General features: G+C 46.8%; 90 protein-coding genes (1 of these 90 running past the window's edge). 36 read left to right on the forward strand and 54 right to left on the reverse strand.

Annotation, left to right across the window (positions count from 1 at the left end; translation table 11 throughout):
- On the reverse strand, positions 1-790 hold the 5' end (the start) of the coding sequence (pflB, locus tag AC3WTP_RS15635) for a formate C-acetyltransferase (RefSeq protein WP_492395554.1). Its footprint begins 1,478 nt before the window's first position; the window shows 790 of its 2,268 coding nt (coding positions 1-790); the start codon lies at positions 788-790; its stop codon lies beyond the left edge, outside the window.
- Positions 791-1,136: 346 nt separating this feature from the next.
- Complete coding sequence (gene adhE / locus AC3WTP_RS15640; protein WP_492395555.1) at positions 1,137-3,758, reverse strand: bifunctional acetaldehyde-CoA/alcohol dehydrogenase; 2,622 nt, start codon at positions 3,756-3,758, stop codon at positions 1,137-1,139.
- A gap of 597 nt (positions 3,759-4,355) precedes the next feature.
- Between adhE and AC3WTP_RS15645 the strand changes: the two genes are divergently transcribed.
- The gene (locus AC3WTP_RS15645; protein ID WP_492395644.1) at positions 4,356-5,066 is read left to right on the forward strand and encodes a Crp/Fnr family transcriptional regulator; all 711 of its coding nucleotides are present in this window, start codon (positions 4,356-4,358) and stop codon (positions 5,064-5,066) included.
- 251 nt (positions 5,067-5,317) lie between these two features.
- Here AC3WTP_RS15645 and AC3WTP_RS15650 read toward each other — a convergent pair whose 3' ends face one another.
- The 8 genes from AC3WTP_RS15650 to AC3WTP_RS15685 form a co-directional block, all read right to left on the reverse strand.
- Positions 5,318-6,052: a hypothetical protein gene (locus tag AC3WTP_RS15650; RefSeq protein WP_492395556.1), complete on the reverse strand. Its 735-nt coding sequence runs from the start codon at positions 6,050-6,052 to the stop codon at positions 5,318-5,320.
- 172 nt (positions 6,053-6,224) lie between these two features.
- Positions 6,225-8,168, reverse strand: coding sequence for an ABC transporter permease (locus tag AC3WTP_RS15655; protein WP_492395557.1), 1,944 nt, complete (start codon positions 8,166-8,168; stop codon positions 6,225-6,227).
- Entirely contained in the window at positions 8,140-8,922 is a 783-nt protein-coding gene (locus AC3WTP_RS15660; RefSeq protein ID WP_492395558.1) for an ABC transporter ATP-binding protein, read from the reverse strand. The genes AC3WTP_RS15655 and AC3WTP_RS15660 overlap by 29 nt, the downstream gene beginning before the upstream one ends.
- 44 nt (positions 8,923-8,966) lie before the next feature.
- Entirely contained in the window at positions 8,967-10,055 is a 1,089-nt protein-coding gene (locus tag AC3WTP_RS15665) for a sensor histidine kinase (RefSeq protein ID WP_492395559.1), read from the reverse strand.
- The gene (locus tag AC3WTP_RS15670) at positions 10,052-10,768 is read right to left on the reverse strand and encodes a response regulator transcription factor (protein ID WP_492395645.1); all 717 of its coding nucleotides are present in this window, start codon (positions 10,766-10,768) and stop codon (positions 10,052-10,054) included. The genes AC3WTP_RS15665 and AC3WTP_RS15670 overlap by 4 nt, the downstream gene beginning before the upstream one ends.
- Before the next feature lie 235 nt (positions 10,769-11,003).
- Positions 11,004-11,864: a DegV family protein gene (locus AC3WTP_RS15675; protein WP_492395560.1), complete on the reverse strand. Its 861-nt coding sequence runs from the start codon at positions 11,862-11,864 to the stop codon at positions 11,004-11,006.
- A 202-nt stretch (positions 11,865-12,066) separates the two neighbouring features.
- Positions 12,067-12,639: an FAD-dependent oxidoreductase gene (locus AC3WTP_RS15680; RefSeq protein ID WP_492395646.1), complete on the reverse strand. Its 573-nt coding sequence runs from the start codon at positions 12,637-12,639 to the stop codon at positions 12,067-12,069.
- A 100-nt stretch (positions 12,640-12,739) separates the two neighbouring features.
- Entirely contained in the window at positions 12,740-13,129 is a 390-nt protein-coding gene (locus AC3WTP_RS15685) for a winged helix-turn-helix transcriptional regulator (RefSeq protein WP_492395561.1), read from the reverse strand.
- Positions 13,130-13,298: 169 nt separating this feature from the next.
- On the opposite strand from AC3WTP_RS15685, the gene rbsK reads away from it, so the two are divergent.
- The 7 genes from rbsK to nhaC all read left to right on the forward strand — a co-directional run bounded on the left by rbsK (position 13,299) and on the right by nhaC (position 25,151).
- Positions 13,299-14,270, forward strand: a complete 972-nt coding sequence (gene rbsK, locus AC3WTP_RS15690; RefSeq protein ID WP_492395562.1) for a ribokinase — start codon at positions 13,299-13,301, stop codon at positions 14,268-14,270.
- A gap of 417 nt (positions 14,271-14,687) precedes the next feature.
- Positions 14,688-18,785: a S8 family serine peptidase gene (locus AC3WTP_RS15695; RefSeq protein WP_492395563.1), complete on the forward strand. Its 4,098-nt coding sequence runs from the start codon at positions 14,688-14,690 to the stop codon at positions 18,783-18,785.
- Positions 18,786-18,941: 156 nt separating this feature from the next.
- On the forward strand, positions 18,942-19,985 hold the full coding sequence (locus tag AC3WTP_RS15700; RefSeq protein ID WP_492395564.1) for a LacI family DNA-binding transcriptional regulator: 1,044 nt from the start codon (positions 18,942-18,944) through the stop codon (positions 19,983-19,985).
- 109 nt (positions 19,986-20,094) lie between these two features.
- On the forward strand, positions 20,095-21,249 hold the full coding sequence (locus AC3WTP_RS15705) for an alanine racemase (RefSeq protein WP_492395565.1): 1,155 nt from the start codon (positions 20,095-20,097) through the stop codon (positions 21,247-21,249).
- A 46-nt stretch (positions 21,250-21,295) separates the two neighbouring features.
- Complete coding sequence (locus AC3WTP_RS15710; RefSeq protein WP_492395566.1) at positions 21,296-22,930, forward strand: N-acyl-D-amino-acid deacylase family protein; 1,635 nt, start codon at positions 21,296-21,298, stop codon at positions 22,928-22,930.
- 34 nt (positions 22,931-22,964) lie between these two features.
- Positions 22,965-23,426, forward strand: a complete 462-nt coding sequence (locus AC3WTP_RS15715) for a RidA family protein (RefSeq protein WP_492395567.1) — start codon at positions 22,965-22,967, stop codon at positions 23,424-23,426.
- A 303-nt stretch (positions 23,427-23,729) separates the two neighbouring features.
- Positions 23,730-25,151: a Na+/H+ antiporter NhaC gene (gene nhaC / locus AC3WTP_RS15720; RefSeq protein ID WP_492395568.1), complete on the forward strand. Its 1,422-nt coding sequence runs from the start codon at positions 23,730-23,732 to the stop codon at positions 25,149-25,151.
- Positions 25,152-25,262: 111 nt separating this feature from the next.
- Here the strand turns inward: nhaC and AC3WTP_RS15725 are convergent, their stop codons facing one another.
- Positions 25,263-26,150 carry an AraC family transcriptional regulator gene (locus AC3WTP_RS15725; RefSeq protein ID WP_492395569.1) on the reverse strand — a complete coding sequence of 296 codons (888 nt, stop codon included), beginning with the start codon at positions 26,148-26,150 and terminating at the stop codon, positions 25,263-25,265.
- Between the two features lie 350 nt (positions 26,151-26,500).
- On the reverse strand, positions 26,501-27,190 hold the full coding sequence (locus AC3WTP_RS15730; protein WP_492395570.1) for a TerC family protein: 690 nt from the start codon (positions 27,188-27,190) through the stop codon (positions 26,501-26,503).
- A gap of 359 nt (positions 27,191-27,549) precedes the next feature.
- Between AC3WTP_RS15730 and msrA the strand changes: the two genes are divergently transcribed.
- Together msrA and AC3WTP_RS15740 are read left to right on the forward strand one after the other, a co-directional pair.
- Positions 27,550-28,533 carry a peptide-methionine (S)-S-oxide reductase MsrA gene (msrA, locus tag AC3WTP_RS15735; protein WP_492395571.1) on the forward strand — a complete coding sequence of 328 codons (984 nt, stop codon included), beginning with the start codon at positions 27,550-27,552 and terminating at the stop codon, positions 28,531-28,533.
- Between the two features lie 188 nt (positions 28,534-28,721).
- Positions 28,722-29,582, forward strand: coding sequence for a DegV family protein (locus tag AC3WTP_RS15740; protein WP_492395572.1), 861 nt, complete (start codon positions 28,722-28,724; stop codon positions 29,580-29,582).
- Positions 29,583-29,674: 92 nt separating this feature from the next.
- Here the strand turns inward: AC3WTP_RS15740 and AC3WTP_RS15745 are convergent, their stop codons facing one another.
- The 6 genes from AC3WTP_RS15745 to AC3WTP_RS15770 form a co-directional block, all read right to left on the reverse strand.
- Positions 29,675-30,268: a GNAT family N-acetyltransferase gene (locus AC3WTP_RS15745; protein ID WP_492395573.1), complete on the reverse strand. Its 594-nt coding sequence runs from the start codon at positions 30,266-30,268 to the stop codon at positions 29,675-29,677.
- 27 nt (positions 30,269-30,295) lie between these two features.
- A complete protein-coding gene (gene lepB, locus AC3WTP_RS15750; protein WP_492395574.1) occupies positions 30,296-30,790 on the reverse strand; it encodes a signal peptidase I in 495 nt (164 codons plus the stop codon).
- A 264-nt stretch (positions 30,791-31,054) separates the two neighbouring features.
- Entirely contained in the window at positions 31,055-32,020 is a 966-nt protein-coding gene (locus AC3WTP_RS15755; RefSeq protein ID WP_492395575.1) for an ABC transporter permease, read from the reverse strand.
- Positions 31,995-33,104 (reverse strand): ABC transporter permease, encoded by a 1,110-nt coding sequence (locus tag AC3WTP_RS15760; RefSeq protein WP_492395576.1) that lies wholly within the window; start codon positions 33,102-33,104, stop codon positions 31,995-31,997. Before AC3WTP_RS15760 ends, AC3WTP_RS15755 begins: the two co-directional genes overlap by 26 nt.
- Complete coding sequence (locus tag AC3WTP_RS15765; RefSeq protein ID WP_492395577.1) at positions 33,097-34,635, reverse strand: ABC transporter ATP-binding protein; 1,539 nt, start codon at positions 34,633-34,635, stop codon at positions 33,097-33,099. Before AC3WTP_RS15765 ends, AC3WTP_RS15760 begins: the two co-directional genes overlap by 8 nt.
- 102 nt (positions 34,636-34,737) lie before the next feature.
- Entirely contained in the window at positions 34,738-35,754 is a 1,017-nt protein-coding gene (locus tag AC3WTP_RS15770) for a BMP family lipoprotein (RefSeq protein ID WP_492395578.1), read from the reverse strand.
- 261 nt (positions 35,755-36,015) lie between these two features.
- Here AC3WTP_RS15770 and AC3WTP_RS15775 point away from each other — a divergent pair, with 261 nt between their 5' ends.
- From AC3WTP_RS15775 to AC3WTP_RS15805, 7 genes are all read left to right on the forward strand, one after another.
- On the forward strand, positions 36,016-36,765 hold the full coding sequence (locus AC3WTP_RS15775) for a Crp/Fnr family transcriptional regulator (RefSeq protein WP_492395579.1): 750 nt from the start codon (positions 36,016-36,018) through the stop codon (positions 36,763-36,765).
- A gap of 269 nt (positions 36,766-37,034) precedes the next feature.
- A complete protein-coding gene (gene deoD / locus AC3WTP_RS15780; RefSeq protein WP_492395580.1) occupies positions 37,035-37,748 on the forward strand; it encodes a purine-nucleoside phosphorylase in 714 nt (237 codons plus the stop codon).
- Between the two features lie 549 nt (positions 37,749-38,297).
- Entirely contained in the window at positions 38,298-39,968 is a 1,671-nt protein-coding gene (locus tag AC3WTP_RS15785; protein ID WP_492395581.1) for a peptide ABC transporter substrate-binding protein, read from the forward strand.
- A 127-nt stretch (positions 39,969-40,095) separates the two neighbouring features.
- Positions 40,096-41,028: an ABC transporter permease gene (locus AC3WTP_RS15790; protein WP_492395582.1), complete on the forward strand. Its 933-nt coding sequence runs from the start codon at positions 40,096-40,098 to the stop codon at positions 41,026-41,028.
- Between the two features lie 2 nt (positions 41,029-41,030).
- Complete coding sequence (locus AC3WTP_RS15795) at positions 41,031-41,981, forward strand: ABC transporter permease (RefSeq protein ID WP_492395583.1); 951 nt, start codon at positions 41,031-41,033, stop codon at positions 41,979-41,981.
- A 19-nt stretch (positions 41,982-42,000) separates the two neighbouring features.
- The gene (locus tag AC3WTP_RS15800) at positions 42,001-43,002 is read left to right on the forward strand and encodes an ABC transporter ATP-binding protein (protein ID WP_492395584.1); all 1,002 of its coding nucleotides are present in this window, start codon (positions 42,001-42,003) and stop codon (positions 43,000-43,002) included.
- Positions 42,999-43,961: an ABC transporter ATP-binding protein gene (locus AC3WTP_RS15805; RefSeq protein WP_492395585.1), complete on the forward strand. Its 963-nt coding sequence runs from the start codon at positions 42,999-43,001 to the stop codon at positions 43,959-43,961. Before AC3WTP_RS15800 ends, AC3WTP_RS15805 begins: the two co-directional genes overlap by 4 nt.
- 70 nt (positions 43,962-44,031) lie before the next feature.
- On the opposite strand, the gene AC3WTP_RS15810 is transcribed toward AC3WTP_RS15805, so the two are convergent.
- Positions 44,032-44,874 (reverse strand): VanW family protein, encoded by an 843-nt coding sequence (locus AC3WTP_RS15810; protein WP_492395647.1) that lies wholly within the window; start codon positions 44,872-44,874, stop codon positions 44,032-44,034.
- Between the two features lie 163 nt (positions 44,875-45,037).
- Between AC3WTP_RS15810 and AC3WTP_RS15815 the strand changes: the two genes are divergently transcribed.
- The 6 genes from AC3WTP_RS15815 to AC3WTP_RS15840 all read left to right on the forward strand — a co-directional run bounded on the left by AC3WTP_RS15815 (position 45,038) and on the right by AC3WTP_RS15840 (position 53,327).
- Positions 45,038-47,227, forward strand: coding sequence for a HelD family protein (locus AC3WTP_RS15815; protein ID WP_492395586.1), 2,190 nt, complete (start codon positions 45,038-45,040; stop codon positions 47,225-47,227).
- A 417-nt stretch (positions 47,228-47,644) separates the two neighbouring features.
- The gene (locus AC3WTP_RS15820; protein WP_492395587.1) at positions 47,645-49,354 is read left to right on the forward strand and encodes a peptide ABC transporter substrate-binding protein; all 1,710 of its coding nucleotides are present in this window, start codon (positions 47,645-47,647) and stop codon (positions 49,352-49,354) included.
- Positions 49,355-49,456: 102 nt separating this feature from the next.
- Entirely contained in the window at positions 49,457-50,395 is a 939-nt protein-coding gene (locus AC3WTP_RS15825; RefSeq protein ID WP_492395588.1) for an ABC transporter permease, read from the forward strand.
- Positions 50,392-51,348, forward strand: coding sequence for an ABC transporter permease (locus AC3WTP_RS15830; protein WP_492395589.1), 957 nt, complete (start codon positions 50,392-50,394; stop codon positions 51,346-51,348). The genes AC3WTP_RS15825 and AC3WTP_RS15830 overlap by 4 nt, the downstream gene beginning before the upstream one ends.
- 27 nt (positions 51,349-51,375) lie before the next feature.
- A complete protein-coding gene (locus AC3WTP_RS15835) occupies positions 51,376-52,368 on the forward strand; it encodes an ABC transporter ATP-binding protein (RefSeq protein WP_492395648.1) in 993 nt (330 codons plus the stop codon).
- Positions 52,365-53,327, forward strand: a complete 963-nt coding sequence (locus tag AC3WTP_RS15840; protein WP_492395590.1) for an ABC transporter ATP-binding protein — start codon at positions 52,365-52,367, stop codon at positions 53,325-53,327. Before AC3WTP_RS15835 ends, AC3WTP_RS15840 begins: the two co-directional genes overlap by 4 nt.
- A gap of 91 nt (positions 53,328-53,418) precedes the next feature.
- Here AC3WTP_RS15840 and pruA read toward each other — a convergent pair whose 3' ends face one another.
- Positions 53,419-54,966, reverse strand: a complete 1,548-nt coding sequence (pruA, locus tag AC3WTP_RS15845; RefSeq protein ID WP_492395591.1) for an L-glutamate gamma-semialdehyde dehydrogenase — start codon at positions 54,964-54,966, stop codon at positions 53,419-53,421.
- A 40-nt stretch (positions 54,967-55,006) separates the two neighbouring features.
- A complete protein-coding gene (locus tag AC3WTP_RS15850; RefSeq protein ID WP_492395592.1) occupies positions 55,007-55,927 on the reverse strand; it encodes a proline dehydrogenase family protein in 921 nt (306 codons plus the stop codon).
- 202 nt (positions 55,928-56,129) lie between these two features.
- Here AC3WTP_RS15850 and AC3WTP_RS15855 point away from each other — a divergent pair, with 202 nt between their 5' ends.
- Positions 56,130-57,455: a sigma 54-interacting transcriptional regulator gene (locus AC3WTP_RS15855; RefSeq protein ID WP_492395593.1), complete on the forward strand. Its 1,326-nt coding sequence runs from the start codon at positions 56,130-56,132 to the stop codon at positions 57,453-57,455.
- Positions 57,456-57,789: 334 nt separating this feature from the next.
- Here AC3WTP_RS15855 and AC3WTP_RS15860 read toward each other — a convergent pair whose 3' ends face one another.
- The 13 genes from AC3WTP_RS15860 to AC3WTP_RS15920 all read right to left on the reverse strand — a co-directional run bounded on the left by AC3WTP_RS15860 (position 57,790) and on the right by AC3WTP_RS15920 (position 68,286).
- Entirely contained in the window at positions 57,790-58,260 is a 471-nt protein-coding gene (locus AC3WTP_RS15860; RefSeq protein WP_492395594.1) for a GNAT family N-acetyltransferase, read from the reverse strand.
- A complete protein-coding gene (locus AC3WTP_RS15865; protein ID WP_492395595.1) occupies positions 58,257-58,682 on the reverse strand; it encodes a hypothetical protein in 426 nt (141 codons plus the stop codon). Before AC3WTP_RS15865 ends, AC3WTP_RS15860 begins: the two co-directional genes overlap by 4 nt.
- 34 nt (positions 58,683-58,716) lie before the next feature.
- Positions 58,717-59,178, reverse strand: a complete 462-nt coding sequence (locus AC3WTP_RS15870; protein ID WP_492395596.1) for a GNAT family N-acetyltransferase — start codon at positions 59,176-59,178, stop codon at positions 58,717-58,719.
- Positions 59,179-59,425: 247 nt separating this feature from the next.
- Entirely contained in the window at positions 59,426-60,559 is a 1,134-nt protein-coding gene (ald, locus tag AC3WTP_RS15875) for an alanine dehydrogenase (protein ID WP_492395597.1), read from the reverse strand.
- Between the two features lie 127 nt (positions 60,560-60,686).
- Positions 60,687-61,916, reverse strand: coding sequence for a PucR family transcriptional regulator (locus AC3WTP_RS15880; protein WP_492395598.1), 1,230 nt, complete (start codon positions 61,914-61,916; stop codon positions 60,687-60,689).
- Positions 61,917-62,035: 119 nt separating this feature from the next.
- A complete protein-coding gene (locus AC3WTP_RS15885; RefSeq protein ID WP_492395599.1) occupies positions 62,036-63,331 on the reverse strand; it encodes a hemolysin family protein in 1,296 nt (431 codons plus the stop codon).
- A 252-nt stretch (positions 63,332-63,583) separates the two neighbouring features.
- On the reverse strand, positions 63,584-64,480 hold the full coding sequence (locus tag AC3WTP_RS15890; protein ID WP_492395600.1) for a fumarylacetoacetate hydrolase family protein: 897 nt from the start codon (positions 64,478-64,480) through the stop codon (positions 63,584-63,586).
- Positions 64,481-64,519: 39 nt separating this feature from the next.
- Positions 64,520-65,293 carry an SDR family NAD(P)-dependent oxidoreductase gene (locus AC3WTP_RS15895; RefSeq protein WP_492395601.1) on the reverse strand — a complete coding sequence of 258 codons (774 nt, stop codon included), beginning with the start codon at positions 65,291-65,293 and terminating at the stop codon, positions 64,520-64,522.
- A 43-nt stretch (positions 65,294-65,336) separates the two neighbouring features.
- Positions 65,337-65,723, reverse strand: a complete 387-nt coding sequence (gene rbsD, locus AC3WTP_RS15900; protein ID WP_492395602.1) for a D-ribose pyranase — start codon at positions 65,721-65,723, stop codon at positions 65,337-65,339.
- A complete protein-coding gene (locus AC3WTP_RS15905) occupies positions 65,720-65,920 on the reverse strand; it encodes a hypothetical protein (RefSeq protein WP_492395603.1) in 201 nt (66 codons plus the stop codon). Before AC3WTP_RS15905 ends, rbsD begins: the two co-directional genes overlap by 4 nt.
- A 19-nt stretch (positions 65,921-65,939) precedes the next feature.
- Positions 65,940-66,734: an SDR family NAD(P)-dependent oxidoreductase gene (locus tag AC3WTP_RS15910; RefSeq protein WP_492395604.1), complete on the reverse strand. Its 795-nt coding sequence runs from the start codon at positions 66,732-66,734 to the stop codon at positions 65,940-65,942.
- Between the two features lie 40 nt (positions 66,735-66,774).
- Positions 66,775-67,935, reverse strand: coding sequence for a UxaA family hydrolase (locus tag AC3WTP_RS15915; RefSeq protein WP_492395605.1), 1,161 nt, complete (start codon positions 67,933-67,935; stop codon positions 66,775-66,777).
- Positions 67,936-67,965: 30 nt separating this feature from the next.
- The gene (locus AC3WTP_RS15920; protein WP_492395606.1) at positions 67,966-68,286 is read right to left on the reverse strand and encodes a UxaA family hydrolase; all 321 of its coding nucleotides are present in this window, start codon (positions 68,284-68,286) and stop codon (positions 67,966-67,968) included.
- Positions 68,287-68,443: 157 nt separating this feature from the next.
- On the opposite strand from AC3WTP_RS15920, the gene AC3WTP_RS15925 reads away from it, so the two are divergent.
- On the forward strand, positions 68,444-69,460 hold the full coding sequence (locus tag AC3WTP_RS15925; protein ID WP_492395607.1) for a LacI family DNA-binding transcriptional regulator: 1,017 nt from the start codon (positions 68,444-68,446) through the stop codon (positions 69,458-69,460).
- Positions 69,461-69,614: 154 nt separating this feature from the next.
- Positions 69,615-69,914 (forward strand): hypothetical protein, encoded by a 300-nt coding sequence (locus AC3WTP_RS15930; RefSeq protein WP_492395608.1) that lies wholly within the window; start codon positions 69,615-69,617, stop codon positions 69,912-69,914.
- Between the two features lie 14 nt (positions 69,915-69,928).
- On the opposite strand, the gene AC3WTP_RS15935 is transcribed toward AC3WTP_RS15930, so the two are convergent.
- From AC3WTP_RS15935 to AC3WTP_RS15950, 4 genes are all read right to left on the reverse strand, one after another.
- Positions 69,929-71,113: an SLC45 family MFS transporter gene (locus tag AC3WTP_RS15935; protein ID WP_492395609.1), complete on the reverse strand. Its 1,185-nt coding sequence runs from the start codon at positions 71,111-71,113 to the stop codon at positions 69,929-69,931.
- 183 nt (positions 71,114-71,296) lie between these two features.
- Positions 71,297-72,268: an aldo/keto reductase gene (locus AC3WTP_RS15940; RefSeq protein ID WP_492395610.1), complete on the reverse strand. Its 972-nt coding sequence runs from the start codon at positions 72,266-72,268 to the stop codon at positions 71,297-71,299.
- Positions 72,269-72,314: 46 nt separating this feature from the next.
- Entirely contained in the window at positions 72,315-73,328 is a 1,014-nt protein-coding gene (locus AC3WTP_RS15945) for a Gfo/Idh/MocA family protein (RefSeq protein ID WP_492395611.1), read from the reverse strand.
- Between the two features lie 21 nt (positions 73,329-73,349).
- The gene (locus AC3WTP_RS15950; protein WP_492395612.1) at positions 73,350-76,394 is read right to left on the reverse strand and encodes a glycoside hydrolase family 2 TIM barrel-domain containing protein; all 3,045 of its coding nucleotides are present in this window, start codon (positions 76,392-76,394) and stop codon (positions 73,350-73,352) included.
- Positions 76,395-76,589: 195 nt separating this feature from the next.
- On the opposite strand from AC3WTP_RS15950, the gene AC3WTP_RS15955 reads away from it, so the two are divergent.
- Positions 76,590-77,426 (forward strand): AraC family transcriptional regulator, encoded by an 837-nt coding sequence (locus AC3WTP_RS15955; protein ID WP_492395613.1) that lies wholly within the window; start codon positions 76,590-76,592, stop codon positions 77,424-77,426.
- A gap of 158 nt (positions 77,427-77,584) precedes the next feature.
- Positions 77,585-78,523, forward strand: coding sequence for a dihydrodipicolinate synthase family protein (locus AC3WTP_RS15960; protein WP_492395614.1), 939 nt, complete (start codon positions 77,585-77,587; stop codon positions 78,521-78,523).
- A 65-nt stretch (positions 78,524-78,588) separates the two neighbouring features.
- On the opposite strand, the gene AC3WTP_RS15965 is transcribed toward AC3WTP_RS15960, so the two are convergent.
- The 6 genes from AC3WTP_RS15965 to AC3WTP_RS15990 all read right to left on the reverse strand — a co-directional run bounded on the left by AC3WTP_RS15965 (position 78,589) and on the right by AC3WTP_RS15990 (position 84,186).
- The gene (locus tag AC3WTP_RS15965; protein ID WP_492395615.1) at positions 78,589-79,338 is read right to left on the reverse strand and encodes an IclR family transcriptional regulator; all 750 of its coding nucleotides are present in this window, start codon (positions 79,336-79,338) and stop codon (positions 78,589-78,591) included.
- Between the two features lie 28 nt (positions 79,339-79,366).
- Positions 79,367-80,104, reverse strand: a complete 738-nt coding sequence (locus AC3WTP_RS15970; protein ID WP_492395616.1) for a polymer-forming cytoskeletal protein — start codon at positions 80,102-80,104, stop codon at positions 79,367-79,369.
- Between the two features lie 40 nt (positions 80,105-80,144).
- Complete coding sequence (locus AC3WTP_RS15975) at positions 80,145-80,825, reverse strand: hypothetical protein (RefSeq protein WP_492395617.1); 681 nt, start codon at positions 80,823-80,825, stop codon at positions 80,145-80,147.
- A gap of 15 nt (positions 80,826-80,840) precedes the next feature.
- Positions 80,841-81,464 (reverse strand): YhbD family protein, encoded by a 624-nt coding sequence (locus AC3WTP_RS15980; RefSeq protein WP_492395618.1) that lies wholly within the window; start codon positions 81,462-81,464, stop codon positions 80,841-80,843.
- A 169-nt stretch (positions 81,465-81,633) separates the two neighbouring features.
- Entirely contained in the window at positions 81,634-82,986 is a 1,353-nt protein-coding gene (locus AC3WTP_RS15985) for a multi antimicrobial extrusion protein MatE (RefSeq protein ID WP_492395619.1), read from the reverse strand.
- A 171-nt stretch (positions 82,987-83,157) separates the two neighbouring features.
- A complete protein-coding gene (locus tag AC3WTP_RS15990; RefSeq protein WP_492395620.1) occupies positions 83,158-84,186 on the reverse strand; it encodes a Gfo/Idh/MocA family protein in 1,029 nt (342 codons plus the stop codon).
- A 229-nt stretch (positions 84,187-84,415) separates the two neighbouring features.
- Between AC3WTP_RS15990 and AC3WTP_RS15995 the strand changes: the two genes are divergently transcribed.
- The 3 genes from AC3WTP_RS15995 (at position 84,416) to AC3WTP_RS16005 (ending at position 86,288) form a co-directional block, all read left to right on the forward strand.
- Positions 84,416-84,664: a YuzB family protein gene (locus AC3WTP_RS15995; RefSeq protein ID WP_492395649.1), complete on the forward strand. Its 249-nt coding sequence runs from the start codon at positions 84,416-84,418 to the stop codon at positions 84,662-84,664.
- Between the two features lie 267 nt (positions 84,665-84,931).
- Positions 84,932-86,014 carry an Mrp/NBP35 family ATP-binding protein gene (locus tag AC3WTP_RS16000; protein WP_492395621.1) on the forward strand — a complete coding sequence of 361 codons (1,083 nt, stop codon included), beginning with the start codon at positions 84,932-84,934 and terminating at the stop codon, positions 86,012-86,014.
- A 34-nt stretch (positions 86,015-86,048) separates the two neighbouring features.
- A complete protein-coding gene (locus tag AC3WTP_RS16005; RefSeq protein WP_492395622.1) occupies positions 86,049-86,288 on the forward strand; it encodes a ferredoxin family protein in 240 nt (79 codons plus the stop codon).
- Positions 86,289-86,371: 83 nt separating this feature from the next.
- Here AC3WTP_RS16005 and AC3WTP_RS16010 read toward each other — a convergent pair whose 3' ends face one another.
- Complete coding sequence (locus tag AC3WTP_RS16010) at positions 86,372-86,911, reverse strand: NADPH-dependent FMN reductase (RefSeq protein WP_492395623.1); 540 nt, start codon at positions 86,909-86,911, stop codon at positions 86,372-86,374.
- Between the two features lie 218 nt (positions 86,912-87,129).
- On the opposite strand from AC3WTP_RS16010, the gene AC3WTP_RS16015 reads away from it, so the two are divergent.
- Together AC3WTP_RS16015 and AC3WTP_RS16020 are read left to right on the forward strand one after the other, a co-directional pair.
- Positions 87,130-87,774 carry a helix-turn-helix transcriptional regulator gene (locus tag AC3WTP_RS16015; protein WP_492395624.1) on the forward strand — a complete coding sequence of 215 codons (645 nt, stop codon included), beginning with the start codon at positions 87,130-87,132 and terminating at the stop codon, positions 87,772-87,774.
- A gap of 404 nt (positions 87,775-88,178) precedes the next feature.
- A complete protein-coding gene (locus AC3WTP_RS16020) occupies positions 88,179-89,138 on the forward strand; it encodes an MraY family glycosyltransferase (protein WP_492395625.1) in 960 nt (319 codons plus the stop codon).
- A 910-nt stretch (positions 89,139-90,048) separates the two neighbouring features.
- On the opposite strand, the gene AC3WTP_RS16025 is transcribed toward AC3WTP_RS16020, so the two are convergent.
- From AC3WTP_RS16025 to AC3WTP_RS16035, 3 genes are read right to left on the reverse strand one after another with little or no spacing between them, the layout of a single operon-like run.
- Positions 90,049-91,632, reverse strand: a complete 1,584-nt coding sequence (locus tag AC3WTP_RS16025) for an ABC transporter substrate-binding protein (protein ID WP_492395626.1) — start codon at positions 91,630-91,632, stop codon at positions 90,049-90,051.
- 58 nt (positions 91,633-91,690) lie between these two features.
- A complete protein-coding gene (locus AC3WTP_RS16030) occupies positions 91,691-92,560 on the reverse strand; it encodes a carbohydrate ABC transporter permease (protein ID WP_492395627.1) in 870 nt (289 codons plus the stop codon).
- 12 nt (positions 92,561-92,572) lie between these two features.
- Positions 92,573-93,547: an ABC transporter permease gene (locus AC3WTP_RS16035; RefSeq protein WP_492395628.1), complete on the reverse strand. Its 975-nt coding sequence runs from the start codon at positions 93,545-93,547 to the stop codon at positions 92,573-92,575.
- A gap of 243 nt (positions 93,548-93,790) precedes the next feature.
- Here AC3WTP_RS16035 and AC3WTP_RS16040 point away from each other — a divergent pair, with 243 nt between their 5' ends.
- Both AC3WTP_RS16040 and AC3WTP_RS16045 read left to right on the forward strand, forming a co-directional pair.
- A complete protein-coding gene (locus tag AC3WTP_RS16040) occupies positions 93,791-96,160 on the forward strand; it encodes a helix-turn-helix domain-containing protein (RefSeq protein WP_492395629.1) in 2,370 nt (789 codons plus the stop codon).
- Positions 96,161-96,200: 40 nt separating this feature from the next.
- On the forward strand, positions 96,201-96,659 hold the full coding sequence (locus AC3WTP_RS16045; RefSeq protein WP_492395630.1) for a YhfM domain-containing protein: 459 nt from the start codon (positions 96,201-96,203) through the stop codon (positions 96,657-96,659).
- 71 nt (positions 96,660-96,730) lie between these two features.
- On the opposite strand, the gene AC3WTP_RS16050 is transcribed toward AC3WTP_RS16045, so the two are convergent.
- From AC3WTP_RS16050 to AC3WTP_RS16060, 3 genes are all read right to left on the reverse strand, one after another.
- Positions 96,731-97,099, reverse strand: coding sequence for a DUF4180 domain-containing protein (locus AC3WTP_RS16050; RefSeq protein WP_492395631.1), 369 nt, complete (start codon positions 97,097-97,099; stop codon positions 96,731-96,733).
- 138 nt (positions 97,100-97,237) lie between these two features.
- Complete coding sequence (locus AC3WTP_RS16055; protein ID WP_492395632.1) at positions 97,238-97,675, reverse strand: hypothetical protein; 438 nt, start codon at positions 97,673-97,675, stop codon at positions 97,238-97,240.
- Between the two features lie 101 nt (positions 97,676-97,776).
- Positions 97,777-98,268 (reverse strand): hypothetical protein, encoded by a 492-nt coding sequence (locus AC3WTP_RS16060; protein WP_492395633.1) that lies wholly within the window; start codon positions 98,266-98,268, stop codon positions 97,777-97,779.
- Between the two features lie 146 nt (positions 98,269-98,414).
- Between AC3WTP_RS16060 and AC3WTP_RS16065 the strand changes: the two genes are divergently transcribed.
- Entirely contained in the window at positions 98,415-98,897 is a 483-nt protein-coding gene (locus tag AC3WTP_RS16065; RefSeq protein WP_492395634.1) for an NUDIX hydrolase, read from the forward strand.
- Between the two features lie 121 nt (positions 98,898-99,018).
- Here the strand turns inward: AC3WTP_RS16065 and AC3WTP_RS16070 are convergent, their stop codons facing one another.
- The 3 genes from AC3WTP_RS16070 to AC3WTP_RS16080 all read right to left on the reverse strand — a co-directional run bounded on the left by AC3WTP_RS16070 (position 99,019) and on the right by AC3WTP_RS16080 (position 101,235).
- Positions 99,019-100,230, reverse strand: a complete 1,212-nt coding sequence (locus AC3WTP_RS16070; protein WP_492395635.1) for an MFS transporter — start codon at positions 100,228-100,230, stop codon at positions 99,019-99,021.
- A gap of 107 nt (positions 100,231-100,337) precedes the next feature.
- On the reverse strand, positions 100,338-100,790 hold the full coding sequence (locus AC3WTP_RS16075) for an 8-oxo-dGTP diphosphatase (protein ID WP_492395650.1): 453 nt from the start codon (positions 100,788-100,790) through the stop codon (positions 100,338-100,340).
- Positions 100,791-100,902: 112 nt separating this feature from the next.
- Positions 100,903-101,235 (reverse strand): DUF1904 family protein, encoded by a 333-nt coding sequence (locus AC3WTP_RS16080; protein ID WP_492395636.1) that lies wholly within the window; start codon positions 101,233-101,235, stop codon positions 100,903-100,905.
- Positions 101,236-101,404: the final 169 nt, after the last annotated feature.

Raw genomic sequence — 101,404 nt, forward strand, 5'->3', positions numbered from 1 at the left:
ATGCGAAGTACACGAATTGGAACGCTTCTTTCGCATTTGCTGCAGGCTTAGCCATATCGAAGCCGTGCATTTCAGCCATTTGCTTCAGCTCTTGCAGAGCACGAATTTGCTCATTGATTTCTTCGCGGTCACGAATAACTTCTTCAAGCAATTCTGCAACTTCAAGATCTTTCAAAACTTGCTTCTTCTCGTTGATTAGGAAGTCGATACCGTACAATGCTGCACGACGATAGTCACCGATGATACGGCCGCGGCCATAAGCATCTGGCAAGCCTGTGATGATACCCGCTTTACGAGCAGCGCGCATATCAGATGTATAACCGTCGAATACGCCTTGGTTATGTGTTTTACGAATATGTGTAAAGATGTCTACGATCTCTTCAGGCACTTCAAAGCCATATGCCTTACAAGCGTCGATCATCATGCGGATACCGCCAAATGGTTGCAAAGAACGACGGAAAGGTGCATCTGTTTGAACACCGACGATCTTCTCTTTGCTTTGATCCAAGTAACCAGGCTTATGGGAAATGATTGTGGATGGAGTATTTACATCAACATCCCATACGCCGCCGCGCTCACGCTCTTCTTTGGAAAGCTGGCTGACGATTGCCCATAGGTCTTTTGTATCTTGAGTAGCGCCTGCCAAGAACTTGTCATCCCCGTAGTACGGGTTAATGTTGTGATCGATGAAATCAGCGACATTGATATGTCTTTGCCATTTGCCTGTTTTAAACCCGCGCCATGGGTTTACTGCTTCTGTTTCTGTAACGTTCTTTTCTAATACCGACATCGAAATCCCTCCGTTAAGTAGGTTTTCTATCTATAATATAAATCTAACCTCTATTCACAAGGAACGCAACCGCATCGATAAGCTTGGTTCTTCTCTGGCTGCTGCAGCATTTCCTTGCTATGAGACTATTGTACTCCCTACAATCGCTATACAATGTGATGAAAATCACAATGAAACACCTCAAGCATGCTTTACATCACACGAAATGCATCAATTTTGTGAAATTAATCTCAAACCTAGCGAAGTGGTAAATTTACCATCATCCAATATGTTGAAAAAGGGCAGCAGACATGATGTCTGCTGCCAATAGCTATATTAAAGAGGTGGATGAATCCATTAGCAATTCTTACTCAAAGCGACCGTAGAAAGCATCACGGTATATGTCTGCCAGCTCTGTTACAAGCGGCATCTTCGGATTAGCTGTTGTACATTGGTCTTCGAATGCGCGGTCAGCCAAGCTGTCAACGCCTGCTTCGAATTCCTTCGCGTCGAAGCCGGTTTCTTGGAATGTTTGCGGCAAGCCCAGTTGACGGTTCAAGTCTCGGACCGCTTCGATCAAGCTCTTCACGCCTTCTTCAGTCGTGCGGCATGGCAATCCAAGGATGCGCGCAATTTCTGCATAGCGCTTATCTGCTACGAAATGATCATATTTAGGGAAGGAAGCAAACTTCGTTGGCTTCTTCGCGTTGTAACGGATAACGTGCGGCAGCAGGATCGCATTCGTACGTCCATGAGGCGTACCGTATTGAGCACCCCATTTGTGCGCCAAGCTATGGTTAATGCCGAGGAACGCATTCGCAAACGCCATACCAGCGAGCGTCGAAGCATTGTGCATCTTCTCACGAGCGACTGGATCTGCTTCGTTAGCTGATTTAACCAAGTTTTCGAATACCAATTGGACCGCTTTGATAGCAAGCGCATCGGAATAATCACTAGCCATTACAGATACGTATGCTTCAATCGCATGAGTCAGCACGTCCATACCTGTATCTGCGACTGCTACACGCGGCAAGCTGTATACAAACTCTGGATCGATGATGGCAACATCTGGAGTCAATTGATAGTCAGCAAGCGGATACTTAGTATGACCATTTTCCTTATCCGTAATTACAGCGAACGATGTTACTTCAGAACCAGTACCCGAAGTTGTTGGAATCGCAACAAATTTCGCTTTTTGACCAAGCACTGGATATTTATAAGTCCGTTTGCGAATATCCATAAACTTCTGCTTCAAGTTATTGAAGTCTGTATCCGGGTATTCGTAGAACAGCCACATGGCTTTCGCAGCATCCATTGGAGAACCGCCGCCAAGTGCAATGATGCAGTCTGGTTTGAATCGGTTCATCATGTCAGTACCGCGCTTCACCGTGTTAGTGGACGGATCTGGCTCAACATCGTAGAAGATCTCGATTTGAACTGGATTGCGGCGTTTCAGCAAGTAGTGCTCCAATTTTTGAACGTAGCCGAGCTTCATCATCATTGGGTCAGTAACGATCATGATGCGATTGATGTCAGGCATTTTTTCCAAGTATTGTGTAGAGCCTTTTTCAAAATAAATTTTGTTAGGAACTTTAAACCATTGCATGTTCACAGTACGCTTCGCCACCCGTTTCACGTTGATGAGATTGACAGATGTTACGTTGTTGGAAGTGGAATTGCGTCCATAAGATCCGCAGCCAAGTGTCAGAGATGGAATATTCGTATTGTATATATCACCGATCGCACCATGAGTGGATGGAGAGTTGACAAGAATCCGTCCAGTTTGCAATCGATTACCGAATTTATTGATAATTTCATCATTGCGGGAGTGGATTACTGAAGAGTGACCCATACCGCCGAATTGTACGATTTCAGCTGCGAGCTCAATACCAGCGTCCGCATTTTTAGCTTTATAGCATGCAAGGATCGGGCTCAATTTCTCAGCAGATAACGGGAAGTTTGGTCCTACTCCATCTATCTCAGCAACCAGGATCTTCGTGTCTGCCGGAACCTTCAAGCCTGCAAGCTCAGCAATCTTCACTGCTGGTTGACCAACGATTGTCGGATTCACTGCGCAAGTGCCAGATTTCATGGCAAGACCTTGCAGTTTAACTGTTTCTTCTTTATTGGTAAAGTAGCAGCCGTTTTGCTGCATCATCTTTTTCACTTCGTTGTAGATCGGCTCTTCAATAATTACAGCTTGCTCAGAAGCACAGATCATACCATTATCAAATGTCTTGGAAAGGATCAAGTCTGTTACAGCCTGATCGATCTTAGCGCTCTTCTCGATGAAGCATGGTACGTTACCTGGGCCTACGCCGAGAGCTGGCTTACCGCAGCTGTATGCTGCTTTAACCATTCCAGAACCGCCTGTTGCCAGAATCAAAGCGACGTCAGGGTGGTTCATCAATTCATTGGTAGCTTCCATGGATGGAATCTCGATCCATTGGATACAATGTTCAGGAGCGCCGTACTTGACTGCTGCTTCACGCAGGATGCGTGCCGCTTCCGAGCTGCTGAACTGTGCTGATGGATGGAAGCCAAAGATAATCGGATTGCGTGTCTTGATGGAAATAAGCGATTTGAACATAGTTGTAGAAGTTGGATTTGTTACTGGTGTGATACCCATTACGATACCGACCGGCTCAGCGATTTGGATGCAGTTATCAAAGTCATTCTCTTCGATAACGCCTACCGTTTTGCTATATTTAATGTTGTGATAAATATACTCGGTAGCAAAGATGTTCTTCGTGATCTTATCTTCGTAAACACCGCGCTTCGTTTCTTCAACTGCTGCTTTAGCCAGATACATATGCTTATCAAGTCCAGCTAGCGCCATTTGCTGTACAATCGTGTCGATCTGCTCTTGATTCATCTTCATGAATTCTTCATGAGCTTTCTTTGCGTTGTCAATGAGCTGTTGAATGTGTGCTGCAACTTGATTTTCTTTGTTTTCTACAGTTGGTTTCACTTCGGTCTTCGCCATCATTCTCCGCCTCCATATAAATTACTTTGACTTCAACACCATTTGTACTTCTACTCCAGTATCATCCATCTATATATGAGTGTCAAAGTCTTTTGTTTTGTGATTGTTTTCACAATGTAATCATAAACGATCGCAACCTTGGGGTATGTGATATTTTTCACGTATTTTCATTAAAAACATCATTTTTTTAAAATATTCAAAATGCATGCGCTTTCACTGCTGTAATTGCTATAATAAGAATGAAGAAACATCATCAAGTCTTCCTATAAAGTCATCACCCATAAGATGTATTCTATTGTAAAAAGAACAAGGTGTATTTAATCAACCTGGGACACAAACTGTTTTTAACAATCGTTATATCAATTTACCTAATTATACCTTTTCATGAAAATTTGTCAAAAGTGATTAATATCACCGCACTTTTTTGGACTGTAAATAAATAAAATCGCTAAAGAAATTGACAATTACGTTCTTAACGCTCAATATAGAGGTAAAGAATAAAAAAAGTGAAACATGTCACAAGGTTTGTATGCGATAGTTAACAGCTCGCGAATATGAGAACCAACCTTGAACATATAGGAGGGAAACCGAGTGGACCATATGAAGGAGCAATTCCACGAACACTGTAATATTTCATGCTTCTCGGAACAGAATCAGGAACATCTAATATCTTTATCTAAAGATCGGACATACCCTGAAGGCTCTCACCTGTTTTGGGAAGGGGACACTGCCGATAAATTGTTCTTGCTCAAGAGTGGACGTGTTAAGATCACAAAGTCAACAGATGAAGGGAAAGAATTGATTCTCTACATGTATCAAGCTGGAGACCTTGTCGGTCAAGTCGATCCATTCCACAGCACGAAGCATAGCTTCACCGCGGAAGTTATCGAGGAAGGCGAAGTTGGCGTTATCGAACAACGTGATATTGAAGTCTTGATCTGTCAGCATTGCGACTTCTCGATCGACTTTATGAAATGGATGGGAATTCACCATCGACTGACTCAAACTAAATTCCGCGATCTGATGATGTATGGTAAACCAGGCGCGCTATGCTCCACGCTTATTCGACTGTCCAACACTTACGGTCAAGACCTAGATGATGGCGGCATTCTGATTAATAAGAAGATTACGCATACAGATCTATCCAACATGATCGGGGCTACTCGCGAAAGCGTTAACCGGATGCTCAGCGATCTGCGCAAACGCGGTGTGATCGAATATGACAACGGTATGATCGTCATTCGTGAGCTTGAGCAGCTGCAGGAAGTATGCCACTGTGAGTTGTGTCCGAAGGAAATCTGCCGGATCTAGTCTGGATAATATATGGTATTTATATGATTGATATGCTTATAAGCGCTGTGTAGGAGTAGCTCCTCATATTCAGCGCTTTTTTTATTTCTATAATATTCTACCCCCACCCCGCCCCCCCTTATCGCTTATCTTCGCAAGGAATGAATCGTTCCGCTATTAGACTGTGATATCGCTTAGCGCCATTGAAAAAGAGGCTTGCCCCATAGGTAGAATCATCTACATATGCAACAGCCTCTGCACTAAATCATTTATCAGTTCTTCGATACCTGAATGATGATATTGTCATCAGGTTCCACTCGAATGTCGCTCATGTCCGTTATCTGAACGGGTTGATCATTCATCATTAACTGCACAGCGTAATTTTGCTTCAACGAGACACCGTTGATCTCAATAATATCCTTACTATCCTCAGACAATTTAACGTTTCCGAACTCTTTCAAGACTTCGACCAACTTCATCTCTTGTTCTAGCGGCATTGCATACGTAGAGGTGATATCCGGCAGCGCTGTGCCCCCATCAATCATTAACGTGACACTCGGAATAATCGCACTGCTCGTATCTACATCCAGCTCTTCCACATAGACCGTAAGCTGATCACCTTCTTTAATCGGTTGTGCCAGCTTTTCCTTTTGACGAATCTCATAATCGTTCAGCATGAGCCCCCAGGTCATCTTCGGATCTAGAGAGATATCTCCCACGGAAGCTATTTCAGAGGAGTCACTCTTAAGCTTTACAATACCTGTATGTGCCAATGCTTGACTAACAGTCATGCCTTGTTTCCATTCTATCGCAATTCGTTTTGTAATATTGGGGACATACGATCCCCCGTCAATCAACACAGTAACCTCTGGCAGCGTTTTCGTCTCTGCAGCCGATAATGCCGTTAATGGTTGAGACTCTGGTGCTTGAGAGCAGCCTGTAAGCAGAATTACGCCGATTAAGCCTAACCAGCTTAATCGTTTCCACCAAGATCGATGGTTGTTCATCCGTTCCACTCACCTTCACGCCTAATGTATAAATAATCTGAATATGCAAGCTTATCAATATCATTATGCATGAATGGTGCCAATAAAAAGTATCAAACATGTCATAAAATTCGCAATTGTCACGATATTGCCGGAATATCGGCAAGAACCGTGTATAATTAGTGTTTTTATGTCATATACCTATTCTCTTCATAATTAAGGTCATGTACGCTTTTCTCGTAATTAAGAAATAAATGTACTGAAATACAATGTAGATTCCAACTACGGTCAGCGCATACTGTATGATATTAACAAACAATAGATTGCACAATGTGATCATGGCAACTAGGGTATGGATACTTCCCACTAAACAAGGGAGGAAGAAGATCAGACCCATCTGCCAATTAACAACCTTGCGAATCTCTTCAATGGACAAGCCAAGTCTAGTTAGAGATTTGAAAAAAGCTTGATCCTCCTGCAAATCGCTGAATAGCTTGAAATAAATGATGCTGCCGGTGGCAATAAAGAACAGTAAGCTGATGAACATCCCGATAAATAGAGCTAATGAGCTGACCTGATTGAAATTATTTATAGTATCAATTCTACTACGAACCAGATAACTGTTTTCCCCTGCTTCGTTTATGATCGCATCAGCTAACGGACCAGAATCTTGCCACTCGCTTACCATGTAATTGTGCACTGTTAATTTAGAATCATCCTCAGCACGCTGTTCCATCTCTTGAAATATAGGGTCGGGCATGACCAGCAGTCCGCTTGCCACATACGCTTCCGAAACAACCGTCCGATTCAGGCGATCGATAATGAAGAAACTACGAGGCTGTTCTTCTCCAGCTAGCTTGAGTCGTATATGACTACCTTTCTCAACTACTCCCGACATGTCCATAGTCATCGCTCCAAGTGAACCCTGATCAATCCAATATGCCCCTTCTTCAAATGGTTCGATAAGCTCAATATTCAAAGGCTCGGCTAGCTGGTTATACTGGCTTGTACTGATCATGGATACCGTTAATGTCCAAGGAGTGTCTCCTTCAAGATCACCTTCCAGGAGATTCGTTTCAACTTCAGCTGTAATCTCGTGACCATATTGTTCAGCCAGTTCATATATTCGTTCATCTTTAATAGGCTTCGGATTATTATAATCGCTTCGTATCGTCAACTCATACGGATTCGATTCTGCAACGAACTGTTTATAACCATAATTAAAGACGAATACAGTTGCAGTAGCTGTCAGTACAACCGTACTCAAGATCGCTATCGTGAACAATACTCGAGCATTGCTTCGAATCCGATGCGCAGATTGAGAGATGAATAACAGGTTCGTTCCACGGTACATGATTCGTTTACTGCGTGACAGTATTCGAATAAATAAAATGCTGAACTGTGTGAACAGAAAGTAAGTTCCTATGATCGTTAACAGTACAGTCGGGAAAAAGGTAACCACCAAATTCGTCCACCCTGTATTCACTGCTAAATAATATCCTCCAGCTATAGTTGCAATGGATAACAACGCCAATATCCATGAGAATGAAGGGACTTTCTTCGAGTGACGTCGAGATCGAATCAGCTCTATAATTTCTGTTCTGCCAATCTTACGCAAGGAAATCACGGTAATGACGATAAACAGTGTCAGAAACATCGTAAACGTTAATTGTATTGCGTCCAGGGACAAGTAGAACGGCAGGGGGCTGCTAACATATAAGATATGTCCCATAAACATATTGAACAGCTTGCTGAGCAATGCTCCCGCCCCAATGCCTGTCCCAATCGCAAGCAAGGAGATAAACAGCTGCTCATAGAGCACCATGCGGCGCAGCTGCCACTTGCTCATGCCAAGCAAGGTGTACAATCCGAGTTCACGCTTGCGAGAGTGCAAAAATGAAGAGCTAGAATACCAAGCAAAAAATATTGAAAAGATGAAGATAAGCACTTCGCACATGTACAACAAATTACTGATTGTCGATCCTTCTGGAAATGAATCGTTTAGCACATCGGGATGAAAGATGAACGAGGCATAAACGAAAAAGATCGCAACCGAAAACACACAGCTAAAGAAATAAGCGCTGTATCGATGCCAGCTCTGCCGTATGTTACGTAATGCGATTTGACGAAAGGTCATCGAAGTTGCCTCCAAGCAAACTTAAAGTGTCTAATATTTGTTGGAAAAAGGCCTGTCGGTTTGAGCCGCGGCGAATCTCTGTAAACAATCTTCCATCCTTAATAAACAGCACGCGCTTGCAGTAGCTGGCTGCAAACGGATCATGCGTAACGATTAGAATTGTACGGTTCGTCTGTTCATTCAAGTCTTGCAGCCGAGACATGACATCCTTGGCGGCCTTAGAATCCAGATTGCCCGTCAATTCATCGGCAAGCAGCAGAGAAGGACGGTGTATGACCGCTCTCGCTATCGCTGCACGCTGCATCTGTCCGCCTGAGACCTCATATATGTGTTTATCTAATATCGAATCTATGCCTAACCAGTGAACTATCGGAACGAGCCGTTGTTCGATCTCCTTTGGAGATACTTTATCCAGAGCTAATGGGAGCAGTATATTTTCTTTAATCGACAGCGTCTCGATCAGATTGTAATCCTGAAACACATATCCTAGTTCCTTCCGGCGGAATTGGGAAATGCTGCGATTAGACAGTGAAATCGGATTAACACCGTTAATGAACAATCGACCCGAGGTTGGCTTATCAAGTGTCGCCAATATGTTAAGCAATGTCGTCTTGCCGCTGCCTGACGGCCCCATAATACCGACGAACTCCCCTGCTTCCACATGCAAATTAATATCTTCTATCGCGGTGTAGGTCATCTTCCCCTTCGTCCCATATACCTTAGTAATCTGCTCCGTTCGAAGCACAGTTGTCATTGCCTTACTCCTTTCCAAGACGAATCAGCATAGGTTTGAACTGTTTATGTTAGAAAATCCAGATTAGCGGCTTCACCCAATTCGCGATGAATACAGTCTGATGCAAACCGGATCGTAAATGTCGTTCCTTCTCCGATAACAGATTGTACCGCAATGGTATGCCCCAATCTCGCGCACACCTGCTTGACTAGGTACAGCCCCATCCCCGTCGCATCTCCTTCCTTGCGTCCGTTCTCTCCCGTGAAGAAGGCGTCGAAGACACGCGGGATGTCATGTCCAGCTATGCCGATCCCCTCATCACTCACATGCAGCAGGGCTCCAAACGAGGTCTGTTCAATGTGAAACAGAATCGACTTGGCGTCCTCTTTATCCCGTGAATACTTAATCGCATTAGTAATTAATTGTGTTAATATGAACTGAAGCCACTTGTCATCACTCTCTACATCTACGTCCTCACCCGTTATTTTCGGATATATCTGAGATCGAATCAACGATTTCTTGTGCTGGTTAATGACCTGTCGGATCACATGCTGAAGGGAAACACGCGCTACACGCAGATCGAGTTCGAACTTTTCAAGTCGAGCTGTATGAAGCATCATTTCCAAGCCGCGCGTCAGCCGTTCAGTCTCTTCACTTACGCTTTGCAGCAAGTTCCCCACGGCCTCTTCATCCAACGCTGTTGGCTTCTGTTGTGTGATCAGATTCAGCACCGAGACAGGCGTCTTCATATGATGAACCCATTGGTTGGTAAAATGAACGTGCTGCTCCCGCTGCTGGCGCATCATGAGGAGTTCATTCATATAGGCGCTGTATTGTCGTTTCACTAAAGCCAGTACTAAGGATTGTTCCTCTGTTACTGGATTCTGCATGCACAGGGTAAAGTCACTGTCGGAGTTATGCTGGGATGAATTCTTCATTTCTTTATACCATTCCCGCTGGCGCATATAGTCAAACACGAGGCCGCCTGATAAGATGATGAAACCAAGCACGAACGCGTATAAGATGCTTGAACCGCGCACGAACTGCTGACCTGTCTCTATATCAAGGTACAGCACTAAGAGTGACATTATCAATGCGAAAAGCCATGCAATGATTAGCACGGCACGATCTTTCAGATATGACATTGGATTCATTCAACTTCACCCGCTTCCGTCCAGCTCGGCAGTAGACGGTAACCTTGACCACGAACAGTCTCGATCGCCTTCGTAATCCCAATCTCCTCCATCTTCTTCCGCACACGAGTCACATTGACTGTTAAAGTGTTGTCATCTACAAAGTCAACGTCGTCCCACAGGGTCTCCAACAGTGTTTCACGAGAGACGATATGATCGACTCGCTCCATCAGACAATCCATCAGCAGAGCTTCATTCTTTGTTAAATCTACGCTTTTATCTTGCCACTCTAGCGTGTTCTTCGTCCGGTGCAGCACAAGTCCGTGAACCTTCACTTCTTCGCCATTGCCGTTCGCTTGACCTGCATACTCACCGTAGGAGCGTCGAAGCACTCCCTTCACCTTCGCTAACAATACATCAAGATGAAACGGCTTGGTAATGAAGTCATCGCCCCCATTTTCAATAGCCATTACTTGATCCATTTCTCCAGTTCGAGCAGATACAAATATGATTGGAGCATTCGTCGTCTTGCGGAATTGTCTACACCAGTAGAATCCATCGAATGCAGGCAGATGAATGTCCAATAGAATCAGATCTGGTTGTGCGGCGCGCAAATCAACATCCAACGCTCTAAAGTTAGTCGCTCGTGTGACATGATAATCATATTTTTCAAGACTCGTTTGCAGTATCGACCCGATCTTATCATCGTCTTCCACTATCATAATACGGTACATCATGAATTCCTCCGATTTATAATTTCAGTATGTATTAGACGAACGATATCTGCTCATCACTTCACATTGAATAGTTGAAGCATGAAACTTTCTAAGTCTATCCTTACTCCTATATTGTTGTAGTATGGGCAAATTCATGGGCGAGCATGAACCAAAAAGGAGACCAACTCCACCCGCCAGGTGATTGGCCCCCTCCATGAGCTGTACTTCAATTATTAGCTATAAAATGCTGATCTCAACTAGTTGTCGCCGGCGCCTGGAACGTAACGAGAATTCCGCCCTCTCCTGCATACGTACCGATCACAGGTCCCATGTTAACGACCATCACATTATCAAATGGATACTGGTCCAAAAATTCGTCCATAAACTGTTTAGCTCGCTCTTCGCAATTCGAATGCGCGAATGCGACCCAACCCCGATCCGCATGAGACCAAGCGTCACCCACTTTATCGATAAGCCGCTTTAGAGTACGCTGTGTTCCACGCACCTTTTCCATCATATCAATCGCACCTTCTTCGCTCGCACACATCAGCAGCTTAATATTAAGCATCGAAGCTACAGTGCCTTTAATACGACTTAGACGTCCACCGCGAATCACATTCTCCAGCGTATCAAGAGTGAAATAAGTTCGAGTCTGTTTAATACAATGCTTAAGCTTTGTTTGCATCTCATGCAAGCTGTCCCCAGCCTTTGCCATAATCGATGCTCGAATAGCCAGCAATCCAAGTCCCATGGATGCCGTCTTTGAATCAATGACCTCTACACGGTTAGGATGACCTTCTTCTTCATACAAATCTTTCGCCATTAAGGCATGATTATACGTACTGCTTAATTGTGAAGTCATACATAGCACGAGGATATCCTTAGAAGAGTCCAATGATTGGTAAATATTCAGAAAATCGCCAGGCGAAGGGCTTGAGGTCTTGGGCAGCTCCTCTTGATCCTTCATCTTGTTATAAAAATTGCCGGTGTCCATGTTAGAATTATAGGACCCCTGTTCAAAATGTACATAAAGTGGCACTATGTTAATCCCGAATTGCTCCGCAAGTTCTGGAGTCAGATCAGAGCTACCGTCAGTAATGATATGAATGGCCATGTTAATCCCCTGTCTTTCATATAGTCGACATCACCTTATCCGTCTCTATTATTATATAGGTGTCTAGAAGGGTTTACAACGGCTAAAAGAAGGCATTACCGCGTTATTCGACAATTACTAATTTTTATCTCCACGAACAAAAAACTGCCTCATGCGCAAGCATGAGACAGGAGGTCAACCCTTATTAACTTATTCACCTTGATTATACGTTTGGCTTGAATACATCGTGGTCAACATAACGCTCGCCGTTCAGCTCGCTGATGACATTGATCGCAACCTTGGCGCCATCGCCTGCCGTAATGATCGTATGCATGCTTGTGCCGGCACCCGTACCTGCCGCCCATACACCAGTCATCGAAGTGCGGCCGTCGCTGTCAATGGCAACGACCGTTGCAACCTTCGGCTCACGGCCAGGAGCAGTGTTAATTCCGCTTGCAGTCACGACATCCATACCGAAACCGGATGCGATGATCACATGCTTCGCCTCATAGATATTAGCCTGTTCCGTCCTCACTTGCAGACCATCAGCTGTGGCCTCGATCATCATCGCCCGATCATCCACGAATACAGCTCCAAACTTCTCAGCCTGCGATCTTCCAACTGCAAGCAAGTCCGGACCCGATAACGCTTCCGCACCGTAATGATTCTCAAGCCATGCTCGGCGGGTTAAACCTTTGTCATTGTCAATTACAACTACCTTCTTACCGGCTTTAGCCACAAATATAGCAGCACTGCCCCCTGCTGGTCCTGCTCCGATAATGACAACATCTAACATCGCGATCATTCCTCTCTGTCGCCTTAGCTGCATCAATTCATTAGGATCATCATTCTTGTCTACCATTAACCTCAATTGTTTTCATGTGAACCAACATTGTCTAAGATGATTGTTCCATGTTGTAAGTGTCGGAATCAGAACTTTGTTCGCAAGGTGATGCTGCTCCCTGTCCATCTTCAACCCATGCTTCTGCCCAAGTCGTTATCGATTGCATCACTGGCAATAGAGCAAGTCCCTTCTCAGTCAGAGCGTATTCTATACGAACTGGTGTCTCAGGATAGACATTGCGTTGAACAATCCCTGCGCATTCAAGGTCTTTCATCCGTTCACTCAACATTTTGTCGCTCATGCTAGGTATGAGAGAGGAGATGTCCTTGAAGCGTTTAGGACCGCTGAGCAGCCCCATAATAAGCAGACCATTCCAACGCTTACCTAATATGCAAAATGCAGCTTCAAATCGCGGACACAGACCTACAGCCTGCTGTTCCATATTTCATTCCTCCTTTCAACTTACAAAATGTAAGCAAATAGATTTTACCATATGTTTAGTAAAAAATAAACATACTTAAATGAAGCTCTACGCATGAAGTTTTTTGAACTTTCTCGTGAAATTAGTTACAATATTTCTATATCGAATCGTACGAAGGAGATGAACTTTATTGAATTCTGATCATACCACTTGCAGCTCTGCTGACATGACGCTGACACAGAAGCGACCGCGCATTACCGTAATCGGAAGCTTGAATATGGATTTGGTCACCATCACGAATATTGTGCCTCAAGCAGGTGAAACCGTAAGCGGTGAATCCTTCTTCACACTATGCGGCGGCAAAGGAGCTAATCAAGCTGTTGCTTGCGCTCGACTTGGAGCAGAAGTACATATGCTCGGCTGTGTCGGCAATGACAGCTTCGGCGCAGATATGATTCATAATCTGGAGCAGCAATCCGTCAACTGTGAGCAGATTCGCAAGTTGGATGGCGTTTCATCCGGCATTGCTGTCATTACGATCGCGGACGGTGACAACCGGATCATCGTAGTACCTGGTGCGAATGGCCAGCTTAAGCCTGAAGCTATCCTTGAGCAAGAGCAGCTTATAGCTGAATCCGACTTAGTGCTGCTTCAGTTGGAGATTCCGCTTGATACGGTCGCTGAGGCGGTACGAATTGCAGTGAAGCACAAGGTCCCGATCATGCTCAATCCTGCGCCAGCAGATCAATTGACTCCTGAACTGATGAACAGCATCACTTGGCTAACTCCGAACGAGCACGAATTAATGCTGATGTTCGGTGCTGCAGCTGATCATAAAGCAGACGAAAGCAATACCGCATATCATGAGCTCATCTCCCGGATGCCAGGACGAATCATTATGACCAAGGGCGGAGACGGTGCTCTGTGGTGCAATGCCGACGGTGTCATCTGCCACACCAAAGGCCATAAAGTCGAAGTCGTCGATACGACTGGTGCTGGCGACACATTCAACGGCGCACTGGCTGTTGCGCTCGCCGAAGGCAGATCTTTAGATAAAGCCGTGGAATGGGCGGTCGCTGCAGGCGCTCTATCCGTTATGAAATTCGGCGCGCAGGGCGGAATGCCGCTTCGTTCCGAATTAGATCAGTGGATGAAACGATAGAATGATAGAATGATCGGGGCTCATTTCCCTTTGTATATTAATTAGAAGAAACTGAAATGAAGAGTGATAGAATAAGCCACTGAAGAACGTCGCTTCAGTGGTTTTTTTATATTCAGTCTGCAAGTTTCAGTGTATTTTGGTGTATATTGGGATATTTAACTACAGATGTAATAAAGGTAATTATTGCTATATTTCTATTATTATACTATATTTTACCTATGGATGATTCTGGTAAATCAACTTCATATTAACTTCGCACATCTCACTTTGCCTTCCACATGATGTATCATCCGTCATTCGAGTTCGTGGAGGTGAGTCAACTAATCCTCGTATTTACGCTATACCTTCCTGCAACCAAGATGCCTACATGACTATTTCCCTTAAGAAGTATTACATGAGTTGAGAGGAGAATTATATTTGTTTAAAAAATGGGTATCTGGCATTCTAGCAGCTTCATTAGCACTAACGCTCTTCTCGACTTCTGCTCTTGCAGCACCAAACGCTGCTAAAGCACCATTCAAGTCTAACTTGGATATTTCCTCCGTGCAGCTTTCTGATGAAGCTAAGGAGCGACTTAAGGCAATCGAATTGGAGCAAAGGCTTAATCTGCCTGCTCGAAGCTTTCTTCCGCAATCTGACGGCAATGAAATGATCTCTGTCATAGTAGAGTTAAGAACAGATCCGCTTATCGTTCATGAAGCGAAGTGGAAGATGTCTCAATCAAACTCTTTCTCTGCTCAAGGAAGCTTCGATGTCAATCAATTCGCTGCTCACCTTACTAAAATAGTAACGGAGCAAAGTGAATTCCAGAGCTATACGGAGAATCAGCTGCAAGCGCAAGTTACCCAAACATATGACACGGTATTCAACGGAATGGCGATGGAGATCGCAGCCAACAAAGTTGATGTCTTACTATCTAATCCATTAGTTAAGGCTGTATATCCAAACAACGAAATGTTTGCTTCTCCAGTCGAGCATGCATCTGCTTTAAAAACCGAACAATCAGTTGCTGAATATATTGGTGCCGGTGCATTCTGGAATAAAGACATTCATGGTGAAGGCATCAAGGTAGGTGTATTGGATACTGGAATGGATTACAATCACCCAGATCTTAAACCCAATTATATTAAAGGCTATGACGCTTATGATAATGATCCCGATCCATTTGAAACTCGCCCTGAAGATCGTCCTGATGACTGGCCCCATATCAATGAAAGAGGCAGTACTTATGAAACGACGCACGGTACTCATGTAGCAGGTATCATTGCAGGTAGTGGTGCTGTTGCGAACGGCATGAAGGGTGTAGCACCAGAAGCTGACCTATATGCTTATCGCGTCTTGGGTCCTTATGGTTCAGGCTCTACCGAAAATGTACTAACAGGTATCGAACATGCTGTAGAAGATGGAATGGATGTTCTCAACCTGTCGCTCGGTTCGGAAGATAACGATCAATACAGCGCTGATGCGGTAGCATTGAACAATGTGATGCTCAAAGATATCGTCGTTGTAGTTTCAAGCGGCAACTCAGGTCCAGGACATAGTACTGCTGGAACTCCTTCCGTTGCCGAAACCGTTATCTCGGTTGGTAATACTACCCTTCCTACATTAAGCCCCACCTTTACACTATCAGGAAAAACTTATATAGGGGATATGATAGCTAATTCCGTAGAACTTGGTGATCTTGTCAATCAATCATTGCCGGTTGTACATGCTGGCCTAGGCAGCGTTAAAGACTTTGAAGGAATTGATGTTAAGGATAAGATTGCTTTGATTCAGCGCGGGGGATTTTCTTTTGGTGAAAAGGCATCTAACGCTCAAAAAGCTGGCGCCAAAGCAGTTATTATCTATAACAACACTGCAGGTTATCTGAGCAGCGTAACGTTAGGTGACTATAAAGTAACAATCCCTGCTATGGGCGCCAGTAAAGCAGACGGTGAGTTATTAGTAGCAAGCCTCAAAGCTGATCCAGAGTTAAATGTAACACTCAATAATAAGCTTGAAGCTGACTTGGTGAACGACTCCAGCTCTCGCGGACCTGCCCTTCCAAAGTTTAATTTAAAACCTGATATTTCCGCACCTGGTACTGCGATCCGTTCCACTCTCCCTGCATATGACGGAAACCACGTGAATGCATACGGCGAGAAGTCAGGTACAAGTATGGCAGCACCTCAAGTTGCTGGCGCAGTCGCCTTGTTGAAGCAGTACAACAGCGATTGGAGTGCAATGGACATCAAGACACTGCTGATGAATACATCCAAGAACTTGGTTGATCGCACAGGCACACAATACAGCTACTCCGCACAAGGTGCTGGTCGTATTGACTTGAACAAAGTGCTTGAAGCACATGTCATCGCTAAAGTGAAGGATGTTACAGATGCGGTCTACACAGAAGATGATACCGACTACATCACGGGCAGCTTGTCCTTTGGATTGGTTAAACCCGGAGACTCAGTAACGAAGAATGTCTATCTGTCAAGTATCGACGGCACTGCTTATCAATACACGATTCAGAAAGAACTAGCAACAGGATCCCTTACACCTTCAGTGACAACTCTAGTATACGATGCTAATCCTGTTACGCCTGACATAACTGAATTTAAAGTAACCTTAATAGTACCTGCTGGCACTAAAGACGGCTATTATGAAGGATCTGTCAAGCTGGTAAACGCAGCTGATTCAACAGATATTATCCGCTTGCCACTCTCTTTCACGATCGGTAGTCCGCTGCGATTAAACACATTCGTCATCTCTCCTAACGACGATGGTTCGTATGAAAAGCTCGACTATCAGTACATGCTTGCAACCCATGCAAAGCAGTTTGATATTGTATCCGAAATGTTGGATATAGTGACTGGAGAAAATGTGGATCAAGATGGTGCAATCTATACCGGTACAGATTTGAAACCTGGAGTCCACAGCTTCACATGGGATGGCTCTATCATCAGTGATAGCAATGGTAATACTGTCGTTAAAGATGGTCTTCATCTATTGACTCCATATGTAAACAAAGAGATAGTAAATGGAGATAATTACAGCAATACTCAATTGTACATTGCTGATACCACTGCTCCAACTTATACCAATGAAAAGTTCACCTATTCTTCTACTACTAAGAAAGCTAATATAAGCGGTACTATAACAGGTGATTTGTTCATTGACCTAGCTAAGAACGGATGGCTAAAAGATTCATTCAACTTGAATCTTACCACTCTTCCTCAAGTTGTTGGAGTAGCTGCTGTTGATGCGAATGGTAAGCCACACTTTGCTAAAGTAGATGCTCAAGGCAACTTCACTGTTGAGGTTCCATTGAATGATGGTACTAACAACATCGATGTTTATGTGTACGACATGCTAGATAACGGCTCATATAAACCAGCATTTACTAAAACAGCTAAGGTTGGCGGTTCTGGCGATGGCTACATTCCTACAGTCCCTACCAGCCCAGATGATAACGCCATTAAATCCGGTGTCAAAGTAGTAGGACAATTAAAGAAATCTGCTGACGGTAAAACAGCAGATGCCACAATGAACTCCGACTGGCTGAAAGAGCAATTGAAAGATGAGAAGTCGAAGGCTGTTACATTTGACCTTACTTCCTTGACATTAACATCTTTCGAACAAGTAAACGTCAAGTTGAACAAGGATGATTCAGCTGCGCTGATTAAGTCTGGCAAAGATCTGATCATCAACGGCAAAAGCTTTGACATAACGATTCCTGCTGCAGCCCTTGAGCAATTCCTCAAGGACGGTGCTTTGGTAGTGTCCTTCGCTGCAGTTGAGAAAGATGTTAACTTCAAAGCTCTTGATGGAGCTGTGAAGAAGACTATGGCTTCTCCGCTTGTTACATTAATTAATGTACCTGACAAGCTGAAAGCTGCAGTTACAATTACTTGGAATCCAGCTAAAGATGCATTCACTGATCTGCGCAAAGCAACTGCGTACAGCAAACAGTCCGCTGATGTATGGAACTACCTTGGCCTGCAAACGGTTCAACAGGATGGCAGCTTCATCCTCAGCACAACACAATCCGGTACTTATGCAGTAATTGAAAATGTAGTTTCCTTCACCGATATCAGCAAGCATTGGGCAAGCGACTTCATCGAAGTCATCGCGGCTCACAACATCATGAAAGGTCTCGGAAATAACAAATTCTCACCTAACACTGCTGTTACTCAAGCAGAGTTTGCTACGATGCTAGACCGTATTCAAGGCAAAGGCGATACTTGGTCTACCCGTTCCAAGGAAACAGGTGAGAATCAGAAGCTGAGCCGCGAAAATATGGTGCAGATGCTGGTAGCCGCAATTGGAGCAGACTTGACTAAAGTTGATACAAAGCTTACATTTGCTGACCAAGATAAGATCTCGAAAGACGCTAAAGCAGCTGTAGCCTATGCTGTGCAAAACGGTTGGATTATCGGCAAAGGCAATAATAAGTTTGATCCTACCGGTACTACAACTCGCGCTGAAGCAGCTAAGATCTTGTACACTTTCCTGAAGATGAGCAAGCATATCTAATTTAAGATGAGCCTGGACTTGCTAGCATAGCAAGTTCGGGCTTTTCTATTCACAATTTATTCCTTGCTACAGCCTGGAATATAACATAAAATATATATGGTGTGACTTCCATATTTTGTACATACAACCCAATTACTATTGTAGGAGAAGCTGCTAATGGCTACAATTTATGATATCGCCCGATTGGCGAATGTATCTGCCATGACTGTATCCCGAGTCATCAACAAGACAGGCCGTGTCAGCGAGAAGACACGAATGAAAGTACAGCAAGTGATGGATGACATGCATTATATCCCCAATTCGATTGCAAGATGTCTTGTTACGCAGGAAAGTAAGGTCGTTTCTCTCTTAATTACGGATATTTGCAATCCATTCTTTACGACGATGGCTCGCGGAGCAGAGGACGCCGCTCTACAGCACGGTTACCGACTAATGTTTGGCAATAGTGATGAGCAGCTGTTGAAGGAACGTCATTATGTCGAGATGATCTTATCGATGAAGGTCGATGGGGTGCTGTTCGCAGCCAGCAATGATATGTCAGTCGAACATTTACAGTGGCTTGAGCAGCGAAATGTTCCTTTTGTCCTAATGGACCGTGAAGTTCCTGGAATTCAAGCGGATACAGTTCGAGGCGACAGCCGTACAGGAACGAAGCAGATGATATCTCGATTAATTCAGATGGGTCATACGCGCATCGGACTCGTTAATGGACTGCATTATATTTCAACCGCGCGAGAGAGACGCCTTGGATACATAGAAGCTCATGTAGAAGCTGGGATTCCGATTCAAGAGCGTTACATGACCGAGACTAGTTATATTCCAGGCAATCAGTCCAACTTGATTAAGGATTGGTTTTCGGAATATGAAAATGAGAGACCAACTGCAATATTTGCAGCAAACAATCTGCAGGCGCTATCCATTATGAAGGAAGCTCGTGAAATAGGGCTAAGTATACCGGAAGATTTATCGGTAGCTTGCTTTGACGAATTAGGCTATCTGGAGGATGCCAACCCCTTCTTATCTGTCGTCTCACAGCCTGCATATGAATTCGGGCAGCTTGGATTCAAGCTGTTGCTAGAGCGAATGATGAACAGCAATCTCCCTCCACGGATTGAAACACTGCCATGCGAGATTAAGATCCGAGATTCCGTCATCTCCCGTACATCCGAGTTAGTTTCCCCTATTGCCCTTCTTTCCTAGCAGCATATTCACCCGTACTAGCAGCTTCCTCATCACAGTTGGCTGCAATTGGTACGGGTGTGTTGCTTTTAGATGAAATTAAACAATCCATGAATAAGGAGGATTCAGGATGACGGATTCTAGCATGTTGACACCTAGCTGGGGCGACGGGAACTTGCACTTCCTCAGCTTGTTGGAAGCGGAAACTCCTTTCCTGCTCATTGATGAGTGCCGCGTGGACACGAATGTCGCCCGTATGGCTGATCGTGCTGCTCAGCTCGGTGTCAAGCTCCGCCCGCATATTAAGACACACAAGATGCCTTATTTTGCACAGAAGCAATTGGAGCAAGGCGCGTGCGGAATAACTGCTGCGAAGGTATCCGAGGCTGAAGTGATGGTTGCTCATGGTATGAAGGACATATTCATCGCTTATCCATTAGTCACGGCATCCAAGATTAAACGAGCATTGTGTCTGATGAAGGAAGCGAGGATTCTGTTAGGCATTGATAGTATCGAATGCGCGAACCGACTTGAGCAAGCCGCAGCCGCACGCAATCTGATGATTGAAGTTAGAATCGAAGTTGATACCGGTTTGAGGAGAACAGGCATTAATGCCTCACAGATGTTGGAGTTGGCCCAACATATCGCGAACTGCCAGCATCTAAAGCTTCACGGCATCTATACTTTTCGCGGGGCTATCTTCCAAGGTGAACCGACCATGGATCTGCAAATGGCAGGACATGACGAAGGCAGGACGATGGCTCGCTATGCTGACATGCTGCGTGAAGCTGGACACGATATACAGGATGTCAGCGTGGGATCTTCCCCGACAGGACTGTATGCGGCTGAAGTTCCAGGTGTCACGGAGATCCGTCCAGGAACCTACATATTCAATGACCGCATGCAGGCTGCATTCGGAGCTGCTTCCATGCAGAATTGTGCAGCGTCGGTCATTGCTACCGTTGTGAGCTGCCCGTACGAAGACCAGATCGTCATCGACGGCGGAAGCAAGGCATTCGCGACAGATGTACCGCCGAACGCAGCACCCCTATATTTGCAAGGCTATGGCCATATCCACGACATGCCGAGTGCTGTACTTCAGCGCTTATCCGAAGAACACGGCATCATTCATGTTCCTCCTGGACATCCATTTCGCATCGGAGACCGCGTCTCTATTATTCCTAACCATATATGCAGCACGGTGAATCTTTACAATGAAGCTTGGATTGTCGATGCTGGATCAGTACGTAGGCTTCCAATCAGCGCCAGGGGCCACAGCTGGTAACCCTTGCGCCGCAGCATATTATTCATCTGCCGGGGAGGGTTAACATATGCTTGACACGATTATTAAGCATGCACGAATCGCTGACGGTACAGGCAATCCTTGGTACTGGGGAGAAATCGGCCTGAAAGATGGCATGATTGCTGAAGTTGGAACACCCGAATCAATCAATACCGAAGCAAGTAAGCTTGTGGATGCCCGCGGCGAGGTCGTTGCTCCTGGCTTCATCGACGGTCATTGCCATTCTGATCTCATGATTATGGATTATCCCGATAGTATCATCAAGCTTCAACAGGGTGTAACGACTGAAATCGTCGGCAACTGCGGTCTAGCTCCCGCCCCATTCATGACTGAACGCGCAAATATGCTGATGGAATACATTACACCTGTAATTGGCAGCACAAGCAAACCGTGGTCCTGGAACACTGTCGGACAATATATGGACGCTGTCACTGCTATTAAGCCTGCCGAGCATATGGCTACATTTGTAGCGCACGGCGCGCTGCGCATCGGTGTGATGGGCTTTGAGAACCGACTGCCAACCGACACCGAGCTCGATGCGATGCGCGCGATCGTACGCGAAGGCATGGAGGCAGGAGCAATTGGTTTATCAATCGGGCTGCTGTATGCCCCTGGCAGCTACGCAGATAAACGAGAGATTGCTGAGCTGTGCAAAGTGGTGGCGCAATATGGCGGGATTCTATCTACACATATTCGCGGTGAAGGCATGCATCTGTTGGCATCGATCGAAGAAGTTATATGGATCGCCGAGCATTCGGGTGTCGCGCTGCATGTTAGTCACTTGAAAGCGGCAGGAAGACGGAACTGGGGCCAAGTGCTCGCTGCGCTCGAAATGATCGAATCCGCGCGCAGCCGTGGAATGGATGTGACGTGCGACGTGTACCCATATGACGCCGGCTCGACAACATTGACGACTGTTCTCCCCCCTTGGATTCTGCAAGGGGGATTAGCAGGAGTGATGGAAGCGCTGCAGCAGCCCGCTGTCCGCAAGCGATTGCATATCGAGCTGGCCGAAGAGCAGCAAGATTGGGATAATCTCGTTGCGTCCACCGGCTGGCACAGCATCGTGATCTCAGCCGTTCACAGTGATCGCAATAAGGAACTGGAAGGCAAATCGATATCCGAAGTCGCTGAGCTTCGCGGAATACATCCCATTGATGCGATGATGGACCTGCTGCTTGAAGAGCAAGGCAAAGTAACGATCGTGTATTATCATATGTCTGATGACGACGTAGAACAGGTTATTCGTTATTCACAATCGTTAGTTGCTTCTGACAGCTTGCACTGTGAAACTGGCAAGCCTCACCCGCGTTTGTATGGTACTTTCCCTAGATTGTTTGCGAAGTACGTACGTGAACGCCGCACGCTCAGCTTGGAGGAGGCTGTTCGCAAGGTAACTTCCTTCCCCGCTTCCCGTTTCCGCTTAGGCAAACGCGGACTGCTTGTTCCCGGCTATGCCGCCGACTTGACGATCTTCAACCCGGACACCGTTCAGGATACGGCTACTTATGCGGAGCCACGTCAATATCCGGACGGGTTCTCTCACGTATTCGTCAATGGGAAGCATACGTTGGCGCACGGACAATTTCTGAACCAGCATGCGGGCGGTATGCTTCGTGCTGCACGGACTGCCAGGTGCTGCAGTCACCCATTTTCCAGCTAATTATACGATTCTATTACGAAGGAGCGATTAAGATATGAGTCGAGCAGAACAACGCTTGCAGGAGCTTGGGATTACATTGCCAGAGGTTGGTGAACCAAAATTCTCTTACCTTCCCGCCCGCAGAACGGGACAGCTTGTCTACACTTCTGGCATGGATTGCCGAGTGGATGGGAAATTGATGTATGAAGGCAAAGTCGGCGCTGACCTGTCGATCGAGCAAGGTCAAGAAGCCGCCCGTCAATGTATTATTAATGCGCTTGCTGTTATTAAAATGGAAATCGGCTCTCTCGATCGCGTGAAACAGGTCGTCAAGTTGCTCGCATTCGTGAACAGTGCTCCGGGCTTTGCAGATCAGCCATACGTCATTAACGGCGCTTCCGACTTTCTGATTGAGGTGTTCGGTGATGCAGGCAAGCACGCCCGCTCTGCTATAGGCACGAGCGATCTGCCATTTCACACTCCGGTCGAGATAGAAATGATTGTAGAAGTAGAGTAGCCAACGAATTCACAACAAAGTTTTCACTCCAACACCGCATGTATGCCGCACCCTTTCAGCTGTTATAGTTGGAAGGGTTTTCTTTTTTTAGTTGTTAATTATGGATATACTTACTAATTGACCAATTGCAAAATAATAGGTAGAGTAGATATACCTTTTTACTACTCCTTCAACGCATAAAAGCGTGTAAGCATAAATGATAGAAAGTATGAAAGAGAAAAAGAAAACGAGACAAACAAAAAAAAGAGACATCACGTATAAAAGGCAGTCTGCCGGATGTCATCATTCAAGGGGTGAACAGCTATGAATTCAAAGCATCACGACACATCCTCTGACCCACTTCGAGAGGAATCTACATCAAACACCGTTACATTTAAACAGAGCTTAATTATTTTCATACTAGTTATGAGCTGGCTTCTGCTAACCATTCTAGTCTGGAAAGCAGAACCGCATCTGCCGTTATTAATCGCAACAGTCACAACTGGAATTGGACTTATGCTGTGCGGACAATCCTGGAAGCAAGTCGAGCAATCCTTGATCAAGGGTCTGCAAGCTTCTGTAATGCCCGCTATCCTGCTCGTCTTAATCGGCATCCTGATCGCCGTCTGGATGATGAGCGGCACCGTTCCAACGTTGCTTGTCTATGGAGCTAATTGGTTTCAGCCCCAATGGTTTGCATTAAGCGCCATGCTGTTGACGATGGTGGTATCTATGTTCGTCGGCAGCTCGATCACAACGGTCGGTACATTCGGCGTAGCTTTAGTAGGTATGGCAGCTTCTATGGGCATTAACACGCATCTTGTTGCTGGAGCGGTCGTTTCTGGCGCCTGCTTCGGTGATAAGATGTCGCCATTGTCCGACACGACCAACTTTGCATCAGCAGTAGCGAGAGTACGCATGAACGACCATATTCGGAACATGACGAAAACGACGATACCAGCCTTCCTGCTCACTTGTGCGGCTTTCTTGTTCTTCGGTCATGTCGAGAATACAGATCTGACGCAGTTGGGCGCGATGAAGCAAGCGATGGACGAATCATTTAATATTCATCTGATTGCCCTGCTGCCGCTCCCTATCGTCCTAATTGCAGCGATACGCCGTGTTCCTATCCTGCTTACACTGCTGATTGGAATCGGCAGCGGACTGCTCGTTGTCGGTATTATCCAAGGAAACTGGGATATCCCGTCTTGGCTCCAGGTGATGCAGTATGGCTTCAACGCCGATATCGCCAATGAGTCCGTTGCACGTATCGTTAACCGTGGAGGCATAATGTCGATGATGGGCTCGATCGCCTTAATTGGCATCGCGTTTGCCTTCGGCGGCCTGCTGCAGAACGGCGGTGTTATTCAAGCCTTATTCAACCGCATCATTCAACCGATCAAGCGCAAAGAAACGCTTGTCGTGTCGACTGGCATCAGTTCTATCGGAGTAAACTTCCTGACAGGTGAACAGTATATGTCCATTCTTCTGCCAGGCCAGATGTTTGAACAGGAGTATGAGCGTCGGGGAATTCCACGTCTAACACTGTCTCGAACATTGGAAGATTGCGGGACACTCGTGAACCCGCTCATCCCTTGGGGAGTTAGCGGCGCTATGATGACGAGCGCTCTCGGGATGACGGTAATGGACTATGCTCCATATGCCTTCTTCCTCTGGATATCGCCGCTCTGTACGTTCGCATTTGCGCTTCTTCCAGGGTTGAAGCGTAAGACACTGAATGAATAGCTGAAGCATTGCTACCATCGTTATAGCCATCATATAGATTAATCTGTCCGTACATCAATGCGAATGCATGGGATGTGCGGACTTTTTAGTTCATGTTACAGAGAGCTCCTGCTAAGCATCGGCACGGGGCGCATTCATGTTTACCGCCATCGGCACTTGAATCTGATGCTCCTTGCGATAGGCTGTTGGCGAATCACCATACGAACGCTTATACATCTTCGAGAAGTACAGCGCATCTAGATACCCTACTGAGGATGCGATATGTTCTACGGACAGCTTCGTCGTGATCAGAAGCGTGCGTGCGCGCTCCATCCGAAGCCGAATAAGCATTTGGATCGGTGTCTCACCCATAATCTCATGAAACATCTTCGAAAAATAAGTCCGATGATAGCCAAATTGCTGTGCTAGCTGCTCGATCGAAATCGGAGTGTTGTACCGCAGCGTCATGTAACGTACAGCCTCTTCTACTTGTCGTTCTAAGTCGGAACGAACTTCAAGGCCAATTGCATGATGATGCTGCTTGGACTTGCTAATATCAACTAACGCCAGTCTCAATAGAGCCTCTGCCTCAAGATCCCCCATCTTTCCGCCGCTAATAAGCGCGTCCTGGGTACGTCGAAATAAACAAGTCACGTGATCATCCTGTTCAAGGTGAATAATGGGTAGATGGGGTCCTACTCCTATATCCGACAATAAGCTTTCAGCCAATGTTCCACGAGAGGCAACCCAGAGATACGACCATGGATCATTTTCATCAGCCTGATATGTGACCAACTCACTCGGAAATATAAAAAAGCAGTCTCCTTTATGTAAATGATAGGTAGTGCCACGCGAAGTAAACGTCCCGCGTCCCGAAACAATGATATGAATTAGTACATAATCCAGAATGATGGGTCCAGCGATGTGACCGCCATGAGTTTGCGAATTACCGCTAAACAAAACGGTTAATTCCCCTTTGCTGGGCGAATGATTAATCGTGAGCTGTGCTGTTTCAGACACCGGACGGCCTCCCTAATATAGTATGAATATCATTTAGCCTCATAAGAATAGAATAAATCTGACGCTATATTTTACACACTCCGTCCAGCAGCATTTGGCATAAGCATGTATTGCTTCTATTGTATCTTGTTTACGTTCTCAAGACTACACCGTTCCTAATCACAAATAACAGCACTGCGTCATAAGCTGTATACACAGAGCCTTTTGCTGTCATTCATAGCTCCGATATTTTGATTTCGCCAACAGAAAAAAGGACTTTACCCTGAGGTTCATATTCGAACTCCAAGGCAAAGCCCTCCCGCAAGTACATGTATTCAACTTATGAAGTACATATTATGTTGCACTACGCACTACGCGCTATGGGCATCTGCTTTCACATGCGCAGAACTCTTGCGTCTCTTACTGATGCCGACCAGAACAACAAATGCTACAACAAGTGCCTCGAATCCGTACTTAACGAACGGATCTGTAAAGAATGGCGCCAGAAACTTCTCGCCTACAAACATCTTAGCTGCCGTCCAGCCCAATACTGCTGAACCAACTAATATGATCCACGGGAAACGCTCGATGAGCTTCAGAACGAGTGTACTTCCCCACACTACGACAGGAACCGAAATCGCGAGACCAAGTACAACGAGAAGCATATCGCCATCTGCCGCGCCTGCTACTGCCAATACATTGTCCAGCCCCATTGCGGCATCCGCAATAATGATCGTTCGAATCGCCGCCCATATGCTGACGCCAGCTTTGACGTCATGATCTTTCTCTTCGGCTACTAGCTTAATCGCGATCCAGATTAATAACAGCCCCCCGATCAGAAGCAGGCCAGGGATCTTCAGCAGCCACACGACAGCCATCGTTGCAATGATACGGATGACTACTGCTCCAACTGTCCCCCATACAATAACTTTCTTCTGATCCGCCTTCGGCAAGTTGCGAGCCGCAAGACCGATAACAATCGCATTATCCCCTGCAAGCACTAAATCAATGAGGACGATCGACATCAACGCTGTAAAAAAATCAACACTAAAAAAATCCACCCATTCTCCTCCTCCGAAATCTCTTCGTATACTTTAGTGCTTTAACATGAAAATACCGTTACCCCCACGAGGTAACGGTCAAATAAAAAGAGACCTCTACCGTCAGTGGGCAAAGGTCTCGCAAACAACGTTCTACGTTGCCAGTAAAGCCGAGGATCGCAGCCCGCGATTCCCGTAGTGACGACTTTACTGTACAGCTACTCCCCTTTAAGGAGATTATCATGTTTTTCAATGTTCTTATGATATCACGCTATTTTTTTCAGTTCAAGAGAAAAATTACTAATTTTCCACCCCCTTGTTGAGGAAATGACCTGAATTGGGTAATATAGGCTCATACGCAACGAAGGAGGTAAGAAACCATGAATTCTTCACAAGAAGCCTCAACATATGAACTAGCTACCTTTGCTGGAGGTTGTTTCTGGTGTATGGTGACACCCTTTGAACAGCTCCCCGGTATTCAACGGATTGTGTCCGGATATACAGGTGGACGAACACCGGATCCTACATATAAGGAAGTATGCACAGAAACGACAGGACATGCAGAAGCTGTCCAAATTACCTATAACCCTGAAATATTCCCCTATGAGAAGCTGTTGGACATCTTCTGGCAGCAGGTCGATCCTACGGATGCTGGCGGTCAGTTCTTCGATCGCGGTTCTTCTTACCGTACAGCGATCTTCTACCATAACGAGAAGCAGCATGAGCTTGCTGAGCGTTCGAAGCAGGCATTAGAAGCAAGCGGCCGCTTTACGAAACCAATCGCAACCGAGATCGTTCCTGCCAGCACCTTTTACGAGGCGGAGGATTACCATCAGAATTATCATTTGAAAAATGCTGCGCACTACAAGCGTTACCGCAAGGGTTCTGGACGTGACGCATACATCAAACAGCATTGGGGAATCGGCGAAGAGGAGCGCGCTCTTCTCAAAGAGCGCTTAACGCCAATGCAGTATCATGTAACTCAGAAGAACGGTACCGAGCCTGCATTTCAAAATGAACTGTGGGATCACAAAGAAGACGGAATTTATGTCGATGTCGTCTCAGGGGAACCATTGTTCAGTTCTCTGGATAAATTTGATTCGGGTTGCGGTTGGCCGAGCTTCACGAACCCGATAGCTCCCTTCCATGTCGAAGAAAAGATGGATTTGGCCTACGGAATGATTCGCACTGAGGTTCGCAGTAGATTGGGAGATTCTCATCTAGGACATGTGTTTGATGACGGACCTGGCCCCAATGGTCTTCGATACTGTATTAATTCAGCAGCACTCCGGTTCATTCCAGCTACAGATCTGGAGAAGGAAGGCTATGGACAATTCAAATCATTGTTCAACTCTAAAAAATAAACAACAGCCCTTGCAGCCACTCGGATCGGTATCCGCTTCTGCAAGGGCTGTATTCTATATTCCGCTTCTCTATTTCCAGTATAAGGAATGGTTTTACTCGTGATTGCTGAGCCCAATTCAAGTATAATAAAATGTGGTCTGCATATAACACATATGATTCGAAGTGTAAGCAATCAGGAGGGACATACATGGCATCCATTAGGATATTTTCGGATAGCACTTGCGATCTGCCCCGATCGTTAATTGAACAATATGATATTGGCATTGTACCTTTATATGTAACGTTTGGTGATACATCATACAAGGATGGCGTGGATATGAGTCCCGCTAAATTATATGAACAGGTTGAGCAATGCGGAGCACTTCCTAAGACGGCTGCTCCTTCACCTGCAGATTTTATGAACCTGTTCAAACCAGTAGTCGCTAATGGAGATGATGTCATTTACATTGGACTGTCTTCTCATCTATCATCAACGATTCAGAATGCAACTATTGCATCGCAGATGTTGGAAGACGAGCCAGGCAAGATTACGGTAATTGACTCCTTAAACCTGTCGACTGGTATCGGACTGCTTGTGCTGCGCGCGGTGAAAATGGTTGAAGAAGGCCATTCTGTAGATGACATTAAAGCGCATATAGAAGAATTGCGCAAACATGTCGAAACTGAGTTTATCATCGATACATTGGATTACTTGTATAAAGGCGGCCGCTGCAGCGGTCTGCAGAATCTGCTCGGCACATTGCTGCGTATCCGTCCCGTTATTAAAGTCATCGACGGTAAGATGACGCCGACGAACAAGATTCGCGGCAAACGTGAGAAAGCGCTGGAACAGTTGCTGAACAACGCGCTGCACATGAAGGATCAGATGGATAACGATACGATATTCGTTACACACTCTTTCTCCGATGCTGACGCAAAGTATTTAAAAGAGCAGTTGGAGCTTCAAATAGGCGCTAAGCACGTATTTATGTCTGACGCAGGTTGTGTCATCTCCAGCCATTGCGGTTCAAATACAATTGGAATTGTGTTCACAAAGAAAAGCTCATAATTGACGAACAATACATAAGGCGCAGCAGCCGCTCCCATGTCTCAGCATGGAACTGGTTGCTGCGCCTCTATGTTGTCGATAGCTGCAATTCCTTAACCCTGTTCAGGACCTTGCCATCTGACGGCCTGCTTGTAGGGATCATTCTTTGCATCTTGATCATATTCACGCTTGAGAATACCCATGCTCACGATGTCTTGCCACTGACCGTTTCGGTATAGTCTTTCCCGCATGCGGCCTTCCTCTATAAATCCACATCGCTTATAGCAGCGGTATGCGCGTTCATTATAGCTGTAGACGTCTAATTGAATGCGATGAAGACCGAGTTGCTCATACGCTACTGCCATTAATAAACGAATCGCCTCTTCACCGATTCCCTTTCCCTGGTGATCCTTAACTCCAATCGAAATGCCGATTGTCCCTGTGCGATTCTTCCAATCCACCGACATATCGATCTGACCTATGTAAGCCTCGGTTTCCCGATCCGCGATAATATATGCATGCAAATTCGGATTAGATGACATCATATCCTGAATAAAGGCTTCTGTCGTCTTCTCGGCATGCGGTCGCAGGAACATATCATGCAGCCCTGCTGTAACTTCGCCGTCATTCACCCATTTTCGAATATGCGGCAAGTCGTCCATACGATACTCTCTTAATCTTAATCGATTACCAATCCAGTGGGGCATGATCTGCCTACCTTCCTTTTCTTAAAATCAGAACAAAGGCCACAGCTTAGCTACAACCTTTCCTTCAACAGACGATAAGGGTACGGATCCGAAAGCGCGGCTGTCACTGCTTATCTCACGATTGTCTCCAATGACAAACACTTCTTGATCAGGTACAGTATAAGGCAGTGTCATGCCGTTGGGATAGGTTTCACCCCATACATAAGGCTCATCCTGCACAACGCCGTTCACGATTAATTGACCATCCTTCATATCAATCGTATCGCCAGCGGTAGCGATTACACGCTTAATTAGCCTTCGGCCCGTCTCTGGCTCGTGCAGAATAACGACCTCACCTTTCTGAGGTGACTCCAAGTAATAGATCCACTTATTCTCCAATAGGCGATCACCCGGGTCATATGTATGCTGCATCGATTTCTGATTAACTACGATTTGCGCATATGCGACCTCCTGAATCAGAAAACTAATGCCAACCCCTAACATGATAATTAGCGCATATTGTCGAATTGCTTTCCAGTTCATTCACTTCGTCCTTTCGCCATGGAATAATAATACCTAGCAAATCTAGTACCTGCTAGATAAAGCGATAGCCAGCACTCTTAAATCTACTATAGCAATCGAGCCAGCTGAAATAAGAATCCCTATGAAAATGAAGGGAATATATAGTATTATACTGAACTATGTTATAAACTTCTACATACGGAAAAAAGGCCAAGTTCATCAACACATGATCATGAACTTGGCCTACTAGAAATCCTATATGCTTTGCTGTTGATTAACTCAAAACTAGCGTTTGCCTGCTTCGTATGAAGTTCCGAGCGCAGCTGGCGAATGTGAGCGCTTGGAAGTAAAGATCAATACGACCAAAGTCGCTACATAAGGAAGCAGGTAGAACACTTCTGTCGGAATACTCTGCGCGAAATCGAACAACTGCATCTGGTCTCGGAGTGCTTGCGCGAATCCGAAGAACAATGCCGCTCCCATCGCTCCAATTGGATGCCAACGACCGAAGATAACCGCTGCAATCGCGATAAACCCTTGACCTGAAATTGTATGGTAGGAGAAGAAGCTCTGTACGGTCAGGGTAATCGTAGCTCCGCCGAGGGAAGCAACCATACCTCCGACTAATACGGCCCAGAATCGCATCCGGTTAACACGGATACCTGCCGTATCCGCGGCGCCTGGATGCTCACCTACCGCGCGAAGCCGCAGTCCGATCGGTGTGTGGAACATGATGTAATATCCGATACCACACATCGCAAGCGCGATGTAAGTCACGGGATAAGCCTTGAAGAATACCGTTCCTATGAATGGTATATCCGACAAGAAAGGCACATTCCATTTATCGATCTTAGTCATTAACATCGGCGTATCAGCCGCACCGTCAAACAACAGCTTCACCAAGAAGAAGGTGGAGTTGAGCGCCAGCATGTTGATGACGACCCCGCTGACAACCTGATTAGCTTTGAAGGTGACGGAAGCAACTGCATGCAGTAAGGCAAATAGCAATGTAAAGATCGGTGCTGCAATAAATCCAATCCATGGCGTAATCCATGGAATTGATTCAAACAATCCAGATGACTCTGCATAATGAGCGGCAACCCCAGCCGCGAATGCACCTGATATCATGAAGCCTTCGAGCCCTAGGTTAATAACACCAGCGCGCTCTGTAATCAATCCACCGAGCGCGGCGAATATTAGCGCAGTTGCAAATGCTAACGAACCATTAAGCAGAAACGCTATTGTTTCCATCCGAGCTCACCTCCTTTCGCGATTTGCGAGAACGGAAGTTCAACAGCATTCGGATAATGCCTGGAGCTGCTGAGAAGAAGATGATGATGGAGATAACCATCCGAATAACTTCACCCGGCACATCTGCACCGAAGCTCATGCCCGTCGCTCCGTACATTAATACGCCGAACAATGTTGCCGCGAGCAATATGCCAATCGCCGTGTTCATCCCCAACAAGGCAACGGCAATCCCATCGAAGCCGAGGCCCGAAGTCGCTGGCGAAATAGCCATGTACTTGAATACGCCTAGAATCTCGAATGTTCCAACCATACCGCCGAGCATACCGGAGATAAAGAAGGAGCGCTTAATGACTGTATTTACTTTAATACCTGCATAATGCGCTGCATGCGGATTAGATCCTACAGCGCGGAATTCGTATCCCCATGTGGTCTTATTCATGAAGTAGGCATAGAAGATCAATGCCAGAATAGCCAGCAGGAAGCCCCAGTGAATACGTGCGCCGTCCATTAGATTAATTAGCCATGGTATATCGATGCTTGCTGAATCCTGGATCAACTTCGAACGCTGTGTGCCAGACTCCTCCATGAAGACACGAATCACGATATGGCTGATATATAGAGCGGTCCAGTTTAACATGATACAAGTGATAACTTCATTAATGCCGCGGGTCGTCTTGAGCCAGGCAACCAGCCAACCCCATATGCCCCCTGCAAGCGTACCTACGATGATAGCTACAATTCCGTGCAGCACAGGCGGGAGATCGACGAAATAACCTACGAGCAATGCACCGAGAGAGCCCATAACGATCTGGCCTTCTACCCCGATATTAAACATCCCTGTACGGAATGCGATTGCAACCGCTAAGCCAGTCATGATCAATGGAACGATGGTTCGCAGCGTTTCCCCGAAGTCATACAGGTTACCTACAACCGTATCAAACAAGGAATAGTAGGCTAATAACGGGTTATAGCCCCCTACGAGCATGATGACTGCCCCTATGAGCAAACCTATTAAAATTGAGAGCAAGGATATCCATACGGACTCTTTTGCTAAGCGTGACAGCAGTCCCTGTTGTTTAGACATGCGCAGCACCCCCTACTTGCTTGCCAGCCATCATTAGTCCAAGCTCTTGCTCATTCGTTTTCTGCGGCGTCGTCTCTCCGACGACTTGACCGTTAAACAAGACGATGATGCGATCCGCAACGTTCATGATTTCTTCAAGCTCAAACGATACTAACAGAACGCCCTTACCTGCATCGCGCTCAGCGATCAGCTGTTTATGCACGAATGATATAGCCCCTACGTCCAAACCGCGTGTCGGTTGAGCCGCAATCAGCAGCTTCGGCATACTCTCGATCTCGCGAGCGATAATGACCTTCTGCTGATTACCGCCGGATAATGAGCCAGCTGTCACTTCACTTCCAGGAGTTCGAATGTCGTACTCTTCGATATAACGTTCCATTTCTTTGCGAATCGCATCATGATTGAGGATACCCTTGCGGCTCCACGGAGATTTGAAATACGATTTCAGTACACCATTTTCACTTAGAGTGAAGTCCAGCACTAATCCGTGCTTGTGGCGATCCTGCGGAATATGGCCGACACCGCTCTCCGATACTTCGCGCGGCCCCCTATTGTTAATCTCCTTGCCGTTAAGAAGGACAGAGCCCTGATCGATCTTCCTCATCCCGCTGATCGCTTCAACAAGCTCCGACTGGCCGTTGCCGTCGACTCCCGCGATGCCGACGATTTCCCCTGCCTTCACGTTGAATGATAGATTGTTCAACTTCTGATAACCCGAATCATCTCGCGCGTTAATCCCTTTCACTTCGAGCATCACTTCGCCAGGATGAGCTTCGCTCTTATCCACCTTCAGCTTCACGTCATGTCCAACCATCCGTTCGGCTAGCTGTTGAGGGGAAGCTTCAGCAACCGTCAACGTATCGATAACCTTGCCTCTTCGGATAACAGTACAACGGTCAGCCGCCTCCATGATTTCTTTCAGCTTATGAGTAATGAGAATGATCGACTTACCTTCATTCGCTAATTTGCGCAGTATGCCGAGCAACTCTGTAATTTCCTGCGGAGTTAGTACGGCTGTCGGTTCATCGAATATGAGGATGTCCGCGCCACGGTATAAGATCTTCATAATTTCGACTCGCTGCTGCATGCCTACAGAGATCGAATCTATTCTAGCATTGGGCTCCAGATTTAGCTTATAAGCATCTGACAGCTCCTTAATTCGCTTGGCCGCCGTCTTCTTATCAAGACTAAGACCGCGCTTCTCTTCCATTCCAAGCATAATATTTTCGGTAATAGTAAAGGTTTGTACCAATTTAAAGTGCTGATGCACCATTCCAATTCCCAGTTCAATCGCTTTACTCGGCGTGTCCATCGCAACTTGCTTGCCATTAACCCATATTTCACCTTCATCCGGCTTATACAAGCCGAATACCATATTCATCAAGGTGGACTTCCCTGCTCCGTTCTCGCCGAGCAGCGCCAGTATCTCACCTTTATGCAGCTTCAAATCGATATGATCGCTAGCCAGCACACCTGGAAACCTTTTGGTGAGTCCCTTCAGTTCTAATACTACTTCCTGCTGTTCTGCCATGAGAATTCCCCCTTACAACAGGGGCTGTCTCAAACCTATGAGACAGCCCTCTTTCCTTAATATGCCAACTTGTCGATCCAATCGTCGAGTTGCTTAACCTAATTATTCAGTAGGTACTTTGATTTCACCGGAGATGATCTTCTCACGATACTCTTCCACTTTCTTCAGAACATCCTCTGGAACGTTCTTAGAGGAAGTTGGAGCGATGTCTACTCCCTTTTCCTTCAGACCGAAATACAATGTTTGTCCTCCTGGGAACTTACCATCTTGCATCATCTTGGATACTTGCAATACAGCTTGGTCTACGCGCTTGACCATGGATGTTAATGTAATGTCGTCACCATGTGTCAACGACTGGTCCATATCTACACCAATAACCCATACATCTTCACCGTTCTTCTTGCGCTCTTTAGCTTCAGTGAATACGCCGTTTCCTGCTTGGCCCGCTGCATGGAAGACGATGTCTGCTTTTTTGTTATACAGTGTGCTTGCAGCATTTTTACCTTTATCAACGCTGTTGAAATCGCCTACATATAATGCTTCTACTTTTGCATTAGGATTTACAGCTTGAACACCTGCTTTGAAGCCTGCTTCAAAGCGCTTGATAACCGGCAGTTCCATACCGCCTACAAAACCGATCGTATTCGTCTTCGTCATAGAACCAGCGATAACACCAACCAAGAAGGAACCTTCATGCTCTTGGAACAAGATCGAAGCCACGTTAGGACCCTTAACTTCAGCATCTACGATGGCCATTTTGCTGTCTGGATTCTTAGAGGAAACTTCAGCTACCGGGTCCATCATCGTCATACCTGTCGCCCAAGTCAGATCGTATTTATCCTTGACGAATTTGTTTAAGCTCGGAACAAGCTCGCTGTCTTTCTTAGGCTCTAGAGCCTTAACCTGAATGCCTGTATCTTTCTCTAACTGCTGCAGCCCTTCCCATGCGCTCTGATTAAAGGACTTGTCGTTTATACTGCCAAGGTCAGTTACCAAGCCTACCTTCAAATCGCTTTGCTTACCGCTGCCATTCTTCGCTCCGCAGCCTGCGAGTACTGCAGACAGCATCAATACGCTGATCAACGTCAGCAACAACATTTTTTTCTTTGAACCTTTCATTCTTGTTTCCCCCTTATGATTTACTAGTCTTCATTACCCCAAACGAAACAAAATGTAACCGTTCTCAATCCAGTGCGACTGCAGTGTTTCCAGAATAGTTGACCATCTGCAGAAAATGCAGCGCTCACCTCCTTAATAGAGTCAACGGGGTCACAATGGGATCCACCCAAGATTGACCATCGGTTCAATAAGCTCGAATTATCATGTATAATGAGATATACATGACTTCGCTACAGCGATTAACAAATGAGGATGGTGCTCATGATAACAGATCTACGTCAGGTGTACTTATTTCAAGAGTTGCCGGACCAAGCTTTGCAGGAGCTCGCTCCTAAGCTAAAGCCAAGACAATTCAACAAGAACCATACCCTCATTTATGAGGAAGATACGAATAGAGATGTATTCATTATCCGCTCTGGTTCGGTAAAAGTGTTCAGCTTGCAGGATGAGAAAGAAGTTATATTCAACTTCTTCTTCCCAGGTGAAACAGTAGGTGAATTCGAAGCGCTGTATCCTAGTCATACCCGCATTGCTTCTGTTGAAGCAATGGAAACCGTTCACTCCTGGGTGCTCACGAAAGATGAATTCTTGAGTGTATCGGAACGATATCCTTCTGTTCTTAGACGAGCTTACTCGCAGCTAGTGGACCATCTTCGCGTCCTTAACCGCAAGGTCGTTTATTTATCCAGTATGGATGTACGACGCAAAGCAGCCAACCTGCTCGTAGACCTCTACTTTAATATGGGAGTTGAGGAAGAAGGCCAGCTGTACATCCGGTATAGACTGACGCACCATATTCTTGCGAACATGATCGGCGTTACTCGTGAATCACTGTCTAAAGTAATGAAGGAATTCCAAGATGAAGGACTTATTCATATGAAGCAAAAAACGATATATATTATGGACCTTAACCGCCTCATGAAGTTGTGTGAGGCAAGCATTATCCAATCTCACCAGCGCAAATGGCGCGGCGAAGAGGTTGACCAGCACGTTTTTCCCGTGCAAACGTAACCAAAGCTTGTGTCAGTTGCCGGCGATATTCATCTGGTCATGGCATTAACTACCGCTATTAACTCTATTCTATATGTGGGACGTTACCTTTGCAGTAATGTCCCCTACCTTTTTTTTGTAATGAAATTCACATTTCTGCATGCGCTTTCATTACAGAAATTGTAGAATGATTCATGATAACCTCGAATTAATCTCATGAACTTGAGTAAGAATATGGTTGAGTACGTTTAATGTTCTTATCAACTAGAAATATGAAATGGAGGATTATGATGAGCATCCATATTGAAGCCCGTCACGGTGACATAGCTGAAGCGGTGTTACTACCAGGGGATCCACTGCGCGCCAAGCATATCGCGGAAACGTTCCTAGAGCAGGTTGAATGCTATAACAAAGTCCGCAACATGTTTGGATTTACAGGTACTTATAAAGGGCATCGCATTTCCGTTCAAGGTTCTGGTATGGGAATTCCGTCCTTCTCCATCTATGCTTCTGAGCTGATGAAGGATTATGGCTGCAAGACCTTGATCCGAGTAGGTACCTGCGGAGCCATTCAAGAAGATGTAAAAATAAGAGATGTGCTGATGGCGCAGGGCGTCACGACGGATTCTTCTATTGTAGAGCACTTCTTCCCAGGTGTTGCTTTCGCTCCGATCTCCGACTTCGGTCTATTGCATCAGGCGTACACGATCTCGCAAGAGCGCGGAATCAAGGTGCGTGTCGGCAACATTCATTCGTCCGATTACTTCTATTCCGAGCGTCCTGAGTGGACAAAGAGACTCGGTGAGTACGGTGTAATGGCCGTAGAGATGGAGACAGCAGCATTATACATTCTAGCGGCGAAGTATAAAGCGAAAGCATTGTCTCTCTTAACGGTGAGCGATCATATCCTCACTGGAGAAGAAACAACGCCTCAAGAACGCCAAACCAGCTTCAATCAGATGATTGAATTGGCGCTCGATACGGCAATAGCTAAGCAAGGTTAATAGTCATATTCAAGCAATAGGATCGGTGTTACCACCATTGGTCCTATTGCTTTTTTTTCTATCATTTCGATTATCAATAGCTGTCCATCCATAACAGACACAGCTCTCCCTGTCGTGATCACCCAATCCCCCCTACTCCCCTCTCACCATACATTTTATAGCAATCCTCTTACTCTCCAAAATTTAGATTCATGCAATAATATACGCATTGCAGTATGTAATTTCACCTTAGAGATTTCATTTATCAACCATATAAAGTTAAGTTATGACCATTTATAGCATTTAATGTAAAGTCATTTTATGCTATTTATTTTGACATTTTTCTACATTACATGCATTTTATATGGCGTTTGTTTGTACAGAAAGGAAGATTGTTCATCATATAACGACATTTTTCTTAAAAAACTTGAAAAAAGGTAAAGACTCTTCGCGAAGCTTGTGCTATTATATGTTTCAAGCCAATCAGTAACTTTTCTTTAGCAAGTGTATAATGTAAAGTTAATATTTGGTTTAAAAGATAAATTCATCCAGAAAGGGGAACATCATTGCATGAGAAAGAAATCGATACTGGTACTGCTTTCGCTCGTTCTAGCTTTTAGCGCATTATTAAGCGCTTGCGGTAGTTCTTCAGACTCAGCGAAATCAAACGACGGTGCTTCGACGAACGGAGCAAGCGGCAAGCCGCAAGAATTCAGCTTTAACCTGGGATCAGAACCACCAACATTGGATCCCGCACTTTCCCAAGATGCGCCATCATTCGCTGTTATCGGAGCGATCTTCGAGGGTTTGACACGAGTAGACAAGGATAACAACATTCAACCTGCTGCGGCTGAGAGTTGGGATATCTCAGAGGATGGCAAAACATATACTTTCCACCTTCGCAAAGATGGAAAATGGTCTAACGGCGATCCTGTAACGGCTCACGATTTCGAATATTCTTGGAAACGAGTGCTCGATCCAAATATGAAGAAAACATCACCGTATAACTATCAGATGTACTACATCAAGAACGGTGAGAAATTCTTCAACCAAGAAATTACGGATCCAAGTCAGCTCGGTGTAAAGGCTACTGACGATTACACATTGGTAGTTGAGTTGGAGAACCCAACTCCATACTTCTTGCATCTGACAGCATTCGGAACGTACTTCCCGGTTAACAAAAAGGTAGTTGAAGCTGATCCGAAGTGGGATCTCGAAGCAAATACGATCGTTTCCAACGGACCTTTCAAAATGACCAAGTGGGAACATTCCAATGTAATCGAGCTTGTGCAAAATGATCAATACCACAGCCTGGATGAGATTAAGTTGACTAAAGTGGATATCAGCATGGTCAATGATTCCAATACGGCAATGAATATGTATGAGACAGGCGCACTTGACTACGTAGGACCTCCGGGAATTGGAGTACCTACTGATCAGATTCCAATGTTGAAGAAAACGAAGCCAGACGAGTTGAACATCAACCCTCAAGCGTCACTTTACTACTACATCTTTAACAATAAGGAAAAGCCGTTTGACAATAAGAACATTCGCAAAGCATTATCAATGTCGATCGATCGCCAGATGCTTATCGACAAAGTAACACTTGGCGAACAAAAACCAGCATTCGGTATGGTACCTCCAGGTATCAACGCCGTTGAAGGCCAATACCGTGATAAGTACCCTGACACCTACTTCAAGGAAGATGTTGAAGAAGCGAAGAGATTGCTCGCTCTAGGCTTGCAAGAATCTGGAATGACTGAATTGCCGGAAATTACACTCACTTATAACACTGACGATAATCACAAGAAATTAGCTCAAGCTATCGCAGATATGTGGACGAACAATCTTGGCATTAAGGTTAGAATTGAAAACGTAGAATGGAAAGTATTCCTTGAACAGCGTCATACTCTGGACTATCAAGTCGCACGCGCAGGCTGGAACCCAGATTACAATGATCCTATGACGTTCCTAGATCTTTACGTCACAGGTGGCGGTAACAACGATATCGGCTTTAGCAATCCAGAATTCGATAAGCTGATCAAAGGTGCCTATGTTGAGCCAGATCCACAAAAACGCATGGACATGCTTGCTCAAGCTGAAAAGATTCTGATTGAAGATGAAATGGCTATCCTGCCAATCTACTACTACACTGCAGTAACATTGATGCAACCAGAATTCAAAAATATCTTCGTTGATGCTATGGGTAACTTCAACTTTACACGCGGGTACGTAGAGTAGAAAGATATATTCATACTCATGAAGGCTGGGATACATGCAAGCGATTCGTTCGCATGTATCCCGAATTTTTTTACTCCCATTTTATGATTTATTCATAAAACAATATATTACCGGCGGTGAAAATGTGATGGCACGCTACATTATAAATAAAATTATATTTTTTATCGCATCTTTGTTCGTACTGGCGTCAATCACATTTATATTGATGAACGCCATCCCGGGTGATCCTTTCTCTTCCGAAAAGGCGGTTCCGCCTCAGGTTCAAGAGAAGTTGATGGAGCAATACGGCTTAGATAAGCCATATTACGAACAATATGCAATATATATGACCAACTTAGTGCAAGGTGATCTCGGTATATCGATGAAGATGGCGGATCGCGAAGTCACTGACTTCATTAAAGACTCCTTCCCTTACTCGCTTAAGCTGGGGATTGTCGCGGTTATCGTCTCTGTAATTATCGGTGTATCACTTGGATTGCTGGCTGCATTTAATCACAGGAAAATGCTAGACACTTCTGCCATGATATTTGCTGTAATTGGCGTATCGGTTCCAAGCTTCGTGCTTGCCGCACTTATCCAGTGGCTGCTCGGCGTTCAGTTTCCAATCTTCAATGTTGTTGGTCTTAATGAAGCGAAAGACTATGTGCTTCCAACTATGGCGCTGTCAGCGATGCCAATCGCCTTTATCGCTCGTCTGACACGTTCAAGCATGCTGGAAGTTCTCCATGCAGATTACATCAAGACGGCTCGTTCTAAAGGATTGAATAATTGGACGATTATGCGTCGACATGTAATCCGAAACGGTATCTTGCCCGTTATCACTTATCTTGGACCGCTTACAGCGGGTGTTATTACGGGTTCATTCGTTATCGAGCAAATCTTCGGTATCCCTGGATTAGGTAAAGTTTACGTTACTAGTATCGGTAACCGTGACTATTCACTCATTATGGGAATTACGATCTTCTACGGTCTGATTCTGATGACTGCTCGCTTTATTACAGATATTGCATATGGCATGATTGATCCTCGGATCAAACTTGGCAAGCAGAAGGAGAGCTAATCATGATAACAACTAACAATTCCAATACTCTCCCACAGCAGCCACTCACACCGGAGCAGTTTCAAAAGGCAAGCCCAGATGAGCATGCCGCTGAGGCAATCCAGCGTGAAAGCATTTCGGCATGGCGTGATGTATGGCTGCGGCTCCGCACCAATAAGGCTGCGATGACGGGTCTTGTCATTCTAATTTTGCTTATTATTATGGCTATTATTGGCCCTTGGTTAACATCATACGATCCTAATAAAAATGATCTCATGGCAACGAACTTGCCTCCATCTTCAGAGCATTGGTTCGGTACCGATGACCTCGGCCGCGATATGTTCACCCGTACGTGGATGGGCGCTCGCATTTCATTGATCGTAGGTTTCGCGGCGGCATGCATCAACTTGGTTATCGGTGTTATCTATGGTGGAATCATGGGATACGTCGGCGGAAGAGTCGATGATTTCATGAACAAATTCTCAGAAATTGTATATTCCATCCCTGACATGCTGGTTGCAATCCTGCTCGTTGTTGTATTTGAACCGAGCTTGGTAACGATCATTATCGCTCTATGTTTAACGGGTTGGATTAATATGTCCTGGATCGTTCGCGGACAGATCATGCAGTTGAAGAATCAAGAATACGTGTTGGCCGCTCGTTCCTTAGGCGCTTCCGGTTCGCGCATTCTATTGCGTCATTTGATTCCGAACTCGCTAGGTCCAATTATCGTTACCATGACACTTGCTGTACCATCAGCCATCTTCAGCGAAGCCGTACTTAGCTTCCTCGGCTTAGGTGTTCAGCTTCCATCCGCCTCATGGGGTACGATGATTAACGAAGGAATCAAGGTAATGGTTATCTATCCATGGCGCTTGATATTCCCAGCTATTATGATCAGCTTGACAATGCTCGCATTTAATATGTTCGGAGACGGCTTGCGTGACGCGCTTGACCCGAAATTGAAGAAATAATGGTCTAGGAGGAATGGACATGCATAAGACAGAGCCCCTATTAGAAGTCAACGATCTGCACGTCTCCTTCAAAGCGCGCGGCGGTGAAGTTAAGGCAGTACGCGGTGTTTCCTTCCATGTAAATCCGGGGGAAGCAGTGGCAATTGTAGGAGAATCGGGATGCGGTAAGAGTGTAACAGCACAGAGCATTATGAGACTGTTGCCATCGCCGCCATCCTTTGTAAAGAACGGTGAGATCAAGTTTAATAAGAGAAACCTGCTGAGCTTGAAGGAAAAAGAGATGCAAGCGATTCGCGGTAAAGACATCGGGATGATCTTCCAAGATCCGATGACATCCTTGAATCCGACAATGACTATTGGTAAACAGATTACAGAAGTATTAACCAAGCACAAAGCTATGAATTCTGCTCAAGCAAAAGAAGAAGCAATCCGAATGCTGAAGCTCGTAGGTATTCCACATGCGGAATCCAGATTCCATCAATATCCGCATGAGTTCTCCGGCGGTATGCGTCAACGTGCGATGATCGCCATTGCACTGTCCTGTCAGCCTTCCTTGCTGATTGCGGACGAGCCTACTACGGCGCTTGATGTAACGATTCAAGCACAGATATTGTCTGTAATGAAAGATTTGCAAGAGCAATTCCATACTTCGATCATCTTGATTACACATGATCTTGGGATCGTAGCTGATGTATGTGATCGTGTTATTGTTATGTATGCAGGCAAGATTGTGGAAACGGGTACGAAGCATGAAATATTCAAAAATCCACAGCACCCTTATACAAAAGGCTTGCTGCAGTCCTTACCGCGTATTGATCAGAAGAAGGATGAGCCATTGGTTCCTATTCTCGGTACACCGCCAGATTTGTTAATGCCGCCTGCCGGCTGCGGATTCTGCGCACGCTGTGATCACGCGATGAACATATGCAAGACCCATGATCCTGAATACACCACCATTAGTGACAAGCATCAAGCACGCTGCTGGCTGCTCCATCCTATGGCGAAGGAGGCGGTAAAATGACACAATCTCAACCACTCATACAGGTCGAGAACCTAAAGAAATACTTCCCTGTCAAAAATGGCGGAACGCTCAAAGCCGTTAATGATGTGAGCTTTGATATTCGAGCAGGCGAAACGCTCGGAATGGTTGGTGAATCCGGTTGCGGTAAATCCACTGTCGGACGTACCGTCCTTCGCTTGTACGAGCCTACGGCAGGTCAAGTCAAATTCAATGGTACGAATATATATAGCTTGAACCGCTCGCAGATGAAGGAATATCGCCGCTATATGCAGATGATCTTCCAGGATCCATACGCTTCACTGAATCCAAGAATGACCATCTCCGATATTATCGGCGAAGCCCTTGATATTCATAAGCTGGCGAGTCGCGGTGCAGAACGCAAGCGCCGCATTGAGGAATTGCTGGATCTGGTTAACCTGAACCCTGACCACGCGAACCGTTACCCGCATGAATTCTCTGGCGGTCAGCGTCAACGGATAGGGATAGCACGCGCACTCGCAGTTGATCCGAAGTTCATCATCTGTGATGAACCAATCTCAGCCTTGGACGTTTCGATTCAAGCACAGGTTGTCAACTTGCTGAAAGAGCTTCAAGGCCGCATGGGTCTGACTTATCTGTTTATTGCCCATGACCTATCGATGGTTAAGCATATTAGTGACCGTGTTGCTGTTATGTATCTTGGAAAAATGGTTGAGCTTGCAGAGAGCGAGGCCCTATATTCCGATCCGCTTCATCCATATACGAAAGCCTTAATGTCCGCGATTCCTGTTCCTGACCCTGATATTGAAGCTTCAAAGGAACGGATTGTGCTGGAAGGTGAAATTCCTAGCCCAATCAATCCTCCATCAGGCTGCTTCTTCCGCACGCGCTGTCCGTATGCAACAGAACGCTGCGCTAAGGAAGCGCCGGAGTTCCGCGAAGCGAAGCCAGGACATCATGTAGCTTGCCACCTGGTTTGACACCATCACGATAGGCAATACCGACGATAAGCTTGGTATTGCCTATCGAATGGTTTCACCTCCTCCAACATCACTTTGTCAACTTCTTGCTACGACTCTCCCCCTTGCCATCAGCCAACAACGGCGCGTACATCATTAACGCGTGATTCTCCGCTATGCTTTCATCCCTTAACCATGTTCCATCAAGCGAATATACTTGGCGATACAGCTCATTATGGCGCATATGACCGCCCCATGGCTCCAACGTCATTCGATGGTTGCGCTCCTCGATCCTGTATTGATATCGAGGAGAAGCAGTTGAACGCCATTCTCCGCGCAGATGAGTCTCTCCTACTTCAAGTACTAGCTGATATCTCTCTTTCGTCGAATTGCGAATCATGAGATCCAAATAGTTATAAGCACATGTCGCCCCGCTCCCAAACGGCTGCGTCCGATTAGCATCGGGAAATACATCATAGGAATGCCGATAGCGCTCTACTACCTCTAATGGGGAATGCAGCGTGATCCAATAGATCAAGTTAGATAGCTGACACAATCCCCCACCTATACCAAGTCTCATCTGGCCGCAGTACAGAACCATTCCGGGCTGATATCCCTTGCGCTTCGTCGGCTTACCGATGAGACGCCAGTAAGAGAATACTTTACCAGGCTCCATAACGATGCCGTTCAATCGTTCAACCGCGAGATGCAGATTATGTACTTTGGCTTCCTGTATACTGCGGTCGACTTCATGAAGCTCTCGGTAAAGCGGTGTGCTGTGTTCAGCAATGATATAATCTAGCTTATCTTGGCTGCGGGTTAGCGCAAACTGCTCTCTCATCTTCCACCAATGTGCATAACGGTTTAGACGATAATAAGCCTTCCCTGCGGCTAATCTAATAGAAGAACGTTTAATAGGTCGATACTTAAGCATGAAATCCACGTATACCACCTTTCTCCTAGTTAACCATTTCATTGATTATAACAGAATGTTGAATGCAGGATGTGGTTATGATATAGTAGGTTTCTTATTCCCATTTTCCAGTAGCCATACAACAGTAAAATGGACCACTATTATTCTTAGGAGGTAACTGAAGGTGAACGACACATTTCAAAGTGCCTATCAAGAAGAGCACCAACGTCTTGAACAGACACTGCTGGAAATTAGCAAGCAGTATGAAGCACTTCGACGTATCCCTGTTTACACGGGGGATAATTTCACCGAGCAGGTTCTCGAAGATGCGCGTGAGCAGCGGCGGCAGCGGCTGAAGCGTGCCGAACGCGAGCCATACTTCGGACGCATCGACATTCGAGAAACAACTCGAACAAACACCATCCCGCTGTATATCGGCAAGCACGGCGTAGGTATGGACAGCAAGACGCCTATCCCATTGTCAGCAGGCTCACTCGGCAAGGAAGAAGAGGATTTGTATCCGCTTGTCATCGATTGGCGAGCCCCCGTTGCGAGCTTGTTCTACTCTTTCACTGGCGGTACTGCTCCCGCTTCTTATGAATGTCCAGAAGGTACGATTGAAGCAGATATATATCTCAAGCGCAACCTTGTCGTGCGCAAAGAACAGCTGCAGCGCGTCGTCGATACCTACAATCGCGATTCCAGCGAAGAACACGTTACGGACGAATTCCTCGTTTATCGACTTGGCGAGAATAAGGACAATCGCTTGCGAGACATCGTATCTACGATTCAAGCTGAGCAGGATCTCATTATCCGAGCCGCTAAGAATCAGGCTTTGTTCATTCAAGGTGTGGCAGGAAGCGGTAAGACTACCGTAGCTCTTCACCGATTGGCTTTTCTCCTATATCAATATCATGAGCAGCTGAAGAGCGAGCGCATGATTATATTCGCGCCAAACCGTATGTTTCTCGATTATATCAGCGACGTTCTGCCTGAACTCGGTGTGGGTGACATTCAACAACGTACATTTTCCGATTGGGCGTTAGAATTAACTGGTCTTGATGAACACGTTAAATTAGCCGATGTGATGGACGAGATTGAACATTGGTACGGCTCGATCGAAAATCGACCGGAGTTCACATCCGAAACCGTCGGCAGAATCAAGGGATCTTTACGCTGGATGAAGCTCTTGGATGAGCATATCGAGCGTTGGGTGGAACATGCCGTCCCAGAAGAGGACTTCTCGCCATGGGATAACCACACCCTTCCACGGGCCACGATTCTGGAATGGTTCACTCACGATTACAAGTCCTATGAACCGGCAAAGAGAGTGGTGCGAATTCAAGCTCGAATCCAGCGTTGGATCGAGATGGAGCTCAAGCTGATACGCAATCGTACGCAGCTTCAAGATAATAAGAAGAAATCGTCTTCTCGCCTCAAGGCCTATATGAAGAAGTGGCCTAACACTGACGTTTTGCAGGTCTATAAATCATTGCTTCAATCTGAAGCAACCGAGCAGCTGCTGCCTGCTTCCGCAGTCAATGAAACGCTTAAGCATATAAAAAAGAAGTATATTAAGCCTGAAGACCTGGCGTCGCTTGTCTATCTTCATATCAGCCTATATGGCATAGAATCTTCTGCTCGCTTCGATCACGTCGTAATCGATGAAGCGCAGGACTTCTCTCCGCTGCAGATCGCTCTGCTTGATCGTATGGTCAAGACCCACTCGTTTACTGTGCTGGGCGATCTATCACAGGGCATCCATGCTTATGCGGGAATTGAAGATTGGTCTGAGATGCGCGAGCTGTTCGGGCCTGAGCTGTCATCCTATTACGCGCTTACTCGCAGTTACCGTTCAACGATGGAAATCATACATTTCGCCAACACGATTCTGAAGCGCGGCGTACAAACCAGCATGCTGGCGGAGCCTGTGTTCCGAGGCGGCAATCGTGTACGGATCGTGCATATGAACTCACAAGAAACTGTAACTTGGATAAAGCGTGAGCTCGAACGTCACCTGGAGCAAGGATATCAGACAACTGCCATCCTGACTCGTACAACGGATGAAGCTCGAAGCTTATACGAGCAGCTGCAGGCTATGGGCGTTCAGGCCAGCCTAATAGATGGCAGACAGCAGAAGTATACCGGCGGCGTATCCGTCTTGCCTGTTTATTTGTCCAAAGGTCTAGAATTCGATGCTGTCCTGCTGACAAGCGCGGATGCTGTCCATTATCAGGCGAACCCATTGGAAGCACGGCTTATGTATGTAGGATGTACACGTGCTCTTCATGAATTGACATTATGCGCAGAGGGTGAATTAAGTCCGCTAGTTCCCGAGAACGATGATGAATGGACTGAACATGTTCAGCTCTAAGAGCTTTTTGCCCTAGATGGAACCTCAAAATACCCAGACGAAGACCATGTGTCTAGTCTGGGTATTTTCGCGAAAGAAGAGTGATTTAGGAAGTATTTGTAGAATGGCATAATATTATCTTACTGTATTTGGGTTTTTATTATTTATTTCGATATGATTCTATCAAATAGCAGAATCTACACTCGAAATGTATCGAAACACGAATAATCCTCTGTTCCACTCCTTTTTGTACTCTCAATATGGACGTTTGATTCCCCTTAATAGACATTTTTCGGAATAAACAAAAAATTGTACATGACGACTTCAAATTTATATGGTATTATATGGTACAATCCAACTGTCAATCATCCCCTGAGAATGTCTAGCCTAGTCATTGACATTGGCAACATATTGAATCCGAGAGGGGTACAAAGACACATGAAGAGAAGATCCTTGCTGCTTGTATTGATGCTATTACTTGCTGTAAGCGCATTCGTGAGTGCTTGTGGAGGCAACTCGCCGAAAACAGCTGAGCCGCCAAAGACAGAAACTAAGACAGAAACTAAAACAGAGACCAAGAAGGATGATCCTCCTAAGGAAGCCACAAAAGAGCAAGTATTCCGCTTCAACCTCGGTACTGAGCCGCCTTCGCTGGATCCAGGTCAAGCTCAGGATGTGACATCATTTACTGTACTGTCCGCGACATTTGAAGGATTAACTCGCGTCAACGAAAAGGATGAAGTACTGCCGGGAATGGCAGAAAAGTGGACCCTTTCGGATGATGGCAAGACGTACACGTTCAATATTCGCAAGGATGCTAAGTGGTCGAATGGCGACCCTGTAACCGCACATGACTTCGTGTATGCTTGGCAGCGTGTGCTTGATCCTGCAACAGAGCCTGCCCCGCCATATAACTACCAACTGTTCTATCTGGTGAATGGTGAAGAGTTCAATACGAAGAAGATTACAGATGCCAGCCAAGTTGGTGTTAAAGCAACTGATGATTATACATTGGTAGTCAACCTAGTCAACCCTACTCCATACTTCTTGAATCTACTCTCCTTCCAAACCTACTATCCTGTTCATAAGTCAGCTAAAGACAATCCGAAGACATGGGCAAGCGAAGCGAATACAATCGTTTCTAACGGTCCATTCAAGGTCTCGAATTGGGTGCACCAATCTTCTCTCGAGCTCGTGCCGAATGAGAACTATTATGCTAAAGATGAGATCAAGTTCACTAAAGTATCTATGACCATGGTCGAAGACTCCATGTCACAGCTCAATATGTATGAGACAAATGCACTTGATTATGTTGGACGTCCAACAGGGACGATTCCTACTGATCAGATCGCGACCTTGAAGCAGACGAAAAAGGATGAGCTCATCATTCAGCCGGAAGCAGGACTGTATTATTACCTGTTCAACAACCAAGCTAAGCCGTTTGACAATGTAAAGATACGTAAAGCGCTGTCATTGGCGATCGACCGCAAAGCCATCGTTGAGAATGTGACGATGGGCGGGCAGACTCAAGCCTATTACATGGTGCCGATCGGCATTAATGGTGTCAAAGAACAGTACCGTAATGAGGTTCCAGTCAACTATTTTGAAGAAAATGTAGAAGAAGCCAAAAAGCTGCTCGCAGAAGGCTTAGCAGAATCTAACTTGACGGCAATGCCGGAGTTCACGCTTACTTATAACACCAATGACCTCCACAAGAAGGTAGCGCTCGCCATCGTCGACATGTGGAAACAGAATCTAGGCATTAACGTCCAGATCCAGAATCAGGAGTGGGCTGTATTCTTGAAGGATCGTACTGCATTGAACTACCAGGTTGCTCGTGCAGGCTGGTCGCCGGATTATAACGACGCGATGACCTTTATGGATCTGTATACGACAGGCAGCGGCAACAATGACCTCGGCTACAGCAATCCGAAATTCGACGAGTTAATCATTCAAGCAAAGAAAGAAGCTGATCCAGTAAAGCGCAGAGAGATTATCGCGCAGGCGGAACAGATTATCATCGGCGACGATATGGCCCTGATGCCAATCTACAACAACAGTATGGTCGGTATGATGAAGCCTAATGTCAAGAACGTATTCCACGACTACCAAGGCATGCTCCATTTCACAAGAGGTTATCTGGAATAACTCCAGCCTCACCATAAATATGCAAGTCGGGATGCAAGCGGCCTAGCTGTCTTGTATCCCGTTTTTGCAATACTCATTCGAATGAGGCGGTGAAATACTCAGATGCTGCGATATATATTAAACAAATGTTTCTTCTTTCTCGTATCCATGCTCGTGTTAGCCACCATCACCTTCGTACTCATGAAAGCGATTCCAGGTGATCCATTTACAAAAGAGAAAGCTGTAGCTCCCGAAATAAGAGAGCGATTGTACGCGCAGTATGGGTTAGATAAGCCCTATTTAGAACAGTATCGTGTTTATCTGGCCAATCTCCTATCAGGCGACTTAGGAATATCCATGAAAATGCATGATCGAGAAGTCATACAGTTCATCCGAGACTCCTTCCCCTTCTCGCTTCGCCTTGGAATCGTAGCTGTACTGACAGCTGTACTCGTTGGGGTCACCCTCGGAATGACCGCTGCGTTCCATCATCGAAGGCAATTAGATACGTCCGCAATGGTTCTGGCTGTTATTGGCGTGTCCGTTCCAAGCTTCGTGCTGGCTTCTTTGCTGCAATGGCTCTTAGGCGTAAAGATTCCAATCTTCAATGTGGTCGGCTTGAATGAGGCGAAGGACTTCGTCCTCCCTACAATTGCATTATCAGCACTCCCTATCGCCTTTATCGCGCGATTAACACGATCTAATATGCTCGAAGTGCTGCATTCCGATTATATTAAGACGGCTCGTTCCAAAGGCTTAAGCACGTGGACGATCATGCAGCGGCACGTGCTGCGCAACGGCATCTTGCCAGTCGTCACCTATCTTGGACCACTTACAGCCAACGTGATTACGGGTTCATTTATTATCGAGCAAATATTCGGCATAGCCGGACTAGGCAAGATATATGTCATGAGTATCGGCAACCGCGATTATTCGCTTATCATGGGAATCACAATCTTTTACGGCTTAATCTTGATGACGGCTCGCTTGATTACCGATATCGCTTACGGCTTCATCGATCCTCGCATTAAGCTCGGAAAGCGAAAGGAGCGTGCGGCATGATTTCATATAAATATAACAAGCCGAAGACGATCCAACCGGGTTCATTTACACCCGATCAATTTCGCAAGGCTGACATTGACGAGCACGCTTCTGAAGCTATAGAACGCGAAAGCATATCTGCTTGGCGGGATGTGTGGCTTAGATTGCGCTCCAACTGGGCTGCAATGACAGGCCTAGTCATTCTAGTGCTGCTCATCATTATGGCGATCGTTGGTCCGTTTCTGACACCTCACGACTTCTCCAAGACGAATCTCATGCTAACGAATAAACCACCCTCGGCAGAGCATTGGTTTGGAACGGACGATCTAGGTCGAGATATGTTCGCGCGAACATGGATGGGAGCTCGCATCTCCTTGCTGGTCGGATTTACAGCTGCGATGATCAACTTGATATTTGGGGTTATTTACGGCGGTATTATGGGCTATCTCGGAGGTAAATTAGATGAATTGATGAACAAAGTATCTGAGGTTATCTATTCTATTCCGGATCTGCTCGTTGCCATCCTGCTCGTCGTCGTATTCAAGCCGAGTCTGCTGACGATCATTATCGCGCTGTGCCTGACCGGATGGATCAATATGTCTTGGATCGTTCGCGGCCAGATCATGCAGCTCAAAACTCAAGAGTATGTGCTTGCGTCACGCTCCTTGGGCGCATCAGGAGCGAGAATCATATTCCGTCATCTGATCCCGAACACACTAGGACCGATCATCGTAACGTTAACACTGGCTGTACCTTCATCGATCTTTGCTGAGGCTGTGCTCAGCTTCCTAGGTCTCGGCGTTCAGCTTCCTGCAGCCTCGTGGGGAACAATGATCAATGATGCGCTGCAGGCCATGATCTTGTATCCTTGGCGCATGCTGTTCCCTGCCATCTTAATCAGCTTAACGATGCTCGCCTTCAACTTATTCGGTGATGGCATGAGAGATGCGATCGATCCTAAGCTCAAAAAATAAGGACAAGGAGGAAACCGCATGGAAAAAGTGCAGCCCATATTAGAAGTTAAGGATTTACATGTTTCCTTCGATGTCCGTGCTGGTGAAGTTCAAGCTGTACGAGGTGTATCCTTTCATGTGAATCCGGGTGAAGCGGTTGCTATCGTTGGTGAATCCGGCTGCGGCAAGAGCGTTACAGCCCAAAGTATTATGCGTCTCCTACCTTCTCCACCCTCTCGTGTCAAGAACGGGGAGATTCTATTTAACGGAATGAATCTGCTGAACTTGAAGGAGAAGGAGATGCAAGCCTATCGGGGCAAAGAGATCGGAATGATATTTCAGGATCCTATGACCTCGCTGAATCCAACGATGACAATAGGCAGACAAATCACCGAAGTGCTGGAGAAGCATAAGAAGATGCGGCGATCACAAGCGAAGCAAACCGCGATCGAGATGCTTACGCTGGTTGGGATACCCAACGCTGTATCCCGTTATAATCAGTTCCCGCATGAATTCTCTGGCGGTATGCGGCAAAGAGCCATGATCGCGATTGCGTTGGCTTGTCACCCAGCGCTGCTCATTGCTGATGAACCAACAACCGCACTGGATGTGACCATACAAGCACAGATTCTAAATGTGATGAAGGATCTGCAGGAGAAATTCAATACCTCCATTATCTTAATCACGCATGATCTCGGCATTGTGGCCGACTTATGCGATCGCGTAATCGTCATGTATGCCGGTAAAGTCGTGGAATCAGGGACGAAATGGGAAATCTTCAAAAGTCCTAAGCATCCCTATACGAAAGGGCTGCTTCGTTCCCTACCGCGGATCGATCAGCAGAAGAACGAGCCTCTAATCCCTATTCACGGAACGCCGCCTGATCTGCTAAAACCGCCTGCAGGCTGCGGCTTCTGCGCGCGATGCGAGCATGCGATGAACATCTGCAAGACGCATCAACCGGAGCTTGTCGACATTACCGACACCCATCAATCACGCTGTTGGCTGCTCCACCCGATGGCACAGGAGGTTTCCCTATGACACAATTAGAAGCGCTCGTTCAAGTTGAGAGCTTGAAGAAGTTCTTTCCTGTGAAGCACGGTGGATTGCTGAAGGCAGTTAACGATGTCAGCTTTAACGTGTACCGCGGGGAAACGCTGGGGATGGTCGGTGAATCCGGCTGCGGCAAATCAACAGTCGGCCGTACGATGCTTCGGCTGTATGAACCAACCGCAGGACAGGTTCGTTTCAATGGATCAAACATAAATAGACTGAACAGAACGAGTATGAAGGCTTTGCGTCGTCAGATGCAGATGATATTTCAAGATCCGTACGCTTCGTTGAACCCGCGCATGACGATCACGGATATCATCGGCGAAGCGCTCGACATTCATAAGCTTGCTGCAAGCCGTGCCGAGAGGAAGCGCCGCGTAGAGGAATTGCTCGATCTAGTCGGCTTGAATCCGGATCATGCGAATCGTTATCCTCATGAATTCTCAGGCGGACAACGGCAGCGAATTGGAATTGCGCGCGCGCTTGCAGTTAATCCGCAGTTCATCATCTGCGATGAGCCCATCTCCGCGCTCGATGTATCGATCCAAGCGCAGGTTGTGAATCTGTTGAAAGAGCTGCAAGAACGCTTAGGATTAACGTATTTATTCATCGCGCACGACTTGTCCATGGTCAAGCATATTAGCGACAGAGTCGCCGTGATGTATCTGGGCAAGATGGTTGAATTAGCAGACAGCTCAACTCTGTATTCAGACCCGCTTCATCCTTATACAAAGGCGCTGATGTCAGCTATTCCAGTCCCTGACCCGGAAGTAGAAGCACAAAAGGAGCGAATCGTCTTGCAGGGAGAGATCCCAAGCCCGATCAATCCGCCTTCCGGCTGTCACTTTCGCACTCGTTGTCCAGTAGCCAGTGAACTATGCGCGAAGGAAGCACCTGCTTTCCGAGAAACGAAGTCAGGACATTTTGTAGCTTGCCATCATGTATAATTCATAAACTAAGGCAGTGCACGCTCCCATGGGAGTATGCACTGCCTTTTGAATAGCATGTGTACGATTAATTTAAGTGCGTAGGTTAAGTTCAGTATTTCTCCGAAACCAGCTTCGCCTGTGTGAAGAGCAGCAAGTAATCCCTGCCCCCTGCCTTTGAATCGGTGCCTGACATATTGAATCCGCCAAATGGATGAACGCCTACGAGTGCGCCGGTACATTTGCGGTTAAAGTACAGATTGCCGCAATGCATACGTGCTCTCGCATACTCCAGATGCTCACGGCTGCTGCTGAATACAGCACCTGTTAATCCATATTCCGTATCATTGAAGATGTCTATCGCTTGCTCAAAGCTGTCTGCCTTGCAGAAGGCCAGTACAGGTCCGAATATTTCCTCTTGCATAATGCGAGCTCGCGAATCAACGTCAGCGAATATAGTAGGTTGAATATAATACCCATTGCCTTCTGCAGCCGATCCACCTGCGATAAGTCGCCCCTCTTGCTTGCCGATCTCCATGTATTCTAATATCTTGTCGTAGGCATTCTTATCGATTACAGGACCAATTGATTTGTTGATTATGGCAGAGCCAATCTCCAGCGTCTTCGTCTTCTCCGTTACACGCTCAAGCACTTGGTCATATATCTCAGCGTGAATGATCGCTCTCGAGCCGGCAGAGCACTTCTGTCCTTGGAATCCGAATGCGGACTGAACGATAGCCGTTGCCGCTTCCTCCACATTCGCACTTTGATCAACGACGATGCCGTCTTTGCCGCCCATTTCCGCGATGAGCCTCTTGATCCACAACTGACCTGGCTGTGTACGGGCGATTCGTTCATTGATGCGCAGACCGACATCTCTGGAGCCTGTAAATGAAACGAAGCGAGTCTGCGGGTGATCGACCAGCAAATCTCCGATCTCGGCGCCCGATCCAGGAATGAAGTTGATCACACCTGCAGGGAGCCCTACTTCCTCCATCAGCTCTATGAACTTAGCCGCGATAACAGGAGATGTTGACGCTGGCTTCAGAACAACCGTGTTGCCAGCCACGATAGCAGCAGTCGTCATGCCTGCCATGATCGCCAACGGGAAGTTCCAAGGTGGAATGACAACCCCTACTCCAAGTGGAATGTAGGTAAGACGATTGTCTTCACCTTCCAGCAGCGTCAGGGGCTGCGGACCGCTTAAACGCACCATCTCCCGCGCGTAGAACTCTAGGAAGTCAATCGCTTCCGCCACATCTGCGTCAGCCTCTCCCCAATTCTTGCCGACCTCGTATACGAGCCATGCCGCATATTCGAATTTGCGTCTTCTCATCACAGCTGCAGCCTTGAACAGGTACCCTGCTCGCTCATCTGGACTGACATGCTGCCATTGCTGAAATGCTTCCTGTGCTGAAGCGATTGCTTGCAGAGCTAACGCTTGATCCGCTTGTGCGACATGACCGATCACTTGATCGATATCGCCAGGATTGATGGATACTGACGTCTTATCCGTCATGATCTTCTCTCCATTAATTGTTAAGGGATACGTGCGCCCTAACTCAGCAGCTACTTTCTGTAAAGCGGCTTCCATCTGCAGATTATTAGCTTCTACAGCAAAATTCGTAAACGGCTCGTTGCGAAATGGCATCATCGTCATCTTCGGATCCTCCCTACATTCATTTCATTTATAAAGCAAATTAGGACTTGAACATGGACTTCAATACGAACCAAACATTAGCCGGACGCTCCGCCAAACGGCGCATAAAATACCCGTACCAATCATCGCCATAGGGCACATATACCCGCATCTTATAGCCTTCCTCGGCTAGTTGACGCTGCGCTTGAACACGAATTCCGTACAGCATCTGAAATTCGAATTGCGAGTTAGGGATTCTGTTCGCCTTCACGAACGTTTTTACATGGTTAATGATCTGATCGTCATGTGTGGCGATAGCGGCATAATGGCCTTTAAGCAGGTGCTGCTCGATGATCCGTACATAATTGCGGTCAACGTCTTCTTTGAGTGGAAATGCCACCTCGGTGGATTCTTTGTAGGCACCTTTTACGAGGCGCAGGTTAGGACGATGCACACTCAGCTTCTCGATATCCGCTTCACTCTTATACAAATAGGCCTGGATCACAATTCCTACGGTATCTCCGTATTCCTTGCGCAGCTCGTTAAAAATATCAAGCGAGATCTCGTTATGAGCATAATCCTCCATATCGATGCGAACGAAGTTGCCGTAGGTACGCGCCGTATCTAGGATCATACACATATGCTTCATGCACAGCTCCTTCGAAATATCGAGTCCAAGCTGGGTCATCTTGATGGACAGATTCGACTTTACGCCGCTCTTCGCTATCTCCTCCAATGTGCGAATACAGCACTGAACTGCTTCTTCCGCTTCTTGGGGCGTTGAGATGAACTCACCAAGATGGTCCAGTGTGGCAACGATCCCTTTGGCGTTCAGCTCACGCACCGCTGTAATCGCTTCCATAATTTGAACACCTGCGACAAAGCGTCTAGCACCGAAGCGGAGACCGTATTTCTTAGCTGCACGGTTGACCGTTCGATTCTTCGAGAGAAATAAAAAAGCATTACGCATCATGCTTTCCATTGGCAATTAAGCCCCCTACATCAAATGTGTACAATTTTTAAACACTTCTCTTCGTTGTGTTTAATTATAATCACTTATGGTTTATTTTGTAAATAAACAAATTAGAATATTATGGTATTGATTGGTTCGAGTAAATCAATTGCAATCATAAGATTCCTTTGCCATAATATGGACAACAACTATAAGACGGAGATGACTTCTTATGAGACAACAGGCGGATGTGTGGGCTGCGCCGCAATTGCAGTCGCTGTTGAACGGACTTCTCGACGCTGTCAACGATGCTGTGACCGTGGTTGATCCGGAAGGAACCGTTATCTATTGGAATCGGCGCGCAGAAGAAATGTACGGTATAGCACAATCCACGATCGTTGGCAGACGGATCGCTGAATTTTTTCAACGGGAGTCTGTCATGCTTTTTCAGGTCATGGAGAGCGGAGCACCTATACGACAGCTGTATCATGAACCGCGACCTAACGTTCATGTGATGATTAATGCCTCCCCTCTATGGAGTGACGATGGCACTCTGCTTGGCGCTGTATCCATCGAAAACGATATGACTTCCTTCGTTAAGCTAAGCGCGGAAATGTACAGGGGGGCTGAGGCCGAGAAGCTGTCATCCCCTGCATTTCCGTTTAAGCAGGAGCATTTGATGTCAGCCATGCTGATCGTGGAGCGAAGCAGACCGCTGCTCCTTATAGGAGAAACCGGTTCAGGAAAACGAAGTATTGCAGATTGGATATATGAGGAGCTGAAGTTAACGGGATTATTCGTCGCCATGAGCTGCTCGACCATTCCGGAAGGCTTGCTCGAAGCGGAGCTATTCGGCTATCAAGGGGATACGGAGCGCACGGGGAAGATGGATCTTGCATCGGACGGTGTCTTGTATCTGAAGGATGTGGACTGCTTGCCGCTCACGCTGCAGGAGAAGCTGCTGGATGCGCTGATCAACGGAAGCTTCACTCGCATGGGCGGTATGAAGCGAGTTCCGGTTCAGTGCCGAGTCATCACCTCCGCTGCAAGCGGGCTGTATACGTTAGGCGAGGACTCGGCGGATGGCTGGCTGCCGGAGCTGTACTATGCGTTCGTGCAGCATCAGGTTCCCTCAGTGCGCGACCGTGTGCAGGAGCTTCCCGAACTGTGCAGCCTCTACTTAGCCGAGGCTGCTGGCAAGTTCGGGATTATCCGGCCTGTTGTGCGGCAAGATGCGCTTGCCGCCATCGCAGCCTATGACTGGCCGGATAACCTGCCGCAGCTGCGCCATGCGATGGAGCAGGCCGCGCTTGCTGTGCATGCGCAGGGCGGCACAGCGATTACCGCGAAGGAGCTGCCGGACTACGCGCGGCTGACAACGTTAGCGGAGCTGACGGAGGACGATCTGCCGCTCAGCGTCCATTCGGAAGAAATGGAGCGCGGCAAGATCGCGGATGCGCTTAAGCGCGCGCAGGGCAACAAGGCGCGTGCCGCACGTTTGCTCGGCATCTCGCGCGGTGCGCTCTACTATAAGCTGCGCCAGTATGGATTGGATTAAGCGCCGGCAGAGCGGGCTGTATTGACTTGTCTTGCCGCAGCTCTTCTTGGGTTGGGCGCGTACAGCGGCGCACCTACGCTCTGTATCGGGGATTTTCCCCGTTACAGTGCAGATACCGCTTTCGATGAAGAGAGATAACGGGGTTTTTCCCGTTTACGCGGCCGTTTGCATAAGCAATCAGCATCGATGCTGTAAGATAACGTGGATTTCCCCCGTTACAGCGATAGAATCACAGTGGTAATAGGCGATAACGGGGTAAATCCAAGTTACAAGAATACCTAACCTAAAAAGCGTTCTAAGTGCTTACGCGCACTCAGAACGCTTTTTCAACCCCTCACACTAGCATTTTCTTCAACAGGATGCGGTCACAGCAAACGAGACCATTTTCGATGATCGGTTCATCATAATGCTTCGTGAAATAATCCGGCTCCACGCCTACGATCCGGAAGCCTACCTTCTGATAGAGGTATAGCTGCCCGATCGATGAGTTGCCCGTGCTGACTTCCAGCATAGCATAGCCATTGCTTCGCGCCCATTCAGCTGCTTCACGCAGCAGCAATTGACCGCAGCCCTGCCCTTGCATCGCCGGATCTACGGCTAAGTTCGTCACTTCCAGTGTATGCTCTGCCCTATCACAGAGTACGCAAACCCCAATCACGCGTCCCTCATCAAGCAGCAGCATATTTACGCTGTCATTGATATATTTTTGTATCATTTCCACACTTGGGTCAGCCAGCATCAGCAGCTCATAAGGAATCTCCTGTCCTGAACCCAGCATGCGGATCGTCAAATCTGTCAGCTTCATACATGATTCCTCCATAACACACGATCAAGAATCCCGAAGATGATAGCGGCACTCATGCCAAATGGGCTAACGCCAAAGCCAATCCTAATCATGCCTGCTGGATTATCTACCGGGTTACCTAAGCCCATTATTAATACAGTGAGAATAGAAGCGATAAAGCCTGCCGCCGCATAGCTCAACGTGAATATGGCGACACGAACCCATCTGCTCTTATCTGTCTGCCGCTTCATTAACCGATCAATCCCGAAGGAAGCGAGAATGCCGAACACAAGACAAGCAACCATCGTATAAAAGAAAATAACGAGCGCGACTGTGTAGAAGCTTAATACCTTAGCAAAGAACGCGCCTAACAATATGGCCAGCAGAATTGCAACTAAGATGGAAGTTATCATCTTCTTACCGATGATCTTGAAGATCGGCATGAGAATTCCTCCTATAAATCGGGTTAATCAACTATCAGGATATCGTTTCTTTATTTCCAACTTTCCACACCATCTCGATCTCATCTTCAATGATGCGGCCAGTCTTGCGAAACCCAACTTGCTCATACATATGCTCGGCATGCTCATTCCCAGGCGCATAGCTGAGCACAATCTCTTCTGTACAGTCCGGCAACGCCGCCAACTCTTCGATTGCGCTCACGAGCGCCGCTTTGCCAAACCCCTTTCCTTGATGTTCCTGCGCGATCATTAACCTTGATATCCAATACCTATCGTCATCAGGATCCTTGCCATACATGATAAACCCAACCATCACGTCCTGAAAATAGACACCCATCGGCTTATAAGAAGGTTCATATGCAGCTTGTGCCAAAGAGAACGCATTGCTCGCCACAAACTTTTCCTGATCAGTCCCCACTCTCAAGCTTACGCACTTCAACCAGTTCTGGGTATCAATTGGTCTTAACTCTATGTTCAACTGAACTCCCCCTTCATATTATACGAACGACTAGCTCTTTTTTAGTGATTGTTCTGTAAATATCATCCATAAGTTGCTCAGATAGCTACATTGTAGCAAATGGCGAGTGGAGTGTCTGTTCATTTTCACGGAAAGCTCAGCTATAACTATTATTTACAGTATGAAAATGGTCACAAAAAAACAGCAGCCAAGGCCCCCACCTTAACTGCTGTGTTCCAGATCATCTTTAATTGGCTTGCCTATCCGATCAATAGGCCGCTTGCTTCAGACTTAACGCTTCTTCCGCAGGCACGTAAGCATGACCGAGATCTTTGGCCACCGCATGATATGTGATCGCGCCATTAGCAGCGTTCAATCCCGAGAGCAAGGCTTTATTCTCGCGCAATGCCTGCTTAAGTCCCTTATTGGCTATAAGCAGCGCATAAGGCAAGGTGACGTTCGTCAGTGCCATCGTCGATGTTCGCGATACAGCGCCAGGCATATTCGCGACGGCATAATGAATTACGCCATGCTTCACATACGTCGGCTGGTCATGAGTCGTCACATGATCGACCGTTTCGACGATACCGCCTTGATCAACAGCCACATCAATGACGACCGATCCTGGCTGCATCGAGCGTATCATATCTTCACTCACTAGCTTCGGCGCTTTAGCTCCAGGTATGAGCACCGCGCCAATCACGAGATCCGATTCCCGCACGGCGTCCGCGATGTTCATCGGATTAGACATCAGCGTCTGGATGCTCGATCCAAAAATATCGTCCAGTTGGCGCAGGCGATCGGCGCTCATATCGATAATCGTCACATCAGCGCCTAAGCCGACAGCAATCTTGGCTGCGTTGGTACCTACAACACCGCCGCCAATAATCGTTACCTTCCCGCGCCGTACACCTGGGACGCCGCCCAACAATATGCCCTTGCCTCCATGCGGCTTCTCCAGCATCTGAGCGCCGACCTGAGCAGCCATCCGCCCAGCCACTTCGCTCATTGGCGTGAGCAGCGGCAATGTACGGTTGACCTCAACGGTTTCATAGGCGATAGCTGTAACCTTGTGGTCCAGCAGCGCTTTGGCCAGATTGGGCTCTGCCGCCAAGTGCAAATATGTGAATAAGATCAGCCCTTCACGAAAATAACCATACTCAGCCGCTATTGGCTCCTTAACCTTCATCACCATATCGGATTCATTCCACACAGCCGCGGCATTCACTGAGATGATTGCTCCCGCGGTAGCGTAATCGCTGTCATTAAATCCGCTGCCAAGGCCAGCGCCCTGTTCCACTCGCACTTCATGGCCTGCTTGACGAAGGGCAAACACGCCTGCTGGAGTAATCGCTACACGGTTTTCATTGTTTTTAATTTCTGTCGGTATTCCAATCTTCAATGCGAAGCCCCCCTGTAAAGCTTTATTAATTCACTACTAGTATAGTATTGTGACAACTTGTTTAACTTTAGTAACTATTCCAAAATAATAAACAGGCTCTTGTGATAATTATACAAAAAGCCTGTCTCTAAAGCCATTGATTCAGCTTCAGTTCTAAGTAAAGTGTAACCTTGTCGTCCATGCTGTCCAGATCAATCTCACCGATCTCCGATGCACGCTTCATCCGGTACACCAATGTATTCGTATGAACATGCAGCATTTCTGATGCCTGCTTCACATTGCAGTCCTGCGACAGATAGACATACAGCGTTTCCAGCAGATTCGTATGATGCTGCTCGTCATATCGACGCAGCTTCATAAGACTAGGGTGTGCAGATGGATGCTGTTCATTCACCTTCGCCATCGAAGGCAGGAAACGATAATAGCCTAAGTCGGCATAGTTATGGCTGTGTATCGTTTCTTTTGGAAACCGCAGCTTCGAGTGGATGACCGTCAAAGCCTCCTGATAACTTGCGGACACTTGCGTATATAGTTCACGATAAGAACTCCCGCCGTGTCTTACCGGCGCTAAGCCAAAGCGCTGCTTCCATTGCTGCAGCAATTGAGCCCAATCCCCTTCGCTAATCACCTGTTCCTTCATGCTCTCCTTAGGCGCGCACAGAAGAATTAACTGATGCTGATGGATAAGCTGCAACGTGATTCGAATGCGTTGTACAGACCACATCGTAATCGGTATTTGCTCGAGCTGTCGAAGCAGCAACCCGTCCTCGAACTCCAGAACTTTAATCTGATACCGAGCGGGCAGCTTAATTCCCAACTGCAGCGCTTCATCTCGAATGGCAGACTCCGTACGCGGTTCTCCTGTGAGCAGATTCCAGAAGAAGTCCTGCATATGCTGCTCCTGCTTGCGGCGCAGATGATGCTGCTGCAGCAGCTTCTTACCCGCTGCCCACGCAGCCCGCATCAGATGGGGATATGCCTCATCATCATTCATCTGAAGATCATCCAAAGCCCATATATAGCCGAGAATATCTTGGTTGTTGCGAATGGCGACTGCGATTCGTTTCTGCAGGCCGACCTCGTCAATACGATCTATCCGTATAGGTTCCTTGCTAACCATCAATCGTTGTATAATCCCTTCGCGCCACAATACATTGATAACTTCTTCCGGCACCTTGCGCCCAATGATGGTCGCGATTCGTACGGGATCGGTCTCAGGCTTGTGAGAGCTATATGCGATCAAACGATGGCTGGCATCCTCAATCGTTACCGGACATTGCAGTACCTCACTGATCGTGTCAGCGATCTCTTCCAAATGCTCAAAGTGCCTCTCGAATGGATCTTGGCTCTTATTCATCCGGATTTGCTCCTTATCGTTCTACTTATGCGTTGGTGCTGTTCCATTTCATCATAGTAGAAGAACAGGGGAAATGTACAGATATTTACATATTTTTGCTCAAATTAAGAATAAAGCAGCTAGGTATTCATCGTCTTGATCTCTACTTTCTTAATGCGATGCCGTTCCTTTTCCAGGATAGTAAACTCAATTCCTTCAACCGTCATCGTACTGCCCTTCTGTGCGTCTGGGAACTGGGTATAGAGCCATCCTCCAATCGTATCAAAGTCTTCACTGACCAAATGAATATGCAGCAGCTCGTTTAGTTCGTCTAACAGCACTTTCCCATCTACCCGAACATGGTCCTCACTCACGATCTCAATCCTTGCTCGCTCATCTGCATCGAATTCATCTCGAATCTCGCCTACGATCTCCTCTAATATGTCCTCAATCGTTATCATACCGGAAGTTCCGCCATATTCATCGGCTAGTATGGCAAGCTGGCTTCTCTCCTGCTGCATAAAGTGAAGCAACTGTTTCACTGGCATCGCCTCAGAAACGGTCATCACAGGTTGAGCTAGCTCTTTGGCAAGCTTATCGCCAACATTCCCATCCTCCAGAAATAGCTGCTTCGTATTTACAATGCCTATGACGAAGTCCTTATCATCTTTAATAACCGGATAACGAGTATAGCGCTCGCTCTTCATGATCGACATATTCTCATCAATCGTCCGTTCACCATCCAAGCAGATCATATCGGTGCGCGGCACCATGATCTCCTTAGCCAACAGATCATCAAATACGAAGATCCGGCTTACATAACCGTATTCCGTATTATTGATCATTCCGCTCTCATAGCTCTCGTTGATAATGAGCTGCAGTTCTTCTTCAGAGTGTGCTTCTTCATACTCGCTAACCGGCTTCATCCCGAATAGTCGAATAATGCCGTTGGCAGAGCCGTTTAAAAGCCAAATAAACGGATACATCACGGTATGAAACCATATAATCGGCTGAGCAAACAACAGCGTGATCGTTTCAGCCTTCTGAATCGCCAATGTTTTGGGTGCGAGCTCTCCCAAGACAACATGTATATAGGTAACGGATACAAAAGCGATAATGAAGGAAATGAAATTATTGACCTGCGCGGGCATGTCAAGCGACTCAAACAAGGGATGCAGCACCTTTTCTACCGTCGGTTCACCTAACCAACCAAGACCGAGCGCCGTGATCGTGATGCCCAACTGGCAAGCAGACAGGTATCCATCCAGATCGCTGATCACTTTCTTAGCATATATCGCCCTTCTATTGCCTTCTTGCACTAATTGGTCAATACGGCTTGTGCGAACTTTAACGATCGCAAATTCAGTCGATACGAATAAGGCTGTAAATAAAATAAGTAAGGCAATTAGCAAAAAATTTTGAGTGATGCTGTCCATCGTCAAGCAGCAGCTCCTTTATCTAACAGATATCACGTTGCGACCATCGCTCGGTATGAGCTTGAGATCGGTACATATGCTGAGCAATTACAAGGTAGTATGTCCACATTATCGAGAAATGTCGCCAGCAATATCGTGAGAAACCAACTGCTCTCTACATATAAAGAGCCTCTGCAAGCGCATGGCAGAACACTAATGTCCTGCCAATGCTCGAAGAGGCTCTTATCCATTAATCAAAAATAAATAATCACATTATTGCTCCGCTACAAATCGATTGGTCAATGAACCCAGCTTCTCAATTTCGATCGTGACAACGTCGCCTGGCTGCAAGTAAACCTGCTTCTCCAGCGGCAATCCAAGCACAACACCTTCAGGTGTTCCCGTTAAGATGATATCGCCAGGTACAAGCGTCATGTGACGGGACAAGTAGCTCACGATCTCATCACAGGCAAAGATCATATCTGACGTGTTGGAGCTCTGACGAACTTCACCATTCACGATAGCGCGAATCGCAAGCTCGTTGGGATTCCCTACCTCATCTGCTGTTACCAAGTAAGGACCAAGCGGACTAAAATCGTCACAGCTCTTGCCAAGCAGCCATTGCGGTGTACGCAGCTGAAGATCGCGAGCAGACAGATCATTTACACAGCAATAGCCAAATACATGGTCTAATGCTTGATCCCGTTCCACATCCTTCGCGCGTTCGCCGATTACGATAACTAGCTCCGCTTCATAATCTAATTTCTCAGTAACACGCGGTATGGCGATGTCCGCCATATTTGAAGTCAATGTATTATTGAATTTGTTAAATATGATCGGGAACTCCGGAATCGGAGCGTTCGTCTCTTCTGCATGCTTGCGATAATTAAGCCCGATACAAATAATCTTGTTCGGATTCGTGACACAGGGCCCCCACTGTACGGCTTGCTCATCGTATACGTAAGCAGGCTTATCGTTCAACGGAAGCGACTCGATGAACTGCCGAAGCGCTTCAACTGCAGAAGCGCCGCCTTCAATGGCTTCCATTACAGTTAATGGGATGCCTGCAGCAGCATTCACTTGCACTGCCTCGGCGATGTTTACGATACCTTGCTCCGTCTTAACCCCAAGCTCTGACCTGCCGTTGTTCACGAGTGTAACTAATTTCATAATTGATATACTCCTCTCTTCTGCGACCGATATCGTTCATTATGCGTTCTTGCCAAATACAACCCCGCCGTCCACATAAACGGGAGAACCCATCATGAACTTGGACTCATCTGAAGCGAGGAATAGAGCTGCCTGCGCTACATCATCAGGTGTTCCCATCTGTCCGCTCAATTGGCGCTGCTTCAGTGATTGAACTGCTTCTTCCGGATCTGAATAGGAGGTTCGCAGATAATTCTCGACGAACGGAGTCATAATCGTTCCCGGCAGCAGTGCATTCACGCGAATGTTATACTTTGCATAATCGACCTGCATCGACTTCGTCAACGCAAGAATAGCGCCCTTCGATGCTGCGTACGGGGCACGTTTGGCCAGCCCGATCTCAGCGATGCAGGAGGACATATGGATAATGGAGCCCGACTGCTGCTCGATCATGTGCGGGATTACATATTTGCTGGTCAAATATACACCCGTCACATTAACGCGCATTACTCGATCCCATACATCCTCCTCTATCTCATGCAGGACGCCGACTCCGCTGATTCCAGCGTTGTTGAAGAGTACATCAATACGCCCATAACGTTGAATAATCTCGTCAGTCATCACCTTCACTTGTGCTCCATCGGTTACATCCGCGCCGATGAACACTGCCTTGCCGCCATCATGAACAATCGCGTCTACAGTTGCCTGACCATGGTGCTGCGATATGTCGTTTACAACGACGATTGCGCCTTCACTCGCAAAGAGCTTGGCTGTGCATTCGCCGATCCCTGAACCTGCTCCGGTTATAAGTACCACTTTTCCGGACAATCTCACATCGACACACCACCTGAAATTATTAAGTTATGGGTTTCAGAAGCTAACCAGATACAATCAATATGTTCGCATATGGCGCCGAATCCCCAGTTCGAATCACGGCGCGTGATTCCGAACCCATTTCTTTGAACTGCACATGCGGAACTGCTTCCAAGCGAAGATGAGGAAATTCGCGTTTCATGTCTGCATAACGCTCCGGACTGGCAGCTATCATTTCTTCAGCAATAACAACGAAATCAATGACAAATTCATCCTCTATCGCTCGAAGAACATCCATCACGGTCGGAATGTCATCCGTCAACGCGAGATCAATGCGTTCAATGCCCATCGGCACTGGAAAGCCGCGATCGCATACTGTCAGCATATCCGTATGTCCAGTCTCTGCCAATACTCTGTTCAACACAGGGTGCAGAATCCCCTTCTTTTTCATGGGATATCTTTCCTTTCAAGCGCGCATTCTCGCTGCTGCAGCGTGATTCGATCTTTAAGCGGCATCTCGGGACGCTTCAGATAGAACACCTCCTGCTCCAGCTTCCACACCACATTGACGAGCTCCCAGCCTTCCTGTCCCCATTCATTCAGCTTGGAGCTGTCCGTTTCGATTCGGTATTCCCAACGCTTCATCATATATGAAGTCCCCGTAGTCTTAGTGTTCCATATGGTCGTCAGGCTGCGCTGCTTTCACAGTCAAGCCGCCGTCGACCATAAGCAGATGACCGTTTACCTGCATCGCCTCATCAGAAGCCAGGAATACGACAGCATCACCGATCTGCTTCGCTGTTCCAAGGCGTTTCATCGGATTCGCTTGAACCTCTAGCTCGCGAATTTTAGGATCCGCCAAATAATCTGTGCACATATCCGTATCTACTGTGCTTGGTCCTACGCCGTTCACGTTAATGTTGTAAGGTCCAAGCTCAATCGCCATGCCTTTTGTCAGCATATGGGCTGCAGCCTTGGAAGATTGATAGTGTGGAATAACAGGGCTAGTTACAACAAGGCTTGCCGTTGACAGCACATTGACGATCTTGCCGTATTTACGCTTAATCATGCCTTTAGCCGCACGCTGTGAGCAGAGGAAGATCGATTTCACGTTCGTGTTATAGGTGCGATCCCATGTGTCTTCCGACACCTGGAGAAAAGGTTCAAATGGAGCGATACCCGCATTATTGACCAAAATATCAACTTGACCAAACTCAGCCTCTACCTTATCGAACATGGCTTGAACTTGTTCGGATACCCCTACGTCAGCCTTCACGATGTAAGCGCGGCGCCCCATCGCTTCGACTGCCGCCTTAACCTTCTCAGCAGCTTCTGTGCTCTTGCTGCTAAAATAGTTAATAACGATATCTGCGCCTTCTTCCGCCAAACGATATACAATCGCTTCGCCTATTCCGCGGCTTCCGCCTGTTACAAGTGCAATCTTAGAATCTAATCTTCCCATTCCTAATTCCTCCTCGTTATGGTTCGTCTCAACTCGTTGTTTAGAGTGTTGGTCCGATTCGATTGATGCTGAATTCTTGATGTCCAAGCAATTCAGCCTTTACTTCCTTGCCTGCCGCAACGTCTACAATCTCACGCCAGATGTCTTCGCCTGCTTCCGCTAGGCTGACTGAACCTTCAAGCATTGCGCTCACATCGACATCCATGTTGTCCTGCATAAGCTGCGCGATCCGTTTGTTACCGGTAATCTTAATAACCGGAATAACAGCAGCTCCGGTAGGAGTTCCGCGGCCAGTCGTAAAGCATACAAGATGAACACCGCTTGCCGCCATACCGGAAACGCACTCAATATCGTTGCCAGGTGAATCCATAAAGTACAATCCCGTGCCAGGGATTGGCGCAGCATATTCAAATGCTCCTACCATTGGCGAAGTACCGCACTTGCTGATGCATCCTAATGATTTCTCTTCGATAGTAGACAAGCCGCCAGCGATATTGCCCGGACTCGGGTTTCCTCCGCGCATGTCAGCGCCCATGCGGTTAATTTCCTTCTCGAAGCGATCAATATATTTATATAATTGCTCCGCGATCTCAGGGCTGCTGCAGCGGGCAGCCATCACATGCTCTGCTCCGATGATCTCGGTCGTCTCACTGATGACGACTGTGCCGCCTTCAGCGATCAGCATATCCGAAGCAACGCCAAGCGCTGGATTAGATGCCATTCCCGATGTTGCGTCCGAGCCGCCGCATTTTACGCCGATACGCAGCTTGCTAAGCGGCATCTCAACCTTCTGCTGCTGGTCAAGCTCAGCTCGCAGACGCTTCGCGATCTCGGTTCCTTTCTGAATCGCTTTAATGGAACCGCCGGATTCTTGGATTTCGAGAACCTCCACAGGTTTACCGCTAACCCTAATAGCAGCGGCTAATTCACGGGGATCAATCACCTCACAGCCCAAACTAACGATGATGACCGCGCCTACGTTCGGATTGAGCCCTGTCCCAGCTAAAGTATCGAATGTGCGATCCTTATCCGCCCCGATCTGAGAGCATCCGTGCTGATGCGGAATCGCAACCGTTCCATGAACGAGCTGGCTAATGCGGCTGCACACCTGATTAGCGCATATGACGGTTGGAATAAGTAACAGATGATTGCGAATGCCGTACTCACCGTTCGCTCGCAAATAACCTTCTATTGATTTCATATTCTACCTCCTCTATCAATCCTTAGCGGGTCATGCTTCCCCTTGATGCTGATCGCCGCGTCCGCGAATACCTTCTATGTTGTGCACATGCACATGAGATCCTGGTGCGATATCTTCCGTTGCGCGGCCGATGACTTCACCATACTTCTTCAATGTATCCCCTGATTGGATCTTCCGCAGCGCTACCTTGTGTCCGAACTGGATGTCTCCGATTAATGTAATCGCTTGCAATTGGCCGTTTAACCAATAATGAACAGTCTCGCCAGCAACAGCATCACGAATCAACGTAGCGACATCATCCTTCTCATCTACTACCAATGCATCCGCACCGGACTTAATTTCTCCTGCCATCAAACCTCCACCTTTCTCACTTTTGGGGTTACCGATATCTCAAAATTAGCAAGAAAAACATTTGTAGTCAAGTAAAAAAAAACGGTATGATAGGGATATCCCATCATATGATCCATTCACAACAAGATGGAAGTCTACATGGGGAAAGGATAATGGCATGGTTACGATATACGATATAGCGAAGAAAGCAAACTGTTCTGCCATGACCGTTTCTCGAGTTATCAATAACACGGGAAGGATCAGCGACAAGACGAGGCAGCGGGTCAAAGCCATTATGGAAGAAATGAATTATGTACCGAACGCGATGGCGCGCAGCCTTGTACTGCAGGAAACGAAGCTGCTGTCACTGCTCATTTCTGATATTACCAACCCATTCTATACGACGCTTGCGCGCGGCGCCGAGGATGCTGCCAAGCGGCTCGGATATAGGCTGATGTTTTCAAATAGTGATGAAAATGCAGTAAAAGAGAGCGAGTATGTCGATACGGTGCTGTCGGCGCGGGTTGATGGTGTTATTATCGCTCCGTCGGGAGATTCTTCGCTTCCTCACCTAGAGAAACTGCGAAGTCATAACATTCCGTTCGTACTCGTTGACCGAGAAGTTCCGGGAATCGATTCGGACAGTGTGTTAGGTGACAGCAAAGAAGGAACGCGCAGGCTGATCGAGCATCTGCTTGAGCTTGGTCATAAGCGTATTGCGCTCCTGAACGGTTCGTTGCAGATCTCTACCGCTCGTTTGCGCGAGCAAGGTTATGTGGAAACAATGCGATTGCACCAGATCGAGATCAATCCGCAATACATCTGTGAAGTTGGATATGCGCATTCCGATGGAGATAAAGCGGTGTCAACGCTACTCGAGCTTAATCCTCGTCCTACCGCGATCTTTGCAGCCAACAACTTCATTGCACTGGCTGCCATCCGTGCACTTAGAGCTAGAGGATTAGAGGTTCCGCGCGACATGTCAGTCGTCTGCTTTGACGATATGGAAGCTGATTACGTGATTGATCCGTTCCTGACAGTATCCTCGCAGCCTGCGTACGAATTCGGCAGCATGAGCATGCAGATGCTCGTCGATCGCATACAAGGTACAGCGAATGACTGGCGAGAAATCGTATTGCCGTCCAAGCTAATCACAAGACACTCGAGCGCCGCTCCTCCAAGTGAACAAGCTTGAGTTACGCCGCATAGACCAACGAATTTTAGGGGTTGTTTCGCTAATAATACTAGCGGAACAACCCCTATAATATATGCACGTCAAGTTGGATTCAGTTATAGTTAATAAGAATTGAATGCAACCCATACAAGTTCTGCTAAGGAGAAGAGTCACTATGGCATTCGGAGTAACGCGAGAAGAGCTTGCAGCTTGGAAGCAAGCGGTTCTGCGCGGTGAAATAGCATATCTAACCCATTTTTGGATCGATAACCGATTTCCGCAATACACTACTGTGACGAAGGTAGGCTGCGCCGACCTAGATAAGCTGACGAGCTGGTGCCGATCTCACGACCTGAATCCGCGATATATTCATCACCGTCAGCCGTATCCTCACTTTGATCTTATTGGACCGCGGCAGAAGATCATATTGGAGCAGGAAGGTCTTGTGTCACATGTCGTGCGTTTTCGATTATAGTCCGCCCTCCATCTCTACCCCTCTGCTGATATCCGCACATTCTCCGACTTGATCGGGTTGAGGAGCAGACAGAGCAGGGCTAACAACATACTGCCTGAGGCAACAATAAATAGTGAGACATAACCAAGGTTGTCAACTGCTAAGCCAAGAAGCGGCGGAGATAGGATCGCAGCTAACGATGAGACCAAATAGTAGAGTCCTGTTCGTGTACCGATGCTTCTCTCGGTGCCAGTCGATACGACTAATGGATAAGAGTTAATATTGATACATGCCCAGAATACTCCTCCAATCGCCAACAGGAGACGTAATACGAGCAAAGTATTGACCAGAGGAACGAGAGCGAATACGAGAAACAATCCGCATATTCCGATCAAGATGATCTTCTTCTTTCCGAACCTCTTTCCAAGCAAACCGCTCGGAATGGCAAACAGCACGAAGAATAACGAGAAGAACGTTAGCGAGAAGGCGGAGTCGCTCTCAGACAGTCCCATATGATTCTTGCCATACAGCGTAAACAAGGACTCTACCCCTTGATAAGCCACAAACCAGAAAAAGATCGCCGCCAACAGCATAATCGTCGTCCGGTCCAACTCTCCCCTTAATCTAATCCGCTGCTTATCCTCGGATATGTGCACCACAGAATCACGCTTTTCCTTGATGAATGTATACAAGATGAACATCGCGATCAGTGTAATAATCGCAGCTGCGATGAATGGAAACGCTTTATTCTGTCCATACAGCATGGACCCCGCGCCAAATGCGATGATTCCCCCGACACCGCCCATGAAGTTAATAATTCCGTTAGCCTTCGTTCGCTTATCTTCAGGAGTAATCTCCGGCATTAACGCGATCGTCGGAGAACGATAGATACTCATGGCCAGATTCATCAGCACCATGAACAAGATGAGCGTAATGAAGCTCCAATGAAACGGAATGAGTGCTACAAACAAGGCGCCCAGCGGCATACCGATTAATAGATATGGCATGCGTCTTCCGACCCGAGTGTCGGTCTTGTCGCTTCGATTGCCGATCCAAGGCTGCAGAAACAGGGCAAAGTAGTTGTCGATCGTCATCATAAATCCAATTAACGCAGTGCTGCTGAGGAATGATTCAAGAAAATACGGCACAAATGCATTGTAGAGCGCCCACGTGATGCTAATACTGAAAAAACCGAAGCCTAACAGCCATGTCTTCTTCATCCGATCATCTCCTCACGATTCAGGTAAGGTTTCACTACACACCTTCCATTATTATACATTAATATAATAGACGGACAATCTGAAATATTGTGTAGTGCAAAATACATCCATAATAATCAATCGCTAGAGACTCGAACGCAGCAAAAAACAGCCGAAGGGAGTGAACCCCTTCGGCTGTTTGGTTTAAACTATGTTCGCTGTCTGTAGGTTGAGCCACGCCATCTCTTGCGGCGTGAGGCTGATCTGAACCGCGCGGAAGCTGGACATCAGCTCCGCGACCTGGTACGGCCCGATCAGCGCACAGGTTGGGAACGGTTGATTCAGCACGTAGGCGAGTGCGATCTGATTCGCATCTGTGCCCTTCTGCTTCGCGAGCTCCTCAGCTCTTGCATACCGTTCCCAATTATCGTCGCTGTAGTATACGCGTACGGCTTCTTCATCCTCGCGCTTATCAGGCGAGAAGCGGCCGGTAAAGAAGCCCCCCGCTTGCGAAGACCAACTGAGCAGCGGCAGCTGCGTATGCGAGTGCCACTCGATATCTTGGGCGCTTGCAGATACGCAGTCTTTCCAGCGCGGCTCATTCGGCACAGCCAGACTGAGGTTCGGGCTGTTGCAGGCAAGCTTGGTCAGCCCGCTTCGTTCGGCATATTCATTAGCCGCTTGAATGCGAGCGGTCGTCCAGTTCGACACACCAATCGCTTGGCAGCGTCCTGATTCTACCTGTTCATGCAGCCATTCCATGATGGCGCCAACGGGCACTTCAGGATCATCGCGATGAAGCATATACACATCCACCGCTTCCAGCTGCATGCGCTCTAAGGAGACTAGCAGATCCTCCGTGATCGCTTCGCGATTCACTCGCGGACCGTTCCCATCGAAATGTGCGCCTTTGCCAATAATCATGATGCTGTCTCGATTCTGACGCTCCTTCAGCCATAATCCCAGCGCTTTCGCGCTGCTGTCCCCATATATATGGGCAGAATCGATCATATTGCCGCCGATCTCAGCGTAGGCGTCAAGCAGTTCCATAGACGCTTCCAGACGATCCAGACTGAGCATCGTCGAACCTAATACGAGCCGTGAGCAAGGTAGCTTCAATCCATCGATGTTGATATACGGCATCGAACCAACCAACTGGTTAACCTTATCAATCATTGACCATTCTCCTCTCACTATCGAGACAACTCTCCTTATTAAGGCCCTAAGGCTGAGCGGACAGCACAATTCGGCTTCTCTCACGCGCAGAATGCAAGCAGGCTTCTAGCAGCTTCATATTGTGTACGGCATCATCCGCTGCAAGCGGCAGTGTCGGTTGACCCGCGACAGCACGAGCAAAATTATCCGCTTGAGCGATGTAAGGATTAGTCGATTCCGGCACTTCTTCACGCTCTGTTCCGCGGCTGATGACGCGATACGCGGCGTCGTCCACCCCCGCAGAGTAGGCCATCGGAAGGACAATTCGTCCATCTGTGCCGAGAATCTCCAACGTCTGGCGATGTTCAGCCCACATGCCGCAATCAAACGTCAGCGCGATGCCATCCGAGAATTCAACCAAGCCGGATGCCATCATATCGACGTCACCATGCTCAGCAGAGAACATCGCATGCACGGTCACCGCCTCTGGCTCGCGTCCTAGGAAGTAGCGCGCCGCGCTGAGCGGATAGCAGCCCACATCATACAGTGAGCCGCCTCCCCAATCTACGCGATAGCGGATATTGTTAAAGTCGCGGGCATTATTGAACGTGAATACCCCGTGGATGCCTCGAATCTCGCCTATCTCGCCAGCAGCGATCAGGCTGCGGATCTGCTCCATACGCGGGTGGTGACGATACATGAACGCCTCCGCCAGATGAACGCCCGCTGCGGCACAGCCATCAACCATCTCGCGAGCTTCAGCCGCGTTCAGCGCCAGCGGCTTCTCGCACAGTACATGCTTGCCCGCTGCTGCGGCTCGCAGCACCCATTCCTTATGGAGATGATTTGGTAGCGGAATATAAACCGCATCAATCACCTCATCCGCCAACAATTCCTCATAGCTGCCATATGCCTTTGCAATCTTGAATTGTTCGGCCATTTGCTTCGCCTTGCCTAAGTCACGACTCGCAACAGCTTCCAATATGCCATGCTGTGATTGCTCAATTGCTGGAATGACTGCACGAGCTGCGATATATGCGGTACTCATAATTCCCCATCGCAGCGGCTTGATCAAGCACATCCACATCCTCTCATTAATGGTTTATTCGTCTTCTCCGAATACAGGCATGATGCCTAATTCGAAGCGGAACGACTTCTCATTCAGCTGATACTTATCGATCAAGCGAGGACCGCAGGAGTTCGAGCCTACGCCGCTCATCTTATAATCGAGATGTACAATCGTTTCTGGTCTGCGCGTCAGCTCAATATTATGCTCAGCAGCCGTCAAGTCCGCAGGCGTATAATGGGACGCGTTGAAGGAGAATGACGCTGGCGCCGTGAACTTCAAGCCCATTCCCAGCGGATTGCTTACAACTGCCCATTCCGTACCATAGCGCGATCCATTCTCTTGCGGCATGATGTAGTCTTCATGCATCTCATCCACAGTGGTGAGGTATAAGCCTCTTTTTGCACTAATGCGCTTATCGATATAGCTCTCATGTGGACCATAGCCATAATACGAAACGGCTTCATTCCCCTTCGGCATCGTGAGCTGCAGACCGAAGCGAGGCAGGAATTCATTCTCCTCGCGCACACTGACATCTGTCGCCAGCTTAATCTCACCGCTCGACTTAACCGTCCACACTGCTGTTCCTCTCACGAAGCTTGCCGTTGTGTAGCCGCCCAATGAATATTCAACCTCAATACGAACTTCATTCGCGTCGATCTGGCTCCAAGCTGTGCGGTATACCTTCGTTACCGCGCGGTCATAGCCTTGAGCGGACCATGTATTCCGCACGTTCCGATCATTGTCCGCCGGCGCGCGCCATACTTGGAACAGTGCCGGTGCTTGGATCATCTCGACGCCTTGCTTCGAGATGCGTGTAAAGGCGCCTAGACTGAGATCGAACGCATGCTCAAAGTCGAACCCAGTTAGCGTCAAGCATGTTCCATGCTCAACTACGCTTATGCCGCCGCGGTGAGCATTCCAATGAGAAGCATCTGTCGTATTGTCAGCGGAATGAGCATCTTCAGAAGCAACATCGGCAGCCGCATTCAGCACAAACTGCTCGAATCCCAGCTCATACCCAGCTTCAGCCCACACCGTATCTTGATTCAATACACAGCTAACCGTCAGATCCAATGACCCGTTCACATGAGGCAATGTATATTCCAGATCAATTACCGCCTCGCTGTGAGGCTCTACAGCAGGCGCGGCCATGTGACCTTGCTCCAGCAGCACACCTTGGGATTCGATTCTCCAGCGAATATCCATCTTCGACAGATCGCTGAAATCATAGCGATTCGTTACGCTCAGCTTGCCGCTCGACAGTTCAATAGCTTGCATCCGTACTGGGGCATAGACCTCTTTCAATTCCAACAAGCCAATTTGCGGCTTGCGATCCGGCGACACCAGACCGTCGAGGCAGAAGTTGCCGTCGTGCGGCTTTTCACCGAAGTCACCTCCGTATGCGTAGAACGGTTTGCCTTCAGGCGTGAATGTTTTAATACCGTGGTTCACCCATTCCCAGACACAGCCGCCCATCAGCTTCGGATAGGCATCAATTACGTCCCAGTAATCCTTCAGATCCCCTGGGCCGTTGCCCATGGCATGGCTGTATTCGCACAGGAACATCGGCTTCGTATTCGCTTCATCCTGCGCGTATTCTTCAAGACCAGGTACTGACATATACATACGGCTTTCAATACCCAGAGCACTCTGATCGAACCGATGCTCTGAATCCCAGCAAGATCCCTCATAATGCACTATGCGAGAGCGATCACGTTCATGAGTCCAATTCGCCATCGCGACATGATTAGGGCCGAAGTTCGACTCATTGCCAAGCGACCAGATGATGACGCAGGCATGGTTCTTGTCCCGCTCAACCATTCGAATCTGCCGATCCAAGAACGCCTCTTTCCATTCCGGCAGCCTCTGAAGCCCCTTGTCTGTGTAGCACAACACGTCGCCATGCGATTCAAGGTCTGCTTCATCTACAACGTAGAAGCCGTATTGATCGCACAGATCAAGGAATCGCGGATCGTTAGGATAGTGCGATGTCCGAATCGTGTTAATGTTGTGCCGCTTCATCAGCAGGAGATCATCGATCATGTGCTGCAGCGGGATCGTCTGACCGAGCTCTGGATGAGAATCATGGCGATTCACGCCCTTGAGCTTCACCGCACGGCCATTGATACAGAATACACCGTCAACCACTTCAATACAGCGGAAGCCTGTCTTGAAATTGATCACTTCCGTACCGCTAGTCAATACGATATCGTATAAGTACGGATGCTCCGCGTTCCACAGAACTGGCTGTGACACTTGAATCTCGAACGTATGCGCCCCGTCCACGACATTTTCCTGAATAGATAAACTCTTGCCTTCACGGTCCTTCAACTCAACCTTAACCTGTGTAGATCCAACGGACTCTACCTCCACCTTAATCGAACCTGTGCCATAATCATCAGCGAGCTCGACCCGGTTGAACACGTCGCGAATGTGCGCACGATCGCGTGCCAGCATGTACACATCACGGAATATGCCCGTATAGCGCCACTGATCCTGATCCTCGAGGTAGGAGCCGTCGCACCATTTGATGACCATGACCGCGATTCGGTTCTTGCCTGCGCGCACATGAGATGAGATGTTGAACTCCGCCGGAACGCGGCTGCCTTGGCTGTAGCCGACTAAGCTGCCGTTTACCCACACATAGAAGCAAGCGTTTACACCTTCGAATACGATATACTTATCTTTCTCCTGCCACTGGCTGCCAATCTGGAACTCTCGCACATATAGACCGGCAGGGTTGTTGTCTGGAACATACGGCGGATCATGTGGAAATGGATAATTAACATTCGTGTATTGCATCTGGTCATAGCCCTGCACCTGCCAACAAGAAGGAACGAGCATATCATCCCAGCCGCTTACATCGTATGTACCCTCAACCCACTCGTCCCGCACATCCTTCGCACGCGGATGAAATTGAAATTTCCAATTGCCGTTTAAGGTTTGGAACCATGGCGAGCGGCCTCGCTTGCCTGCGCTTGCAGCTTGCACATCACCATAAGGAATGTAAGCGGAGCGTGGACGTTCACGGTTCAGTTGAAGCATTTGCGGATCTTCCCAGTAAGCTTGAATCGTCATCTAGTAGCACCTCTCATAAGAGCAGACACCTTGCATTTGAATAGGAATTAAACAATTTTCTTATCAAATAGAACTGCAACTGGTGCATGCATCTGGTATTATATATAGAATTATAACGCTGTTGAGTATGTAGTTACAGATTCGGATTTTCTTATTTATTTAACGATTTTCTTATACTAATAGAAATGAGGTCAGATGAGAATGAGGGACACCTTCGGATTTCTTATGCAATCGGATACGGAGGCCAAGCTTCCTATATATATGGCAGGCGCCGGGCATTGGGAGGACCAGGACCCCGTTGAAAGACCGGATGGATACCCGTTGTATCAATGGCTGCACTGCTTGTCTGGCGAGGGAGAATTGAGGGTCAATGGACAGACCGCGCGCGTCAAGCCTGGAACAGGGATGTTTCTGTACCCGGATGAGCCGCATGCTTACAGCAGCATACAATCGCCTTGGGAGGTATGTTGGATCACATTTTCGGGAAGGGAAGCTGCGGCGATGGCGCGTATCGCTGGCTTAACCCACTCAGGCGTATACGGCGTGAGCAGTCAAGAATTAATCGTGAATCATATGAAAAATGCGTTATCGCTGACACTATCGGGGAAACCGCTCGCAGGCTTGGAAGGATCCAAGCTCGTCTACACATTTCTAATCGATATGATGAAATATTTGACGGTTCAGCAGCTTTCTGTCGATCAGAGCTATTTTCGCTTGCAGCCTGTGTTCGACTATATGGAGCAGCACTACAGCCGCGATATTACGCTGGAAGAGCTGGCGGATCAGCTTGGCTTATCGGTTCAGCATCTGTGCTTGCTGTTTCGTCGAATATTGAATAAGCGGCCTGTTGAGTATTTGAACCAGCTGCGCATTCACAAGAGCAAGGAAATGATGCTTCAGTCGCCTGACGCCAGAATTGGCGAGATCGCGCGGATGGTGGGATTCGAGACACCGGGATATTTCAGCACGCTGTTTAAGCGATATGAAGGCATGACGCCGGAGACTTTCCGCAAACTGAATTGGCTGCGATGAGAAGCAGCTCAGGATTATAGAGGTCTTGCTCCGCGATGAATTTAGTTTAGTATACTAAACCTAGTTTTCTATTTGAAATATAGTGTGACATTTGTCATACATGCCCCGCTCACCCCTATTTTACGATGAAGTCAGATCATGGATAGGAGTGAAGTACAGTGAACCTGCCAATGCGCGGTATTATGCCGCCAGTTTCAACTATATTCAAATCAGATATGACACTTGACCGCGAAGGAATGACTCTTCTCATTGAACACTTGATCAAGCAAGGTGTTCACGGCTTATTCTTTATGGGTACCGCAGGCGAATTCGCCAACATGTCGATGGATCTGCGCAAGGAGGTTACCCGTTTCGCAGTTGAAGCTGTAGGCAAGCGCGTGCCTGTATGGATCGGTACAGGAGCTAACAGCACAGACGAAGTGGAAGAGCTGTCCAGATATGCGGAAAATGAAGGTGCGGACGGAGTCATCGTCATTAATCCTTCCTACTATACACTTGGTGAGACACAGCTATGGGAGCATTTCTCTCGAGTTGCTCGATCGGTTAAGCTGCCTATTATGCTGTATAACTTTCCGATGCTGACAGGTCAAGATCTGACGCCTGAATTCGTTAAACGTCTTGCAACGACTTACTCCAATGTTGTGGGTATCAAAGATACCGTTGACCGCCTTGCGCATATGCGTGAAATGATACATACAGTGAAGTCCGTTCGACCTGACTTTTCGGTATTTGCGGGCTATGATGAGTATCTAGCAGATGTGCTTATTCTCGGTGGAGACGGCGCTATTCCTGCAAGCTCTAACTTTGCGCCTGAGCTGACGCTTGGCATCTGGAACGCCTTCCATAAGAAAGACATGAATGAGCTCATGCAGATTCAACGCAAGCTCGCGTACATCCCTTACATGTACGCGCTCGATGCGCCATTCGTCAATGTCGTGAAGGAAGCCATTCGCATGCGCGGATTGGACATTTCCACACAGGTGTTGGCTCCAGCACTGCCGCTACCTGAGAGCAAGAAGGCTGAGCTTCATAGAATTCTATCGCAAGCAGGCCTGATGAGTAACACACCAGAACCAGAATTCGTGCCTGTATTCTAATCCAGACACATCATAAAGGGTCGCGCCAGCATGAACCTCTTCATGCGGCACGACCCTTGTTCAATTTATAAGAGCGAGGACAATTGCCCCGCCAATCGGATGAGCTCGCCGCGCGCCAGCTCTTTCTTCGCGTCCCATTGTCCGGTCGGGATCGAGAAGCTTGCCGCTGCGAGAACGCGCCCGAATACGTCGGTAACAGGCACCGCTAGGCAGCAGAATCCCGCCGCCACCTCTTCAAGATCCTCAGCATGCCCCTGTTCTCGTATATGCGGCAGCTGCTGCAGCAGCTCGTTCATATCCTTCAACGTGTTGCTAGTCAACGGTAGAAAGGCTTGATCGCGATATAATCGCTCCACTTCTGCTTCACCCATTGCAGCAAGCAGCACCTTACCTAAAGCGGTGGTGTACGCTGGAATCCGTCTTCCCGGCTCCGAGAGCAAACGAACTGGCGTTGGTGCTTCTACCTTCGCCAGATAAACGATATGGTCTCCTTCAAGCCGCGCCAATTGCGCCGTTTCGCCAACAACGGCTACCGCAGCCGCAGCATGCTGCATAAACAGCTTTACGACGTCCATGTTGGAGAAATAAGCGTTGCCGAGAAACGCGAAGGTCGAACCTAATACGTACGTATCTCCCTTCTCGCGCTCAACCCATTCCAACGACTCCATCGTATGCAAGAGCGAGAACATCGTGCTCTTATTAATCCCCGTTGCCGCGCACAGGTCGATCAATCTCAACTTCGAAGGATGACGGGCGATACAAGCCAATACTTCATGCCCGCGCTCCAACGCCGGCACCCAATACTTTCGTTTCATACCCTGCACCTATCTTCTATAAGCTGTACTATACTCGAACGATTTCAGCAATTCTGCTGTCCGGGTCCTGTGTAAAATGTGTCCGATACTCTACCCGACCGATCTCACAGCCCTGTCCAATCGTGATTTCGTTGCCGCGTACGACGTTGGCACATGTATGCTCAAGATTAATCCGGTCGCCTTCAATGATGTCCGATTTCAGCTTAGCATCAGGCATTACCTTCATGATGCTTGGCAGAAAGGAGATCAGATTCTTGAGCATGCTGCCCTTGCGAACTTGAATCCATTCACCGCCGATTTCTCTCACTTCGCTCGGCCAGTTCACACTCATGTCGAGACGCCCCACATTTAGCAGCCCCTTAATGTTGCAGGAACCCGCTACATCCATAATCTCGACTGCACAGTTCGTTTCAACCGTAAGGCCGCCTTTTATATTCAATCGCTCACTTCGCAGGCATCCTCCAACGGTCATCATGCCGCTGATGCTGCCCTCTCTAAAGTTTGCGTCGCCCGCAACGTCGGACTGGCCTTGAATCATCAGTTTCCCAGCAATAAGCTCTCCGCGTACGTTTAGGTTGCCACGCACCTTCATCTCCTGCGTACTTAGCGCACCTTTCACATTGGCATTGCCCGTACAAGTGAGCAGGCTGCAATCCAGGTTCCCATTAATCGTTCCGTCACCCGTGATCTTAGCTTGCTGGTATGCCCCTCCAGGCGAGCTTGAGGAGCCTATAATCTTGAGATCTTGCTTCGCATGCTGTGCCATTCTATTGCCTCCCGTTCCAAGTTAGATAAATAGTTAACCGCTACAATCTTATCCGATTGTATACACGAGCTCGTTCGTCTACGATCAGATCGGAATGATATTCAACTTGATCAATCTCGCAATCTGGTCCAATCGTGATGCTGTTGCCCCGCACGATCTTGGCCTTCGTATTCTCCAGCACAATTCGATCCCCTTCGATCGTATCGACCAGCAGCTGAGGATTGCCGAATACCGATGAGATCATCTTGTTCACGATGTCATGCTTCTGCTTGCCTCGTTTCACTACAATGTTTTCTCCGCCAATACTGCCCACCTTGCATTTGGCAACAAACTCGAGATAGATCTTCTCCGCGTTGAGCAACCCGAATATATCAACCTTCCCATGAGTTATAAATTCTTCCGCCTGACAATCTCCATCAACGGAAATTGCGCCATTCACTTCAATCTTCTCTGCAGCCGTTCTCTCTTCTATCGTTACGCTGCCATCTATTCGAATCTGTTCCGCTTGAACAGCACGCATAAACTTGCATAGTCCTTGTATGTGAATGGACTTCGCCGATAAATTGCCCTTCACTTTGCCCTTGCCGTTGCATTGAAACAGATTGCATGTTACATCGCCAGTTACTTCCGCGACTCCATCAATCGTCACGCGATTAAATTCGCCGCCATGTATTTTCCCGACCCCGCTAATCGTGTTATCTCCCAGCATGTGATCCGTCATACGAACTCCTCCACTTCAAGTAAGTTTGGCTTTCAATTGTTCCAGGCACCCTGATACGGATAGCCTAGCGATTACTTGCGCAGCGCTGTCTACGTACAGCTCATGGGGACTAGAGATGAGCATGAATGTTGTTACATTCAGCTTACGGATGATGAGGAGATCACATGCCTTCCCCTGAAAATGGGTGTACTTCTCATGAAGAAACAGGAGCAGATCGCGGCCTTCCCTCAGATCAACAGCGTCCGTCGCCAGTACCTGTTCGAGCATATACATGTAAATAACCTGTTCAAAGGTAAATGCCTCTGCATCACCCATCTGCTGGATAAAGAGATCAAGCGCCTCAGGCGAAATAATCTCTCGCTGAATGAGATCTGATTTATGCAGTGCGGTATTAATGGGGTTCAAAGAAAACACCGCAGCAAGCTCATCAAGTGACAAGCTGTCCTTCATACTGACAATCTTATCAATGCGTTCTAATATCTTGCGTTTCGGAAAATACGTTTCTTGACCAGTATGTGTCGACTTTCGAATGAACCAATCATCCGGAATGATGTCCTTGCGCTTCCATCGATATAATTGACCGTACGATATTCCTGTCAGCTCGAGCAATTCTTTCTTGGATATTAATGCCTCTTCCATCTCAAAGCACCTCCCAACTCACAGTGCAACATTGTTATGCATACATCGTAACATTGTTACGTCGTTAACGCAACATTGTTTCATCCATATTGTGCGTCTTTCACTTGCTACACAATAAAAGGGATGATCAATAGCTCGATCACCCCTGTTTACAACTGGATATACAGGCTCAGAGCCCAAGCGTCTGCTTATGTGCTTGCCGTTTATCTATTCTATGAGTAAGCAAGATAAGCACAATCAATTCGCCTAAAGTTCCAATAGATTGCGTTAAAGCGCCCAGCACACCGTTCCACTGCGGTACTGCGACAATCAATAGGAGCATGACGGAGATCGTGACCGTCACGTTGCCGATCTGAGAATACATCATCAAGCGCGTTTGTTTGCGAAGCATCACCAGTCCATTGAAATAGTCGACCCAAGGAAATACGAGCGCCAATATCACAAATATGCCAAGCACTCGCAGGCTCTCCTCCAGCAATCTGCCATCGCTTCCGATAATGCTGCCTACGAGCCATTCTCCGATCGGCGTAAAGGCAACCAAGCTGATCAGAGCGGCTGGTATCGCATGAAACATCAATCCAAAGCGCTTTACAGCCCCCGGATCCTTCTCATAGAAATTAAGCACGATCTGATGCACATACCCGAAGAATGTAATAATCACATAAGTAATGCTTAAAGCGACAGCATACGATGAGATCGCAAGCTCAATATCCGTAGTCTTGCCGAGCAAAGCATTAATGAACGGGCCGATGATGACGGAGATAAAGGACGTTACCAAGAGCGGTCGGTAAAATGGAAATACATCCTTCATCGTTCGCACCTTAGATTGCATGGAGCGTTCAGGGATATGACGGAGTATTCTCCGCCCCTCGAATATGCTGACCGTTGCTTCGATCATCATCCCCACAAGAAAGATAACTGCCCCAGTGTACGCGCCTATCGTCAATTTTCCGTTCATAAATACTAGCGCTGCCGCATACATGCCTGCAATTCGTATAATCATCCCGATCGTCAACCACTTCGTCTGCATATTGCGTATGATAATTCCATGGTACAGGCATCTTATCGCCGAGAATATGGTCACAAAGATTAATATTGAATACGAGCTCAGCACCTCGACCATCAGCGCTTCGTCTACATTAAATATAGTGCTTATGATCCTATGACCCAATGGAGTATAAGAGATAAACAATCCAACCACCATCGTAACGAGCAAGATGAGAGCGGCAATCTTGCCAACCGATCGGAATGCCGTCCGATCTTCCGCAAGCGCAGAGCAAGTCTGGCGCAGAAACACGGCTGGACGTTCCGTGATCGTAAATAGGCTTGACGCAATGGAATAACCAGCTATCGTTATTTCAGGATCCGGGGCATGCGCCAACGTACTATTAATGATGAGATGCGATAAGGACACGAGGCTGGCCGATATGCCTAGCGGTATAAAAAACGCCATAATTTGCTTCAAAGGTACTGCGGTTCTCGGATTAACGCTATCTACATAATCGTTCCCGACCTCTGCCATGATGCCACATTCCTTTCAGATGATGTACGATGGTAATTATCTTACCTCTAGTTGCTAACTATTAACAATATGAAATTTGAAATGCAGCCCTTTCATTAAAAAACAGCAGCTCAGGGCAATTGCACCCTTAAACTGCTGTTCCTCAGTTAGCATCTTTTTGACGTTTATTTTCTATAAATATACGCGCTTGTTCGCCTTGCCTGATTCATAGATGCCTGCGACCAGCTTCTGTGTCTTAATCGCTTCATGCCCATCAATCGCTGCCTTCTTGCCTGCATCGATCGAATGATAGAAATCCTTAATCTGCTTACTGTGACTAACGCCCCAGTACTGCTTCACGCCTGCGCCGTAATCCATAATCTCGTTCGGGTTCTTATCAGCCGATAGTGCAGTTCCATTGTGATATTCAACCGTACCGCGGTCACCATACACTCTCGCATAGCCGTTCTCGCAATGCAATTCAATTTCTACCGGCGCGTCGCAGCTGTGATAGGTCATGGTATAGAACGAAGCGGTCACACCGTTTTTAAAGGAAATGATCCCTTCTGCACAGTCTTCCACTTCAATATGTTCATGGGTGCGATTGGAGATATTAGCGCTGATGAAGTCGATCTCATCATCGATAAACCATCTCATCAGATCCAATGTATGTATAGACTGATTAATAATGACGCCGCCGCCTTCTTGCTCCCAGGTACCTCTCCAATCACTCTGCCCGTAATATTCATCCGTACGCTTCCACGTCACAGAGCATCTAGCGCCTAACACCCGCCCTAATCGTCCAGATTCCAGTTCCTTCTTAATCAGCAGTGAGCCGGGGTTATATCGATTCTGGAAGATGACTCCGAAAGTGACGTTTTGATCTTCACATGCTTGAATCATCGCTTCCGCATCTTCAACCGAGATGCTCATCGGCTTCTCCGTTATTACGTGCTTGCCTGCTCTAGCAGTGGCTATGACCATCGGCGCATGTAAATAATGCGGGGTGCATACGTGAACAACATCAAGTTCCGCTTCTTTCAGCATCCTATTGTAATCTAGATAATAATCGCAATTGTAAGCTTGGGCTGCTGTTTTCGCGCGTTCTTCCATCACATCGCAGACTGCTACCACTTCAGCCGTTCCACTAAGCTGCACTGAAGTCGCATGCATCGGAAAAATAGTACCACAACCGATAATACCGACCCTTTTCTTCCTCATGCTTCATCATTCTCCTTTTGCGCTGGTTCATGAATGCTCTTCTTTGGCAAGTGTACAAGAGTTCATATTGAACTTCAAGGCATACACACATATACAGTTCTCGAAAGTGAAAGACTAGTCCTCGAACTGAAGATTTCCTCATTTAGCGGGTTGAACTTCGAAGTTAAATATTTGATAATACAATCATTGGAACTGAGCAAGTCCTTAACTAAAAGAGAAGGTGTTTAAGATCGGTATTATTGTAGTGGAAGTATGTACGAATAACTGGCTTGCAGGATATGATTTAGAGGAACTGGAGCTGCAGTATCCGGAAGTTGCAGTGTTGAGAACCGAATGTCTTGGCTTCTGCGGGCTATGCAAGATGCGCCCCTATGCGATCGTCAATGGCAAACGTATCAGCGGGAAAACGATTGAAGAGTGTGTTGAGCTTATTAAAGCAGCTATTGAAGCAGAGCTGGCTGCTCTTAATGAGGTATAAGATGGCGGATACGAGCCATATATATGAGGTATAGTAGCATTACGATATGCGCTTAAGAATCTATCGTTTGACCCCTGTGTTGAGATATGATAACTATACTTTTCATAGCTATTTTATTGACTAAAATTTTACTTTTGATTACACTGAAGTCGTAACCATATTTTTCAAGGTATTATAATTATAATACCTTGTTCTCCAGTGTAAGAACGAATTTCTATCATTTCCGCTTCATTACTTAATGAAGTGCATGAACTGCAGGTGACCCTAATGCAAACAGAACGCATTCAGAAAGCCATCGCTCAACTAATTGACGAAGAATACGAGAAGCCCCTTGTTGATATCGGGCTGATTCGTGACGTCTTGATACGCGAACAGTCTGTTGCGCTGACGATGCTTATGAAGGAAGAAGACAGTGACAAGCAGGCAGCCTATCGCTCAGCTATCACGGATGCTCTGAACAGTGTCGACATACAGGATGTGCATGTCCGGATCAAACTGATCACGAAGGATGAGAAGGACAGGATCGTCGCGAGCAGGCTCACGCCGATTGCAGCGCCTCCTAAGCCTGTTCAGAATGTTCAGAAGCTATCGCCTCTGATTAACCCGGAATCAGGAGTTCGATTCCTGTCGGTTGCAAGCGGCAAGGGCGGCGTTGGCAAATCCACGGTAACGGTTAATCTTGCGCTGGCTTTGCAACGAGCAGGCAAACGAGTTGGCATCATCGATGCAGACATTTACGGCTTCAGCATTCCAGTCATGCTGGGCATCACCGAGAAGCCCAAGAAAGAGAACAATCGAATTGTGCCGGTTGAACGCATGGGAGTGCACGTCATCTCAACAGGATTCTTTGTCGAATCCAACAGCCCTGTCATCCGGCGCGGACCATTGCTAGGCAAGATGATCTCCACATTTTTGAATGAAGTAGAATGGCCTGCGCTTGATTATATATTAATTGATTTACCGCCAGGTACAGGTGATATTCCAATGTTCGTGCATCAGAACATACCACATTGCTCTGAGATCATTGTTACCACTCCACACTCTACAGCCAGCTTTGTTGCTGCTAGAGCAGGTGCAATGGCGCAGAAGACGAATCATCACATCTTGGGAGTCGTGGAGAATATGGCTTACTTCGAGGATGATTGCGGGAAGAGGCACTACCTCTTCGGGCAGGGCGGCGGTGCTAAATTGGCTGAGCAATTGCAAACGAGGCTGCTCGCTCAGATACCGATCTCCGCACCTGATACGAATGTTGCTGAAGCTGAGTTTATCCCATCTGTGTATGAATCCGATACTCGAAACGGGGTCATATACGAGGAATTGGCGCAGCAAATTATAGATCATTTTTAGTATTCCAAATATTTTGAAAAGGGACTGAGGAGACATGGCATTTGTTATTACTGCAGGTTGCCAAGAGGAGAAAGCTGCCGATTGCGTAGATGTATGTCCGGTCAGCTGTATCGAAGAAGGTCCGGATCAATTCTACATCGATGCTGACACTTGCATCGATTGCGGCGCTTGTGAAGCCGCTTGTCCGGTTGGCGCAATTTCTTGGGAAGATGATCTAAAGGATGACGAGAAGATCTTCATTCAAAAAGCACGTGACTTTTTTGCTTCAAAATAAGCACTTATACGTTGAAACATCAAGGGGCTTCCCCATAAGTAGCCATACTACTTATAGGGGAAGCCCCTTCTTCATCCTATAGATCATGAAGACATCAATCGCGTCTGCATGAATACCAGCTCGTGCGCGAGCTTGTCGATGCGCTGCAGCACCTCTGGATCTACAATTTCCCGCTGCTCATTAAAGTGTGAATCGTGCAAATAAACATAACTCGGCGCAACGAACGCTCGGAAGAAGCCCGCAATTGGCTTCAATTGGTTCTCGATCACTAGATAGTGCTGATACGTTCCCCCATTGGCCAAGAAACCGATCACTTTATTCTGAAATGCGGACACTGGCACCAGATCAAACAAATTTTTGAGTACCCCAGTCATAGATGCTTGATATATAGGCGTCCCAATCAGGTAGAAGTCAGCTGAGCTCACCTTCTCAATGACCGTCTGTGTATCTCCCGTGTACGATGATGGATTGCGGCCATCGCAAAATTGAACATCATAATCCTTCATATCCAACAATTCCACTTCAATGTCGGGATAGCTGCTGCGCACAACATCAAGTGTACTCTGAATGCCGACTCGTGTCTTCGAGCCTGCAATCGCCCCTGAAATACCGAGTAGTTTCATGTTCTCTCTCCTGCACTTTAGTATAATTATTATACATTTATATATAATAATTATCTGCTTGCTCCTAACTTTTGTCAATATGTTACCACAATAGGTACTAAACTATTTATACATATATGTTGACTTTGTAGCATTTGCTTCATACAATGAAATGTATAATTTCCACATGTTTAAATATTAAGTTTATACAATCATATGAACAAGTGAGGTGATTGGTCGTGCAGCAGCCATCTGGCACTTCCACTCGCAAGCAAGTCATGCAGCTTCTGAAGACGAATGGAGAACTCAGCGCTAAAGATCTCACAGCTAAGCTGGGTATAACAGGCATGGCAGTACGGCGTCATCTCGACACTTTAGAGCGGGATGGGTTAATCGAGTTTCGTACAATCCGTCAGCCTATGGGTCGACCAACCGCCTTGTACCGCTTGACCGAGCTTGCAGAGAGTCATTTTCCGAAAAATTATCATGTTGTCGCGCTTGATCTGCTTGGCGAGCTGGAAAGTGAAGCCGGTGAAAGCATGGTGAATCGCCTATTTGACCTCCGCAAGGAAACACTCCAGCATAAATATGCAGATGCGTTAGAGAATAAAGGATTGCATGAGAAAGTTCAAACATTAGCCGAGATACAAAATGAAAACGGTTATATGGTGGAGCTGGAACAGGAGAGCGACGATACATTCTTATTAAAAGAGCATAATTGTCCGATCGCGCAGATCGCCAATCATTATAATCACGCCTGCCAGTGTGAGCTCAATCTGTTTGAGAGCTTGCTGGACGCTAATGTTCACCGAACCGAGTGTCTTGCTAAGGGAGATAATAAGTGCGTATATGTCATTAAGAAAAAAGATGATCTTAACCCGTAATTACATACAAAGCGCCGACTCACGAGTCGGCGCTTTGTTTATGTCCTTCATACTTTTATTCGCAGTATACCGATAACACCAGCAGCTATTCCAACTTCTGATTGTACAGGGAGTATCCAAAATCTATCAAACAGCCGTTTCCCTCGATTTCCCAACTGCTAAAATTTATTTAAGCTTTCTACTCTCGATTTATCGTACAAGCACCTTCTCCAAGTGCATACCACATCAAAAAAACCTTGATACAATAAGCTTTTTTCGCATTTTCATTCAATTAACGACAATCTCTAACAATACCTTTCCGTCTTCAGCTTGAATAGAAACAACTCTAGCAACCAATCGACAAGATCTCATATTATTCGTATAATGGTTTCTAGTTGAATACTTCGATATTGGCGGTGAAACTATTGATCTATGCATTGGCGTTTATTATTTCATTTACAATAGTATATTTATTGATCCCACCTTTAGGGAGAATAGCATTTCGTCTTGACTTTGTGGATAAGCCTAGGAAAGATGCTGAGCGCAAGATTCATCGTGAACCAATTCCGCTCACAGCGAGCTATGCGATATTTGCCGGATTCTTCGCGACTTATCTGCTGCTGACTCGTGAATTTACGCTTGAAACCGCGGCTCTATTCTTTGGAGGAATATTACTGCTAACGATCGGTACATTGGACGATTGGTATAAGACGAAAGGCAAGGACTTTCCAGCCCTGCCTAAACTGATCGTTCAAGTATCCGCGGCAGTGCTCGTATTCGCTTCTGGCGTCGCATTTACAGGTTTCTTCAACCCGTTCACGGAAACCTATATATTGCTGCCGGTGTGGCTGCAGTTCATTCTAACGATTCTATGGATATTCGGGGTAACTACGGTTATCAACTTCACAGACGGCATGGATGGACTTGCAGGTGGATTGTCCGCCATATCAGCGGCAACCTTGTTTATCGTCGCACTCGTTATGGGACAAACGAATTCTGCCATCATGGCGATCATCTTAGTTGGTGTGACTGTCGCTTATCTGCGATATAATCGAGCGCCAGCGAGGATCTTCATGGGAGATGCCGGTGCAACCTTTATCGGCTTCATCCTAGCCGTTATCGCACTCGACGGCGCGTTCAAGCAAGCGACTGTATTGTCGCTGTTCATTCCAATTCTTGCGCTCGGCGTGCCGATATTCGATAATATCTTTGTCGTGATCCGCCGCCTTATGCAAGGCAAAGCGATCTATCAGGCTGACGCAAGCCAAGCCCACTACCGCTTGCTGCGCGCTGGTTTGAGCCAGAAGCAGGTCGTGATGTTCCTGTATCTGATCGGAACGTGCTTCTCGCTGTCATCGATCATCCTACTGCTGTTGCAGGTATAGGTGAACAAGCTCATTTTGCACAATTGAACCAAACTTACGATAAGGATAGTGAATTCCGAATGACTTCTGATTCCTATCCTTTTTTATTGGATTGTGGTGTATTTTTTTCTATGCCTAGGTTTTCTCAAAAGTTAGACTCTCTTATCTATTGGAATCCTCCAATATTTTTAACTAAAATATATGCTATTCTCAGAATGGGTGGATTATATATCGGCTGCATCCAGTTATAGCTGTCGTCTGCCTGCAGACTCCCCAGTCTTACTGTCCCGTCATCTACTCGCTATATTCTCCACTGTCCGCTGGCTAAGCTCTCACCAGCTTCCATTCTTCTTATTGTCTCGTCAAAATTGAATTCCTCGCCCTTATTGCTCTATGGCTGCAAACTATTAATGCTAACTTAAAGATGTACACTTTTGCTTGTGTAAGTATGTTTTAAAACGATTGGGATAATCAGTCGAGATACGACTGTTATGCGATTTCTGTTGAATGTACATGTACAATGAATCGACTCTGTAACACGGTTATTCCCCGTTATCTCAGCTAAACGGCGAGTTTTGCCCGCTGTAACAGGGAAATAACCTGTTATCTCGCTCTGACCTCTCCATCTCTGCAGTGTCTCGACTCTGTAACACGGTTATTCCCTGTTATCTCACCTAAACGGCGAGTTTCGCCCGCTGTAACGGGGTAATAACCTGTTATCTCGCTCTGACCTTCCCACCCGTGCACGGCCGCGACTCTGTAACAAGGCTTCCCCTCCCCTTACCTATTTTCGGTATACGGCCAACATATTCTTCTTATTCGACGCTGTATTCTCATGTTCCTGGCTGTAAATATAACGAAACCAAGCTAAATAAATTCCAAGCAGGGCCGACTCCGCCTCCGCGAAGTCAGCCCTGCTCAGATCAAGACCTTACTTGTTTTCCGCTTTCCAAGCATCTAACTGCTTTTGCTTCTCCGCCATAATCGTGTCGGCACCTGCCTGCTGCAATTTATCCAAGAATTGTGGCAAGTACTTCTCAGGATCTACAGAACCACTGGAAAGTGCATAATAAAGCTCATCTATAACCGCATCCACGTTCGCTTTCTCCGTCTTGACTGGCGTAAAGTCGAATACAAATCCGAGCACGTTTGATGGCGTCGCGTTTTTGTTCAGCTCGATCCACATATTCGTGAACTTGTTGTCAACCTCTCCACCTTTCGGATCTCCTTCGAATAAATAGGTGAGTGACATGTTGCCGAATTGCCATGGGGCAAAAATTTGGTAACCGCCATCTTTATTCGTTTCGATCCGGTTGTCTGCGACTTTCTTATAATGCTTGCCTTCAACTCCCCATACCAGCGTATTGTAAATTTCCTTGTCCGTGTTCAGCAAATTGAGAAACATCATCGCCCTCTCCTTATTCGGAGAGTTGGCGGAAATCGCCGTTATGGTCGCGGCCGCCTTATCGGTCGTCAGCAACGGCTTCACGAATTGGAAATCATAGGAAGGTGCATCTGGATTGAAGTTGGACATTCTGCCCGACGCTTCCATGCCGGCTTGTTCGAAGGCCAAGGTGTCGATATCGATCTGACCTATCGAAAGCGCGTTCTTTCCAGCCTTTTGGTCCGCTAAATTCTCTTTTAAGGTTAACGCGTCTTTCCGTAAATATCCCTTGCTGAACCAGTCTCTCATCATGGTTAAGTAGGCTTTGAATTCCGGGGTCGCGTATTGGTTCACAACCTTGCTGCCGTCATTTAAGTAAAGATCTCCCGGAGTCTTAGAATCGCCTAACGCTTCCAGACCGAACATCGGCGGAGCGGTTAAGAATGGATCGCTATTCTGCGCATAACCCCAAGGGATTAGATTCGGCTCATTCTTCTTTACTGCTTCTAGGAAAGGTGTCAAATCCGATAATTGCTTAACCGATTTCCAGTCAAGTTGATACTTGTCCGCTACGGCTTTCTGGATCAAATAACCGTATCCGGCAGTTGACTGCTGAAACACGGGAACGCCGTAAATTTTCCCTTTTACTTTCACAGCATCCCAGAACATGTTGGGAATTCCTTGCTTCGTTTCGGGAGCGTATTTGTCGATCAAATCATCCAGGGGTGCGTACGCTCCGTTCGCCACGTTCTGGAAATAGTTGTTGAATCCTGCGGCAGTCCAGGCTAGATCGAACGATTCGCCCGAACCCATCATGACTTTCATTTTTTCCTCGTACGCACCCCAATCAATCAACTTGAGACGAATCGTGGCGTTGATTTTCGGCTGAACGAGCTTGTTCAAAGCATCCTCTACGGTCTGCAGATCTTTCTGCGGCGAGTTCGGGAAGTAATACGTCAGCTCTACCGGCTCCAACGCATCCGAAGAAGTTTTTTCTTTCTCTCCCGCCTTAGTATTTGCCGGTGGAGTCGCGCTCGGAGAAGCCGAGTCGTTCGACTTGCCTGAACCGCAGCCTGCGAGCATAATCGCAAATGCAACTATAAATATCAATACCTTTTTCGTTTTCGCCATGTCAGCCAAGACCTCCATTTTTTTATTCAATACGGGACGATGCCCGGTAAAGCCTGTATCAGGATTTCACTGCACCGAGAGTAAGCCCTTTAGCGAAATATTTCTGCAGGAAGGGGTATGTGAGCACAATCGGCCCTACTGCCAAGACGCATGTCGCCATTCTGGCCGTCTCATCTGGCTGCATTGCGGCTGCCTGCGTGGTCAAGGCATTTCCTTGGAGGAACGCGATATTGTTCATGATGGATTGCAAGAGAAACTGCAGCGTGTACAATTTGCTATTCTCTATGAAAAGGGCGGCTGTAAACCAATCGTTCCAGTAAAACACCGCGACGAATAGGCCGATTGTTGCCAGCACTGGCGTAGACAAGGGAATAACCAGTTTGATAAACGTGTTGAATTCACCTGAACCGTCGATTCTTGCGGATTCGATGATCGATTCCGGGATCGTCCTGAAAAAATTTCTCATGATCAAGACATTAATTGATGAAACCAAGTAAGGCACGATCAGCACGAAGATCGTATCTTTCAGATGAAGGTATTTCGAAAGCAGAATATACCAAGGCACCAATCCTCCGTTGAACAGCAGGCAAAACACGACCAGAAAAGAGACGATGTTCCGGTACTTGACCTCGTTTCTGGAAAGGCTGTAAGCGAACAACGAAGAGATGATCAGATGCAGCAGCGTGCCCGTCAAGGTAACTATAATGGTAACTCCGTACGCTTGAAGAATCGGGGAATTCCCCATCAAAATATAGCGATAAGCATCAAGGCTGAACTTCTCTGGAATGATGTTGTAACCGGACTGGAAGATAGACTGTTCATCGGTTAAGGAAACGGACAAGACAACTAGCAGTGGAATCAAGCAGATTACGGAATATACCATGAAGATCAAATTGAGTACGATTCTTGAAACATTCATTTGATTCATCTCGTCATCCTCCTAGAACAAAGCGCTGTCTCGGTCATATCGCCGAATCAAATAGTTTGACGCCACGACAAGAACGAACCCTACGCAGGACTGGTATAATCCGACAGCCGAGGACATGCCGAAATCGCCCATCGTTTTTAGTGCCCGATATACATAGGTATCGATTACGTTGGTAGAGCTGAACAACACGCCCGATTCCTTGGGTAGGTTATAAAACATACCCCAATCTCCGAATGCAGCATAAAAAATTTTACCCGTTTGCAAGAGAACAAGCGTAATGGCGATCGGAGCAAGCATCGGAATCGTGATTCGGATCGCTTGCTGAAACTTGTTCGCACCGTCCATTTTTGCCGCTTCGTAATACTCCGTGGAAATCGCGGAGATACCTGCTGCGAAAATAACCGAGAAATACCCCACGTTTTTCCATACGTACGCAGCCGGCAAAATAAACCGCCAATATATCGGTTCCGTATACCACTGAACAGGCTCTATTCCGATATATTGAAGAAGCTGATTCAACATCCCTCTATCTACGCTGAGGAAGGAAAATAACAAATATTCGGCAACGACCCAAGACAACAAGTAAGGAAGCAGCAAAATGCTTTTGTACGCTCCGCCAAGAAAGCGGTTGCCGACTTCATCGATCAAGATGGCGAACACGAGCGCCAGGCCGATGCCAAGGATGATGAAAATGACATTGTAGAAGAGCGTATTGAACGTAATTTGAAAAAACGCATCCGATTTGAATAGAAACTCGAAATTTTTGAAGCCGATCCACGGACTCCCGAATATGCCTTTAAGCGGGTTGTATTGCTTGAACGCGATCAAGACCCCGAACATCGGCAAGTAATAAATCACGAGAATGAAGAGCAGTCCGGGAAGCATCATGGCATAGAAAGTTCTGTTTCTAATGATTTCGCTAAAAAAAGGAATTTTTCGGCGAACGCTGACTCTTGGGGCTTCGGATTTCATCGTTTCAGTTTTCATCGGTGATCTCCTCGATTACGAATTGGTATATGGTCATCCTAATTTCACGACGCCAAAAAAGAAACCACAACATTCGAAAGAAACTCCATTTTTTGGATCGTGCGGCTCTAAGAAAAATGAGAATTCTCTAAAATTTGATGTTATTAACAGCAAAGGGGATATTTCCGTTCCTTTTTAATTCGCAATCCGATACAATAAACATTATATTCCATTTATGTTCAGATAGAGAGAGGGTCGAATGCATTGAATGGGAAAGCTTCCTTTATAAGCCGCACAAGCATGTATACGAGACTGCTCATCTCCTTCGTGGCGATTATCATCAGCTTGATCCTGATCCTTTCTTTCAGGTTGTATTACAATTACAATTCTTCATCCATCTCCATGCTAAAAGAAATGAAAGCAGATATTTTGTCCAAAACGAGCTACAGTGCCATATTCATGGACAACATCTCAAGGAAATTTAGCCAATCGCTCTCGCTGAGCAATCCTATTATTGCTTTCGCCAACAGCAACACCGAAGATATCCTGAACATAAGTAAGGCAATTCGAACGTTGAGCGCCCTGGCCATTCCCAACACGTATATCCAATCCGCTTACATATACAATAAAAAAATCGATACGATCATTGCCACCCCGTCAGACACGTTTTATAGCAGCTCTGACTTCTTCGACCAAGAAATCATTGAGATGCTGAACGGCGCACAAAGCAGCAGTATTCCAAACCTTTACCCGATTCCAAGGAAAGCCGCCATGCCCGAGGGATCAACCAAGCAATTCGCCAACGTTTACACGTATATCTTGTTCGACACAAACGATAATCGAGAAACGTTCAACAGCGCGATCGTGTTGAATGTCGACGCCGATTGGCTGAGGCTCACGATTTCCTCCATCGACACCAAAATGAGCAGCGAAGGCAGCGAGTTTTTGGTCGTTAATGAAAACGGTCTCATCGTCAGTCACCCGTCGCCGGATATGTTCATGGAAAACATCGCAGATCAAAACTATTTCAGAAGAATTCAGGTTTCCAAGGATGCTTCCGGTACGTTTTTCGAAGATCTCGACAACAAGAAATACGTCATTTCCTATGATAATTCCAAAGCTCTCGGATGGACGTTCCTTAGCATCACGCCGTACGACACCGTCTTTGCGAGCGTGCAAAAAAATCGAACCATTACTGTCGTGTTTTGTTTGATCGTCCTGCTTCTGGGCTTGCTTTTCGCTTATCTCGCATCCAAAAAGCTTTATCATCCGATCGGCGCGCTTACGAGCGGCATCAAGCAAAAACTGAACCCGGATGGCAAACCGGGCGGCAGCATGGATGAGGTAGGCTTTCTCGCCAGCGCGTTCAGCGGCATCATCGATAAAGTGGCTTATTTGGAAAACATGAAGCGAAACAGCGCCCCCCTCTTGAAGAACGAGTATTTGAAAAACGTACTGAGCGGCCAGAGCAATCTTCCGAACAACAAGACCGAGGTTCCAAAAAAAGAGCACAATATCGAAGTTGATTTTGCAAGCCGACTGTTTATTTACGCATTAAAAATCGACTTCCACAAACAGTTCGTAGACAAACATAATGAGAAGGACAGATCCCTATATAAGTACGCGATCGCTAATATCGCCAAAGAAATCACTTCCGGTTATTGCCGAAACGAAGTGATCGTGAACGATTCCGACCAGTTTATAGTCCTGGCGGACCTGCATGAGCAGCCGTTCGACCCAAAGCTGTTGTACGAAACGTTCCATGCCATCGTTTCCGACATTCAAATTCAGGTTCAACGGCATTTGAACATTTCGATGTCCGGAACGCTGGGCTACGTGATTGAATCATCCGAACAAATCAAAAACATGTATGAGGATACGCTTAGCCTGTCGATGTACCGGATCAAATACGGGCATCTCAGCATCCTCACGCCGGAAATATTGCACAATATTGACGGCAGCAACTTCGTTTTTCCGACGTCCAAGGAGAAACAGCTGATCGACTTTTTGAAATTGGGTAAAGGCGACGCGGCGAAAGACAAGTATAAGGAAATCATCCAAGCGATCGAGAGTTCCACCTATGACAACATCATGTCCTCGATCATCTATCTGTTTTATTCGATTTACAATTCTTTGAATCATATCGTGGACGGTACGCCATCCAAGCTGAATTACATCTCTATCGATTTTCTCGGTAAAGTAACCGGCATGGAAACGCTGAAGGAAATCGAACATGCGTTTTTCGGCTTGATCGATGAAATCATCCATTTGAAAAGCGGGTCCAAAAGCAAGAAAAAAAATGAGATCGTCGACGCCGTCATTGAGCTCATCCATACCCGTTATGCGGATAAAAACCTTTCGCTTGCCTATTGTGCGGAAGCCTTGTCTTTATCGTCCGTTTATCTTGGTAAGCTGTTTAAGCAAACGACAGGCAAATCCGTGGCCGAATACATCTCGACGGTCCGCATGGAGCAGATCAAATATTATCTGGAAAACAGCAGCATGCCCATCCACGATATTTTGGAAAACTGCGGCATGGAAAAGTCGAATTATTTCTATACGACCTTTAAAAAATATTTCGGCGTCTCGCTGACGGAATATAGACTAAAGGCTGTTAAGACCAGAGACGAATAGAATGTAGCAGATTGAGTGATAAATGGTCAGGAGGCAAAGTATGAGAAAGTTGTTCATGGCTGGACTGCTGCTGCTTATTTTGAATATCGTAGTCGCTTGTAATCAACAAGAAGCATCAAATGAATATGAGCAAGACCTGAATCCTCCTATCATTAAGTATGAATATGAACAAAACCTGAATCTTCATATCAGTAAACCTGAAGGGCAGCGTTACACGGTATATATGAAAATTGAAGATCATGAAACGGTTAAAACGGTAATGGATATTTTAGAAAATGTGCCTTGGAGAAACGCAAAAGTAGAAATGATTCGTCACCCTGATTATCAAATTCTAACCGTCAACATCGACCGAACAGTTAGCTATGAACCCGTAACGTATTCCGTTTGGCTGTCACCGAAGAAAGACATATTAGAAGTGATTATTGAAGGACAGAACAAGTATGGGATAGTTACAAAGGAAGGTACTAAAAAGCTACTTTCAATCTTAGGAACGCCCTAAACTGGGCGTTTTTTAGTTCGCTTAAAATGAAAAACCGCCATTTGAAATGACGGTTCATCTGGATTATTCATTTAATTGACACTGTGAAGTGCTTGAAGTGCAGCCTGCTTATCCTTTAAGAAGAATACCTGCTTGCCTTGATTGCACTCATAAATAAAATCCTTCAAACTCTTACTGTCATACTCATCAAAATTACCAACAATAGCGAGCTTAACTTGGTAGTTTACATATTTCTGCAGGATCTCCCCCGCAAGCTTGGTTCTTAGCTCGAAGAAATCCTCTGTTACGTTTGATTTGTTGATCAACATTTTATAGCATTCACTGTTGTACTGAACAGAAGCCATCAGATCCAGCGCATCTTGAACATCCCGTATGATAATATCAGAGCTTTCTACTACGGCGACCTTAGAAGTCCCCTTTTGGTCGACTATTATGTTCATTGTCATTCCAACCTTTGCTAATAAGATCATTTAATTATACCCATAACTGCTGAGAATAGTTCGTTTTCAACAAATGTTATTATGAGGGTTAAGGATTGACTTGTAAACTTTTAACTACATAATCAGTTCAATCTATCCTTACTCTTGAACCTCAACTGCTGCAGCATAAGTTCCGCGGTCATTGCCCGACCATTCCCCCAAGATAGTCAACACGTAAACTCCTGGCTGTGATGGAAGAACGAACGCATCTCCTTTAGTTGGCAACTCCACGAAGTTTTGGTTTTTCCAAAGCCCTGCTGAAAATTTCTCAGGTTTTTCGCCTTTGAAATTTATAGTTATTTCGGCATTCGGCTTTACAATGTAATCAGTTGTGTCTTTTACCAAGTTATCTGGGCTCGGGGCATCTGCAATCGCATTTTTCCACTGGTAAGAACCTCTGATAAGCTGAATCTGTTTCTGTTCTACTTCTACAACGGCGTTCGGTGGTTCATCGGAACTTGAAGTAGCCGCCGGTGTACATCCTACAGCGAACACTGTCAATAAAAACAAACAGATCCCAAGTATTGATTTGCCCATAATCTCACCCCAGTAAGATAGACGATATTGTATTTCTATATGTTTCCGTAAATTTGATTGATAGAATGGTTGTTGAATAATGGAGAAACATAACAGAATTCTTAGTCCAACAACTGCTGCGATTGCAGTGTTAGTAAGTATATAGGATTATCATTACGAATGACTCCACCAATAAAGTTATAGTGCTCATCCAAATTAATTGAGATATTTTCTTTAAAACTATTCAAATTATGATCATAATATACATCAGATAGGGTGTATTTGTTCCCGCGTAACTTGTCAACAATCTCACCAATATTTATCCAATCCGTAATGTCAAAGGTAGATGAAACTCGGCGCCGACTATTGACATCGTAGCTTACTCCATTAACGATCACAGTCCCTACAACTTTGTTTTCGGATAAGATCCTCTTCATTATTTTCAATTGTAAATGAACTTCTGCTTGCTGGTCGATATCATCTTGTCTGGCGATTACTGTAATCTGAGAGATGCTATTCTGTGGTATGTAGTACCAAATTAAAAGTGATAGAAAAATAGCTGCTATTATTCCGGATATGATCCGCTTTCTTGTCATTTTCTTACCTTTATTCAAGAAGAAGCACCCCTAATTTAGTAAAATTCTGTATAGCCTGTATCAATTATACTAATATACCTGTTCATAATACAGGATTACATCTGACAACCTCGAATATTAGGTATAGAAGTACAATCATAATAGGATGTCAGGAGGTAATCAGTGTGGCAATGCCCACTCATATCGCAGCTGTAGGCGGTTTCGTTGAAGATGAACAAGGACGTATTCTGCTGGTGAAGACCCATCACGATGGTTGGGTATATCCTGGAGGACAGGTTGAGGTCGGAGAGAATCTCATAGACGCCTTAATCAGAGAAATCAAAGAAGAAAGCGGTATAGACGTTGTTGTATCTCATTTGATCGGCATCTATTCGAATACTGCGATGTATAAATGGCATGACGGTGTTACTGATGTGCCAACCAAGGTAATGTTCGACTTTGTGTGCAAGCCTGTCGGCGGGCAATTGTGCACATCGGATGAAACGACTGACAGCCGCTGGGTTGAGAAGGAGATCGTACTAGATATGATCGAATCTCCAGCGATCCGCACGCGCTATCAGGCTTATGTAGAGTTTGACGGCAATGTGCGCTACATGGAATACAAAACGAAACCCGAGTTCGAGTTAAAGTTGGACAGAACGGTATAAGCATCTGATCCTTATATATTTCACGGTGAACAACCTACTCATTAGTAAGCAACAATAGTTCACCACGTCAAAAGGTGCAGTATAACGGCTCACTTAAGCCCTTGTACTGCACCTTTCTCATTTAAACTGATGCTTCGCCCTTTCTTGTCGTTCCGCTCATCCCGCTGGTTTCGCGTGTTCCGATCCAGAAGAATGCGAGCACCGCAGCGCATAGAGCTGCGGCCGCCCCGAAGCGGAAGCCGCCTGCCAAGCCGTACTGCGAGCTGATCCATCCGGCTAACCAAGGGCCGGATGACATCCCGACAGCATAAACCGCCTGATAGACGCCCATTGCTGTGGCACGCTTGGCAGGTTCGATCCCTTCCACTGACTTGCCCAGCAGCAGTGGAAACAACAGCCCCTGCGCGAAGCCATTGAGCGCTTGGGTCGCGCACAGCCAGCCGAGCGTCGGCGCGGCTGGGATGAGCAGCGTGAATATGGCGCTGCCGCCGAAGCCGAGCATAAGCGCTGCGCGGTCGCCGAGCGTTCTACCGGCGAGCCGCGCGGCGAACAGCGTCGCTGCCGCGTGCGGCGCCATGAAGGCGATCGTCAGCCAGCCCAGGCTTTCTGGGCTGGCCCCGATCGCGATCGCCTGGTTCGGCGTATAGCCGAACATCGTGATGAACAATACACAATGCGCCAATACGGATAGCATCGATACCTTGAGCAGCATCGGCTCTTTCATAACCGGAACGAGATCCTTGAGCGACATCGAGCCTCCAGCGCGTTCAACCCGCTGCTCTGGCAACCGCAGCGCCAATAGTATCGCCAAGGCTGACACGACGCCGCCAACGATAAACGGCATCTGCCAGCCCCATCTTTCCACGATTGCCCCGCTGATCATCATGCTCACCAGCTGCGCGAGCACGGTCGTGAACTGCATTAAGCTCATCGCCTTGCCCGCATCCTCCTGTGGATAATACCCAGAGAACATAACCGCGTACACAACCCAAGCTGAAGCCGCGATGCCCGATACTGCCCTTGCCGCAAACGCCCAACTAAGCTGATCCGACCAAGCAAACATGATACAGCTGACGAGGGTAGCAACCAGCCCGAGCAGGATGAACGGCTTCCGTCTATTCCAATAATCCGATCCGATGCCAATGGGCATACGAAATATGATTTGCATAAGTCCATATACCCCAAGAACCATGCCTACTAAAGTGTACGATGCCCCTAGATGTTCAATATACGGTCCCAACACAGGTACATAGATGTAAGACGAGAACCAGAACAGAAAGACAATTACCAGAAAAAAGAGCCTGCTGTTCACCCCATCACCAACTTTTCTCAAGTGTTACGATTTATCCTATAGGTGAAGTGCTGCTATAACTATGCTATTTCATTGTATGATTGCCTATATATTCACATGTCCGCCTTCGACATAACCATTTTTCTAGACTATGAGAGAGAGTATACTTTTTCTTCAATTGATTGCTGAGCCGTTTCATCCCATACCTCATTGATCTCGAACGACCCCGGCTCAAAGAACAAGGGGAACCTGCGTTTAAACCAAGGCTGCATAGGCAGTGACATTGCTTCTTGAATATCCACCCATAACAATTCTCCCTCAGGCGGATTCTGAAGCAATTCTCCTTCATACTTATGGGCTATGTAATTGAACACGATGTATCGATAATTCGTGTCAGGCACCACAAATCCATCTATACCTTTATAGATCAGATCCTCTTCCTTCACGATTAAGCCCGTTTCTTCCCTTAACTCACGAACAGCCGCTTCTGCAATGCTTTCCGAGCATTCTACTTTTCCACCCGGTCCTAGATACCCAGGGAAGCCGCGTTTACTCGGGCGGTTCAACAGGAGTACACGATCCTTATCCTGAACGATGCACATGGTATAGATATCACACGCTGCTTTACTCACTTTACCTCTCTGCCCCCTGTTCGATCACTCTGCATAAAATACATCATTGTACATGCAGAACAGATCTAATGACTGCGACCATCTACTCCAAACAGTTCTTTCCGTTGATATAATAACTATCCTCTCGGTAAGTTACAAATACAACCTCCACCTCAGGCACTCCTACGGACAACACATGCTTCGTTACCACTTCTGCAAAGCGGTTGCGTGTCGCCTGACCTCGTTCAAACCATCCTACTTCTATAAATGGAAAGCTTGCTGTTAACTGCCCTTCAAACACGGCCGTCGAGTGTAAGCATTCAATTGTAAAATTATCCGTACCGCATTCACATAGCTCGGCTAGTTCCCGCACCAGTGAAGTGCTGATCGCACGCATCTGTTCAGCCTCAATTCCGCGAACGATTATGTGTGGCATATGTATTCTCCTTTTCGCATTAGCTTATGTAACTGATCTATCCCCGTTATTATAGCGTATTCCAATCCTATTGTCCTACTGGCGATGCTGCATCTAGAGTAAAGGGCTGGCTTCCCAGCCCCTCCTCATCAAACCGTACGTGAAGTTTTCCTTCATACGGCTTTCCGAT

The sequence above is a fragment of the Paenibacillus sp. EB106-04-04-XG159 genome (assembly GCF_058791835.1).

What these genes read in the sequence shown, in the direction of transcription:
- AC3WTP_RS15865 (WP_492395595.1), bottom strand. Translation starts at nt 58,682, where the DNA reads ATGCCGATCTTCAAGATCATCGGTAAGAAGATGATAACTTCCATCTTA.
- AC3WTP_RS15770 (WP_492395578.1), bottom strand. Translation starts at nt 35,754, where the DNA reads ATGAAAGGTTCAAAGAAAAAAATGTTGTTGCTGACGTTGATCAGCGTA.
- AC3WTP_RS15975 (WP_492395617.1), bottom strand. Translation starts at nt 80,825, where the DNA reads ATGACGGATCACATGCTGGGAGATAACACGATTAGCGGGGTCGGGAAA.
- AC3WTP_RS15805 (WP_492395585.1), top strand. Translation starts at nt 42,999, where the DNA reads ATGACACAATCTCAACCACTCATACAGGTCGAGAACCTAAAGAAATAC.
- AC3WTP_RS15675 (WP_492395560.1), bottom strand. Translation starts at nt 11,864, where the DNA reads ATGGCCATTCATATCATTACTGACGGTAGCTCTGATCTGACTCCAGAA.
- AC3WTP_RS16050 (WP_492395631.1), bottom strand. Translation starts at nt 97,099, where the DNA reads ATGAACATAATAGTCGACCAAAAGGGGACTTCTAAGGTCGCCGTAGTA.
- AC3WTP_RS15880 (WP_492395598.1), bottom strand. Translation starts at nt 61,916, where the DNA reads ATGAATAAGAGCCAAGATCCATTCGAGAGGCACTTTGAGCATTTGGAA.
- pruA (WP_492395591.1), bottom strand. Translation starts at nt 54,966, where the DNA reads ATGACGATGATGCCATTTCGCAACGAGCCGTTTACGAATTTTGCTGTA.
- AC3WTP_RS15755 (WP_492395575.1), bottom strand. Translation starts at nt 32,020, where the DNA reads ATGGAAACAATAGCGTTTCTGCTTAATGGTTCGTTAGCATTTGCAACT.
- AC3WTP_RS15660 (WP_492395558.1), bottom strand. Translation starts at nt 8,922, where the DNA reads ATGACAACTGTGCTTCGAACGGAGCAGATTACTAAGGTATATGGGACG.
- AC3WTP_RS16075 (WP_492395650.1), bottom strand. Translation starts at nt 100,790, where the DNA reads ATGTGCATCGTTCAGGATAAGGATCGTGTACTCCTGTTGAACCGCCCG.
- AC3WTP_RS15850 (WP_492395592.1), bottom strand. Translation starts at nt 55,927, where the DNA reads ATGGAAAGCATGATGCGTAATGCTTTTTTATTTCTCTCGAAGAATCGA.
- AC3WTP_RS15830 (WP_492395589.1), top strand. Translation starts at nt 50,392, where the DNA reads ATGATTTCATATAAATATAACAAGCCGAAGACGATCCAACCGGGTTCA.
- AC3WTP_RS16030 (WP_492395627.1), bottom strand. Translation starts at nt 92,560, where the DNA reads ATGAATCAAATGAATGTTTCAAGAATCGTACTCAATTTGATCTTCATG.
- AC3WTP_RS15680 (WP_492395646.1), bottom strand. Translation starts at nt 12,639, where the DNA reads ATGTTAGATGTTGTCATTATCGGAGCAGGACCAGCAGGGGGCAGTGCT.
- AC3WTP_RS15990 (WP_492395620.1), bottom strand. Translation starts at nt 84,186, where the DNA reads ATGAGGAAGAAAAGGGTCGGTATTATCGGTTGTGGTACTATTTTTCCG.
- deoD (WP_492395580.1), top strand. Translation starts at nt 37,035, where the DNA reads ATGAGCATCCATATTGAAGCCCGTCACGGTGACATAGCTGAAGCGGTG.
- AC3WTP_RS15915 (WP_492395605.1), bottom strand. Translation starts at nt 67,935, where the DNA reads ATGAAATCAATAGAAGGTTATTTGCGAGCGAACGGTGAGTACGGCATT.
- AC3WTP_RS16005 (WP_492395622.1), top strand. Translation starts at nt 86,049, where the DNA reads ATGGCATTTGTTATTACTGCAGGTTGCCAAGAGGAGAAAGCTGCCGAT.
- AC3WTP_RS15935 (WP_492395609.1), bottom strand. Translation starts at nt 71,113, where the DNA reads ATGAAGAAGACATGGCTGTTAGGCTTCGGTTTTTTCAGTATTAGCATC.
- AC3WTP_RS15985 (WP_492395619.1), bottom strand. Translation starts at nt 82,986, where the DNA reads ATGGCAGAGGTCGGGAACGATTATGTAGATAGCGTTAATCCGAGAACC.
- AC3WTP_RS16025 (WP_492395626.1), bottom strand. Translation starts at nt 91,632, where the DNA reads ATGGCGAAAACGAAAAAGGTATTGATATTTATAGTTGCATTTGCGATT.
- AC3WTP_RS15715 (WP_492395567.1), top strand. Translation starts at nt 22,965, where the DNA reads ATGAGTCGAGCAGAACAACGCTTGCAGGAGCTTGGGATTACATTGCCA.
- AC3WTP_RS16010 (WP_492395623.1), bottom strand. Translation starts at nt 86,911, where the DNA reads ATGAAACTACTCGGTATTTCAGGGGCGATTGCAGGCTCGAAGACACGA.
- AC3WTP_RS15685 (WP_492395561.1), bottom strand. Translation starts at nt 13,129, where the DNA reads ATGGAACAGCAGGCTGTAGGTCTGTGTCCGCGATTTGAAGCTGCATTT.
- AC3WTP_RS15970 (WP_492395616.1), bottom strand. Translation starts at nt 80,104, where the DNA reads ATGGCACAGCATGCGAAGCAAGATCTCAAGATTATAGGCTCCTCAAGC.
- AC3WTP_RS16000 (WP_492395621.1), top strand. Translation starts at nt 84,932, where the DNA reads ATGCAAACAGAACGCATTCAGAAAGCCATCGCTCAACTAATTGACGAA.
- AC3WTP_RS15705 (WP_492395565.1), top strand. Translation starts at nt 20,095, where the DNA reads ATGACGGATTCTAGCATGTTGACACCTAGCTGGGGCGACGGGAACTTG.
- nhaC (WP_492395568.1), top strand. Translation starts at nt 23,730, where the DNA reads ATGAATTCAAAGCATCACGACACATCCTCTGACCCACTTCGAGAGGAA.
- AC3WTP_RS15925 (WP_492395607.1), top strand. Translation starts at nt 68,444, where the DNA reads ATGGTTACGATATACGATATAGCGAAGAAAGCAAACTGTTCTGCCATG.
- AC3WTP_RS15820 (WP_492395587.1), top strand. Translation starts at nt 47,645, where the DNA reads ATGAAGAGAAGATCCTTGCTGCTTGTATTGATGCTATTACTTGCTGTA.
- AC3WTP_RS16035 (WP_492395628.1), bottom strand. Translation starts at nt 93,547, where the DNA reads ATGAAAACTGAAACGATGAAATCCGAAGCCCCAAGAGTCAGCGTTCGC.
- AC3WTP_RS15655 (WP_492395557.1), bottom strand. Translation starts at nt 8,168, where the DNA reads ATGACCTTTCGTCAAATCGCATTACGTAACATACGGCAGAGCTGGCAT.
- AC3WTP_RS15930 (WP_492395608.1), top strand. Translation starts at nt 69,615, where the DNA reads ATGGCATTCGGAGTAACGCGAGAAGAGCTTGCAGCTTGGAAGCAAGCG.
- AC3WTP_RS15890 (WP_492395600.1), bottom strand. Translation starts at nt 64,480, where the DNA reads ATGAAATTAGTTACACTCGTGAACAACGGCAGGTCAGAGCTTGGGGTT.
- AC3WTP_RS15940 (WP_492395610.1), bottom strand. Translation starts at nt 72,268, where the DNA reads ATGATTGATAAGGTTAACCAGTTGGTTGGTTCGATGCCGTATATCAAC.
- rbsD (WP_492395602.1), bottom strand. Translation starts at nt 65,723, where the DNA reads ATGAAAAAGAAGGGGATTCTGCACCCTGTGTTGAACAGAGTATTGGCA.
- AC3WTP_RS15650 (WP_492395556.1), bottom strand. Translation starts at nt 6,052, where the DNA reads ATGAACAACCATCGATCTTGGTGGAAACGATTAAGCTGGTTAGGCTTA.
- AC3WTP_RS15775 (WP_492395579.1), top strand. Translation starts at nt 36,016, where the DNA reads ATGATAACAGATCTACGTCAGGTGTACTTATTTCAAGAGTTGCCGGAC.
- AC3WTP_RS16080 (WP_492395636.1), bottom strand. Translation starts at nt 101,235, where the DNA reads ATGCCACACATAATCGTTCGCGGAATTGAGGCTGAACAGATGCGTGCG.
- AC3WTP_RS15910 (WP_492395604.1), bottom strand. Translation starts at nt 66,734, where the DNA reads ATGGGAAGATTAGATTCTAAGATTGCACTTGTAACAGGCGGAAGCCGC.
- AC3WTP_RS15795 (WP_492395583.1), top strand. Translation starts at nt 41,031, where the DNA reads ATGATAACAACTAACAATTCCAATACTCTCCCACAGCAGCCACTCACA.
- AC3WTP_RS15760 (WP_492395576.1), bottom strand. Translation starts at nt 33,104, where the DNA reads ATGTCTAAACAACAGGGACTGCTGTCACGCTTAGCAAAAGAGTCCGTA.
- AC3WTP_RS15800 (WP_492395584.1), top strand. Translation starts at nt 42,001, where the DNA reads ATGCATAAGACAGAGCCCCTATTAGAAGTCAACGATCTGCACGTCTCC.
- AC3WTP_RS16045 (WP_492395630.1), top strand. Translation starts at nt 96,201, where the DNA reads ATGAGAAAGTTGTTCATGGCTGGACTGCTGCTGCTTATTTTGAATATC.
- AC3WTP_RS15840 (WP_492395590.1), top strand. Translation starts at nt 52,365, where the DNA reads ATGACACAATTAGAAGCGCTCGTTCAAGTTGAGAGCTTGAAGAAGTTC.
- AC3WTP_RS15980 (WP_492395618.1), bottom strand. Translation starts at nt 81,464, where the DNA reads ATGGAAGAGGCATTAATATCCAAGAAAGAATTGCTCGAGCTGACAGGA.
- AC3WTP_RS15790 (WP_492395582.1), top strand. Translation starts at nt 40,096, where the DNA reads ATGGCACGCTACATTATAAATAAAATTATATTTTTTATCGCATCTTTG.
- AC3WTP_RS15700 (WP_492395564.1), top strand. Translation starts at nt 18,942, where the DNA reads ATGGCTACAATTTATGATATCGCCCGATTGGCGAATGTATCTGCCATG.
- AC3WTP_RS15950 (WP_492395612.1), bottom strand. Translation starts at nt 76,394, where the DNA reads ATGACGATTCAAGCTTACTGGGAAGATCCGCAAATGCTTCAACTGAAC.
- AC3WTP_RS15825 (WP_492395588.1), top strand. Translation starts at nt 49,457, where the DNA reads ATGCTGCGATATATATTAAACAAATGTTTCTTCTTTCTCGTATCCATG.
- AC3WTP_RS15645 (WP_492395644.1), top strand. Translation starts at nt 4,356, where the DNA reads ATGAAGGAGCAATTCCACGAACACTGTAATATTTCATGCTTCTCGGAA.
- msrA (WP_492395571.1), top strand. Translation starts at nt 27,550, where the DNA reads ATGAATTCTTCACAAGAAGCCTCAACATATGAACTAGCTACCTTTGCT.
- AC3WTP_RS15920 (WP_492395606.1), bottom strand. Translation starts at nt 68,286, where the DNA reads ATGGCAGGAGAAATTAAGTCCGGTGCGGATGCATTGGTAGTAGATGAG.
- lepB (WP_492395574.1), bottom strand. Translation starts at nt 30,790, where the DNA reads ATGAACTGGAAAGCAATTCGACAATATGCGCTAATTATCATGTTAGGG.
- AC3WTP_RS15905 (WP_492395603.1), bottom strand. Translation starts at nt 65,920, where the DNA reads ATGATGAAGCGTTGGGAATACCGAATCGAAACGGACAGCTCCAAGCTG.
- AC3WTP_RS15710 (WP_492395566.1), top strand. Translation starts at nt 21,296, where the DNA reads ATGCTTGACACGATTATTAAGCATGCACGAATCGCTGACGGTACAGGC.
- AC3WTP_RS15955 (WP_492395613.1), top strand. Translation starts at nt 76,590, where the DNA reads ATGAGAATGAGGGACACCTTCGGATTTCTTATGCAATCGGATACGGAG.
- AC3WTP_RS15885 (WP_492395599.1), bottom strand. Translation starts at nt 63,331, where the DNA reads ATGGACAGCATCACTCAAAATTTTTTGCTAATTGCCTTACTTATTTTA.
- AC3WTP_RS15965 (WP_492395615.1), bottom strand. Translation starts at nt 79,338, where the DNA reads ATGAAACGAAAGTATTGGGTGCCGGCGTTGGAGCGCGGGCATGAAGTA.
- AC3WTP_RS15785 (WP_492395581.1), top strand. Translation starts at nt 38,298, where the DNA reads ATGAGAAAGAAATCGATACTGGTACTGCTTTCGCTCGTTCTAGCTTTT.
- AC3WTP_RS15855 (WP_492395593.1), top strand. Translation starts at nt 56,130, where the DNA reads ATGAGACAACAGGCGGATGTGTGGGCTGCGCCGCAATTGCAGTCGCTG.
- AC3WTP_RS15860 (WP_492395594.1), bottom strand. Translation starts at nt 58,260, where the DNA reads ATGAAGCTGACAGATTTGACGATCCGCATGCTGGGTTCAGGACAGGAG.
- AC3WTP_RS15810 (WP_492395647.1), bottom strand. Translation starts at nt 44,874, where the DNA reads ATGCTTAAGTATCGACCTATTAAACGTTCTTCTATTAGATTAGCCGCA.
- AC3WTP_RS15665 (WP_492395559.1), bottom strand. Translation starts at nt 10,055, where the DNA reads ATGAATCCAATGTCATATCTGAAAGATCGTGCCGTGCTAATCATTGCA.
- AC3WTP_RS15740 (WP_492395572.1), top strand. Translation starts at nt 28,722, where the DNA reads ATGGCATCCATTAGGATATTTTCGGATAGCACTTGCGATCTGCCCCGA.
- AC3WTP_RS15670 (WP_492395645.1), bottom strand. Translation starts at nt 10,768, where the DNA reads ATGTACCGTATTATGATAGTGGAAGACGATGATAAGATCGGGTCGATA.
- AC3WTP_RS15945 (WP_492395611.1), bottom strand. Translation starts at nt 73,328, where the DNA reads ATGTGCTTGATCAAGCCGCTGCGATGGGGAATTATGAGTACCGCATAT.
- AC3WTP_RS16055 (WP_492395632.1), bottom strand. Translation starts at nt 97,675, where the DNA reads ATGGGCAAATCAATACTTGGGATCTGTTTGTTTTTATTGACAGTGTTC.
- AC3WTP_RS15765 (WP_492395577.1), bottom strand. Translation starts at nt 34,635, where the DNA reads ATGGCAGAACAGCAGGAAGTAGTATTAGAACTGAAGGGACTCACCAAA.
- AC3WTP_RS15745 (WP_492395573.1), bottom strand. Translation starts at nt 30,268, where the DNA reads ATGCCCCACTGGATTGGTAATCGATTAAGATTAAGAGAGTATCGTATG.
- adhE (WP_492395555.1), bottom strand. Translation starts at nt 3,758, where the DNA reads ATGATGGCGAAGACCGAAGTGAAACCAACTGTAGAAAACAAAGAAAAT.